Below are 95,778 nucleotides of genomic sequence, written 5' to 3'. Positions count from 1 at the left end.
GGAGTAGAATCATGAAATTTTGGAAAGGACAAAGAAAACGATTCTGGGGAAAAATGCTGGGTGTGACTGGAGCACTGGCCCTGCTTTTGAGCAGTTCCGTAATGGAGGCTACGGCATACGCCAATACACAACCAGCATCCTCCGTTGTTCGCTATACGGGAGAGCCAAGCAAAGCTGTTTCCATGGTTTATACGACTAAGCCTGAGCTCGCTTTGACTTTTAATGGATTAGGTGACGAGAAAAAGCTGACGCAGCTTTTAAACGATCTGGATACATACAACATCAAGGCGACGTTTTTTCTGCCGGGAGCGCAAGTAGCCAAACAGCCGCAGTTAGCCAAGCAAATCCTGGCGAGAGGTCACGAGATTGAGAATAATGCGGTACATGGACATGATCTGGCGAATCTAAGCTACGAACAGATTTATCAGCAGATAAAGGAGAGCAAGGAGCTGATCCTCAAGCATACAGGTGTTACGCCGAAATATGCTCGGACATGGCTTGGTACGTACACGGACGATATTCGTCTGGCAGCGGCGCACAACGGTCAAGAAGCTGTCATCGGTTACAGTCTGTTCTTGCATAACTGGCACGATGAAACGGAAGAGCAAAAGAACAAATACGTGCGCAAGTATATGAATCGTGGCGGAATTATTGCCTTGGATATCGATGAAAACATTCATTTGTCAGTATCCATTCCACTGATCGCCAAGGCTGCTGCCGAAGCAGGGTACCAGTTTGTGCCCCTCCAGACGCTTCTGGCTCATGGTCAGGAGAAATTACCCTTGGAAAAGATCGAAGGCTACGATGCAGCCAAGATCAACCCCTACTACACCAATGCTATGGCCAAAGTGGTGAAAAGAGTGGAAACCGATGAGAAAAAGGTAGCCATTACGATCGATGATTGGGGTAGCGATGCGACAGTAACAAACATCCTCCGCATCCTAGAAAAGTACCAGGTCAAGTCCACCTTTTTTCTGCGGGCAGACGGCACAGCTAAAAATCCGAACCTGGCTCGAGCCATTCTAGAAGCAGGGCATGAAGTAGCGAATCACACATACTCCCATCCCAATAACACCCATATTACGCCGGAACAGCTTCAGCAGGAGATCGTCAAGGCACATCAGGTCATTACAGAAGCCATTCAGCAAAAGCCCACGATGTATTTCAGACCTCCGGCAGGAGCAGTCAACGATGACGTGGTCAAAGCCATTGCGGCGACGGGCTACGAGACCATTGCCCTATTCGATGTGATTCCCTCGGATCACGACAAGAGCAAGAGTGCGGATGACATTGTGAATGCCGTTCTCGAGAAGACAAAAAACGGCAGCATTGTTTTACTGCACATGCTGGATGATATTCAAACTGTCGAAGCTCTACCGAGAATAATAGAAGGTTTGCAAGCAAAGGGATACTCGCTGGTAACCATGACGGAGCTGGTAGAGGAGTCCGAGCAAGGGAAATAAGAGAGACTATCTGTTGATGGATAGCAAAAAGGGAGAAAAGGCATGACCAGAGGAAGAAGCGCCGGCTTCATGCTGCGTGTACGTGAAGGATTCGTGATGGGCATGGTGCTTATGCTCGTATCGGGTTGCTCCATGTTTGTAAACAAAGATGAATCGGTTGACAACTTGAAGGGGAAAACGGACGCAGAACAAAGCATTACCCGCTACACGGGAGAAAAAAGCAAAGCGATTTCTTACGTGTACACAGCTAGAAAAGAATTGGCTTTAACGTTTAATGGCATGGGCGATGAAAAAACCATGAAACGTTTGCTGGATCAGTTGGATGCAAGCCAGATCAAAGCGACCTTCTTTCTACCGGGCATGCGGGTCGCCGAAGAGCCGAAAATCGCAAAAGACATCTTGGCTCGTGGACATGAGATCGAAAACAATACGCTCAACCAACTAGACACGAGCAAGCTCAGCTACGAACAGATTTATCGCGAAATACAGCTGAGTAATGAAGTGATCAAAAGAGAGACAGGGATTGTTCCACGCTACGTTCGCACCAAGTCTGGAGATTTTACAGATGAAGTCCGTTTGGCGGCCGCTCATTTGGGAATGGACGCCGTTGTCAGCTACAATATTAACCCGAAGGACCGGGACTTGAGCAGGGATGCTAAAACGATCGGCGATTACATCACACGATACATATCAAGAGGTGGAATCATCTCGTTAAATACAGACATTAACCCGGAAGTGATTCCCGCGATTCCACTGATTGCTCAAGCAGCCGAGGAGATTGGCTACAAGTTTACGACGCTCAGTGAATTAATCAAAAACGGCGGTGAACGAAAGCCGCTGGAAAAAATCCCAGGCTACGATGCTGCCAAAGTGAACATGAACTATCAGAATGCCCAGTACAAGCTGGTCTATAAATCGGACACAAACAATAAGCAGGTCGCGCTTACCTTTGATGACTGGGGAAGCGATAAGACGGTTACAAAAATCTTGGATATTTTAGCAGAGCATGATGTAAAAGCGACCTTTTTCCTGAGGGCAAAAGGGGTAGAAAATAACCCGAATCTGGCACGAGCCATGGTCGAGGGCGGTCATGATGTCGCAAACCATTCCTACAGTCACCCGGTGGTAACGACGTTGAAGCCGGAGGACCTGCAAAAGGACATCGTGAAAGCCCATCAGGTCATTACGGAGTCGATCCAGCAGCAGCCTGTCATGCTGTTCAGACCGCCGACGGGTGTCGTGGACGATCAAACCGGGAAAGTGATTGCAGCGACTGGCTACAAAGTGATTGCGATGTATGATGTCACTACGCTCGATTGGGATTCCAAAAACAGTGCGAAGGATATTGTAAACGGTGTTCTTACCCAGACGCAAAATGGCAGTGTGATTCTGCTGCACATGCTCGATGATATCCATACGATTGAAGCTTTGCCAGTCGTGCTGGAGAGCTTGAAGAGCAAGGGCTACACATTTGTAAAAATGGCTGAGATGGTGAAATAGACAGAGGAGCTGCCGGAAGAATTCGGCAGCTTCTTCTCGTGTGGCAGCCGGACAAAATTAATTGCTTTGCGATCTTGCTGTCATACTTGGAAAGTCTATATCACGTAAAAGCTCTGTGCTACAGTTATGAAAATCTGGAATGCAGAGGAGACGTGGAAGGCCTATGCACATGGTAATTGAGCCAAAAATTTTATACTTTGGAAGCGCAGTTGTATTGATCACTACAAGGAATGAAACGGGTACAGCAAATGTAGCGCCGATGTCCTCGGCTTGGTGGCTAGGCCGATCGTGCATGCTCGGGATGAGCAGCCAGTCACAGACCGTGCAAAATTTGATGAGAGAAAAAGAATGTGTGCTCAATCTTCCGTCAGTAGATATGGTGCCGGCAATCGAAAGACTTACTTTGTTAACAGGAAGAAATCCGGTTCCGGAAAAGAAAGCTGCACGGGGATACCAATTCGAGGCAGATAAGCTCGGTGTCGCGGATCTATCTTCATTGCCGTCAGAGGTCGTGCAAGCGCCTAGAGTAAAGGAATGTCCCGTTCAAATGGAGGCTAGGCTGGTAAAGCTGCATCCGATGGAGGAGCCGAGCTCGCTGGTGGCCATGGAAGTTTACATTGAAAAAGTTCATATTCAGCCAGGTCTTCTCATGGATGGTCACCCGAATTACATTGATCCGGCAAAATGGAAACCGCTGCTCATGAATTTCTGCCAGTACTTTGGCTTGGGAGAGCAGCTTTCGGACTCCAGATTAGCACCGGTTTTCGGTCCGCCTAAAAGGGCAGGGCAAAGTGAGACATGCTGATTGATTGAATAGAAAGCAACCCTGACCCGCGATGACTAGTAATCCCGTCAAAACGGGTTTTCTTTTTTCTAAGGAAAACTTGCAGAAGTGGTTATGTTTGTTTATCCTAACAATAAGAATATACGTTCGCAAGATTAAAGGGGGCAGCAAACGATGAACAGATGCGGCTGGGTAAACGAGGATCCTTTGTATATCGACTACCATGATCACGAATGGGGAGTACCCGTTTATGACGACCGGCTCCTATTTGAGTATCTCAATCTCGAGGGAGCACAGGCAGGACTAAGCTGGTATACGATCCTGAAAAAAAGGGAGAATTATCGGAAGGCATTTGATAACTTCGAGCCTGAAAAAATCATTCACTACGATGAGAACAAGATAGAAGAGCTGCTAAATAATGAAGGGATTGTGCGAAACAGATTGAAGGTCAGGGCTGTTGTGACCAACGCAAAGGCCTTTTTCCGCGTTGTAGAGGAATTCGGCTCCTTTCGAGAATATATCTGGTCTTTTGTAGGGGGAAAGCCGATTCAGAACCATTTTACAGCTATGTCTCAGGTACCAGCCACTACTGACGTGAGCGACAAACTGAGCAAGGATTTGAAGAAGCGAGGATTCACCTTCGTGGGTTCTACGATCTGCTATGCCTTTATGCAGGCAGTAGGCATGGTTAATGACCATATCACAGCTTGTGATTGCTATTCAAAAGTAAACAAGTGACATCTTTCAGACAAATATTGGTTACAAATCGTTTACAATTCTAGGCTGGCGATTGTTTTGATCCCCTCAAACGCATTACAATTTACGAATATGTACAGTTGCATCATGTTTGTTTGAGGAGGAGACTGTGTCAATCGCCAAAAAAATTGTATGTGCATTCTCTCTAATTTTCGTCATGTTCGCAGCAGTTGGCAGCTATCAGTACGTAGTTTCCTTACAGCAAAGTGAGACCACCACGATCATGGAAGCCAAAACGCTACGTTCAGCTCTTATGGCTGAGGAAATGAAGATGTCCGTCATTCAGGTTCAACAATGGTTGACTGATATTAGCGCCACACGGGGACAAAATGGGATGGATGATGGTCTGGACGAAGCATCCAGATACGCAGCAATGTTCCGGAAGTCTGCTGAGGAAATGAAGCAGGTTAATCCTGAGGATCAGGAGCGTCTGCAAAAGATAATAGTGGCTTTCGATGATTTCTATGCCGTCGGTCAAAAAATGGCACATGTCTTTATCGACCTAGGTCACGAGAAGGGCAATCAGCTAATGGATGACTTTGATGCCCAGGCAGAAAAGGTCAACAGTGAAGTAGATGCTTATCTCCAGGAAAAGGTGCAGCAAATAACAGATTCTGTAAGCTCCATTCAAGACTCCATCGAGCTTTCCAATCGATTGATGCTTATGTTTTTCCTGGTCGTTCTGGTGGTGAGCAGCGTTGTTGCGTATGTACTGAGCCGCTCCATCATCAAGCCGCTTCGCTTGTTGAACCAGAAGGCGTTAGTAATCGCAGATGGCAAGCTGGATCAGCCGGTAGTGATCCAATCCAGAGATGAAGTGGGTCAACTAGGGACTGCTTTTGAAAAAATGCGTACGAATCTGAATGTGCTCATTCAGGAAGTAAAGAAAACCGCTGACGAGGTGGCCGCTTCCTCAGAGGAACTGACTGTAGGTGCAGAGCGTACCGCTGAATCATCGCGGCAGATTGTCAGCTCAGTAAAGGAGATCGCTGATGGCGCAGAAAGGCAGCAGCACGGCTCGAACCAAAGTGCTCGCAGCATGGAAGAAGTCAATGCAGGGATTCATATGGTGGCTACGTCATCATCTGCGGTAGCGGAGCTGTCGCTTACGATGTCAGAGCTCGCCAAGCTGGGAGATGACACTGTCTCGCGAGTAGCTGCGCAAATGGAGCAGATCAACAACCAGACGGAGCAGACAAACGAGATCATTCGAACACTGGATGCCCATTCTACCCAGATTGTGGATATTTTGCGGGTCATGGAAGCCATTACGGGACAGACACAAATCCTCGCACTCAATGCAGCGATTGAAGCTGCACGGGCAGGAGAGCAAGGGAAGGGCTTTGCCATCGTAGCAGAGGAAGTCCGAAAGCTGGCTGGACAGTCCCAAGAGTCGGCGGCACGAATCGCCCACTTAATAGAAGAGATCCGTACCTACATGGCGACTGCCGTTTCTGCAATGAGTGAAAGCAGCAGGGAAACCGCGTCTGGCATGCAGGTAGCCAGTGAAGCGAGCGATATTTTTACAACCATCCGCAATAGCATCATCGAGGTAACGGATCAAGTGCAGGAAGTTTCCGCATCTGCGGAGCAAATGGCAGCCAATACGCAGCAAGTCAGTGAAGCGGTCATCCTTATGAAAGAGATTGCGAACCAGGCGCTGGCGTACGCAAAAACCACAGTCAACTCGGTAGATGAGCAGCTGCTATCGTGTGAGGATGTAGCCAGCTCTGCGGACAAGCTGAATCGGGAGGCACTCCGACTGCAAGCGCTGGTCAGCAAGTTTGACGTGTAAAGAACCCAAAAGAAAGAGCCACATCTTCCGTGAGTCAGGGGCAGGACAAGCCCTGTAACAGAAGATGTGGCTCTTTTTCATTCTTGCAACTAAGCGGTTTTTTGCATGTCACTCGCTTCGCTGAGCGAGAGGTTTTTCGTTTCAGGAGCCCAGGCGATGGAGACCAGCGTACCGACCACCAAAACCCCCGTCAACGCGAGCATGGTCGGGTGAATCCCAAAACTGTCGATTCCGATCGGCAACAAGAAGGTACCGATGGCGGAACCAAATCGGCTGAAGGAAGTCGCGAGTCCTACGCCGCTGGAGCGAACTTCTGTAGGGAAGCTTTCGGCAGGAAATACTCCCACGAGGTTACTTACTGCCGACATGATCAAAGTAAAGATAGCAAAGACGAGAATCATCAGTGTGGTAGCGCCTTCAGGCAAGACTGTCAGCAGGAACAGGGTGACTGCCAGGATGATGAAAGAACTGATCAGGAAGCCGCGACGGGAATACTTGATCGTGCACCAAATGCCAAGAAGGGCACCCACGACCAGCAAACCGTTCAACAGCAAATCCGTACCGAAGTTTTCGCTGAGACCCATCGATTCCAAAATCGCAGGCAAGAACGTATAGATCGCAAAATAAGGGATGACCAAGCAAACAAAAAACAGGCAGTTGAACACAGTACGCTTGCGCATGTCCTTGCTGAAAAGTTGGGCAAAGCTTCCCTGCGTTTTTTTGACAGGTGTTTCATCATCCAGCACGATGTTTGGTCCAAGATACTTTTTCACGATGTTGCGTGCTTCATCAATGCGTCCTTTGTTAATCAGCCAGCGTGGAGATTCCGGTGTACCCATACGCAGTAGCAGAATAACGACAGCAGGAATGGCGGAAGAAGCGAGCATATAGCGCCACGCATCAGGTCCAATGCTGAGCAGATAAGTACCGATCAAGGTCGATGCTACATACCCAAAGGTCCAAATCACGCTAAAGGAACCGAGTAGAACGCCGCGGTGCTTTTTAGGGGAAAATTCAGCCAGCATGGTATGTCCAACACTATAGTCGCCACCCATACCGATCCCGATCAAGATGCGCAAGAGTAATAGCTGTGCCGGAGTATCGGCAAAAAATTGCAGGAAAGAAGCTAACGTAATCAAGATAAAGCTGAAAACGAAGATCTTTTGCCGTCCAATAAAGTCGGAAATATAGCCGAGAATGAGACTGCCAAGGAAGAGACCGATCAAGGCAGAACTGCCGATCAGACCAGTCCAGAGAGGGTCGAGATTCATTTGAGGCTTGATGAGAGTGAAAGCGATTCCAATAATACCTAAAACATAACCGTCAGTGAAGTGGGCACCGAACGTAAGCGCTGCCATCTTGATGTGAAACTTGCTCAGTGGAGCGTCGTCCATTTTAATCATTTGGCTACTGTTCACATGAATTCCCCCTTGTAAAAAAACTATAAAACTACGGTTCGCCTAAGTAGGGGTTGGGCGAAGAGTACATCGAAAGGATGACTGGAAGTAAAAAGAATGTTCATAATGTGAACTGTTTATTCGCGATGTGAAACTAAGGTGATTATATGTGCTCATGTCGAGAATTGTCAATCATTTTTCAAAGGTTTGTTTTCCTCGGCCAAAATGAGGGGAAATCCACATCTCTTTTAGGATGTTCAAGAATGGAGGAATCATGAAAAATAGGAAAAGCCTGACGCGTTAGGGCGCATCAGGCTTCCGTGGCGGCCATTAGCAGGGCCGTTTTTTTTTTTGGAGCTTACTGCAAATGCTCGGCAATATCGCGAGCAGCTGCGAACAAATACTTCGTACAGGCCAAGACTTTTTCTTCCGTAAATCGAAAATTCGGTCCGCACACGCTGATAAAGGCCACGAGAACATGGCGTTTGTCGTAGATCGGGGCAGAAATGCCGTTTTCATTTACATCCAGCTCACCAATCACGGTAGCATACCCAAGTTTTTTGACCCTTTCGATCTCTTCTCGCAGAAGCTTAGGGTCCGTGATTGTATCAGGAGTCATACTTTCTAATGGCTGCTCGAGGAAAAAGTTGAGCTCATCTTCAGAAAAGGTACTAAGAAGGACTTTGCCGTTCGATGTACAGTGCAGCGGCAAAAAGGCGTTCACATAGTGAGCAACGCGTACACTGTTGGCCGGATCGATTTGGTCGATCGTAAGGGTACCGAGGTGCTTGGGGACGCTGAGCAGGACAGTCTCCTGTGTTTCTTCGCGCAGCTGCTCCATGCTTTTTCGGGCCCGGCGGATGAGTGAGCCGTATTGCGGGGCCTGGGCAGCAAGGCGGTTGGCAGCATAGCCGAGCAAGTAACCCTTCGTCAGAGGGTCACGTTCAATAAAACCATGATTTTCAAGTGTTCCAATCAGTCGCCACACAGTCGTGCGGTTCATTCCTGACTTTTCAGCCAAATCTACGATGGAAATAGGATCTTTGCTTTCTCCTACTAACTGGAGAAGCTGCAGAGCTCGATCGACTGCTTGAACAGATGAGTTTTCCTGTTTCATGCGCACGTTAACACTCCATTAATTTTTTCCAATGTAGATCATTATAGCGTAGATTTTTGCTTGAAAGCTATTCGTTTATATATCTAAGTGCTAGAAGGGCGGGAAAACGAGCGGTGGAGCACTCCCTTCCAGAAAAAAATGTTTGTTTGACAATTCCGAGGAGAGCGAATTATAATCTGGTCATGTTCATATAATGAACTTGTTGTTCGCATTGTGAATTAAGATCAAAGCTGTGGCATCTGCAGATAGCTGCCTATTCGCCTTTACGGAGGCACGAGCTAGTGTAGGGCTGGCTGGTAGGAGGTTGCTTTGTCTGCAGATGATCGACAGTCTCCATGTTCAGTAGGGGGGGCAACCAGACTGTACCCCTTTTGGAGGAGATGGTTGAAGATGAGAAAAGAACAGGACTCGTTTGGCACATTGGAAATACCGCAGGATGCACTTTACGGCATCCAGACCGTGAGAGCGTTGCAAAATCTATCGTTCTCCGGCAAAAGCCTGCGTCAGTATCCCGCGTATATTGCGTCACTGGCAATGGTCAAAAAGGCGGCAGCACGGGCGAACGAGAGAGCAGAAGTGATCGAGACATCCGTTCTTCAAGCGATTGAACAGGCTTGTGACGAGCTGATCGCAGGCAAGCATCTCGAACATTTTCCTGTCGATATTCTGCATGGCGGCGGTGGTATCGGAACGAACATGAACGTCAACGAAGCCATTTCCAACCTGGCTAATGAGCAAGCGGGAATGCCGCGTGGGACCTATGCTCCTGTGCATCCGGTCGATCACGTGAATGCCTCCCAATCGACCTCAGATGCTTGTCATACGGCGATACGCATGGCGATTGTACAGGAGTATGCAGGACTTGATGACCTGCTAGCCCGGATGCAGGAGACTTGGGAAAAGCTGGTGCAGCGTTTGATGCCGATCACCACGATTGCACGAACCTGCCTGCAGGATGGCATGCGCGTACAACTAGGTGAAACGTTCAGTGGCTACGCGGCGGTATGGAAGAGACGACATCGCTCCTTGAAACAAGCAGTCCAAGAGCTTCTCGCGGTGAATCTGGGGGGAACGGTGATTGGTTCTGGCATCGGTGCTCCTAGTGCCTATCGTGAAGCGGTTCTCGCTGAGCTGTGTCACCTATCTGGCATGCGGCTACAGCATCGGGAAAACTTGTTTGATGCGGCACAAAACTTGGATGATCTGGCGCAGGTTTCGGCTCAGCTTTCCTTGCTCTCTACTTGCTTGCTTAAAATCGCGAAAGATTTACGTTTGCTGTCCTCAGGTCCGGAAGCAGGCTTTGCTGAAATTTCGCTTCCAGCCGTACAGGCGGGGTCTTCATTTTTCCCCGGAAAAATCAATCCGGTCGTGCCTGAGAGTTTGATCCAAAGCTGTTTTCAGGTTTTGGGGTGTGACCGGGTTGTCCAGGCGACGCTGGAGCATGGGGAGCTCGATTTGAACGTGTTTGAAGGCGCAGCAGGAGCCAATATTTTGGATGCGCTTTACATGCTGAAAAACGCGCTTGTCCTGTTCCACGAGAAATGCCTCGCAGGTATCGAAGCCAACGAAGAGAGATGCGAGGAATTAGCCAATACCTTCATTCCGCTTGTCGTGGATTTGAAGGAGAAGCATGGCTACAGCTTTGTTTCCAAACTGATCAAGGAAAAAGGACGGGAAGGGGTCAAAAGCTTTTCCCGAGATGGAGGTCTTAACGATGAATCAAACAAATGATCGAGCAATTTTTGAAGGAATCGACCAGCCAAAGCTGGAGTGGGCGAAAGAATGGCTGCTGTCCACGAAAAAGCTCTACATCAACGGACAATGGGTCGATAGCGCAGGCGATGAAATCATCACTTCTACCAACCCGGCGAATGGCCTGATTAACGGTTCGTTTCAGGTTGCAGCTCCAGAGGACGTAGATCGTGCAGTAGCAGCGGCTCGTGCGGCTTTTGACGATGAAAACGGAGCATGGCGTCAAGTGACACGCAAGGAGCGTGCAAAAATTCTGCGGAAGATCAGCGCTCTTTTACTGGAGCATCAGGCAGAAATCGCTACGCTGGAGACATTGGACAACGGAAAGCTGTACACCGAGTCCTACAAGGATGACGTGCAGGAAGCCTCCGATGTATTTGAATACTACGCTGGCTGGACGGACAAGTACTACGGGGAAAACAATCCGGTTGAGGGCAACTTCCTGAGCGTAACCACGCGTGACCCGATCGGGGTATGTGCGCAGATCGTTCCTTTCAACTTCCCGATCGACATGGCGGCATGGAAGCTCGCTCCAGCACTCGCGATGGGAAATACCATCATCCTGAAGCCGTCCGAGGAAACGTCATTCTCTGCCATCCGCTTGTTTGAAATCATTCATGAAGCAAATATCCTGCCTCCAGGCGTAATCAACCTCGTTCTGGGTGCGGGCAGCGTCGGTTCCCACATGAGCCGCCATATGAACGTAGACAAAGTGACTTTTACAGGGAGCACGGCGGTCGGAAAACAACTGGTGCGCGACTCTGCGGACTCCAATTTGAAGCCGGTGTCACTCGAGCTGGGCGGAAAGTCTCCGAACATCCTATTCAGCGATGCACCGAACCTGGACGCTGCCATTGAACGTTCTTTTTACGGACTGTTCACGCATAAAGCGGAGAAATGCTCGTCCCCAACCCGTTTGTTCGTCCAACGTGACATCTATGACCAAGTAGTAAATCGTTTGGCAGAAATGGCGAACGGCTACAAGCTGGGTGATCCTTTTGATCCAACAACGGATCAAGGAGCGCAAGTCTCCAAAAAACAATTGGAGCGTATCCTCGGCTACATCGAGAGCGGAAAAGAGCAAGGCGCACGTGTGGCGGCAGGTGGCGAACGCGATCTGACAGGCGACAATGCTAACGGCTACTTCATCCGTCCCACCATTTTTGCGGATGTTCACAACAAAATGAAGATCGCCCAAGAAGAGATTTTTGGACCCGTTCTTTGCGTCATTCCGTTTGATACCGAAGAAGAAGTGGTTGAGATGGCGAACGACACGATATACGGATTGGCTGCAGGTCTGTGGACAGGTGATATGTCCCGCGCACATCGCGTGGCGAACAAGCTGCAAGCCGGTCAAGTCTTCGTGAATCGCTACGGCTGCTATGATGTAGCAAGTCCATTCGGTGGCTGGAAGCAAAGCGGCTGGGGCAAAGAGTTTGCGATCCACTCCTTGGCTTCCTATACAAAAGCGAAAGCGATCTGGTTTGCCTACTAAAGCCTTTTCATAGATACATGATGATCCACCCGTGCAACGCTACTACGAGAACAGTCCGCGAAAGAGGGAATAGACATGAAAATGAAAGCAGCTGTGATGACAGGAGTCGGACAACCGCTTGCGATTCAGGAAGTAACACTCGATGCACCAAAGGCAAATGAAGTATTGGTACGTGTGGCAGCAACAGGTGTATGCCACAGCGATCTGAATGCACTGGATGATGAGACTACTCCGTTCCCAACGATCCTGGGGCATGAAGGGGCAGGGGTTGTGGAAGCGGTAGGCCCGAATGTAACCAAGGTGAAGCCTGGGGACAAAGTAGCGCTGAGCTGGGTACCTTACTGCGGTACGTGCGAATTTTGCGTGACAGGAGCGGTTCATCTTTGCGAATCCGCTTTTGGACCCATGTTTGAGGGAACCTTGCTGGATGGAACGACCCGCCTGAGCAAAGACGGTGAAAAGATTTACCACAATTCCTTGCTGTCTACCTTTGCAGAATATACCGTTGTTCCCGAAATGTCCTGCGTGAAGCTGCCGGATGAAATGCCGCTCGCACAAGCATCCTTGATCGGTTGCGGCGTAGCGACAGGATATGGCGCAGCCGTGCACGCGGCAGGTGTTACACCGGGCAGCACCGTGGCTGTTTTCGGAATCGGCGGCGTGGGTGTCAATGCTATTCAGGGAGCGCGTATCGCAGGTGCCTCTAAAATCATTGCATGCGACATGAAGCCGGCAAATCTGGAGATCGCCAAGAAGTTTGGCGCGACGCACACGATTAACGTAGGGGAAGAAAATGCAGAAGAGCGTCTGAAAGAGCTGACAGATGGCTTTGGTGTCCACTTTGCGATCGATTGCACAGGAAATACGAATGCGACGCAAAGCGCTTGGAAAGGGACACGCAAAGGCGGCACAGTCGTTGTTATCGGTGCCTTCCATCCAGCAAAAGAAATCACGCTGCCAGCTGGCGGCTTCCATCGTGTCGGGAAAGTGCTGAAAGGCAGCTTCTACGGAAACACCCAGCCATTCCGCGACTTCCCGGCCATCGCGAAGCTGTATTTGGACGGTAAGTTTAATCTCGATGATCTGGTATTGGGCCGCATCCAGCTGGACGAGATCAACAAAGCGTTTGATTCCTTCCATGACGCGTGCTGCATCAACGTAGGGAGAACCGTCATCGAGTTCCCAGAAAAATAAACGAACGAAAAGCTCCTCCTGCTCCCCGCTTAACGGGTGGGGCAGGAGGCTTTTTGGTGCGCCCAGCATGGGCGATAGCTCTAGGGTGTAAGTCCCGAACGGGGGTTGGCTGTACCAACCGTTAGCCCAAGGCAAGGGTGTCCACCGCGAGGTGGAATCTGAAGGAAGCCGGCGGCAAAGTCCCGACCTGAGGTACACGAACCCAATTTGAGGCTGTTGTATTCGGGTGAGTCTGCCAAACAAGACGAAGCCCCATACAGCCAAGGAATACAGCAGTAAACTTGGGCAGGTACATGGGATGAAAGTTATCGCTCTTACCTGGGGAGGTCTGCATGAAGTGCCTTCAAATGTTGGTAACCGTCTTCGTAAGGAGACGCTGAACATGCAGAAGTCAGCAGAAGCCATAGTACCCAAGTAAAGGACGCTTGAACGGGGAAGGGCTGAACATTAAGTCAACACATCCGCTAATCACTTTCGTGATAATACTGTGAAGCAGAATTCTGTAAGGAACTACTCTTGGAGAAAATGGGTGAAGCCCTGAGGGTACAAGAGAGGGCTGAGTATTGTCCGGCAAGACTAGAAGGATGCGTGCGGAGGAAGGGTATCGTCATGGAGCTGTTGGAGAAAGTCCTGTCACGAGAAAATCTATTAGTGGCACTCGAAAGAGTGGAAAGAAACAAAGGATCGGCGGGAATCGACGGTGTTTCAACCGAACAACTGCGCGATTATATCCGTGAACACTGGTTGACCACTAAAAAGCAGATTATGAAAGGGACCTACAAACCTTCCCCTGTCCGCAGAGTCGAAATCCCGAAATCTGACGGAGGAGTAAGGTTATTAGGTATTCCTACCGTGATAGATCGCTTTATTCAACAAGCCATCCTCCAAGTTCTTACTCCTATATTTGACCCCCACTTCTCAGAATCCAGTTTCGGATTCCGACCGAACCGTGGTGCGCATGACGCCATGAGACAAGCACAATTTTATATTTCCGAAGGATATCGCTTTGTCGTGGATATGGACTTAGAGAAATTCTTCGACCGGGTTAATCACGATATTTTAATGAGTCGGGTTGCTCGAAAAGTAAAAGATAAAGCTTTGTTGAAACTTGTTCGCGCATATCTACAAGCAGGCATCATGGTCAATGGCATCTGCCTTTCGGCAGTAGAGGGCACACCACAAGGTGGTCCACTTAGTCCGTTATTGGCGAACATCTTGCTCGACGATTTGGATAAAGAACTGGAAAAGAGGGGACATCGCTTTTGTCGATACGCAGACGATAGCAATATCTACGTGAGAACAAAGCGGGCGGGAGAACGGGTAAAAGAAAGTATCCAAAGCTACTTGGAGAAGGTACTTAAGCTTAAAGTAAATGAGCAGAAGAGCGCAGTGGATCGACCTTGGAAGCGTAAGTTCCTCGGTTTCGGTTTCACTAATGCAAAACAAGCAAGGATTCGGCTTCATCCAAAATCACTTCTGAAGTTGAAAGAGAAAATCCGCTTCATCACTAATCCGGTATGGAGCATCTCTATGGATGAAAGGATTCGGAAGCTAAACCAGTACCTCATGGGTTGGATCGGATATTTTGCCCTTGCGGATGCAAAGAAAATCCTTCAATCTATCGACGAATGGATACGACGTAGACTTCGACTTTGCTTGTGGTCTCAGTGGAAGCGAGTACGAACCCGATATCGAGAACTTCGCTCTCTGGGTTTATCGCACGTCCAAGCAATAGAAATTGCAAACACCAGAAAGGGTGCATGGCGTACCACAAAGACTCCTCAAATGCACAAAGCCCTCGGAGTTGCATATTGGCAACAACAAGGGCTGAAAAGCTTATTACAACGATATTCTGTCATTCGTCAAGCTTGATGAACCGCCGTATACCGAACGGTACGTACGGTGGTGTGAGAGGACGGGAGTTAGTCGCTCCCTCCTACTCGATTACGATCCGGTAGGGGAGAGACCGACCTGTACCTTTGGGTGCGAAGGCTTTGCGAGCCAAGGCTTCTACTAAGAAGAGAAGAGGAGAGAGGACATGATGAGAACGGAGCATGATGGATTGGGTGAGATGCAAATACCGGACGAGCTCTATTACGGAATCCAAACGATGCGCAGTTTACAGCTATCCCCTGTATCACATCGGACGATTGGCGCGGATGCGTTCACGCTCGTGAAATACCTCGCGGCGATTAAAAAGGCAGCAGCACTGGCAAACTGCCAGATTGGATCGATGGAAGAGCGGGTCAGTGGAGCGATTTGTCAGGCAGCAGAGGAAGTCATGCAAGGCAAATGGACGGCCTTCTTCGTCGTGGACATGTTCCAAGGCGGGGGCGGAATCGCGACGCATATGAATGTAAACGAAGTGATTGCCAACCGCGCCAACGAGCTTCTGACAGGAGAAAGGGGCTACTCGATGGTGCATCCCAATACGCATGTAAATATGGGGCAATCCACCAACGACGTGCTGCCCAGTGCCATGAAGCTGTCGCTCTACGAGAAGGCTGAGGCATTGATCACACAGGTGGAAAGCTTGCGTGAGGCATGGCTGACAAAGGCAAAGGAATACGCAGATGTGGTCAAGCTGGGGAGAACCTGCTTGCAGGATGCGCTGCCGGTGACGCTGGGGCAGGAGTTTGGCGGATACGCCTCGATGCTGGATCGGCAAATCAAGTATCTGCGCGAGGTGCAAACGGAATGCCTGCAGCTTCCGCTCGGTGCGACAGCAGTGGGGACAGGAGTAGGGCTCTTGCCGGGATTTTTGCCTGCGTGCTATCGCCATTTACAGGAGATCACAGGCTGGGAGCTTCACTCTGAAGATAATCTTTTTGACGGATTGCAGTATGCGGATGTCTATCTGAGGATATCTGCTGTTCTGAAAAGCTTGGCGACCGGGATTTCAAAAATGTCGCGTGACTTGCGAGTCATGTCTTCGGGTCCAAACGGTGGGCTGAACGAAATCGAGCTGCCGTCTGTACAACCAGGCTCCTCAATCATGCCCGGAAAAGTCAATCCCATCCTGCCTGAGCTGATGATTCAAGTCAGCTATCAGGTATGTGGAAACGATTATGCCGTGACGATGGCAGCAGAAGGCGGCGAGCTCGATCTCAACGTATGGGAGTCGCTCATTGTCAAATGTCTGTTCGAATCGTTTACACTTCTTATAGAGTCGATCCCGCTGTTTGCCAATAAATGCGTGAGCGGTATCCGCGCCAACCGGGATGTATGCCACGCCCACGCTGAAACGTCCACAGCCGTCGCCGCCGTTATTGCTACGATCTTTGGCTACGAGACCGGAAGCGACGTAGCCAAACAAGCAATTCGCGAGCAGAAGACGGTAAAGCAGGTCGTCGTAGAAAGGGGACTGCTCACCGCGCAGGAAGCAGAGTGGCTGCTGGATCCGGTAAATTTGACGGATCCCAAGCGGTTGGACGATGTGCTGGTGAGAATCAGGCAGAAGTGAAGAAGGAAGAAGGGGGGCTGTCTTGGCAGGGCAGCTTCTTTTTTTACATCGCCAATGACAATAAAGAAAGCTCAGCTCGGGAAGAGATAAGCTTTACCTTTTCCTGGGATCGGGCGGCAAAGGAATGCTTTGCGGAAAGCGGAACAGGTTGGTTGGATCATAGTCTTTTTTGACGGCCTGAAGCCGCTATCAGCGGGAGTCACGATGCGCCCGGTCAGTTGTGTTTTCTCCAAAATGCACGCTTCTTTCGCAGTTGAGCTTGGGTGACTACCTAGATCTCCTTCACAAACAAAACCCGATCATTCCCGCTGCCATCGTAGTGGGAAGTGACGGAGATTCCCTCGACGGTTTTATCTCCTTGTTTAATGGCAAATCCCATGCTCGTATGAAAAGCGATAGAGGTTTTATTGACAGGAGAAGTAATGCAGCGCACGGTATGGCAGCCTTTTTCTTTCACCGTTTCAAAAAAGTGCTGATAAAGCTTTTTGCCGAGCCCGTCTTTTCGTTTCTCCGGATGCACCCCAACAAAATGAATGTAGGCTTCGCCTGGAGAGGCTTGAGACAAAAAGCCGATCAGAAATGCTGCCATTTCTCCGTTTTCTTCTACAATAAAGCTTGTCGGCTGAAAATGCTCAAAAAACAACCGTGGCAGCAAATGAGCCATCTGTCGGCCACCCCACCACTCATTCACGACGGCGGTTACGCTCCTGTAATCCTGCACGTGAACATTACGAATTTGCAACATACAGACCTCCCATTCATAGGGTGACTCCCTAATCCTTCTTCTCTATCATTCGGGATAGCAAGTCTTCTATTCTCTGTAAATGCTGATTGGTTTTCTTTAGTAGATAATAGATGTTAATGACGGAGACGATGACAATAATCGCAAAAAAAGCGAAGTTGATATCCACGAATCACTCACCACAATTTTTATTATTTGGAAAAACATTCATCCTATAAGGATTATACCACGGACAGAGAGGGCCATACGCATAGAATAGCTACACAATGAAAAAGGATTCAAGAGTCATGACGAAGAGGAGAGCATCGATGTCCGATTTTGCGCATTTTCAGAGAAAACAAAGAATAATAAAAAAATACAGAATTAATCATATGCAAACAAAAACCAAAGCTGTATAATCAAAGATATAAAAACAAACAGGTGCAAACAAAACAGTCATGTCCGTTTTGTTCGACCGCAGAGGGCTCGTTTCCAACAGGAATAGGAGGACGTTTATGTCAGATTACGTTCTTGAATTGAGAGGAATCACGAAAACGTTTCCAGGCGTAAAGGCGCTGGATCAAGTGCATTTTCAGCTAAAGCCAGGTGAAATCCACGCGCTCATGGGTGAGAACGGAGCTGGCAAATCCACGTTCATCAAGATCATTACGGGTGTACATCTCCCGGACGAAGGCGAAATCTTTGTAAACGGGCAGAAAACGGAAATCAAAAATCCAAAGGACGCCCAACGCTTGGGAATTGCCGCGATTTATCAGCATGTGACTTGTTTTCCAGACCTGAGCGTTACGGAAAACATCTTTATGGGACATGAGAAGATCACCAAACGCACAAAGCGGATCCTATGGGGCGACATGCACGCAGAAGCGAAAAAGCTGCTGCAGGAGCTGGGGGCAAGCTTTGATCCGAGAACGAAGATGGGGGCGCTCAGCGTTGCCCAGCAACAAATCGTCGAAATTGCGAAAGCGCTTTCAATGGATGCGCGCATCATCATCATGGATGAGCCGACAGCAGCGCTTACGGCAAGAGAGAGTGAAGAGCTGTACAAGATCGCGGAAAAGCTGCGCGATAATGGGGCATCGATCATCTTTATTTCGCACCGCTTTGAAGACATGTACCGATTGGCGAGCAAAGTGACTGTGTTCCGCGACGCCAAATATATCGGCTCCTGGGGCATTTCCGAAATTTCAAACGAGGACCTGATCGTAGCCATGGTCGGACGGGAAATTACACAGCTGTTCCCCAAAAAGGCAGCAAAGGTCGGGGAAGAATTGCTCCGCGTAGAAGGTCTTGGCAAAACAGGCTTTTTTGCAGACGTATCCTTTTCGGTGCATCGAGGCGAAATTGTCGGCTTGACCGGGTTGGTAGGGGCAGGGAGAACCGAGGTGTGCCAAGCCGTCTTTGGAATTACCTCGTTCGATACGGGCCAGGTGTACTTAAAAGGCAAAGCGATTAAAGTCAAAAACCCGCTGCAAGCGATGGAGCTCGGGATCGGGTACTTGCCCGAGGACAGGCAAAAGCAAGGACTGGTCCTGGAGTGGGGAATCGAGCGCAACATTACCCTGTCAGCACTCGGCAAGCTGTCGCGCAAGGGCTGGATTCAGGAGAAAAGGGAAGCGGAGCTGGCACACGCTCTCGCGGAAAAAGTCCAGGTAAAAGCCCGCAGCATCTTTGATCTCGCCAGCTCCTTATCCGGTGGGAACCAGCAAAAGGTCGTCGTCGCCAAGCTGTTGACCGCCGATCTGGATATCATCATTCTGGATGAGCCTACGAAGGGTGTAGACGTCGGGGCGAAGTCTGCGATCTATGAAATCATTAGTGACCTAGCTTCACAGGGGTATGGCGTCATTATGATTTCATCGGAGATGCCTGAGGTGATCGGCATGAGCGATCGTGTCGTCGTTATGCGAGAAGGCAGAGTGACAGCCAGCTTGGACGGTGCAACGGTGACACAGGAGGCCATCCTGGAGGCAGCCATGGTAAACAGCGCCATTCCAGAAGCGGCGACGGCACACAGCAGTGCGTCAGAGACGCTCAGCACGTAAGGGACAAGGAAAAAGGTGGTGAAAGAAGTGCCAGAATATTCGCTGCAAAAGACTTCCGCAGGTGCCAGCATCGCCAAGTTTCGGGAGCTGGGCTTGCTCGTATTCATTTTGCTTTTGTGCGTAGGGGTACAGCTGCGCAACCCCAGCTTTTTGACGCTGGAAAATATTAACGACATGGTCACGAATACGGCCATTCTGAGCATTTTGGCAGTCGGCATGATGCTGGTCATCGTGACGAGAGGGATTGACCTGTCGATCGGGGCGACGCTCGCTTTGTCCGGAATGATTTCTGCCATGACCGTGAGCGCTTATCCGGATACGCATCCTTTGCTCGCCATTTTGCTCGGGACAGCAGTCGGTATCGTCAGCGGGATGATCATCGGCCTTCTCGTCTCCAAGGCAGGTATACTTCCCATCATCGCCACTCTCGGTATGATGAACGCATTTCGCGGCATGACGTTCATGGTCAGCGGCGGCAAATGGGTCAGCGCGCACCAGATGCCGGATTCCTTCAAAGCGATTGCGACCAGCTCCATTTTCGGGCTCAATACCCTCATCGTGATCGCGATCGTCATTTACCTCATCTTTTTCTACTTCATTACATACACCAGGACAGGCAGACAGATTTACGCAGTGGGCAGCAACCCGGATTCGGCGAAAATCAGTGGGATCAACAACGATAAAATTTTGTGGCTCGTGTACACGATCATGGGTGGATTGTCTGGACTCGCGGGTGTTTTGTGGGTATCCAAATTTGCTTCCGCACAAGGTGACACAGCTTCGGGCTACGAGCTGAGCGTCATTGCGGCATGTGTGCTCGGGGGAGTCAGCATCGCAGGGGGCTCCGGAAAAATCTCGGGCATCATTTTGGGCTCGATTCTACTGGGGATTTTGAACAACGCCTTGCCGCTGATCAACGTCTCGCCATTCTGGCAAATGGGCATTCAGGGCTCGATTATCCTCATCGCAGTCGTTATCAATGCACTGGTCAAACGAGGCGTCGATCAGAGCAACCTGATGAGGAGGAGAATTTAGCGATGGAAAAGAGAGTCATCATCGGGAAAAAGGAGTTCTCGTGGAAAACCTTTTTTCTGCAGTGGGAATGGATGCTCGTCCTCATCTTTATTCTGGTGAATGTGATCAACGCCAATCTCTCTCCCTACTATTTGAACGCTGACAGTCTGCGGGATGCGACGATGACCTTCCTCGACAAGGCGTTTATCGTCCTGCCGATGGTTTTTATCATCATTCTCGGAGACATCGATATTTCTGTCGCGTCCATCGTAGCGCTGTCATCTGTCGTGATGGCTGATCTATACACAATGGGGGTTCCGATGGAGCTGGCAGTCGTCATCTGTTTGGCAGTAGGGACCTTGTGCGGGTACGTCAACGGTCTCTTGATCACCCGATTCAAGGAGCTTTCAGCAGTTATCGTGACCTTGGCGACCATGATCAATTATCGGGGGATCGCGTACATTCTGCTGGAAGACCAGGCTGCCGGCAAGTTCCCGGAATGGTTCAAGTTCCTCGGATGGGGATATGTGGGATCTGTTCCGTTTATCCTGATTGTTTTTGCGGTTTTTGCTGTGATTTTTGGGCTTTTGCTGCACAAAACCACATTTGGCAGACGCGTTTATGCGATGGGGAGCAATTTGACAGCCAGTCAATTTTCCGGAATACAGGTGGACAAAATCAAAATTCTCGTCTTTACGCTTGCAGGTCTCATGTCAGCAGTCACGGCGCTGTTCCTCACTTCGCGGATGGGCAGCACCCGGCCGAATATCGCGACGGGCTACGAGCTGGACGTGATTGCGATGGTCGTTCTGGGCGGAATCAGTACATCAGGCGGAAAAGGAAGAATGATCGGCGCGATTCTCGCCATTTTCCTGATTGGTTTCCTGCGTTACGGTCTGGGGCTTGTCAACGTACCCGCACAGATGCTGCTCGTCATTATCGGACTTTTGCTGATTCTGGCCGTCATGGTGCCAAATCTGAAAGGGTATTTGCGAAAATGGGTCAAAATCTGATTTTCCAATAAGCAGTCCATCAATCAGAAAAAAGTGGAGGTACGAGATGATACAGAGCTTATGGAATCGCGAACAGGCAGCACAATGCCAAAACGGACTGGAGGAGCTGGTCTATCGCTCGAATCTGATCGGTACGGATCGGCGGGTGTGCAACTGGGGCGGAGGAAATACCTCCTCAAAGACAAAAATCACGGACTTTCGCGGCCGAGAGATTGACGTGATGTGGGTAAAGGGCAGCGGCTCGGACCTCGCTACGATGAAAGCGGGCAATTTCACGGGATTGCGGCTCGAGGATGTCCAGCCGCTTCTGGAACGGGAGGAAATGTCCGATGAGGAAATGGTTGCCTATCTGTCGCATTGCATGGTAGACAGCAAGCATCCGCGCGCATCCATCGAAACACTCCTGCATGCCTTTCTGCCGTTTCCCCATGTGGATCATACTCACCCGGACGCGATCATCAGCATTTGCTGCGCGGACAACGGGAAGGAAGTGGCGCGTTCGATTTTCGGAGACCGTTTTGTCTGGGTTCCTTATGTGCGTCCCGGCTTTACCCTGTCCAAAATGATCGCAAAAGGCGTACAGGAAAACCCACAGGCAGAGCTGGTGCTGATGGAAAAGCACGGGCTGGTGACGTGGGGAGATACGTCTGAGGCATGCTACGAGAAAACGATTGCGATCATTCAGGAAGCGGAAGCGTACATCGAATCGAAGGTAAATGAAGCGTCCGTATTCGGTGGACAGCGCTTTGAAACCATTCCGGAAGAAGAACGAAAGCAAATCCTGGCACAAGTGATGCCTGTCATTCGCGGGGCTGTCAGTGATACGAAACGGATGCTCCTGACTTACGACGACGGGGAAAATGTGCTCCAGTTTGTCAACAGCCGTGATGCCCGAGAGCTGTCGCAGGTCGGTGCTGCCTGCCCCGATCATCTGGTGCACACGAAAATGGTTCCGCTGTACGTAGAGTGGGATCCCGCATCCAGAGACGTAGAGGGGTTGAAGCAAAGCCTGCTTTCGGGGATCGCTCGCTTCAAGGAAGAATATACAAGCTATTTTGAACGAAACAAAAATGAGGGAGACCAGATGTCGGAAGCGGCACCACGTGTCATCCTCATCCCGGGTGTCGGCATGGTGAATACCGGGAAAAGCTGGTCCAATGCACAGGTAAGCGGCGCTCTCTACCATCGTGCGATCGCGGTCATGCGCGGAGCGACAGCCTTGGGCAGCTTTGTCTCCTTGAGTGAAAACGAATCGTTCAACGTGGAGTATTGGCCGCTGGAGCTCTATAAGCTGTCTTTGGCTCCGGCAGAGGCAGAGTTTTCCCGCAAAGTGGTGTTCGTCACGGGGGGAGCGGGCGGAATCGGAAGCGAGACGTGCCGTCGCTTCGTAGCAGAAGGTGCCCACGTCGTATTGGCAGACTTGAACCTCGAAGGAGCAGAAAAGGTCGCACAGGAAATCAACGAGCGTTTTGGTGAAGGTCGTGCCAGTGCGGTGAAAATGGACGTTACGAGCGAAGCAGACGTGCAAGCGGCTCTGGCACAGGCGGCACTCGCCTATGGCGGGGTGGATACAGTCGTGAACAATGCGGGCCTCGCAACCTCCAGTCCCTTTGATGAAACAACACTAAAGGAATGGAATCTGAATATCGCCGTACTTGGGACCGGATACTTCCTCGTGGCTCGCGAAGCGTTCAAGCAGATGAAAGCACAGGCCATCGGCGGCAATATGGTGTTCGTCGGCTCGAAAAACTCCGTCTACGCAGGGAAGAACGTAACGGCTTACAGCTCGGCAAAAGCGCTGGAAGTTCACCTCGCTCGCTGCATCGCAGCAGAGGGGGGAGAGCACGGCATTCGCGTCAACACGATTTTGCCGGATGCGATTTTGCAAGGCTCGGCGATCTGGAATTCCAGCTGGCGAAATGAGCGTGCCGCGGCCTACGGAATCGAGCCTGATCAGTTGGAAGACTACTACCGCAAGCGCACGACGCTGCTCGTGAACATTTATCCGAGAGATATCGCGGAGGGCATTCTCTTTTTCGCCTCCTCCAAATCGGAGAAGACAACGGGCTGCATGCTGACCATTGACGGCGGCGTACCTGCCGCGTTTACACGATAAGCACGGAATAGGGGGAACGAAGATGATTCGTAAAGCGTTTGTCATGCATGTATTCGGGGATTGCCACGAGGAATACAAGCGCCGCCACGACGAAATCTGGCCGGAGATGATCGAGATGCTCAAAGAGTATGGGGCGCATGATTACTCGATCTTTCTCGACCCGGCCAATAGCCGTCTGTTTGCCTACCTGGTGATTGAGGATGAAGAGCGCTGGAGCGAGACGGCGGAAACGGAAATCTGCCAGAAGTGGTGGGCGTATATGAAAGATGTCATGGAAACGAACGAAGACAATAGCCCTGTCTCTCTCGAACTGAAGGAAGTCTTTTACTTAAAGTAGGCGCTAGTAGAGGGAGGTGCATGGAGTGGGAAGCCATATTGCCGTAGATATTGGGGCTTCGAGCGGGCGGCTGGTCTTGGGAACCGTTTTGGACGGGCGAATCCATTTGCAAGAGATTCATCGGTTCCAAAACGGCTTTGAAGAAGTGGAGGGGCACTGCTACTGGAACATCGACTATTTATTCCAGGAAGTCATGACAGGGCTGCAAAAGGTGAAACAGCAGGGCATCACAGCATGTACGCTGGGCATCGATACGTGGGCGGTTGACTACGTACTGCTGAATGGGGAAGGTCAGCGACTGCATGAGATCTATGCGTATCGCGACGAGCGGACGAAGCATGCCATCGAAAAGGTGACGCGACAGCTGTCAGCCGAAGCTATCTATGAAAAAACGGGCATTCAGTTTCAGCCCTTCAATACCTTGTTCCAGCTGGCGGTGCACGATTCCGTACAGCTGAAGCAAGCCGACCAGATTCTTCTGGTGCCGGATTACTTGTACTTTTTGCTTACGGGAAAACGAATCAACGAAGTGACAAACGCCTCGACGACGCAGCTGCTGCATCTGCAGACTCGTGAGTACGATGAGGATCTTCTGAAGCTGCTGGGTCTGGACCGCTCCCAATTTGCGGAGCTGGTCCAGCCAGGCACATCACTAGGCAGGGTCCAGTCAAAATGGCATGAAGCATACGACTTGCCTGACTGCGAAGTAATCTGCGTCGCTACCCATGACACGGCGTCAGCGGTGCTTGGTGTTCCGGCGGATCCCGCCAAGTCATTTGCCTACCTCAGCAGCGGAACCTGGTCGCTGATGGGAGTGGAGCTGGACAGCCCGATCCACAGCGCAGAGGCACGCGAACGCAATTTTACGAACGAGTGGGGCGCCTTCCATACGTATCGCTTTTTGAAAAACATCATGGGAATGTGGCTCATCCAAGAGGTCCATCGCCATTATGAGGGGGCCATTTCGTTTGGTGGATTCGTCGAGCTGGCGAAAGAGGAGCCGGCTTTTACGACCTTCATCGATTTTACAGACGCCCGTTTTCTGAATCCGCGCAGCATGGTCGGCGAAATCCAGAGCTACTGCCGGGAAACGGGGCAGCTCGTTCCGCAGACACCGGGAGAAATTGCCCGCTGTATCTACGACAATCTGGCGATCCTGTATGCTTTGTGCGTCGAGGAAATGGAAGCGATTACGGGGCGCGCCATCGAGGTCATCCACATCGTGGGCGGCGGGTCCAGCAACCAGCTGCTCTGCCAGCTGACGGCGAACGTCTCCGGCAAAAAGGTAACGGCTGGGCCGACGGAATCGACGGCGCTAGGCAATCTTGCTGTACAGATGATCGCCACGGGTGAAGTGAGCGATATTCACGAGGCGCGAAGCTTGATCCGCCATACATTTGCGAGCGCGATTTACGAACCGGAGGAGGCTTGCCATCGAGCGGAATGGATCGAGGAATTCAAACGAGTGACAACCGGCGAAAGGAAAGGAGTGACAAGTGTGAGCACAGGACTAGAAGCGAGCTATCAAGAGGCGAAAAAGCTGTACGAAAAGCACGGGATCGATGTGGAGGCTGTTCTGGAGAAGCTTTCCGCGATCAAGGTGTCCATGCACTGCTGGCAAGGCGATGACGTTCGCGGCTTTCTTAACCGCGATCAGGAGCTGACGGGAGGAATCGCTGTCACGGGGAATTATCCGGGAGCTGCGCGGACGCCAGAGGAGCTGCGCCAGGACTTGGAGAAGGCGTTTTCGCTTATTCCCGGCAAGCATAAAGTCAATCTGCACGCCATTTACGCCGATACGGACGAGCAGGTGGAGATCGACAAGCTGGCTCCCAAGCATTTTGAAAAGTGGGTCAACTGGGCCAAGGAGCAAGGGCTAGGCTTGGACTTTAATCCGACCTGCTTCTCTCATGAAAAATCCGCGGATGGCTTTACGCTGAGCCATCCAGACCCGCAAATCCGCCAATTTTGGATCGATCACTGCAAGGCATCTCGGAAAATCGGCGCGTACTTTGGCGAGCAGCTCGGGCAAACCTGCGTGACGAATGTATGGATTCCAGACGGCTACAAGGACATTCCCGTAGATCGGATGGCTCCACGCCAGCGTTTGAAGGACGCTCTCGATGAAATCTTCCGCGAAGAGCACAATCCTGCCCACAATCTGGATGCGGTAGAGAGCAAGGTGTTCGGGATCGGGTCTGAGAGCTACGTGGTCGGCTCCCATGAATTTTACATGGGCTATGGGCTGCAAAATGGTAAAATTATCTGCCTCGACGCCGGGCATTTCCACCCGACCGAGACGATCTCGGGCAAGCTCTCGTCACTCGCGCTCTTTTCCCAGGGCATTCTGCTGCACGTCAGCCGTCCGGTTCGTTGGGACAGCGATCACGTCGTCATCATGGATGATGAGCTTTTGGACATCGCTCGGGAGCTGGTGCGGCACGATTTGCTTGGCATGACTCACATCGGTCTGGACTTTTTTGACGGCAGCATCAACCGGATTGCGGCTTGGGTGATCGGGATGCGCAATACGCAAAAGGCGCTTCTGCGTGCCATGCTGGAGCCGACGGATTACCTGCGTCAGGTCGAGCTTGCAGGCGATTACACGACGCGGCTCGCGCTCATGGAGGAATTTAAAACCTATCCGTTCGGAGTTGTATGGGATATGTTTTGTGCGCGACAGGGGGTTCCTGTGCGTGAGGAGTGGCTGACAGAGGTAAAGCAGTACGAGCAGGAAGTGCTCTCTTTGCGCGGCGGTCAGCATAAAGCCGCCATTTCGTCTTGAAATCTGTTTACGCAATGCAGCACGGTCTACCAGGATCGTGCTGTTTTTGTTGGAGGGGAATCGTGCTAAAATAAAGGTTCCACACTCTGGATTCGGAGGGAACCTTGTGAAGAAAAAGCCGGTAAATGCGATGGAGGTTGCGAGAGTTGCTAAAGTCTCTCAATCTACTGTTTCGCGTGTTTTCACCCCCGGGTCAAACGTATCGGAAAAAACCAAGCGAAAGGTGCTGGAGGTAGCGAAGGAGCTCGGCTATCGCCCAAATGCGCTCGCACGCGGTTTGATCATGAACAAGACCAACATCGTCGGTTTGGCGATGCGTGATATGGAAAACCCGTTCTACCATGAAGTGCTGGGCAAATTCACCAAAGGTCTGCGTGATAAAGGGTATCACGTTTTGTTTGTGTACACGGAAAATGATGAGATCCAGCAGGAGGAAATCACGCAATTCCTGGAATACAGCGTCGAGGGTGTGATCGTAACAGATGCGTATTTGTCCTCTAAAGTTGTGACTCAATTGCATGAGAACAACATCCCTGTGATTCTGTTCAATCGCTACAGCAAAGATGTCCCGTGCTATTCCGTCAGCTGCGACAACTACGCGGCTGCCCGGCAGATCGCGAGCTATTTGTACGAGCAGGGCTATCGGAAAATGGCGTATATCACAGGCAGAACCAATACCTCGACCAGTCAGGATCGGCAACGGGGCTTTTGCGAGTTTTTGCAGGAGAAGGGAATAGAACCGATGATAGAAGAGGGGGACTACACTTACGAGAAAGCCTATGACGCTGCGATTCGGCTGTTGAAGAGAAGAGAGGTGCCAGACGTCATTTTCGGGGCCAATGATATTACAGCACTAGGTGCAATGGATGCTGCAGGGGCAATGGGGCTATCCGTTCCGAATGACATCGCGGTCGTCGGATTTGACAACATCAAAATGGCATCCTGGCCTTCTCACGAGCTGACGACATGGGAGCAGCCTGTTGACGAGATGATTGAGTTGACCATCGATACACTTCTGAACGAAATGAAAATAGAAGTGGTAGAACCCGTGTCAAAGCTCGTTTCCGGGCACTTGATCGAGCGCGGGACGACTCGGAAAAAAATTTAAGCCGTTGACAAATGTAAGCGGTTATCTTTACAATTTGGGCATAGATTAAAAATGCTCTGAAATTTTTCTCACTCCAAAATGCATACGTATGCATAAAAGAGTGAGAAAAAATTTCTGAAAACTGCATACGTATGCAAAAAACAGGAGGGAACGAACATGGCAAGATTTTTGAAACAAGGAAAAGCGAAGGACGAAATCGCACAAAACGACGCGCAGGTAGCGGAAACCGTACGCCAAACGATTCAAAAAATCGAGCAGGAAGGTGATGCAGCCGTACGGGAGCTTTCTGCCAAATTCGATAAATGGAGTCCCGAGCAGTTCCGCCTGACTGAAGAGCAAATCGCGGAAATCATCAGCGGTGTACCGGAGCAGACCATCGATGATATCAAATTTGCACAGAGCAACGTACGCCGTTTTGCAGAGGAACAGCGCAAATCCATGCTCGACATCGAAGTGGAGACCTTGCCAGGAGTGATTCTGGGTCACAAAAACATCCCGGTCGATAGTGTAGGCTGCTATATCCCGGGCGGACGCTATCCGATGGTCGCTTCGGCACACATGAGCGTACTGACCGCAAAGGTAGCTGGTGTCAAACGCGTCATCGCTTGCACACCTCCCATCAACGGAGAAATTCCAGCAGCTACGGTAGCTGCGATGCATATGGCAGGAGCAGATGAGATCTACATTCTCGGCGGCATTCAGGCGATGGCCGCAATGGCAGTCGGTACCGAAACAATCAAGCCGGTCGATATGCTCGTGGGACCAGGAAATGCTTTTGTAGCGGAAGCGAAGCGCCAGCTGTATGGCCGTGTGGGGATCGACCTATTTGCAGGGCCTACGGAAACATTGGTTGTTGCAGACGAAACAGCAGATGCCGAAATGATCGCGACCGATATTCTCGGCCAAGGCGAGCACGGACCGACATCTCCAGGTGCTTTGATCACGACCTCGGAAAAGCTGGCCGAAGAGACGATCAAAGAAATCGAGCGTCAGCTTACCGTGCTTCCGACAGCAGATGTAGCAAGTGTTTCCTGGCGTGATTACGGTCAAATCATCCTGGTAGAGGATGAGCAGGAAGCGCTGGTTGAGGCAAATCGTCTCGCATTTGAGCACGTGGAAATTTTGACGAAGGACCCTGATTTCTTCCTGAACAACATGACCAACTACGGCTGCCTGTTCCTCGGCCCGGAGACCAACGTAGCTTACGGCGATAAAGTCATCGGAACCAACCATACCCTGCCAACCAAAGGCGCGGCTCGTTACACAGGCGGACTGTGGGTCGGGAAATTCCTGAAAACGGTCACCTACCAAAAAGTAAGCGAAGAAGCGAGTGCCTACATCGGAGAATACGCAGCGCGTCTGTGCCAGCTGGAAAACTTCGCAGGACATGCCGAGCAGGCGTTGCTCCGTGTGCGCCGCTACGGAAAGAAGTAAGTGGGATGTTGTCTTGCAAGGAAGGGGAGCGAGCACCGCGACAGCTAGGCTCCTCTCCTCCGAGCGAGGCTCCAGGCAGCAAGTAATAACGCAGAAGATGGGAAGTGATTCGGATGATTAGTATGATTGGTTTGATTGGAGGCTTGGCCCTTCTCATCATTTTGACTATGAGAGGCATGAACTTGTTAATTGTTGCTCCGTTCTCTGCTTTGTTTGTCGCTGTATGTAATGGACTGCCACTTTTCCCGCAGCTGGCTGCTGAAGGCGAAGCGAACTTCGTGGCCAATTACATGAGCGGTTTTACAGGATTTATTACATCGTGGTATTTAATGTTTCTCATTGGCGCAATTTTTGGAAAGCTGATGGAAGATAGCGGAGCTGCGGACAGTGTATCCAAATGGATCGTTGAAAAAATTGGCATGAAAAACGCAGCGCTTGCGATCGTCATTGCCTGCGCGGTTTTGACATATGGCGGCGTGAGCTTGTTCGTCGTTGCCTTTTCCGTTTATCCGATGGCCATCAGCTTGTTTAGAGAGGCGAATTTGCCAAGACGCTTTATCCCTGCGGCTCTTGGCTTTGGCTCCACGACTTTTACGATGACTTCGGCTGGTTCACCTGAAATTCAAAACTGGATTCCGATTCCATATTTGCACACGACACCGTATGCAGGCTGGGAAGTAAGCTTGGTCGTTGCTGTTTTCATGATGATTTTCGGTTACTGGTGGTTAAAACGGATGATTATGAAAGCGGTTCAAAAAGGGGAGCGCTTCGTTTCGCGGGAAACGGACAATAGGGATGTGAGAGAAAATTTACCTAATCCTATCGTGAGTATGATTCCGCTCCTGGTCGTTCTGGTCATCTCGTTTGTGTTCCACAATTCATTGGCACAATCAGCCTTGATTCTCGCTTTGCTGGGTGGAGTAATTGCTACCTACTTGCTCCATCGAAAGTACTTTATCAATTTCTGGCACGCCGTATCAGAAGGCACGATGGGGGCTTTGATTGCCATTGCGAACACTGCAGCTGTCGTTGGTTTTGGTGGAGTAGCCAAGGCGACTCCTGCTTTTGCGAGTGCAGTAGACATGATGACGAGTATCCCTGGCAGTCCGCTGATAGGAAGTGCAGTGGCTGTATGTATCATTGCAGGTCTCACAGGGTCAGCCTCTGGCGGACAGACAATTGCGCTGCCATTGCTTGCTCCACACTATATGGATATGGGGGTCAATCCTGAAGCGTTGCACCGGGTTGTCGCGATCTCGTCAGGGTCCCTTGACTCTCTGCCGCATGGTGGGTATGTCGTTACGACCATTCGAGCCATTGCAGGAGAGACACATAAAGATGCATATCCGGCTTTTGGTGCGATGACTGTGATAGTTCCGATTTTTGGAGTCATTCTAGCTGTTGCCTTGTTCTCGCTCGGGATGTAAGAAAGGCAGTCGAAAGGGGATTAGCGGAGATGACATACTTTCAAGAGCTGAAAGGAAAGAAGGTCCTCATCACGGGAGGCAGCAAAGGTATTGGAAAGGACGCTGCTCTCGCCTTTGCCAAACTAGGTGCAAAAGTCATGATCACCGGACGTAATGCAGCAGATTTGGAAGCTGCCGTACAAGAATTGCGCGAGTTCCAAGCAGAATCTTACTTTTTGTCCGCAGATATGCAGGATGTGCAGAGTATTTACCAGATGGTCGATGACACGATTGCCACACTCGGTGGACTCGATGTACTGGTCAACAATGCGGGAATCAACATCGCCAAGCCTGCCTTTGACGTCACGGAAGAGGATTGGGATCGCGTGCTGGATACCAATCTGAAAGGCACATTCTTCTGCTCGCAGCGCTCCGGGAAGCATATGGCGGAAAACGGTGGGGGACGCATCATTAACATGGTGTCGCAAATGGCCTTTGTCGGGTATATCAAACGTTCTGCGTATTGTTCAAGCAAAGGCGGTGCCGTGCAGCTGACGAAAGCGTTGGCAGTGGAGTGGGCTTCCTATGGGGTAAAGGTCAACGCGGTTGCACCGACCTTTGTCGAGACGGATCTGACCAAGAAAATGTTCGAGGACCGGGAATTTTACCAGGATGTTTTGCGGAGAATTCCGTTAGGACAGCTCGCTCAAGTATCGGATATTACCGGGGCTGTTCTGTTCCTCGCCTCCGACATGGCAAACTTCATCACGGGCGAAACCATCAAGGTGGATGGAGGGTGGACAGCGATATGAGGAAGCCAGTGGAAAGCTTGGCGATCATCGGAGCAGGTACGATGGGGCACTCGATCGCTTTGTCCGCTGCGATGGCAGGCTTGCACGTAAAGGTCTGGGGAACGAGTCTGCAGGATATTCAGCGCGGCAAGGAAGGTGTAGCCGAAAAGCTAGGGATTCTCGTTGAATACGGGGTCGTGTCTGCAGAGGAGAAGGCTGCGGTGCAAGAACGAATTTGCTTCACCACATCTCTGTCGGAATGCGTCCAGGGGGCGAGCTTTGTCATCGAGGGTATCCCGGAAAATCTGGAGATGAAGCAAAAGATGTTCCAGGAGCTGGAGGCGCTGTGCTCCCCGGACACGATCCTGGCGAGCAACACATCAGGATTGAGTCCTACAGCTATTGCGAGCCAGATCGAGTACCCCGAGCGGACGCTGGTCACGCACTTTTGGAATCCCGGACATCTCATTCCGCTTGTCGAAGTCATCCGCGGAGAAAAGACAGCAGATACCGCTGTAGAGCGAGCGATGGTGCTGCTCGAAGCGATGGACAAGAAGCCGATCCTCGTCAAAAAGGACATTCTCGGATCAGTGGGGAACCGCCTGCAGTACGCGCTTTTCCGGGAAGCCCAGTACATCTATGAGCAAGGGGCTGCCTCGATCGAGGATATTGATAAGGCTGTTCGCTACAGCATCGGACGCCGCTTGCCCGTCACAGGTCCCTTTATGACAGCCGATATGGGAGGTCTGGATGTGTTCGATGCCATCTCCAGCTACTTGTTCCCGGATCTGGGGACACAGCAGGAGTCTCTTTCGACCATGAGAAGTCTTGTAGATGCAGGCAGCTACGGGCAGAAAAACGGACAGGGCTTTTACGAGTGGTCGCCAGAGCAGTCGCAAAGGATGAACAAGGCCCGCGAACGAGAGCTGATCGAGTGGCTGAAAAAAGATCGGCAAACGGATTGAAGAAAATTGTCCACAAGCTATACACAGATAAATCCTAATTACAAACAGTTTATACACAGAAAAAATAAGGGGACTGTGGATAAGTGGAAAAATAACGGCACGGCACGCTCTTCCATTTGGGAGGGCGTGTTTTTTCTATTTTTTAGTAGAAAGATCTTGAACAATGGAATTTTGTATGAGATACTTGTACCATAAAAGAGAACAAACGTTCCTGTTTTCGCGTTCATCACGTAAAACACATAGATGGTTACAGGGAGGAATCCATATGGCAACACGAGCATGTATGAGCAAAGAGGAACTGCGCGAGCACGTATGTGAGGGCTGCCCGGCTACAGGTTGGGGGAGAAAGACGCATTGCCAGGTGCACGACAAGCATGTGGGGAAAGTCGAAGCTTGCCCGGAATGGGACAAGTTCGCAGAGGGACAGCAGACTTCGGGGCAGCAGCGCCCTCTGCGAAATTCTGCCCCAAAAGTGGAGCCAGCCCTTGAAGTGGTGCAGCGGACGGAAGAGGAGATCCGCGACTACAATTACATGCAGCTGGAGGTTAGCCGCATTCAGCGTTTTTTACGCGAGGCAGGGGAAGGGATGGTCGCTCAATACGGGCTGGACTTTGCCATGCCGAAAGCGATCGGGGGATTCGGGGACAAGACGCATGCCGAAGTCGCGCGTCGAGAGCGCAAGTGGAAAAGGCTGCAGAGCCTCCAGGACAAAATCGCCAGAATCGATGAAGCGGTAGAGACGATTCCTGATGAGCAAGAGAGGCTGATTCTGGAGGCCCTGCTGGATGGAGACAAGAATAATCAGATCGCAAAGGAAATCGGGGTTTCCCGTCAGCGTTACTACGAAATCAAGAGAAGCGCTGTCACGAAGATGGCGTGGGCCATGTACGGCGGAGTGGCCCAGCAAATTCGCTCCTGCTAGTAACGCTGCCCCCCTGTAGGAGCCATGCTATAATTTCCGAACAATCTGGGGCTGGACCCTTCTCGGATCGCGGCGCAGGTCGTGAGTGGGGTCGGCTTTCTCGGGGCAGGGATGATTTTCATGCAGCGTCAGACAGTCAAAGGACTGACGACAGCTGCGGAATCTGGGCGACTGCCGGGATGGGAATGGCCATCGGTGCTGGGCTGTACACGCTCGGAATTGGAACGACCATACTCGTTGCAAAGATACGCAGGCGTGCGGGCTGTCGAGGTACAGTAAGCGAATAGCAAACGGAAAAGAAAAAGACGATCGAAAGAAACGCTGTCAAAGCGATTTCTCTCAGAGCGTCTTCTTCTTTTTAAACTCCGCGATGTTCTGCTGTTTGACGAAAGCGACGAAGGTTTCGAAGGTTTCAACTCGAGAGCGAAGGGCTTTCCAAGCAGGAGGGCAGACAAATCTTTACAGAACTTTACACTCCCGTTCATTTTCCCTATTGGAAAGTGAGGTGGTTTATACTTAAGCCAAGCGAAAGAAAGAAACACAAACAAAGACTTCAGAAAGAGCCTCCTCAGCCATAAAGTGCACCCCTTAGAATGGACATTGAGAAAAGACCTCTCAATGACGATACTCGTTCTAGGGGGTGCTTTTCGTAATGGGGACAAAGGGAAAAGAAGTAGGAAACGTACAGTGCGGAGTTAAAGCAAAGGGCTATTGAGATGAGATTGAAGGGAATGACGAAGGCGGCAGTGGCGAAGGAATTAGGGATCAAAGATATTGGACGACTCAAGGTATGGATGCGTAAATACAAACAGCAAGGCGAGTTTGGTTTGGTAGACACACGAGGACGCCGCAAGCAGTACGTCGATCAGGAACGCTATATTAAGCGGTTGGAGTTGGAGAACGCTGTCCTAAAGAGGCGATTTTGGCAACCACAAGTAAAACATATCCAGAAAGTACATCTCGAAGTCAAACGCAGACATTAACAATTCCAAATTTAAAATTGGTTTCTAGTGTTACTGCATGGCAAAGTGGGAGTACCTGGTATCACAATTACTTGGGCACCGTAACCAAACCATTCAACAGATACGAGGACGTATGCCTATTACTATCAATACACCGTAATAGTTAATTACGAGGATAATAGATTACGATCAATCGCTCTAACATCCCCTGCCGATAATCTTTCATTAGGACGTCGTACGATCGATTCTGTGCCAGTAAATCTACGTGGGGAAGTGCAGGAGATGCTCAATGCTGACAGCGCTTAGCAGGATGCGCCACTGGAGCTTTATTATTTGGAGCTTCATCACTATGGAAAAGTAAATAATTCACCAACGACCCTCGGGACATCCCGGGGGTATTTCTTTTCACCGAAATCCACATTCTTCAACCTGCACTGAAAAGACTTATTAACAACTTATCCATTGACCCCAAGGGGGTGAGGAGGGAGATGAGCACATGAAGTTTCTAGAAATCTTCGAGCATGCAGCATCCCCGTCACATGGGTGGGCAGCGACAGCGGGAACGATCACTGCCCCTATCTTTCATTATTTGTATGGACCTGGGCGAACGGATATTTTGGTGGTTCTCCTGTTTTGTATTGCCCTTGACTGGGTGACGGGGATCCAAGCAGCCAAAAAACAGGACCAGACCTATTCTTCCGAGTACGGACTGAGCCGCATACCGCGAACGCTATTTTTCCTGGCTCTGCCTGCTCTGGCGAACCTCTTGGACCGGGTGATGGCAACGCCGGGGTTTCTTTTTTATGGGGTGACCTTTGGGCTGATTTATCACACATGGAACAGCCTGACCGCCAATGCGGCACGCGCAGGATGGCCCGTACCCAAGGCGATCGCCAATCTGGTAGAGTCCGAGATGAAAGCAAAAACCGAACGCGCGATGAAGCAGAGAGAAGGAGAATGAATGCTGCAGATCACGGAGATGCTTTTGACCAACAAGATGGCAAGACCCGGAATCATCATTACGCCGAAAGCGCTGGTCATCCATTGGACGGCGAACGAAAGCAAAGGAGCAGATGCACGAGCCAACCGCAGCTACTTCAACCAGTCGACGACGGAGGCGAGCGCCCATTACATTGTGGATGACACGGAAATCATCCGGTGCCTTCCGGAAAACGAGATGGGCTATCATGTGGGGGCTAAATCGTACAAGCCGGAAGCGGTAAAGCAGCTAAGTGCGTACCCCAATAACTGCACGATTGGTACGGGAGCAGCAGAGGCATGGAATCGTTTCAAACAAGATATCCACAGCTTACTAACAAGTAATCCACAAAAACCACAGGGTTATGTGGATTACTGTAACATACAGGTGGCACTTCCAGCTAAGGGGATTTTGCGTGCTGGTGTCTCCTATTTACCTGTCCGGATGGTTGCAGAGGCGGTTGGGGGAGTAGTGGGATGGGAAGCTGACACGAAAAGGGTGACGGTGAACGGGCAGCTGCTGGATGTTTCTATCGAAAACGGGATCGCTTACGCCGCAGCCAGAAAGCTTGCTGAAGTCTTGAACCGGGAAGTTTCCTGGGAGTCGGCCAGCAGAACTGTTACTTTAGTACCGAAATCGCCAAATACCGGCTAAAACGAAAAAATGCCATCCACAAACTATCCACAGCTGTATTGCTTGATACCCACAGATAATTCAGACTTATTCACAATTTTCTCAAATGCCTGTGAATAACTAACCCCGCCCTGTTTCCTATGCCATTTGATCTGGCAGGAAAACGATAGAAGCGGGGGTTTTTTCTTATTCTTCGATCACGTTGCAGTGAATATCTGCGCCTAGCACACCGCAGGTTCCGTCCTTGTCCACGAGGTAGGTGGAGATGGTGACACACGGTCGCTTGGTGATAGCGGAAATGTAGGGGGCGGAGATATAAAAACCATCTTGTAGTGCGCCGGTGAACCACTGGCGTCTTTTGGCATTGAGTATGCCAGCCGGTGGCAGCGAGTGCAGGAAATCCCCATCCGCATTGTTGAGCCATATGGCCTCCAGTGCAGCCGTTTCGCTCATCCATGCCTGAAAAATCTCCTGTAGCGCATCTGGGGAGGAGCACAGGAGGTCTTCCCGGCTCGCCCACGCCTCCATCTGGCTTTTCCATTGGGCGAAGGTGTCGATCGTAAATTGTGGATTGTCGATAATCTCTGCAGGATCGCTGTGCTGCTTGACTACTACGGAAAACTCATCGGAGATATCCGTGAGATGTTTACTCGCTTCGAGCAGCTGTCTGACGATGTTGTTTTGACTGGCAGAAATACTCTGTACATCGGAAGCCAGCTGAGTGCTTTCCTTTGATTTGTTCAGGAGATGCGACAGCTGCCCGGTCATGTTTTGCACAGTCTCGACCTGCTTGAGGCAAGAAGTCTCATTCTCGGAAATAATTTGTTCGAGGACATCGAAACGGCCTTGAACCTGGCCTAGAAAACGATGGCTGTCCCCCAGCTCCTGCTTGTTTGCTGCGATTAGGCTTCGATTTTTGTCCAGGACAGTGAGGACTTCTCGGGAGGTACTCTGGATGTTGTGGAGGAGGGGATCGATGTCGAGGAGATTGCGCCTGCCTTGGTCAGCCAGCTCTTTGATCCTGTCTGCGACGATGGCAAAGCTGCGTCCAGTAGCGTCAGCGTGAGAGGCTTCAATCGAGGCGTTCATAGCCAGTGTACTAGTCTCTTCCACCATCGTTTTCAGCAGCTTTTGGATTTCCGCGATGTGTTTCATTTTCTCGAGCAGAAAGTGAATGGATTGGGTCGTACGCATCGTATTTTCGAACAGGCTGGTAAACGTTTCACTGGTGTGATCCAGTGCTTTTGTGGCATGGCGCAGGTCTTCTTCCAGAGAGGCGTTCGTCTCGCGCATGGTCTTCGCTTGTGCAGAGGTATCTTCAGCGCGGTGCTGAACCGTTTGCAGGAAGTGGGTCAAGGTCTCTACACCGTCTAGAGCTTCTGTCTGATTGCGCAAAATGCTCTCACTCATCGTCAGTACATTGCCCGAAGCCCTCTCGATTCTTCCGGATTCGTTGTAGATGCGCTCTACGATGGATTCTAGCCTGTCTGTCGCCACTACAATATCGTCGGTCAAGAGCTGATTTTCTGCAGCGGTCTCATTGGCGGAAGGATTTTTGTACGCGTTGACGATTTTCAGTAATAACCCCACATGACTCATTCCCCTCTGTAAATACACGTTATGTTTATGTTATATAATCTTACATTAATGTCTGGTTTTTTTACAAGTTCTCTTTCGTAAAAAAAGAAACCGCCAAATCAGGCAGATTCATGTCAGGTATTCTTACTTTTCATGGCGAATCTCTTGGGAGGACCAGCCTAAGTGCTTGACACGGTAACGGCTGAGGAAGGAGGGCACTCGAAAATATTGTTGGGAAAGCGTCCGCAGTGCAGGGGCTGCTCTTTCCAACTGTAGGTGGTCAGGCCGGGGCGCGTTGCGAGTATACGCGTGCCTCTTTTTGTTTGCCCATTTTCTCCATGCAGCGGGCGAGAGCAGAATAAGCGTGGAAGCTGCCAACACCAGGCCATGCTCCCCGCATGCGTCGAGCCCGTATCGACCACGATGATCTCGTCTACGATGGGAAGCACGCTTTGCAGAGCCAGCGAAATTTGCTCCGCTTCATTTTTGGCAATCATGCACAGAGAGATTAAGGGAGCTGTCATCAACCTCTCACCGTTCCTTCCGTGGTTATCCTTATGAAATGCCGGGATACATATTGCAAGGCAAGTGGAAATAGGATGGTAGTAATGTTTTGGGGGGAGGGAGCGGTCTGCATGTTCACGATCAGCTTGTGCATGATCGTTCGTGACGAGGAGGGGACTTTGGTTCATGTTTGACCTGAAGGAGCAGCAAGATTTTGACTACGACGCCGTCTCCATGCCCTATCACCTCACATTGGATGAGGAGGGAAAGCCCGTTCAGTACTTGCGCAGAAATCGGCTTGTGTGAAGAGCTTGCCGCTTTCAATGGCATGGGCTTTCCATGAGTATTTGGCGGCCATGGGCGATCCGAAGAAAGCGCGGATTCATCATGAGTTGGCCAAAATGTACAATCCCAAGCATCCGAGCGTGGTGTACAACGAAGCCTACTTTACAGCGCGTGCGCAAGCGCAATGATTAAGTCGCAGGGGTTTGGTGGCTAAAACTTACTTTGAGAAATGGAGGGGTGGAGGGATGTCGCTATCCAATATTCCAGATATTACTCCTAACATTACACTGAAGCGAGAAGACGTCATTCATCTGTTGTTGGCCTCGATCGCCATGGAAGAAATCAGTTTGTCCCATATTATGAACGCAGAGGGTGAAAGAATTCAGCATTTTTTGGAAAAGGACGATGTTAGTCTGGAAGATCTCCTTCGGGTAAACCAAAGCGTGGAACGGATGCTGCGGAGTATCGTCAGCAAGCAAATCCTTTCGCAATTCAAGCTCGACAATATTTTGGAGCTGGAAAGCCAAGTCAGGGAAAGTGAGCGACAAAAGGGCGGCGATGAAGGCGATGGCGATGACGTCGATAATGACGATGGCGACAACTAAGCAAGCGGAGCAGCTCCACAAAGAAGTACAAAAATGGCTCCGCAATGGAGGAGAGGAAGGGCAGCAAGATCGCTTTTGGAGAATGTTCGAGGCCGAACACGCGGCAGAGAATGCATTGACAGCCTTGATGAAAGGTTTTACCCAGCAAATAAAGAAAGGGCAGTTCCCGCCAGAAGGGACTCCTCTGTTTTTCCACTGGCTTGAATCGGTACAGCGTTGCTTGGAAGCCATCGCTGCGTTGCATGGGGTCTCTCTTAACCGGCTTACGAGGCTGCTGCCTCGTCTGCTGGTCAGGAGCAAGGGCGGGCGATACGCAAACATTTCCCCCACTGTAGAGGAGAGATATGGCAAGGCAGTGGCAGCGGCGGACTCTTTTTCCGAGGGAGTGCTTTTACTGTGTTTACAAGCCGCTCAGTATGTAGAACTAGAAGCACTGGAGAAGTGGAAAGCTGGAATGCAGAATGTGCTGGAGGAGATCTTTCGGATACGGAGACAAAAGGGGGAGTTGCTTCAAATGCTGTTGTCTCCGGAAGAGAGCCAAAGGGGAGACTCGTCCCATGAGGAAGAGGATCTTTTGCGAATGATACAACAAACGTGGAAACCTTCGCATGCTTCCCTGCGCCCCCCTTCGGACATTCAGACGGCAATCCCTTTAAAAGAAGGAGAGGAGGGCGGGAGCAATTCTGAACAGACAAAGGTAAGAGTCCATATGGAGCCTCTACAACCTTCTTTTGGAAAGCCGTGGTTACATGAGAGTGTGTGGGGCGGATGGAAGCAAAAGTCGCGAACAGATCGGGAAGTAAGAAAGTGGGATGAGTAGCAAAGAGCGTTTGCGTTTGATCATACATGAAGATGAGGGGAAAACCTCAGGCGCATAGGCGTGGGAAACCCGTTTCTGATTGTGGAAAATGAGGAGGTCTTCAAGGGAGGGGAGGGCTGTCTTCGTGATCGCCTTCCTTTTTCATTCCTAAAACTGGGAGAGAAAAGGAGAAAACAGGAAAAATGCCCACAACTCAAAAGATTTGGATAATAAACAAGCAGGATATAGTATAATGTTTGCAAATATTATGCGTGTACATGCGAAGTGGGGACAGGTGGCAGATGAATGAACTGAGTACATATTTGGATGAGCATGAAACAGCAATCGTGGAGACGTTTCGAGAACAAGTAGTAGCTTCCGAACACGATCAGTTTAAAGGCTTTATTCATCTCAACGGACAGGCCATGTACAGAATGGTGGTCGGGTATTTTCGCGAGCAAATTACGCATGAGGATATTAAACAGCTAGCGTTTAAAGTTGCCAACGAGCGCAATCAGGCGGACATCAATATCGGGGATTTTGTTTACAATGTCTGCCTAGGACGAAGCCTGATCCTGGAGCTGCTGCAGAAGGGATCCTTTGAACCGTCTATTCTGGTACCCGCAATCGTCAAGATTAACGAGTGCTTTGATGTTTTTCTGGTACACGCCGTATCGAAATATACGGAGCTAAAAAACAACGACTTGGCGGAAAAGAAGCTGTTTATCGAGCGCTCTCACAAAGACCGCCTTACGATTTTGGGACAAATGGCTTCCAGCTTTGTCCATGAGTTCCGGAATCCGCTGACCTCCATTATCGGGTTTTCCAAGCTCCTGAAAGAGGACCATCCGAATCTTCCGTACGTCGACATCATCGTGAATGAGCTGTATCAGCTGAATTATCGGGTCTCGCAATTTTTGCTGGTCTCGAAAAAAGGGGTCATCACACGAAAGAGCGAGGTATTCAATATTCAGCAGCTCTTTGAAGAAATCCTGGCGTTTTTGTACCCGAATATCGTAGACGTCAATGCAGATATTCAGTGCTGGATTGACTCGGAGTGCGAGCTGACCGGCTACCGTGATGAGATCAAGCAGGTCTTCATCAACATCATTTCCAATGCATTGGATGCCCTCTACCGCAAGTCAGGCCAAAAAGTAGTGGGCATACGTGTCTCACAAGTCAGCGGCATCACCCAAATCTCCATCTCGAACAACGGAATCCCGATTCCCCCTGACCTGCTTTCTGTTATTTTCGAGCCGTTTTTTACGACGAAGGAGCTTGGGACAGGGATTGGGCTGTACGTCTGCAAGGAGATCATCGAGCGGCACGCAGGAACCATTACCTGCGAGTCCTCTGAAAAAAACACCACGTTTACGATGCAGTTCCAGCCCGCCATGGGGCGCATGCACGAAAAAAAGGCCCTCGAGTGAGAGGCCTTTTTTCTGTAAAGCTTAAGTTCGTTATTGCAGTCTTTCCCTCCGGATTTTCCCCATGCTTGCCCACGCACGCTCCAGTCGCTTGACCAGCTGAACCAGCAGGACGGAAAAGAGAGCGCTGCACACAAAAATTCCAAGCAGGTACAGAAGAGAGTACCAGGTATTCTGAAAGATCCAGGATACTTCGCCAAAGACCTGATAGAAAAAGTCTTTGAACAAAATGAGGAAGGCCGAGTGAAACAGGAAGATAAAGTAGGTGAGGCCCTTTCGAAATTTGATATGCAGATGGTCGACCAGCTCCAGGAAAAAGACCATGAGCACAAGGAAAGAAAGAAGTGTTGCAAAAACAAATGTCAGATGAACAGCCACAAAAAGCTTGTTTGAGAAGACAAAATAGATCGCAGCCGCAGTAGAAACACCGGTCACCACCATGAGGATGGAGCGGTTGTTCCGTAAAAACGTGAGGATCCACTCCCGATACCAGTAGAGCAGATGCCCCATATACAGGGTAAAGATCCAGGTAGGAAGCATATGGCGTGTGGTCAAGCCCAGCCAGCCCTGGTGCAGGTAATGGATGTAGACGTACTGCACAGCGAGCAAGATCCAGATGACGTAAAGAATGTTGCGCTTGGTAATGACATTTCGTAAAAAGTAGGCAACTACATAGTACTGGCAAATCATGAACACGAAGTAAAGATGGTCTCCTGTTTTGCCCAGGACAATGTTGGCGATATCACCCGCGGTGTGAGGCATCCCATTTTTCAGCAAGTAATGGTAGAGCACCCCGGATACGAGAAACGGGATGAAGATGTAGATCAGCTTGCCTGTGAAAAACTCGCGAAACGAGGGCTGCTTCTTATCAAACGAGTAGGCAGTCAGATAGCCGGTTGCGATCGTCAAAAGGACGGTGCCGTATCGACTGATCTGATTTAAGGCGACTACCCAAAAAGGATCGTTAAAGTAAAGCACGGAGGCCGTAAAGTGGCCGACTACCACCAAGAAGCTGGAAACCAACTGAATGTAAAACAAGGACTTCAAGATTTTCGAATCCGTATACATGGCATTCTCCATTTATTTTTGTCGACTTGCGATCGCTCAAACAATAAACTCCGAATGGCTGACACTGCGGATATCCGACGTATCCCTATACGATAAAAAATGTTTCTTAGAATTATATTTGATTTTACTTGTATGGAAGCATGTAAACATTAGACGGTTTACCTGTACATGGAAGTTGCAAAAGAAACAAAGAAAAAAGCCACACCCGTTTTGTGTGACTTTGCTCCTTTACCCTCTATGCTTTTTCAGCCGTTCCATTTCTTCGCTGACCACAAACGCCAAGTCGTCGTTTCCAAAGAGGGACAGAACCCCGAGCAGGGTGGTATCGGGGATTTCCTCCGCTTCTTCTTTGGGGACGGTATTCTCCATCATCTGTGCTAGCAAAGGGTTTGAGGCCTGATCGGGATAGGCACGACGATAGATTTCCTGTGCATCCAGACCGTGGTTGACACACCACTGAGCGAACACGAGAATCATCATTCCCTCGTCTCGCTGGTAGGCTTGAATCACTTGTTCTTCCATCTCTTTTCGGTTCATGGGCATACTCCTCTAACAAACGTACGTCATGAGTTTATTGTAGGCCCGCTAGGCAAAAAAGAGAAGGCACAATTAGGAGTGGCGCTTGCTATGATTTGTTAAAACGGGGAGCATTTTCGTATCCTTCACCATTTGTGACTGACAGAATGGGCAGCTGGGGCTTTCGTCAAAGGAAAAGTTATCTCTCATCCAGCACGTACAGCCATCATTGCTGCACATCCACACATCTGTTTCCTCTTCTTCGACCGGAACGATTGCTTTTTTAGAGAAATACAAATGAACTCCTCCTTTGCAGGGGACTTTTACCTCTATTAATGTGTGATGGAATGCCCGCGAATATACCAAGATTTTCTGGCCTATTGCAATTTTGTACGATACAGAAAAATCATAGTTTCCCATAGACATAACGGGAAGTTTTCTGGAAATTTATCGGGAGAGAAAAAGGCAGTGGATGCAAGCCCACTGCCTTTGGCTGCTATTCAGGTATGAGAATCTGGCCAGCTGCTTCTCTGCTGGAGATAGCCAGCAAAATGGTCTTGGAGAGCGTATCGGGGTGATACGGTTTGATGAGATACCCGTTTGCTCCCCATTCAAAGGCTTTTTTCTTTTCCTCGAGCGCGCTGGAGATGATGATCGGAATGGCTTGCACCTCGGGGTTGTCTCTCATGCCCTTAATGACCTTCCAGCCGTCCTCCCCATCTGCTAGTAACAGATCCAGCACGATGGCGTCAGGGCGAATCTGCTCGATCGCCTGCAGGGCAGGAGTGGCCTTGGAGAAAGGATAGACCGTAAAGCCTGAGCCCACCAATTCGTCACGTAACAGCTCCAGCAGGTTCGCGTCATCTTCAATGAGTACGATCCGTCTATTTGGGTGTAGCGGTATCGATTGGAAAGGGGGAGAGAGGCGGTTTTGATCCGCTGACCCAGGACTGCCAGACAACGGCAGCTTGACGGTAAACGTACTGCCAGTCCCTTCCTCCGAGACCACAGTGACTTCACCTTGATGGACGCGCACGATTTCCAGGACGATGGATAGACCCAGGCCAGTCCCACCGATTTCGCGGCGATCCGAGTTATCGACTCGATAAAATTTGGTAAACAGATGCGGGATCGACTCGGCAGGGATTCCCAGCCCTTCGTCCTGAACATCCAGGGCCAGCCTGTTTCCTTCCCGTCGGCAAATGACACGGATCTGACCGCCTTGCGGAGAGTACTTGACGGCATTGCCGATCAGGTTCATCAGCATCTGGTGCAGCTTGCTTTTATCGCCGCGAATCGCGGTATGCTCGGTCAACAGCTCCAAGTGGAACGTGTGCCGCGTGGACTGTACGCAGTACAAGGCGAAAACCTCACGGATCAGCTGATCGATCGCGAATTGCTCTTCCTCATAGGATTGTCGCCCCGATTCCATCCGCTGCAGATCGAGAAAATCATTGATCAGGGCTGTCAACCGTTTCGCTTCCTGATAGATCGCGGTCATGTAGCGCTGCTGGCGCTCCGGCTTCAGCTCTTTGTTCAGCAGCAGCTCGGCAAATCCGAGTACACTGGCGAGCGGAGTCCGCAGCTCATGGCTAACTGTACTGACGAACTCCGACTTCATCTGGTCGATTTCGTATTCCTTGGTAATATCTCGGTAGACGAGCAGGGTCCCCCATTTTTTCTGATCGCGGAACAAATGCTCTGCATACAGCTGGATGTACCGGACGTGCGGATGAGTAAGCTCGATGAGATGGGTTGCGAATCCGCCTGTGCCATCTTCAGATAGCGCTGTTTTCACGAAAGCGACGAGCTCTTGGTGATCGCATATGAGGCCGTCCATGTGACGGAAGTATCCGGAAAGCTCCAACGGCTGACCTGCAGGACACTGATCAAACTGCAGAAGCTCGCGGAAAGTACGGTTTACCTGTACCGTTACACCATTGTTGTCCACGAGCTGAACGCCCTCTTGGATGGTATCGAGCATATCTTGCGTGATCTGGCGCTGCTTTTCCGTCTCCTCGTGCATGGCAAGCTTGTCCAAAGACAACGAGATCTGCTTGGAAAGTCCCATGGCCATTTGCTGCTCCTGAGGGGAGAGAGAACGGCCGATGCGAGAGACGACGATACAGGCGACGAGCTCTTGATCGGCATGCAGCACGGGCAGATACAGCTCGTAGGTCTGCGAATAGGCTTCCTGGTAGCCTCGTTCGGCATCTGTGCTTTCTCGTACAAGCACGTAGGGCTCCCGGGTTTCCTGTACGCGAACGAGCGGGCCGTGATCAAGTCCCCGTAAAAACTGATCCACTCCCAGCTCCGAAACACCAAAGCTGGAGACGTCTTGATCGGTGTTCATCAGGACGATGACACCTTTGTCCGCATCCATCACCTCGACGATGTTCCGGATAATGCTTTGCAGCAGCTCCTGCTTGTCCAGTGTATTGGCAAGCGACTGAATCAGCCGGTTTCTCTTTTGCAGGTAGCGCTCGTTGTCCTCCATCTTGGCGAGTGCTTCCTGCAGCTCCTCCTGCTGCATCATCAGCTCATCCTGCTGGGCTTGCAGCTCTTCATTTTGTGCCATCAAGGTTTCTTCCTTGACCTGGATTTGCCGGATTAAATAGTCGAGAGAGCGGGCGAGATTTCCGATTTCGTCGACGCGGTGCAGGTCTTGGAAATGGGGAAGCTCCCCGCGGGAAAAGCGATCTGCCTCTACAGAAAGACGTTCGAGAGGGGCGCCGATATCGCGGGTGGTTCGTCTCGTTACCCAGATGGAGAAGATGAGGACGACCACGATGTAGAGGACGAACCATTGGCTTTGGCTGATCACATTGGCGAACAGCGTGCGGTTTTCTTGCAGCAGCAGCTGCTCGTTCTGCTTTTTGTAGTTGGCAGCATAGCTCATCAGGTTATTTACTTCCTGATTCACGCCACTCGACGAAAACGCACGGAGCGCTTCGTAATCTCCTGCTTTTGCGTACCCAGATGCCAGCGGAAAGATGTTCGTGAAAAAGTTGCTCTGAAACGACTCGATCGAGGAGACAACGACCTGCTCCTGTGAGGTGAGCGGCAGCTTTTTATAGGCGGCGATCGCCTGCTCCAGCTTTTGCTTTTCCACGAACAATTGGTTGTATTCATTCGGATTCAAAAAGGCGTAATAGCCGCGCGCACGAAAAAAGATCTGGTTCGTGTGTTCGACGATCTGTTCCACGAGCACTCGCTTTTCCATGGAAGCTTTGAGTGTCGTCTGATATTGAGAGAAGGCGGAGTCGTTCATGTACAGCACGATGGCTGCCCCGGCAACCAGAAGCGACAGAAGCGTAAGCATCATGGCAGTGAAGCGGCGGGTGATGCTTTTTTTCAAGATCTGTCTGATTTCGCTCATGAAAGCATGTCCTCCACCACCCGCACCAGCTCCATCGGGCTAAACGGCTTGGGGATGAAGGCGTCCGCGCCTGCTGCACGCATTTTTTCCCGCTCGGCATGCTGGCTTTTCGCGGAGAGGATCATGATTTTGCAGCTGCCTTTCTCCGGAATCTGTTTGATGTGGAGCAAGACCTCGTAGCCCGTCAGCTTGGGCATCATGTAATCCAAAATGATCAGGTCGTAGTGGCTTTGCTCGATCCTTTGCAAGGCTTCCTCTCCATCACAGGCGATGTCCAGCTGATGGCCCTCGTCCTCCAGCGTATCGCCGATCAGCATGCGCAGGACAGGCTCGTCTTCCGCAAGTAATATATGCGCCATAAGATCTTCACTCCAACTTGTTCTTCTAAACCATTCGTTTGACCAGCCGCTTGATCCGTGCTTCCAACTCTTTAGGACTGAAAGGCTTGGTCATGTAATCATCTGCTCCCAGCTGCAGAGCCCGGACAATATCATGTTCCTCGGTCCTGCCCGTCAGCATGATGACGGTATAGTGCTTGCTATTGGGCAAAGCGCGAATTCGCTGCAGCACTTCCAGACCGTCCATCATCGGCATGATGCCATCCAGGATGACGAGATAAGGCTCGGGTCCCCGGTGCCAATCTCCCTGGAAAAAGACTTCGCCGTCTCGGAACTCTTGAATATCGGCATGGATCCAGCCCTCAAAGCCGGCCTTCACGGATTCGGTCAGCATCGTGCGAATCATCGGATCGTCATCGATGATGGCCACCTTGAGCTTGATTTGTGGAGCGGCGTCTGTTTCGGAGAGAACAGCTTCCTCGATGCGGCAGCGCCCCAAGCTTTTTGCTTTATATAAAGAAGTATCGGCAACCTCCAGCCAATAAGGAAACGGTTTTTCCGCATCTGTTATTTGTACGACGCCTGCGGAGAAGCTCAAGGAAAAGGGACCGCTGGCGGATTCAAAGGTCAGGGTGCAAAACTCGTCAAGCATCTGCTGCATGCGCAGCTTCGCCTCTGCTACCGCCGTTTGCGGCATCAGGAGAATGAATTCCTCGCCGCCATAGCGAAACAGGATGTCGTTCTTGGCTGCACTGCTTTGGATAAAGGAAGCGAAGCGGCTTAGGACGTCATCCCCGACCAGATGCCCGTATGTATCGTTCACTTTTTTGAAATGGTCGATGTCTAAAAAAGAGAGCGACAAAGGAGCATCGGCGCGCATCGCATCACCCAGCAGCCGCTGGTAGGTATCCAGCAGGGAATTGCGATTGTAAGCGCCGGTCAGCTCATCCAGAAACAAGATCCGGTTTACCCAGCGCTTGCGGTATAATTGACGTTCCAGACGCACGGCCAGCTCCTCCATATCGAGTGGCTTGGACATGACATCGTCGGCACCCATGCGGTAGGCACGCAGTCGGGTTTCGCGCTCACTGTTCACGCTGATGACCGTCGTCGGGACAAATTGTTTTCGGATCTTTTCGCCGAGTGTTTGCATGATTTGAAAGCCGCCTGTTTCGGGGATGTTGAGATCGACAATGAGACAGTCGGGATTCATGTCGTGAAAATAGTCCAAAGCTTTATGCGGATGTACGGTAGCGATGACGGACCAGTTGCGCTTCTCCAAATATTCTTTTACATACATCAATAAGGTGACATCATCATCTAATATCAACACGAGAGGCTGGCTTTCGTAGCAGTTTTCCCGTGAATGGTTCGGATTGTCCAATAGCAGGTCTTGTTCCGTGCGCTGTTCATAGCATAAAGTGATCAGCGCTAGCAAAAATTCACGCCACTCAGCAGGTTGCCACTTTTTGGGCGGCATCGCTTCCAGCTTGTCCAGAAGCGTCTGGGACAGCTGGGACAAATCGGTGAGTCCAATTGTTCCTGAGGTTCCTTTTAAGGAATGCAGAAACCGGTATAATTCTTCATGGGGGAGTGGTCCGTTATGATCGAACCACGCCTCCAGCTGCCTGTGAATCTGGGTCATGAGTGCTTCTCGATACTTCATCATGCCGTACGATCCCCCTGTAGTCTGGTGAACCCAAGCAGTCAGGGTAGACTGCTTGGCCAATTGTTTCCACGTTTATGATTTGGTATGGTACATCTAGCGAGTGAAAAATGTGCCGTTACTGGAGAGTTAATCCCGTGCAGGGGGAGAAGGTCAGGAAGAGGGAATTGGGACACAGGTGCGAAAAGCGTTATTGACGGCTAAACCCTTCTTCTTTCAAGTAGTTCTCTGCTTCCACATACGATTCAAAGGAAGCTTCCAGGTTCAAGCCATGGTAGACGTTCCACAGTGAGTCTTCCTGCTGGAGCTGCAAGGTGTTGTTTTGCTTGTCGATCCACGTTTCCTCCAGCTCCTGCTTGCCAGCGTTTGCTTGTGGAGCGACTGGACGAGCGTGAGACAGCATTTCGATGGAAGCTTCAATGATGGTTCGCAGCTCCTCTGCCGAGAAATCGCGAATGTTGACCAGGCCTTTGTCATCTTTGCGATAGCCTTTCAAGAACGCACCATATACGAAGCCGTTGCCATTCGGATGGAGATGGTACACGACTGTTTTTTTCTCTTGCAAACTGCCTTCATAATGAAAGTTCACCCGCTTCAGAGAGACATCATTGCGTGTCAGCTGCGGGAAAGATTCAATAATCGCCAGTTTTTCTTCAAAAGTAAGCATGGATTCCTCCGATGAGATAGTTTTGTTTGTCGATTATATCATAGCTTATGGAAAGAACGAAAAAGATCGTGGATTGTCGAAAAAGGAGAAGAAATGATGAACGGAAAAAATCGCAAAGACATCGGAGCAGGTCTCGAGGTCGATATTGTATTGAAGCAGGATCAACGCACAGGGAAGCGTACGCGGGGAATCGTCAAAGATATATTGACCAATTCCGGCACACATCCGCACGGCATCAAGGTACGACTCACAGATGGTCAGGTCGGCAGGGTGCAGGAGATCTATCCCAAGCGCTAGGGAAGGACAGGAGAAGAGCCGAATGGGTGTGAAAATCGAAGACATTCGTATCGATTACGAGTCCTTGTGCCTGATCCAGGAGCGGCAGGATACATTCATTGAAACCAACGGGACGGCGAAAACCACGAGGCAGATCGAGTCGGATGCAGAGCTGGAGCAGCTTCTGGACAACAGCTTTGGGCTTGCCAAAGAAAAGTAGGGCATAGAAAAACGGGCAAAGCCACAGGGGGCAGCCCGTTTTTTATCTTCCATCATTATTCTGTCTAGCGGTAAGAGTCGTGACTTGGCACGAGTACGTCTTCTTCTGAAGGGCGCACGATAATGAACGGATGCAGATTGCTCAAACCGTGCAAGCAGGTGTTGTGATGAGCGACGATTTGCTCTCCGCGCAGGGCGGCATTGTCCGATGTCGAGTGTCCGTCTTTGACCAGAGTGACGTCGTAGCCGAGTGTCGTGGCTTTGCGGCAGGCGCTGTCGATGCAATACTCGGTTTTGCAGCCGGTGATCACCAGGTGGGTGACCCCGAGTTCCTGCAGCTGCTCGTGCAAGTCAGTGCCATGAAAGGAATCCGTCGCGCGTTTCCAGACGACCGGCTCATTCGGGAGAGGGGAGAGGGACGGATGAATGGCAAATGCCTCTTCGCCAAGTCCATCTCGCACATCTTCATCCTGTACAAACAAAACAGGGATCGAGCGTGTACGCGCTTGCTCGATCAGAGCTTGAATGGTGTGGACCAACGAGTCTTTTGCAAATACGGAATCGTTGCTGGTGCCCTCGATGATTCCGACCTGGGCATCGATAACGAGCAGAGCTGTCTTGTGGTTCATGAACATCCTCCTAGGTGGAGGGGGAGATTAGCGGTGCAGCTCCCCCTCTTGCGTGTTTTTCAATTCGATAGCTGTATGAGTATTCCGAAGATTGCTTGTGTTCATATTCGCCAACTCCTTTCTTCATATATACGAAACAAAGCTGCAGAAATGTGGCAAGCAGCCAGCCTGCAAAAGAAGTATAGCATGAAGATACTGGAAGCTATAGACAAAAAAAGACCAGCTCTCGACCTTTACGGCGTACGAGCTGGTCTTTCTTGAACGTATAGGAATTTATAAGCGTAAGGCTTATGAATTCCGGAGCGCATGACGAAGTGCCTCAGCGTCCGCTTCTGGCATTCCTTCGGTAAAACTTTCCGCTAAAACGCGGTCGCTCCTCCTCGAACTGGCCTCGATAGAGGTTTTCTTATGTTTGGGCAAAGTCTATGACTCAATTTCCTCTTTCGGTACAAACTGAAAGATATCGTGTGACTCAAAGGAATCGATCAACCGGGAAAGCCAATGGTAGTACTCCAGCCCATTCTCGATGCGCTCGATGCTGAGTTTGACACGTTCTTTGTCTTCATCCGAGAGACCTTCTGCTTCGAGGAGAGCATTCAGCTCCTGCAGTGACTTTTTCAGGCTCATGCCGTTTTGCTCGCAAGCGTGTCTCCATTTTACTGAGAAGAGATCGATGAAGTTCTGGTACCAGTCCAGATTGACTTCATAATGATCCTTTCTCGTTCCTTTTTTCCATATCTTTTCTACCATATTTAAGTCCATTAACGTACGAACGCCGGTACTCATGCTGGTCTTGCTCATTCCGAGCGCTTCACCCATTTCATCGAGCGTCATGGACTTGTCCTGAAACAGCAACGTGCCATACAACAGTCCTGTCGACATGGTAATACCGTACAAATCCATGTTCCGAGCAAGTGTCTCGATCACGCGTTCCTGGGCTTTTTCAAGGATTCTTTCCTGTTTGGTATCCATTTTGAAAAAAGCAGCTCCTCTGGTGTTTCAATTGTAACCTGTTTAAGATTGTACGTTTCTAACTGGGAAAAGTAAATGGAGATATTGTACAGTATATACGAGTTATTCTGCGAATACGGTAAGAAAAGTACGTAAAGTTTTTTCTGAACGCTAAAAATGCCCGATTATCGGTCCTCACCCAATTTGAGGGAAAAATGAAGCCCCGATACAATTGTAAGGGTAGTGATCGTCCGGAATACGGGCAGAAAGTTGGAGGTGACCATATGCCCAAGATTACTGTAGAAAACTTGACGAAGATCTTTGGACGCCAGCCAGGGCGCGCGTTACCTCTCGTAAAGCAGGGAAAGACCAAAGGGGAAATATTGAAAGAAACCGGTCTGACTCTCGGGGTAAATCAAGCGAGCTTTGAAGTGCATGCGGGTGAGATTTTTGTCATCATGGGGCTCTCGGGTAGCGGGAAGTCCACCTTGGTCCGGTTGTTGAACCGCTTGATCGAACCAACGGAGGGCAAAATTCTGATTGACGGTGTAGACATCGTCAGTATGAATGCAGAGCAGCTTCAGCAAGTCAGACGTAAAAAGCTAGGAATGGTCTTTCAGAAATTCGCATTGTTTCCGCACAGAACGGTGCTGGAAAATGCGGCTTACGGTTTGGAAATCCAAAATATGCCGAAGAGCGAGCGGGAACAAAGAGCCAAAGAGTCGCTCACGCTCGTTGGACTCGGCGGCTGGGAGCAGAGCTATCCCGACCAGCTGTCCGGGGGGATGCAGCAGCGTGTGGGGCTGGCACGGGCACTGGCCAATGATCCTGATGTGCTGTTGATGGACGAGGCATTCAGCGCACTCGATCCACTCATTCGCAAAGACATGCAGGATGAGCTGCTGGAATTGCAGAGCTCGATGCAGCGAACCATCATCTTTATTACGCATGATCTGGATGAAGCACTGAAAATCGGGGATCGCATTGCACTAATGAAGGATGGAGCGATCGTACAAATTGGTACGCCGGAAGAAATCATGACGAATCCAGCCAATGAGTACGTAGAGCGCTTCGTGGAAGATGTGGATCGCTCGAAAGTCCTGTCGGCTGAGCATGTCATGAAGCGGGCGGAGACGATTACACTGGATCGCGGACCGAGTGTCGCCTTGCAGCTGATGCGGGACCGAGGCGTATCCAGCTTGTATGTCGTCGATCGGAAAAAGACGCTGCTCGGGGTACTCACAGCCGATGCCGTTAACGATGCGAAGATGCACGGCAAAACGCTCGAAGAAGTCATGCGCAGAGACGTGCCAAAGGTGGGGCCGCAGACATTGCTAAACGAGCTGTTTGACCTCGTGGCGTTCTCCGATATCCCCGTCTCCGTGATCGGTGAGCATGATCGTTTGCTGGGGATCATCGTAAAAGGAGCCGTATTGGGCGGCCTGGCAGGGAAAGTCAATCAGGAAAGTACACTGCCGACTGAAGAAGAAGGGCAGGTGAAAGTATAATGAGTCAACTATTTCCAAAGCTGCCTCTCGACGAGTGGATTGAGGTCATCGTCGACGGGCTGGACGAAAATTTGGGGTTTGTGTTTGACCTGATATCCGCAGCCATCGGAGGGACAGTCGATCTGTTCAATGCGATCCTGACAGGACTGCCGTTTTGGCTTGTCATTATCCTGTTTGTGCTGATGGCCTATCGGGCAGGAAGATGGACGATGGCTCTTTTTACCTTCATTGGCTTATTGCTGATTCAAAACCTGGGTTACTGGGAGCACTCGATGGAAACACTTGCGCTGGTGTTGACCGCCGCTTTGATATCCGTCGTCATCGGGATTCCGATGGGGATCTGGTGCGCGAAAAACGAATCGGTGCAGAAAGTCGTCACGCCGTTGCTCGACTTCATGCAGACGATGCCGGCCTTTGTGTATTTGATTCCCGCCATCTTTTTCTTCGGGCTGGGGAAGGTACCAGGTGTGATCGCTTCGGTGATCTTTGCGATGCCGCCGACTATCCGCCTGACCAATCTGGGGATTCGCCAAGTCCCTGCTGATTTGATTGAGGCTTCCGATGCTTTCGGATCGACCTACTGGCAAAAACTGACGAAAGTACAGCTGCCGATTGCGAAAACGACGATGATGGCAGGGATCAACCAGAGCATCATGCTGGCACTATCCATGGTCGTGATCGCTTCCATGATTGGAGCGAAAGGATTGGGTGCGGATGTATACCGCGCCGTGACGCAGATCAATATCGGGCAAGGCTTTGAGGCAGGTCTCGCGATTGTGATCATGGCGATATTGCTGGATCGCATCACGCAAGGGGTAGGAAAGAGAAAAAACGCGTAGGAGGGGTTTTTATGAAAAAGGTAACCATGATCAAAGGATTGGCAGTCGCATTGGGGATGAGCATGTTTCTAGCGGGATGCGGAAGCAGTAACACACCGCAGGAGGGCAGCCAGCCGCCAGCAGGAAATACGGAATCGGCTCAAGGCAGTGTCGGTGAGCAAGTCGATCACAAAATTATCGGGATTGACCCAGGTGCCGGTTTGATGAAAGCAACGGAAAAAGCGATAAAAGACTACGACCTGCAAGGATGGGAGCTGGTTGAGGGCTCGAGCGCAGCCATGACAGCAGAACTGACACAGGCGTACAAGGATAAGAAGCCAATTATCGTGACGGGATGGACACCGCACTGGATGTTCTCCAAATTCGAGATGAAGTACCTCGAGGACCCAAAAGGCGCTTACGGCAAGGATGAGCAAATTCACACCATCGTCCGTAAAGGTCTGAAAGAGGCTCAACCGAGCGCGTATGCTTTCCTGGACAAGTTCGAGTGGAAGCCAGAGGATATGGAAAAGGTCATGCTCGACATCGCGGACGGGAAAAAGCCGGAGGAAGCTGCGGCGCAGTGGGTGAAAAACAACGAGGAAACCGTCAACAAATGGGTTGAGGGCATCCAGCCTGCTGAAGGCAAAAAGCTGACACTCGCCTATGTGGCATGGGATTCCGAGATTGCCAGCACGAACGTCGTGAAAGCCGTTTTGGAGCAAAAGCTGAAGTATCAGGTAGAGCTGAGCCAAGTGGAGGCAGGCCCAATGTGGGTAGGTGTATCCAATGGTGACGTGGATGGTATGGTAGCAGCTTGGCTGCCGACGACACATGAAGACTACTTTAAGAAATTGGGCGAAAATGTAGAGGATCTCGGTCCAAACCTGAACGGTACCAAGCTGGGGCTGGCAGTTCCAACCTACATGAACGTAAACTCCATCGAAGATCTGAAGAAGTAAGCCAGTAAAGTCAATCCAACCTCTAGTAATGAAGCCTCGGCTCGAACTTGTTTCGGGACCGAGGCTTCTTTTTGCGCAACGAAAAAAGCCGTGTCCACCGCTTGCAATAGCAGGGACAGACGGCTTACTCGTGCATGGCGGCTAACGGCTTTCACGCACAGGCGGCCAAGCATTTCGTGGACCCAATGAGCCGGGGATAGGCGCAAAGACGCGTAGAACAAGATTGAAATTTCCTGCCGGAGTAGGCAGCCAGTTCGCATGTGGATCCCGGGGAGGTGACTTTTGCAGCACGATGTCGAGAGAGCCGTCCGGACCTAGCTTCAAGGTGCCGTTGTTGCTGCGTACCGAGGCGCGGCCAGCTTCTGTTTTTGCTAGAAACAGCTCGTTGTCGTAGACGTTGATTGACCAAAAGGCTGTCGTCTTGGGGAGCTGGTCACGGTCAAAATGCAGCGTATACGATTTCTCGCCCGCAAGTAGCCGGTTTTGTCCGTCCGTATAGGCACGAAAGTAGGCTTCCTCTTCTGGAACGTTGGCACCGATACCGGAGTAGGCAATGAAGGCGCGTGCGAGAAATTGATCACCGTATGTGCCGATAGGGGAAAAAGAGCCCCAGCCGTTTCGGACAGTCGTGTAAGGAAGAAAGCCGTTTTCCACGACAGATGGACCGTCCTGCAAAGCGCGCAGCAGCCCAGTACGGCTCGCTGGATCGATCCGAGCGGGATCAAACCCATTTTGTACATCGATTCCTGCCAGAACAAACTGATTCAGCAGAACAAAGTCACAGGCAGGGGGTGGATTTTTGCGAATCATATCCGTCATCACCTGAAAAAAAGACAGGGAAGTCAGCACATCCTTCGGGACTTCGGGGGTAGCTTCGTTTACGCCCGAGGCTTTCCCCTGCTGCAGCGGCTTGATGTGAATCTGCCGTTCAAAGGCGGTAGCTTGCGGCAAGTCGTCAGCGCCCTTCACTTCCACGCGCCCCAAGAGCCAGACGGTATTGGTCGGCGCGTAGATTTTATGGATGCCTGCAGGCAGTGGTCCTCTCCAATCGGGGCCGACGATGACACTTTGCCTGGCCTGCTGCTTCGTAGCGCGATTGGATTCATTGTGAAAGGTATTTGTATAGGCATCCAGCATTTGTACCGTATAGTAGCGGTTTTGCGGATTATCCGGTACCTGGAGGAGGACAGGGGTGCGGGACAAATCCAGCCAAGCGTTCAGATAAAGCGTATCCGAGTTTGGCGTAACGATGGTCCGAAAGCTGGGCGTCGCTACGGCATCCATGTAGACGAACTGGTTTAGCGGGGCCAGCTGGTTTGTCATCTCTCCCATCGTTTTGGCAACGAGGACGAGGGGATAGCCGTAGATGTAGGCTTGGAGCCCTAGCGCATACGCGAAATTTTCCCGTGATTGCACGAGCTGCTGGGTTCGGCTATCCGTTTTTTTCGGGTCCCAGGCAGCGAGCACGCGGGGAGCAGGCTGGATTGTGAATGCAATGAGCGACAAGAGGCAGAAAGTCAGCAGGCTGAAGCGGATGTATCTCTTCATAAAAAAGCAGTCCCCCCTCGAAAGACGGAAAATGATGGTCCACCCGTATTCTTCGCGGAGGAGGGGCTTTTATGCACATAGCGGCGGCTAGGAGAGTGTCACGGAAACAGTGAGCCTGCGAGCGAGATGCAGAGGGTGAGTGTAACCGTACTCAGCAGCGTGGACACAAGCACGGCTTGGGCAGCGAATTCCGGTTCGTTGTTGTACTCCAGTGCCAGGGCTGCACTATTGCGAGAAGTGGGGATGGCGCTGGCAATGAAGAGAGCTTGTGCCGTAATGCCATCGAGTCCGAGGAGCGTAATCACCCCATACGCAACGATGGGAGAGACAATCAAACGCAAGAAGCTGCTCGCCACAACCAGCCACGTATTCTTTTTCAGAGCTACAGAAGCGATTTGCGCGCCGATGCTGACCAGTGCGATGGCGAGCATGCCATTGGCTGCCTGCTTGGCTGGTACCCACAAAAAGTCAGGGACAGAAAGCTGTAGAAGATTGCACAGCAGGCCAAGAATGATCGCATACAAAACGGGAAGCCGAAAAAAGTGACGAATCGAGCCGAGCAAGCCCTTTGTGGCAGCACTTGCTTTTAGCAGTCCAAAGGTAAAGGTCACCAAAATCTCAAATACGACGACAACAATCTGAATGGACATAGCGAGTGGATCGTGGCGAAAAGCGAGATCGTTTACAGGGATTCCGATATTTCCGTTGTTGGTGAGAACGACGCTGTTCGAGAAGCTGGCGGAAAATCCTTTGGAAAAGCGAAACAGCCTGCTGATGCCTTCTGTGAGGATCAGCAGCAAGACAAACTGAAGCAGCAAAAAACCAATCACCTGCAAAAGCAGGGCAAAAGACAGCTTCGCTTCATAGATTTTCACGAAAGCGATCGCCGGGACAAAAAAATAAAGAATGAGCTTGGACAAAGTATTCATATCCAAACGAAAAGCGCGATGAAGGATGGCGCCGATCCCGATCAGTACGACGATAGGGGCAATGATCTGGCCGGAGGTAGTGAGAAAGACAGACATGGTATTCCTCGTTTCTTCAAAATAGAATTCAGATGATTGGAAAGAATTGTACTCCTCGGGTAATAGAAAGGGAAGGCTGTTTTTCTCGGCAAGGGGGAAAAAAGCGAGCATGATGTCGAATGTGGGAAGAATAGGATGTAAAAGGACAAGGAGATGGAGGTAGCCGTGGAACATCATTTGGATTTGTTTTTGATGAAATACGGATATGTAGGGATCTTTTTTGCCTTGGCGCTAGGTGTCTTGGGGGTGCCCATCCCGGACGAGGTGTTGATGACCTACGCGGGGTATGCCGTTTCCCGTGGGGTTCTGCAGATGCCGTACACGCTCCTAAGCGCTTTTTTAGGTGCGTCAGCAGGCATTTCCATCAGCTATGCTATTGGATTGAAATGGGGACTGCCGCTGCTGATCAAGGTAGGTCCTTATTTGCACATTTCGCCGAAACGAATCGAGTCCACGCAGAAGCTGTTTGCCCGCTACGGGTCGTACTTGCTGCTGATTGGCTATTTCTTGCCGGGTGTCCGACACATTACCGCTTATTTGGCAGGGATCGCTTCCATGGAATTTCGGCGCTTTGCCGGATTTGCTTACGCGGGTGCATTGATCTGGAGTCTGACCTTTTTGCTATTGGGAAGGACTCTGGAGCGGGAGTGGTTCAAGGTAGTTGTCTACATTCGCCACTACGGCTTGACCTTTTTGTTGATTGCCGCTGCGCTCGGTCTGGCTACTTATCTGATCGTGAAATGGCGGCAAAACATAAAAGCGGGTTGAAAGAAAAAAGGACAGGAATGGAAAAAATAAGTCTTTACAAACCGTCGGTCGGTTTGTAAAATGACAACATAAAGAACGAATCGAGGAGTGAGTGTCCGTCATGATTCAAACCTTATTTTGGATTTTCGTTGATCTGATTCCCTTTTTTGTCGCCTTTCAAGTAGAACCGCCTGCGCTTGGGCTTACGATCGGCTTTGTGCTCTCCGTTTTGATCTACCTGTTTCAAAAGAAGAAATTCGGGGAAGTCACAACGATCATCCGAATCAAAGTCTATTACTTTTTCTTTGGCATCTGGGTTGCCCTGCTGCTTCCATCGTTTCATCTGTTCGACTTCACACAGCTGTTCATGTACGGGATTTTGACACTGGCATCCGCCATTTCTCTCGTTATCAAAAAGCCTTTTACCCTCCAGTACGCCAAAAAGGTAGTACCGGAAGCATTTACAACACATCGCCTGTTCTACCTCTCCAACTTTTGGCTGACGTTTATCTGGGCGGTTGCCTTCGCCTTATCCTTGATCTGCTCGGCTTTGTATGCGATGAGAATCATCTCGGGGGAGGCAGGCGTCACGCTGGTGCACGTGTGGAATATGATCGGCTTGGCAGCTACGATTTTGGTACGTCCGATCGTCAAACGCTTTTTCTTGAATAGGCAAGGATAACGAGAGAGCTGATGAAAAAAGCTCTTCCTTTTTCGGAAATCAATAAACCGCCAGTCGGTATGCAAAGAAAGGCAGGGAGCTTCATTGGAAAAGAAAAAGCCCAAAAAACAGAAGGTCATCCTACTGGCAGTTCTCATGGTGGTCGCGATCGTCGTCGGCTACTACGGCTATCAAGGGTATTTCTACGTAAAAACAGAGGATGCGATGGTAACAGGTGACATCTATAAAATAGCTCCCAAAGTCGCTGGAAAGCTCAAAAGCGTCCGGATCGACGAGGGGAGCGAGGTACAAAGCGGCCAAATCATTGCGGAGCAGGAGCAGGTGAATGCCACGAGCAGCGTGCAGCTGGAAAACACGGCTATCCGTTCGCCGATCACCGGGGTCATTTTGCAGCGAGCGGCCAAAGAAGGAGAAGTGGTCGGAGCAGGCAATACTGTTGCGCTGGTCGTCGATAAACACCAGCTGTACGTGCAGGCGAATGTGGAAGAGACTGATGCCGGCTACATTGCGCTCGGGCAAAAGGTAGAAATCGAGCTGGATATGTACCCGGGACGTACGTTCACGGGGACGGTCACGAAAATCGGGGAAGCGACGCAATCCACGTTTTCCTTGCTGCCGCCCACCAATGCCGGGGGGAATTTCACCAAGGTGACGCAGCGCATTCCGATCAAGATCGCTTTTACGGAAGGACCGTATGATTTTCAGCCTGGCTTGAATGCAAAAGTCAAGATTCACGTGAGATAAGGATGTGAGGGAATGAGTCGAGAGGAAAACTTTTGGCCTGGCGTGCTGGCCATTGTGCTGGGAACCTTCATGGCTGTCCTGGATACGAGCATCGTCAACGTCGCCATTCCCGAGATGATGCATGTGTTTGGGGTTTCGACCGAGGACATTCAGTGGGTAGTGACCAGCTACACGCTGACGATGGCTGCTGTCATTCCACTCGCAGGCTTCGTAGGAGTCCGCTTTGGGATCAAAAAAAGCTATTTGGTCAGTCTCTTGTTGTTCACGGTCGGTTCGCTTCTTTGCGGTTTGGCGTGGAGCAATGGCAGTATGATCGCTGCTAGGATCGTTCAGGCAGCAGGTGGCGGGCTGATGATGACAATCGGCCAGTCGATGATTCAGCTCGTCGTCCCACGGGAGAAGATGGGGCCAGCGATGGGGGTCTTCGGGATCTCGGTGTTTGTCGCTCCCGCTGTAGGTCCGACGTTGAGCGGTTACTTTGTGCAGCATATGGATTGGCGGTTCATTTTTACAGTCAATATTCCGTTTGGGATCATCGCGATGCTGTTAGTCTGGCGCTTTTTGCGAGAAGGGGAAGTAAAAAAGAATCACCCCTTTGATCTGCCTGGCTTTGTATGGTCGGCAGCCGCACTCGTCAGTCTTTTGCTCGCCGTTACGAAAGGCGAAAAGGAGGGCTGGGACTCCTTTTACATCGTGTCTCTGCTGCTCACGGCTTTGATCTGCGGCACCTTGTTCGTCATCCGTGAGCTGTCGACAGAACATCCGCTGGTCGACGTCCGTCTGCTCGCCAATCGCAATTTTACGCTCGGACTTTTGGTGAACAGCATGATCATGGTCGGCAATTTCGGAGTCATTTACTTGCTGCCGATCTACTCGGAAAACATGCTCGGCAAGACGGCGATGGATACAGGGCTGCTCATGCTGCCTCAAGCGCTTGCTTCGGGTATCGTCACGCCGATCAGCGGAATGCTGGCAGCTCGGGTGGGCTTGAAGCCGTTTATTGTGACGGGTCTGATCTTTTGCCTGGGATCTGGTTTTCTGATCTCCCGAATCGATCTGGACACGGACGTGAGCACGCTCCAGTGGCTGCTCGCCCTGCGCGGAGTAGGGCTGGGGATGTGCCTCATGACCTCGATGCAGATTCCGCTCCTAGCAGTTGGAGACCCGGCGCGTGTTCCGGCAGCGTCTGTCATTACGAACATCTCCCGTCAGATCGCGACCTCGATCGGGATCGCGGGCCTCATCAGTCTGTTTACTCATCGCAGTGTCGAGCATGCAGTCCACGCCAGCGAGCAGGTGACAGCGACACAGCCTCCGGTGATGACCGCTTTGGAGCAGTGGCAGCAAATGTATGTGGCAAAAGGGCTTTCCCTGCAGGAAGCCGCCGCATCCGCCCTGCAGCTCATGGGGCAGCTGGTGAAAAAATATGCGGCCATACAGGCATTGCAGGACAGCTTGCTCGTAGCAGCATGGATTTTAGTTGTGGCTTTTCTCGTTATGTTGGTTGCAGGGGAAAACAAGGAAGCGCTGCAGGGTACAAAGGAACAACCATCCCAGTCAGCGATGCTGGAGTAATAACAGGAAGGAAGGGTGTAACCTGATGAAGAGAAAAGCATGGGGAAGTGCAGTAGCAGGGATTGCTTTGCTCGTCGTGTTGACAGGATGTGGGCAGGTGCAGCCGGTTGCGCTGACAGCCGCTGCGAGCGCTGGCCAGCCATCCGTGCAAACCAAGGAATCCGTTCATACGTATACGGGCAAAGTGGAGGGGATCGAGGAAGTAACGATCTACGCCAAGTCGTCCGGAAGAGTAGCGAAAGTATTCCGCGATGTTGGCGATGCCATCGATGCAGGAACTCCGCTGGTTGGCCTGGAGCAGGAAGAGCTCGCGGCCAGCTTGCAGATGGCAAAAGCCGATCTGGCTTTGGCGAAATCGAAGTGGGAGGAAGCGAAAAAGGGCACGCGCAAGGAGGAGGTGCTTTACGCGGAAGCGGGCTGGCGTCAGGCGCAGCAGAAGTACATGGATGTAAAGAACGGCAAACGCCCGGAAGAGCTTACCCAGCTGGAGGCTGCTTTTCAGTCCGCGAAAACGAGCAAGGAGCTGGCTGCTGCGAAAAAAGAGCGAATTCAGGCGCTTTATAAGCAAGGCGCTGTCGCCAAGCAAGCGTGGGAAGACGCGGAGTCTGCCTACTCTACGGCCGATGCGCAGTTTTTGCGCAGCCAGGAAGATCTGGCGATGGCGAAGCAGGGGGCGACACAGCCAACCTTGCAGGCTCTGGAAGCAAACGTGGAGCAGATGAAGGCCATGTACGACAAGGCGAAAAACGGCGCAACTTCTGAGCAGATCGCCCAATTTGCCGCCGGGGTGGAAAAGGCGCAGGCAGTGGTCGACAACGCCGAGTACCAGCTAAAAAACGCGACGATCCAAAGCCCGATCAAAGGCTATGTGAGCACCAAAAACATCCATGCAGGCGAGATGATCAGCCCGAGCACGCAAGCGATGACGGTCGTCAATACAGAAAAGGTCTACGTCGTGATCGGTGTAACAGAGGCAGAGCTCGGAAACTTCGCAGTAGGAAAGGAAGTCGGCGTGGCGGTCGATGCCTTGGGCAAAAGCTTTCGCGGCAGTGTAGAGCGGATCAGTCCCAAAGCAGACCCGGGTACCGATACGTTTACGGTCAAAATCATGATCGACAACAAAGAAGGCACCCTGCGCTCCGGTATGACCGGGGTTGTCAGCCTGTAAATGGGTACGTTTCTAGGAGAAAACAAGGAACCTCCCTGCTGAAGTGCTGGAAGGTTCCTTTTATTTTAGTGACCCCGTATGGCGAGAGAGTCCTTAACCATACGCACAAACTCGAGCTGCTGCTCTCCAGACGCATTTGTTTCAGCCAGCTCGATTACATCACGCAAGGATCCGTCCTTTGCCCAGTAGCTTTCGTGAAGAATTTCTGCATACTCGGCCACTGCAGCCAGAAATTGCAGCTCGCCGGACAGCTTCGCCTGAATTTGCAGCGGCTGGCTTGTTTCCTCTACTCTTTGGGTCGCAGCATTGTGATAGCGTATTCGTACATCGCCGAGCTTGCCGGCTGATTCGTTTTTCACTTTCACTTCGTAGAGGGCCGTTACCGTATGGCCAGCTCCTACTTCGCCTGCATCTGTCTGGTCGTTGCGGAAGTCTTCGTCACGGACGTCCCGATTTTCATAGCCGATCAGCCGGTAACGATCCACGGTCTTCGGGTCGAATTCGACCTGAATTTTGACATCTCGGGCGATGGTTTGCAGGGTCCCTGTCAAAGCTTCCATAAAGACACGACGTGCTTCGGAAAACGAATCGATGTAGGCGTACTGGCCTTCTCCTTTGTCCGCGAGCTGTTCCATCAGCGTGTCATTGTAATTGCCCATGCCAAAGCCAAATGTGCTGAGGTGGATCTCCTTGCGTGCGTAATCCTCGATGGAGCGGAGGATGCCATGTGCGCTAGTCTCCCCGACATTGGCTACGCCGTCCGAGCAGAGGATGACCCGATGGATGGCACCGCGCTCGAATGCGCGCTCTGCCATTTCGAAGCCTAGCTGCAAGCCTTCTTCGGCATTGGTGGAGCCTTCGGGCTGAAGCTCGTCGATGGCTGACAGGATTGTCCGTCTGTTTTCAGCGGAGGTAGGATCGAGGATGACGCGTCCTGTTGAACCGTACACGACAATGCCCACCGTATCCGTGGGCTGGAGCTGCTCGACCAAGACTCGCAAGCTCTTTTTGACCAGCTCCAGGCGATTTTCCCGATCCATGGAACCAGAGACATCGATGACAAATACGAGATGAGCCGGTTTCCGATTCTCCGGGGCGATTTCTTTCCCTTTTATCCCGATTCGCACGAGCTGATAGCCCGACCCAAAGGGAGAGGGGCCGCCATCGACTTGAATGCCAAAGGTTTTACCAGCTGGCGCGGGATAGCTGGCAGGAAAATAGTTGATAAACTCCTCTGCCCGGACTGCCTCAGCAGGTGGAAGCGAGCCTTCCTGAATATAACTGCGGGTAATGGTGTAGGAGCCGGTATCGACATCTGCAGCAAAAGTGGAAAGATTGTCCTCATCGGTGGAGATAAACGGATTGGTGCCGTAATTTTTAAAGTACATGGCATCTGTGCCAGGTGGCGATGGCAACGGTCTTTTCAAAGCCATGGAATCTCGTGGCGCGGCAGCCTGACTTGCGGTGCTCTTCGGCTGGGACGAGAGCTCTCTTTCCGATTTCCCCGCTTGTGCAGACGAAGCAGGCTGCTGCGCGCTTTGCCCACTTGGGCTGCAGCCGACCAGAAGTGCAATCAAAGCAGTGGCAGTACCAGCCTTCTGTAATGTTTTCATCTCTATAGACCCCCTTTGTCTATCGGACGTGGGAAAAAAAGGAATGTTACAGGGGCGGCAACCGAATAATAAAGTTGTTGTAGATGGCAGCAAAGTTAAGCTCACCGGATTTATTACGAAAAAACACAGCAAAGCTGCCGCGATGATGACCGGCAGCTTTGCTACGCTAACAAGCAGGATAACGACAGTAAGGAAGCGAAATCGATTGAGCCACAATTTTCATAATTTAGATCTTGGAAGGAGAAGAGAAATGGCAGAGATTCTTTTGTTCCACCACTCATTGGGACTAACAAAGGGTATTAATGATTTCGCCGACAAAATCAGAGGGGCAGGTCACACTGTTCATGTTCCTGACCTTTTCGACGGTCATTTGTTTACCACGATCGAGGATGGCATGGCCTATGTCAATGAGATCGGCTTCGAAGAGATAACAGAGCGAGGTATACGTGTGGCCAGTGAGTTTCCGCGTGAGATCATCTACGCGGGGTTTTCGCTCGGTGTGGTTGCAGCTCAGAAGCTCGCTCAGACTCGTGAAGGCGCTCGTGGTGCATTGTTGTTTTACTCTTGCGTTCCGACCTCGATGTTCGGATCTACCTGGCCGGCGGAACTGCCGGTGCAAATTCATGGCATGGACGCTGATCCCTACTTCGTTGATGAGGGTGACATTGAGGCGGCACGCGAGCTCGTGGCTACAGCCGATCATGCCGAACTCTTTTTGTACCCAGGAAATCAGCATTTCTTCGCAGATAGCAGTTTGCCGTCGTATGACGCCAACGCAACGACCCTGCTGTTGCAGCGTGTACTTAAATTCCTCCAGCATTTGGATAACTGAGCGTTTGCTTAGGAACAGTCACATTCATGCGAGTGCCAGCTACGCTAGCGGGTTCGAAAGTTCAATGAGGCAGTCTATATCTTTATTATTCATTTTAGATCCGTGGATTGCTTCATTCTAACGTTGAGTCTAAAACTAATTTTCAAATACCTAGTGATTTAGAAGACCGAGACTCCGTGTACGATAAGGGGTTCCGGTCTATTACTTTATGATCATTGAACAGTAGGAGGGGATTCTTGTGAAAGCATTCAGCTATTTTTGCTCGACTCGTATCGAAATGGGGAGTGGAAAAACAAAAGAATTGCCGGCACTTCTGCAATCACGAGGAATAGGCAAATCTGTATTTCTGGTAAGTGATCCCGGCGTCATACGCGCAGGATTGGTGGGGCCGATCCAGTCAGCGCTTGCAGAAGCGGGCTTTTCGGTGACGCTGTTTGATGCGCTGAGTCAAAACCCACGGGATATTGAATGCCTGGAAGGGGCGGCTCTGTTCCGTGAGGCTGCTGCCGAGGTAGTCGTCGCAGTCGGTGGAGGAAGCGCGATGGATACGGGCAAGACCATCGCTCTTTGCGGACCAAACGGAGGGGCACCTGCGGATTATGCGGACGGCCGCTTGCCGTATACGAATATTGCGCCCATTGTATGTATACCGACTACTGCGGGGACAGGCTCGGAAGTGACGCGCTCGGCTGTTATTACAGAATCGACTACACATCGGAAAATGACGTTGAAGCATGCCGCTCTGCGTCCTACGCTGGCTGTCTTGGACCCGGTCCTGACTTACAGCGTACCGCCAGCGGTTACAGCGGCAACGGGGGTCGATGCTTTGGTGCACGCCATCGAAGGGTACACCTGCAAGGTGACCAATCCCATCTCGCAGGCTTTCGGAGCGAAGGCGATGCAAACGATTGTACGGGCGCTGCCAGCGGCGTACGCCAACGGTCAAGATGAAGAGGCACGCCATGCGATGCTGGAAGGAAGCCTGATGGCAGGTCTGTGCTTCGGGTCAGCGGATGTGGCAGCTGTCCATTGTCTGGCGGAGGCGTTAGGCGGCTTGTACGATACTCCGCATGGCGTTGCCAACTCGGTGTTTCTGCCATACGTCCTCAAGTTCAACGCAGCTGATAACAAGCCAATGCATGCAGCTTTGGCTCGCTACATGGGCTTTGCCAGCGATGCGGATACTGAAGACCAAGCGATTGACAAGCTGATCGGAGGAATAACGGAGCTGACACAGAGCCTGCAAATACCGAGACTCAAGGATTTGCCAGGTGTACGGGAAGAGGATTTCCCGCGAATCGTAGAGCTGTCGATGAAGAACGGTTCGACGCCGAGCAATGTCCGCACGATCACCGCCGAGGATTATCTGGCTATATTACAGGAAGCGTACCGCGCGTAAGAAACAAGGAAAAACCGCAAGCCTCGTCACACTTCCCGTGTGACCAAGCTCGCGGTCTTTTTCTTGTCCCTATCTGCCCCTCAGCGATTCTGAATGGTGACCATCTTTTCAAAAGTCTTCGTAAACGTTTCCAATTCATTCGGCTCCAGCGCCCCAATAATTTTTTCGAGCACTTTTCCGTAGTTTTCAATATCCTTCGTCAGGACACTTTTCCCGCGATCTGTGATGGAAACGAGCACATTGCGACGATCATTTTGTCCATACACGCGAGAGACAAAGCCACCGTCAACCAAGCGATTGATCATCGTGGAGATGGTGCTCGGGCGCACACCCAGCTTTTGTGCCAATTGTGTGATTTTGCAAGGCTGTTCTTCCGATATGAGTGTAAGCAAATAAAATTGCGGTCTCGTCAAATCGCCGCCGAACTGTTTTTGCATTTCTATCGTAATTTCTCGTTGCATCTTATTCATCGCTGCGCGAATCCGAAAGGCGTACTTCAGTAGATCATTCATCACGAACATCACCCTTCTTTATTATAACAAATCGCTTATGAGTTGTAGGGCATAGAAAAAAGCATTTTGTCCCCAAAGGATAGAGGAGCAAAATGCTTTTGTTTGCGTGTATCTATGAAAATACTCAATGACCAGACGGTGCCGAAATGCCGACCCGTTCCATTAAGGACCTGCTTTCGGCGTTCAATCCTTCGATCGAAACGTGCTTGCCGAGCTGCTGGTATTTCGCGACGACCTTGGAGACAGCTGTCACAGCGGAATGATCCCAGATGTGAGATCGACTCAGGTTGATGATGATGTGCTCCGGATCTGCCTGATAGTCGAACTGCTCGATAAAGTGGGTCATGGTGCCGAAAAACAGTTGACCGGAGATGACATATACTTTGATTCCATCCTCGTTCAGCTCTTCTGTAGATTTCAGGCGAGCCATTTTCCAGCCAAAGATAACAGCACTCAGAACCACTCCGGCGATTACGCCTTTTGCCAAGTCATGCGTAGCGACGACGATCGCGACTGTGACAAGCATGACGAGCGAATCGCTGACAGGGATCTTGCGCAGATTTTTCATCGATTGCCAGTCGAACGTGCCAATAGAGACCATCACCATGACACCGACCAGTGCGGCCATCGGAATCTGCTGTACGATATCGCCTAAGACCATGATCAAAAACAGGAGGAAAACACCAGCTACAAGGGTAGACAAGCGTCCGCGCCCGCCGGATTTGACGTTGATGACGGATTGCCCAATCATGGCGCAGCCAGCCATTCCCCCGAAAAAGCCGTTGATGAGGTTGGCGATGCCTTGTCCTTTGACTTCGCGGTTTTTATCGCTGCGCGTATCCGTCATTTCATCGAGAATCGAAGCAGTCATCAGTGATTCGAGAATGCCCACGAGCGCCAGAGGAAACGAGTAGGGCAGGATGATCAGCAGCGTTTCGAGATTCAATGGGACGACAGGAATATGGAACATCGGCAAGCTGCGCGTAATCTGCCCCATATCTCCGACCGTACGCAGATCCAGTCCGCCAAAGATCGTTATAGCCGTCATCACGATAATGGCTACCAATGCGGGAGGAACAGCCTTGGTAAAGCGGGGGAGAATGTAGATGATCGCGAGCGTCCCTAGTACCATCGCGTACATCACCCAGGAGGCCCCCACAAAATGCGGCAATTGCGCCAGAAAGATCAGGATTGCCAATGCATTGACAAATCCGATCACAACGGAATGGGGAACAAAAGTCATGAACCTTCCGATCCTGAGCATGCCCAGAAGGAACTGGATGACCCCTGTCAGCAAAGTGGCTGCAAGCAGGTACTCCAAACCGTGCTCTTTTACGAGGCTGACCATCAGTAAAGCCATGGCACCAGTCGCTGCCGAAATCATTCCGGGTCTTCCGCCAGCGAAGGCAATCGTCACAGCAATGCAGAAGGAAGCGTACAGTCCGACCATAGGGTCCACACCGGCAATAATCGAGAAGGCAATCGCTTCAGGAATCAGAGCCAGGGCCACGGTCATTCCAGCCAGTACGTCACCGCGTACATTGGAGAACCAATCCATTTTCAGTTGTTGAATGTTCAAATTGTTACCTCGCTTTGTCTTGGTTTTCTTGACTTTCCCCTTGCAGAAAAGTCGGGGCCGTTGAGTACAGTTCCCCATTATACAAAACGAGCTATCATTTATCCAGAATAAATTCATTTACATCGCGAACATCCATTCGTAAAATTGAATCAAAGAAGGTGACGTCGATGAAAATGAAAAAAAGCATGGCTGAGATTTTGGAGCATTTCCGCCAGGATGAACGATTCCTCGCGAATATCGCGCACTGGAGAACGATACCTGCGCGTGACGCCAAAACGGTTTCGTTTCCGAGTCAGCTGGACGCACGAATCCGCGAAGCTCTCGAAAAGCGAGGGATTCCTTCCTTATATACCCACCAGGAAACATCCTTTCGCCATGTGCGCGAAGGAAAAAGCATCGTAGCGGTGACTCCGACGGCTTCAGGAAAAAGCATGTGCTACCACCTGCCGATTCTGCAGACGCTGTCAGAGGATTCGCAGGCACGAGCGCTTTACCTGTTTCCGACCAAAGCATTGGCACAGGATCAAAAGAGCGAGCTGCACGAGCTGATCACCGAGATGGGATTGTCCATCAAATCGGAGACGTACGATGGAGACACGCCGGCGAATATCCGCCAAATGGTGCGCAAGGCAGGCAATATCGTCATTACCAACCCGGATATGCTGCATTCCGCGATCCTGCCGCATCACACCAAGTGGGTATCCTTTTTTGAGCATCTCAAATACGTAGTGATTGATGAGCTGCATACATACCGCGGCGTTTTTGGTAGTCACGTCGCCAACGTCATTCGCAGGCTAAAGCGCATCTGTGCCTTTTACGGCAGCTACCCCCAATTTATCTGCACGTCAGCGACGATTGCCAATCCCAAAGAGCTGGCAGAGCAGCTGACGGAAGAGAAAATGGAGCTGGTGGACAACAACGGTGCGCCTGCAGGAATCAAGCATTTTCTGTTCTACAATCCGCCGGTGGTAAATCGGCAGCTGAATATCCGGCGCAGCGCCACTCTCGAAGCCAGGGACATTACCGAGCAGTTTCTGGTCAACGGCATTCAGACGATCCTGTTTGCCCGCAGCCGCGTCCGCGTAGAGATTTTGCTGACGTATTTGCAAGAGCTGATCAAACGCAAACTGGGTCCGAAGACCATCCAGGGCTATCGCGGCGGGTATTTGCCCAGTCAGCGTCGGGAGATCGAGCGGGGCTTGCGCAACGGGGACATCATGGGTGTCGTCAGCACGAATGCACTGGAGCTGGGGGTAGACATCGGCCAGCTGCAGGCATGCGTCATTACGGGTTACCCAGGTTCGGTCGCCAGCACGTGGCAGCAGGCGGGACGGGCAGGCAGAAGGCAGGGGGAATCCGTTGTTGTGATGGTCGGCAGCTCTACGCCGCTCGATCAGTACGTTATCGCTCACCCGGAGTACTTTTTTGACCGCAGCCCTGAGACCGCTCGGATCAATCCAGACAATCTGATCATTCTCGTCGACCACCTGAAATGTGCGGCCTATGAGCTGCCGTTTCGTGAGGGCGAAACGTTCGGGAGTGCAGAGATTGTGGAAATTCTGGAGTTTTTGACCGAGGAGCAGGTGCTGCACCATTCCAAAGGCAAATGGTTCTGGATGAATGACTCGTTCCCGGCACACAACATCAGTTTGCGGTCGGCTTCCCAGGAAAACGTGGTGATCATTGATATCACCGAGCGCGGCAATGAACGGGTAATCGGGGAAATGGACCGTTTCAGCTCGATGACGCTGCTCCACGAGGAAGCGATCTACTTGCATCAAGGGACGCAGTACCAGGTAGAAAAGCTCGATTACGAGGAAAAGAAAGCGTATGTGCGGGAGGTATCCGTCGATTACTACACAGATGCCAATCTGGCCGTACAGCTGAAGGTCCTGGAGCAGGATCAATACCGCCGGGAGGGACAACGCGCCTTTGCCTACGGGGAAGTATCCGTCCACGCGATGGCGACGATCTTCAAGAAGATCAAGTTTGAAACGCATGAAAACATCGGTTCCGGACCGATCCATCTGCCGGAGGAGGAGCTGCACACGAATGCCGCGTGGATTGGCTTTTCCGACACGCTTTTGGAGGAGATCGGGACAGAGGACGTGGAGCGGGGGCTGGTCGGCTTGGCACATGTATTGCAGCACGTGGCACCGCTGTTCGTCATGTGCGACCCGATGGATTTGCATGTCATCCCGCAGCGCAAAGCCGTGCATTCCCAGGAGCCGACGATCTTTCTGTACGACCGATACCCCGGTGGAATTGGGCTTTCCGAGCAAGTGTACAAAGAAATGGAGACGATTCTGGCACAAGCGGAGCGTATGATCGTATCGTGTCCGTGCGAATCTGGTTGCCCCTCCTGCGTAGGAGCCACTGACGATGGCAGCAAGGAGCTGGCGATGACGCTGCTTCGTGTAGCCCAGGGAGGTAGCGCGTATGTCTCTTAAATCCAAGCTGCAGCGGATGAAGGGGCATCTCTCTCTGGAGAGCGACAAAAGCAAGGAAGCGGAGCAAGAGAAACCAGAGCTGTCAAAGGAAGCGGAAGCGGTCAGCGGAGCCGAGTCGGTCGAATCACAGCAGACTTCGGAGGAAGCCCTGCCCCAGCAGGCATCCGTGCTTTCCGATGCAGCTCCTGAACCCGAGATTCCGTATGCGGAACGGTGGAAAAGCATGCAAGCTGCTCCCTTCCTCTGGGAGGATGAGCATGTCATGATCCGCGAAGTCCGCTATCCACTACGTCAACAGCATGGAAGGTACAGCTTTGCTCAGCTGCACGAGACAATCGCAGCCTGGGAAGCGTCCGGCAAGCAGCATCCGTTGTCTGCAGCGGGGCGGCGGGCGGAGGATCTGCTGTTTTTTGACACGGAAACGACTGGGCTGTCAGGGGGAGCGGGAAATACCGTTTTTCTGCTAGGCTACAGCCGAATAGAGGGAGAGGACGTCGTTGTACGACAGCACTTTTTGCCCGCACCGCACGCGGAAGTGACGCTGTACCATTCCTTTTTGGAGCAGGCGAAGCAGTCGTCCCACCTGGTTACCTTTAATGGCAAATCGTTCGACTGGCCGCAGGTGCGTACCCGGCACACGCTCATTCGGGATCAGGTACAAGCATTGCCTGTCTTCGGTCATTTGGATTTGCTTCACGGTGCGCGAAGATTGTGGAGGGGCGAGCTGGAATCTTGCCGTCTGGCGATCATCGAGCAGGAAAAGCTGGGTGTCTATCGAGAGGACGATTTGCCGGGGTATTTGGCGCCCGTCCGCTATTTTGACTTTCTTCATTCCAAGGACCCGGACGTCGTGGAAGGCGTGCTGCGGCATAACGAAATCGATGTGCTTTCGCTAATGACGCTGTACATCCACGTCTCCTCGTTGCTCTTGGAGCACCAACGGGAAGAAGTATCGCAGGAAGAGCGATACGAAATTGCCCGCTGGTACGAAGCGCTGGGAGACAGGGAAACGGCTATGCAGGCGTATTTGACTGTCGCGCACAGCAGCCACCCTTGGAGTGTCCGCGCGAAGCTGGCTGCCGGCCATCTGTACAAAAAACAAAAGGATTGGCAGAGTGCCCTGCAGATCTGGGAATCGTGCATGCAGTCGAACGGGTTTATCCCGGAAGAAGTCTACATCGAGGCGGCAAAGGTGTATGAGCATCAGCTGGGAGACTGGGAGAAGGCTCTGCATTACACAAGACTCGCCTATGAGCAGTGGAAAAAGCGGGGGAGCCTGCTGCGTAATCGCTCGAAGGCAGAGGGGCTTGCCTTTCAGAAGCGGCTGGACAGACTGGAGGCAAAAGGGAACGCCCCTGACGGACCTTCCCTTTTTTCCCTGTATGAGCATGAAGAGTAAAAGAAACATAGCGTATCGAGAACCACCCAGGCTGCCTGTTTTCGTCATTCATGCGACGGAGAGGCAGCCTGTTTTTGTACTTGGCCATTTTCGTGGCAGCTTTTTGGATGTAGTCGCTTCAGCCAAGTACATATTTCGCCCGGTACTCATGTGCCAGCATCGACATGAGGATCGAGTCGTGATAAGCGTGTTGGTAGTAGAGGGCTTGCCGCTGAATGCCTTCTCGCTGGAAGCCTATCTTCTCGTACGCATGGATCGCGCGTTCGTTGTACGCAAAGACATTCAGTTCGATCCGATGCAGATTGAGAATGCCAAAGCCGTAATCCAGCATGAGCAGCATGGCTTCGCTCCCCAAGCCTTTTCCTTGATGCTCGTGCTGCTCGATAGCAATGCGGATAAACGCGTTTCGGTTAAACGTATCGATCGCGCCAATCTGGATATCCCCGATCACTTGGTCGTCGTCACGCATTGCGATGAGCAGAAGCACACTGGACGAATCCTGTGCCTTGCTTTCGATGTACTGCTGGATTTGCTCTCGCGTATAGTGCTTTTGCGTACCTGTCAGGCGGCGTCCCTCGTGATTGTACAAGGAACGAAAATACCAATCCGTATCCTCCAAACCGATGGGACGTAAATAGACGCGCTTCCCCTCCAAAAAGCGAACAGGCGGCGGTGCTGCTTCATGACATGTCATCGTATAATCTTCCTTTCCGTGTGCTGCTATTCTCTAGGATAACGCAGAGCCGCTGTCAGGAATAGGTAGAGTTTGAATGGAATGAAACAAGCCAGAAATCTTTTTGAAAGGCAAGGAATTAGACCTAGGTAGCTTCCTCATTTTGTGATCCGGGATGTTACTCGTCTATTCGGGTGAATGCTCTCCTGCATATACACATAGAGTCATCCAAATTTAACAAGAAAGAGGGCGACAGCATGTATTATCCAAGTTCCAATTGGTCGTCATCCCAATCCTCGTCTTACAACCAATCCGCGTATTACCCTTCCTCGTATTCCCCATCGCAAAGGCATGGGACTCCACCACCAGAATCAAGTTATGGGTACGGAAGAAATCGCAGGTGGCGGTGTCCAGATCATTGCAGGAATTGTCCACCGGAGTGCTGTCGGCGTCGCAGATAGGAATCTGTGATTCCCGTTCATCGAAGGAAAGCACGTAATAGACTGACCCAAAAAAAGACAGCAGCAGCCATGGACAAAAAAATGTCCTGGACTGCTGCTGTTTTATTGAGCACAAAACCTCTGATCAGGACGAAGTAACGAAGACGCACGAGCGCATTTTGAACCGCAGATGAAGCAATAAAAATGCTCGAAACAAAATGGGCGAATTTCTCGTATAAACGATATACGAAAAAGAGATAAGGGGAGAGCAAGTGCAAATGCAAATGAAAACAATATCCTTACTGCTGACAGTGGTCTGTCTCCTCGCTGCCTGCGGGCAAAAGGAGCAGGCAGGCGGCGAGAGCACGCCAGCGTTTCCCGAATTAACCGATCCCTATCGAGCGGAAAAGGCCATCGAAAATGGGGATGTCGTGAATTTGCATAGCCGAATAGCCAACTGGGAGCGATGGGAGCAGTTCATGAAAAATGTCGCTCAACAAACGCCTGATCAGGTGCGGATCACGAGCTACACGATTGAAGGCGATCCGACTTTCGAAGAGCTGGTGTACGACGGAAAGAAAGTGGTTTTTACCTATGATGATTCGATGGACAAATATGGCGGAAAGGACAAAGGGCGCCAAACGACGACCTGTGAAGGAATCGCCATCGCGAGCAAAAGCAAGGGAAAGAACGAATACATATTAAAGGGCTGCGACAAAGAATTCGGTCAATATTTTGAGCTGTCGAACTAAAGGTTTTCGCCAGATAGGCTACCCGCCACAGACAGGACAGAGTAGAGGCGTTTGACACCTTCCACGATTTTTTCCTCCGATAAGTTGCCATATCCCAAGATGATCTTGTCTACGTGTCTGCCAGGGCATATCGCGTGCTCCTCCACCGGATAGACGCGGACACCGGCAACTTGCAGTTTTTCCAATAACGCAGGAGTAAAAGGAATATCGGCAAAGGCCGCAACGATGTGCAAGCCGGCAGATGCGCCTAGAATCCGCATATCCGTCGTTCCAAGGAAGGCTTGTTCCAGTGCCCTGCACAGTGCCTGCCTGCGCTTTCGGTACAACTTTTTCACCCGGCTGATGTACTTTTCCAGATGGCCTTCCTCGATAAACATAGCTAGAGCCAGCTGATCGAGCGCAGGTGTATGCAGGTCGGAGTACCATTTGGCGTCCCGGTAGCGTTCGACCAGGTCCGGTGGCAGTACGAGGTAGCCAAGCCTGAGCCCGGGAGAAAGGATTTTGCTGAAGGATCCGATGTAAATGACACGCTCCTCGGCGAGTCCTTGGAGCGAACCGATCGGGGCAGAGTCGTAGCGAAATTCGCTGTCGTAGTCATCCTCTACGATGTAGCAATCAGTCAGGCGAGCGTAGCGGATCAGCTGCAGCCTGCGTTGGATGGGCAATGTCCCGCCGAGTGGAAACTGGTGGGAAGGTGTGAGGAAAACAAAGCTTGGTGCTGACTCTTCGCGGGATGGCAGCTGCTCTGTCATGAGTCCGTACTCATCTGTGGAAACAGGACGAAGCACCGCCCCTGTCGCTTTGAAAATGGTTTGAATGTCTTGGGTGATCGGGTCCTCGATTACGGCGCTCTTGCCTTGGCCGAGCAGGACTTTGGCAATAAGCGTGAGGGCTTGGGTGGCACCAGACGTGACGATGATTTGCTCAGGCTTGCACTGGACGCCACGCGTTCGATACAAGTAACGGCTGACGACCTGTCGCAGCTCGAGGCGGCCTTCAGGACGTCCGTAGCCATAGGCGGATAGGGGAGCCTCCTGGCATGCGCGTTGGACCATTTTTCCCCAAGTCTGCCGGGGGAAATGTGTCAAATCAGGGACGCCTGAGCGAAAGTCGATGATCGACAAGGACTCTGCCTTGTTTTCTCCCGAGGAAATAGGCGGGGTTTCTTTGCGTGCGTGCTGCTCCAAATAGATTCCGGCAGAAACGAAGTACCCGGAACCTTTCCTGCTCTCCATATAGCCTTCCGCGAAGAGCTGCTCATACGCTTCGATGACAACATTGCGGGAAATGCCCAGATCCTCTGCCATTTTACGCGTTGACGGTAGCTTGTCTTGCGCCTTCCTGTCCCCGCGAAGAATCTGTCCGCGCAATTCTGTATACAGCTGTCGGGTCAAAGGTATCGGCTTGTCCCGATCAATCGTTATCCACGTCAAGACGAGAGAGACCTCCTTGCAAACTGGACCTATGAAAATCACAGCAAACTGGATCTAATCGTCTTCAGCTTACCATGGTAGGTTGATAGAGAGAAGTTCAATTCGCTTGAGGGGAAGAGAGCTGGATGACGAGAGACGAGCAAATAACGGCAGAGGTGCTGCGAACGATAGCCAGGGACGAAGAAATCAAGGAAACGGTACTGCGATCCCGTATGCTTTACCCGCTGCTGCTTGCGGCAGCAAAGCGTTATGTGACTGGAGAGTATCGGGCGGATGCACTAGGGATTGCTAAAGGCCTGGAAGAAAAGGGTTACCGGCTATCGGTGGAATACATCGGGGAAAACACGAGTAATGCAGCTGCATGCGAGCAGGCAAAAGGTGAGTTTTTGACTGTAATCGAGGAGGCGGCCATACTTCGGAAACCGACTGGCATATCCTTTGATTTGTCGCACGTGGGGCTGTTGGTAAGTAAAGAGCTGGCTTGCTTCCATGTAGAGGAGATGGCAGCAGCAGCGAAGAGGAATCACCAGTACTTGATGATCAGCATGGAAGAATCGACGAAAACGGAAGCGATTCTCTCCACCTATGAACAGTTGGCACAGCGCCACGCGAATATTGGGATTACGATACAGGCACATCTGCATCGCTCCGTGGAGGATCTCAAGCGCGCGCTGGTACTTCCGGGGAAAATCCGTCTGGTGAAGGGCGCTTTCAAGGAGCCTCAGAACCTGGCATTCGGGCGATCGGCTGAGCTGAACGAGCATTATTTGCAGCTTGCCAAGCTGTGTGTGGAGGCTGGTCATGACTGTGCAATCGCTACTCACGATCAGGAGATTATCGATGAGCTTCAGAAGAGAGAGTATCTGAAGCTGCCTCAGGTGGAGCTGGAGCTGCTGTATGGCGTGCGGCCAGAGCTGGCACTGAGCATGCGAAAAGCGGGCGTACCGGTGCGGCTGTACCTTCCTTATGGAAAGGAGTGGTATCTCTATTTATGCCACCGGCTCGCGGAGTATCCGCCGAACGTACACAAAGCGATCGCAGACATGCTTGATCCAGTAAGAACCACCCGTCTAGGGTACGAAGGATAGGTGGGCATGAGACCAAAAAGCCTCCGCACGGCAGACAGGCGAATGCGGAGGCTTTTTTTAGGCAAGTGTAGCTTTTTCACGCAACAATCCGTCTATACAGGTATGACATTACATGCCCGTTTATATGGTTTTGCGAGTTAAGGAAGAGTTGCCATCACTGGGCTGGGATAGCGGCGTTCCGGTCCGCATCAAAAAGAGGAGCAAAAGCGAGCAGGGAATCTGGATGCCACAGCGAACTTCACTCAGGGCAGTCTTGCTCGTCCGAAAGCAGAAGCTTCGCAGATTGGAACGGGTACCAGACAGCAGGAGGCAGCAAAAGAGAAGCCGGTAAAAGCGAAAAAACAGATAAGCCCACTCATCATAAGAAAAGCAGCCCATGCACATATGCATTCAGGCTGTTTTTTTACTCCAATAGGCTTTCTTTTGATCTAGGACAATCCATTATTCCGGCTGGTTGCGTGTCTGGCTACCGATGAGGAAAGGAGAGGAGATGCCCTCGTACACCAGATGCATACTCATTCCCAGAGCAGCATGGCTGAGATTGTGGCAATGATCCATCCACAGACCAGGATTATCGGCGCGAAAAGCGACGATGTAGGTCTCTCCTGGAGCCACATTCAACGTATCGGTCCACCAGGGGCTGCCAGTAGTTGGTTTGCCATTTTGACTGAGCACGAGCATGTGATGGCCGTGCAGATGCATCGGGTGGTCCATGAAGCTGCGGTTTACGAAAGTCATTTTGACGAGATCGCCTTCTTTCACATGCAGCATGGGCGTATTCGGAAAGACACGGCCATTTATCGTCCAAAGCCCATCCAGACGCCCGTTATAAAAACCGAACTGAACGTCAAAAACGAGCTGAAAGTCCCGATCGTATGTGGTTTGAAGCGTGAAAGGCAGCGGCAGAGGACGCCCATAGCTGGCAGGGTCAAAATAAGGCAGGCCGGGGAGAGGAGCAGGTGCTTCTCCCGAGCCATGTGGGCTGAGTAAGAGGCCGTTGTCATTATCTGTTTTCGATGGAGAAAGAAAAACAGGATGATCCGGCATCGTGAAAATGACGTCATATCTCCCGCCTGCTGCGAGAAGCAGCTGCTGATTTGCGATCAGATTCGGCTCATGCACGTCATTTCCGTCAATGGCTGCAACCTGAAACGATGCTCCCTGCAGTCGGAAGGTAGCTGGAAAGCTGTCCGCATTAATGAGCCGCAGGCGGACAGAGGTTCCCGGAGCAGCTGTCTTTGTCGTGCTTCCCGTTATGCCGCTCAGTGTAATTCTTTCTCCAGATCCAAGCTTGTGATGGACGAGTGCAAGATCAAGCTGGGGTGAGGGGGCTGGATTTGGCGTTGTGGCAGGCTCGATGATCAGTGCGCCCAGCAATCCCTTTTTTACTTGAACGGCGGATTGCTGGTGGGAATGGTACCAGTACGTTCCGGTTTGCTCTGCGACAAAGCGGTACACATGCGTTTCGCCGGGAAGCACGGCGTCCTGAGTGGCACCTGCGACTCCATCTTCTGCATTCGGCACATTCAAACCGTGCCAGTGGAGGGTGACACCTGCATCGATGTCCTTGTTCTTCAGCACGACTTCGACCAATTCACCTTGCTTCATGCGCAGCTCGGGTCCGGGATATTGGCCATTGTAGGTCCATGCCTCGATGGTTTTTCCAGAGGGAAGCTTGCGCATCGTTTTTTGGGCGGTCAACGTAAACTGGCGATCAGGTACCCCCGTTCGAGGACCCGTCAGCTCCGTCACAGAGACGGATGGGCCAGAAAAGGCAGGAGAGTGCTGGCCATGAACGAGGGCCATGCTCATTTGATCGGGCAGCCTGCTCGCATGCATCGCCTGACTGAACCAGGTAAGCGAACCGCCGGACAGCAGCAGGAGAACGAATACGCCGCGGAGGAATCGAATGACGAAACCCGATCGAGTAAGCGTTCCAGAGTGTCCAAAGCGCTGCTGCTGCCACGATTGCCAAATCCAAAAAGCGGAGGAGCCAGCGATCAGGCACCCCCAGAAAATCAAAAGCAGGTCCCATTGCAGTGTGACTGCGGGAATGAAAAATTGCAGAATAGCGGCGAGGATGGCGCCAAGGGCAAACGTGTAAACAGGTACGATCATCTCGGGTGCTGTTGCTTTATGCCGCCTGATCTTCTCCATTTCCCCGCTGGTCCTAGTATTGTCCGATGTGATGGCAAAGGGAGTGACAATCTGTCCGTGCGTCGCCAGCCGCCAGAGACGTGGTACCGTGACAAAGGCTGTCACGACCGCTGGCAAGAAAATGAGGGGGAGAAAACCGAGCAGCTTGTCTTTTATGTACATCCATCCAAATGATTCATAAAGCATGCAGGTCGTTCCCCATTGAGCGAGTGCTACAAGCAGCGCTGCACCGATCCAAAGCAGGTTCCAGCGGGCACTCTTCGCCGTTGCATACCCCGCAGGTCGAAAGACGAGGCTGCCGATCCGAAGCGCCGGGAGCAGCGTCAAGAGCAAAAGAATCAAATAAAGGCCTTGATCGAACCCGGCAAGTGCTTGAAAATCCGGCATGCGTATTTCCTCCTGATTATAAGTTCACGTTCTATCATAAAGAGGAAGCGGGAAGACCCAAACGTACTGAGGCATGATTTTGCCTCCGTCTCAGGTCTGACTCGTTCTGTGGTCTGACTCGCGTAATGGAGCCATATGATATGTGTCGGAGCTTCATTTGACAACACTCCACTCAGCAGGAGGTAGCTGGTCTTGGAAACCTTTAAACGATTGAAGTTGTACTTTTGGCCCTATAAGCGCTATTTCTGTATTTCGATTCTGTCGTTGTTTATCGTGACGGCCGTCACCGTGATCTACCCGCTTATTTTGAAGTACACGATCGACGAGGTCTTTACCCGTAGGCAGTACGCACTCGTACCTTATCTGGCGATCGGCTTCGTTTTGCTGATGGGAATCAAAGGGGTCGCGGTGTACTACCATCAATATTTCGGTGACTTGTTCGGTGTATCGACCGTGTATGAGCTGCGCAACGAATTGTATCGGAAGCTGCAATACCTCCCTTTTCGCTACTACGACAATGCAAAAACAGGAGATCTGATGTCTCGGCTGGCGGGGGATGTAGAGGTCTTCCGGTTCTTTTTGTCGTTTGGCTCAGCCCAGTTCCTGAACTTCTTACTGCTCACGGGCTTTGGCTTTGCCATCATGCTGTATCTGCATCCGTCCTTGGCGGTGGTTACGCTGTGCGCTATGCCGTTTGTCGGGTTTACTGCCTATCGCTTTGACAAACGGGTTCATGTCGCCTTCAAGCATATCCGGGAAGCTTTTGCCTCCCTGACGACAAAGGTCCAGGAAAATATCAGCGGGATGAATACGGTAAAGGCACTATCACGCGAAAACTTCGAGATCAATAGGTTTACGGACAAAAATCTGAATTATAAGGAAAATCACATCTCGACGGCCCGGATCTGGGGGACCTTTTTTCCATTGATGGAGCTGTTCGGCAATCTATGTGTGGTGGCTTTGCTGGTGTTTGGCGGGTGGCTGGTCATTCACGATCAAATGAAGCTAGGTGAACTGGTCGCTTTCTTCAGTCTGGTCTGGTTCATTATCGGCCCGTTGATGCAGCTTGGCTTTATTCTCAACTCGTATTCACAGTCGAAAGCGGCAGGGGAGCGCTTGCTGCAGGTTCTAGACGAGGAAGATGATCGTCGCCATGTGCCAGCAGCCGCAAGCCATGAAGAGGAGCTTCCAATAAAGGGGCATGTGCAGTTCATCGATGTCGGCCTCGCCTACAACGAAGCCAATGAGCATGCACTGCAGTCGATCAGCTTTCAAGCGCCGCCGGGAAAAATCATCGGGTTGATCGGCGCGACCGGATCGGGAAAAACGAGTGTGACTCAGCTGATTTCCCGTTTTTACGAACCGACAGCGGGAACCATCCTCATCGATGGAAAAAGCAGCGAGAGCTATTCACCCCAGCATTTGAGGCGGAATATGGGAGTCGTCTTTCAGGAATCGTTTCTTTTTTCCTGTTCCATTTACGACAACATCGCCTACGGACGGCCAGATGCGAGCAGGGAGGAGGTCATCCAGGCAGCTGCTTACGCGCAGGCACACGATTTTATCAGGGAGCTTCCAGATGGCTATGACACGCTTCTAGGTGAGCGGGGGCTGGGCTTGTCCGGTGGGCAAAAACAGCGAATCGCCATTGCCCGGGCTTTTTTGGTCAAGCCGAGCATCCTGATTCTCGACGATGCGACTTCTGCCGTGGACATGGAGACGGAATACCGGATCCAGCAGTCACTGCGAGAGGTAATGGTAGGCAGAACGACCTTTATCATCGCTCATCGAATCTCGTCATTGAAGCACGCAGATGAGATTCTCGTGATGGAGCTTGGACGGGTGATCGAGCGGGGGACTCATGAACAGCTGATAGCTTTCCCTGCAGGAGCTTATCGACGCATTTACGACATACAGTTCCAGGATCGGGATCAAGAGGCGCAGCAGGTGGAGGGGAGCCGGATATGAAAAGCAGGCAAAAACACGATCGCTTTCAATACTCCGTCGAGAACGTGATCGACAAGCCGTACAACTGGACACAAATGACCAGATTGATGGGCTACATGAAGCCGTATCTGGGCAAATGGCTTCCTTTTGCCATCCTTTCTCTGGCGGTAGTGACCTTGGTTCGGCTAGGGGTACCGTTTCTGATCAGTATCGCGATCGATGAGGCGATCCAGAAAAAGAATCTGATGGATCTGTTCGAGGTAGCGGGCATGATCATGGGACTGTATGTATTGGGATGGATGGAGAGTGCCCTGCGGATTCGCTGGACGAATCAATTGGGGCATTCCGTCATCTACGACTTGCGCCAAGAGCTGTTTACCCATATCCAAAGACTGTCCCATCGCTTTTTTGACAAGCGCTCGGCAGGCTCCATTCTGGTCCGCATCACCAACGACATCAATTCGCTTCAGGATTTGTTTACGAATGGCGTCGTCAATATCTTCATTGATATCGTGATGCTGATCGGCATTCTCGTCATGCTGTTCGTGCTGAGCCCAACGCTGACCTTTGGGATCATGATTGTTTTGCCGCTCATGTTCCTCATCTCCATTCAGCTGCGCAAGAAGATTCGCTTGGCATGGCAGACCGTGCGTCTCAAGCAATCCAAGATCAACTCCCATTTGAATGAGAGCATTCAGGGCATCCGCGTCACGCAGTCCTTTACCCAGGAGCAGGAGAATCTGGCTTTTTTCGAGCGGATGAACATGGACAACTTTGAAGCCTGGCGGACAGCCACACAGCGAAGTGCAACCTTTCGTCCCATCGTGGATATGGCAGGTGCCATCGGTACAGCGATCTTGATTTGGCTTGGAGCCACGCTCATTCAGGCGGATACGATCTCGATTGGCGTGTTCGTTGCCTTCGCTTATTATTTGGGCAACTTCTGGGAGCCGATTTCCCGCTTGGGGCAGGTGTACAACCAACTTTTGATGGCGATGGCGTCGTCAGAGCGAATCTTTGAATTTCTCGATGAGAAGCCTTCTGTGCCCGAACAGCAGGAGGCAGTGGAGCTGACCGATATTCAGGGAAGCATTGTTTTGGAGGATGTCCAGTTTTCCTACGACGGGCAGCGAGATGTTCTGCACCACATTGATTTAAAGATCAAGGCAGGCGAAACGATCGCACTCGTGGGGCATACGGGATCAGGCAAGACGTCCATCGTCAATTTGATTTGTCGATTTTACGATCCTACAGGCGGCAGAGTGAAAATAGACGGAGTTGACCTTACGCAAGTCCGATTGGAGACTCTTCGTTCGCAAGTCAGCATCGTTTTGCAGGATACCTTCATTTTTTCAGGGTCAATCATGGACAATATCCGCTTTGGAAGGCCGGACGCGACGGATGAGGAAGTCATCCAGGCAGCTTGTGCGATCGGCGCCGACTTTTTTATTAGTCGGCTGCCCAATGGCTACCACACAGAGGTTGAAGAGAGAGGGAATGTGCTCTCGCAGGGAGAGCGGCAGCTGCTATCCTTCGCTCGGGCCCTGCTCGCCAATCCGAAGATACTGATTCTCGACGAAGCAACCGCAAGTATTGATACAGAGACGGAAGTAAAGGTGCAGCAGGCACTGAAGCGGTTGCTCAAGGGCCGGACAGCGATCGTCATCGCTCACCGGCTTTCCACCATCCGGGAGGTGGATACGATCGTCGTGCTCGACCACGGAACGATCATCGAGCAGGGCAATCACACCAGCTTGATGGACAGACGTGGTGTGTACTACGATCTCGTCCTCTCGCAATTTCGGGTGTTGGGTACTTGAGCGGGATGGGATAACAAAAGGGGCATTGCCAGTTGGATGGCAGCGCCCCTTTTTTCTTTACCTCCTGGAGTGACGATTGTTGCGATGCCGCTTTCTCCAGTTTCTCTGGGAGGCGGGATTATCGTTTGCTTCGTCACCCTCCTCTTCCTGATTCTCTACTTCTTCTTCGCCCTGTTGTTCATCCACGATGTCACCGATGTCACGAATGGCGGAGAGAGGAAGTCTGCGCACTTCATTCCCGTTGACCAAAACAGCTTCTTTTTCGCCTACTCCTGCCAATATGCCGTCGACCTGATCTTCGTTACCACGATTGAATCGGACGGGGGACCACAGCAAGCTCGCGAGTATGGACGAGAAGTTTTTGCCATCGAAATAATGGACTTCCTCGTCGGTGCCATCCGTGCTTGGAGAGTTGTCCGCAGATTCTTCCTCATCGTATGGAGTAAAACCTTGGATTCCGTTCTTCGTGTAGTAAACGATCCCATCGCGACCGTTATACAGAACCAGGTGGTCTTTTTGGTCTGCAAGCAAGATTCCGGTTCTGGAATCGGCTTCTCCGCGACTTACGGCTACGAAACGACCTACGAGCGATTCCTCTTTTTTCTTTTTTGCCACTTGTATCCCTTCCTCACTGTCTTTCGCTTGAAGTAGTCAAATGAAAGGAACCGACTTTTTCATTTGCTATCGCTACTATATGCGTGAGAGTGAGACAAGGTATAAGCAGATGACGCAGGGATTTGTCCCATTTTGTGAAACAGCCCTGCTCTGCCTTTTTTTGCTGTCGGACAAAAAATCGGGTAGGAGTACAAGCAATCCGTTTCTGGTCCTCATATACAAGATATTACAAAGGACGGAGGAGGTGGACCCATGACGCCAGGAGAAAAAGATTCCCAGAAGGAATTCGATTTACAGCATTTGCAACGGATCTATCAACGCCTGGATAAATTCGAGGAACGAATTGACAAGCTTGAAGGAAAAGTAACAGTTGCCACGAAATGGCTGGAACGTATAGAACACCGCTTGGAACGGATGGAGGAAGTGCGCGCAGAGCTCGTGCAGGCATTAACGAAATTGCAAACGGAAATAGCAATGAAATCAGGGATAACAGATAAAGAGAAAGATATCATCATGCAGCTGTTGAACAACGAGAAGACGGACAAAGACAATCTAGCACAGATCATCGAAGGAGATAAAGGAAGAAAGCAAGAGCGTTTTCTGCAAATATGGGCAGTCCTGGGCCCCGTGATCGCCTCCGTTCTTACCTCTTTTTTTACGCGTTGGTTCATGTGAGGGCGGAGGTTTCGCGTTTAAAATAGATGAAATGTGGAAAACCTGTGTAAACACGTTCCATTTTTCTACCGCAACTCCTGTCTATACTGGAGGATAAGTAAAAGAAAGAGAGGATTTCTACGTGAAGAAGTTTGATGTTTCCATTCTTTCGGCGTCTATCCTGTTGGCAGGACTTGTCGTATTGGGTGTTTATCAGGCAGGTCAAAAGGATCTCGACCCAGCTGTCGTCAAAGCGGGGGATACGGAGATCACGCAATATCAATTGTATGATGAAATGAAAAATCTGTACGGAAAACAGATGGCAAATGAGCTTGTTGCCCAATCTCTGATCAAGCAGGAAGCGAAACAGCAAAATATATCCGTTTCAAAGGAAGATATAGATAAAGAAGTAAATGCGATGAAACAGCAGATCGGATCCGACCAAGCCTTCCAGGAGTACCTGAGCGGGATGGGGATGGATGAGAAGACCTTGCGCAGTAAAATGGAAGTGCTGCTAACTCGCGACAAATTGTTGGACAAGGCGTTTCCTGTAACGGACGAGCAAATCCAGCAGTACTATGAAGCGAACAAAGCGCAAATGGGCTCGCCTGCTCCTGCATTGGATAAAGTCCACGATCAGATCAAATCGATGCTGTCTGAGAACAATCGCAGTGAAAACTACAGCAAATGGATGGAAACGATCGAAAAAACCCACAAAGTAGAATGGTATGATCCTAGCTTTGTAGAAAATGCAGCAGATGCAAGTGTTCCTGCCACGCCATAAAGCAAGATCGCCTATACGATACGAAAAGACCTGTGTCGCCTAAAATGCGGCATGGGTCTTTTTGTGCTTCCCCTGCGACTATCCGTTTATAAGCAGACGCAATAGGAAAAACTGGTTGTCATGATTTGGCAGCGAGCGAGAGGATACCCGTATGGAGCAAACCAAAATCAATGGCAGTCTCGATGAGAACATCTCCATCGTCCAAAGCATGCTGGGAGATAGTGATGATCTGGTCATTCGCCAATTTCAGTTTGGGAGCGAGCGGAGCTTTCATGCAGCTCTTTTTTATATCGATGGAATGGTAGACACCGCCTCTATCCAAAACTTTCTTTTGGAAACATTGATGATCGATCTGCCTAAAACGATGCTCTCCTGGGAGCTCGACAGGTCGGATGGTGTTTTGCACTTTCTGAAAGAGTCCGTTATGACCGTGGGGGACATCCAGGAGGTATGCGATGTCAACTCTCTGTTTACGTTTCTTTTATCCGGCTACTGTGTTTTTTTGCTAGATGGTTATGACGAAGGCTTTGCAGTTGGGATGATAGGCTGGGAAGAACGAAGTGTGACAGAGCCCTCCGGAGAGACGGTGATTCGCGGTCCACGAGAAGGCTTTACCGAGAATTTGCGGACAAATACGTCGTTAATCCGACGCAGAATCAAGGACCCGCGCCTGTGGATTGAAATTCGCCGCATTGGGAATGTGACGCATACGGATGTGGCAATCGCCTATATCAAAGGAATCGCCAATGACAAGGTCGTTGAAGAAGTACGAAGGCGGCTTGACCGAATCTGTATCGATAGTATCCTAGAGACCGGTTATATTGAAGAGTTGATCCAGGACGAAACCTTTACACCCTTTCCGACTATGAACAATACGGAGCGTCCCGACGTGGCGACTGCGGAGCTGGTTGAAGGCAGAGTGATAATCCTGGTGGACGGCACGCCTTTTGTGCTGGTAGCACCAGCTCTGTTCGTCGGTTTTTTTCAGGCTGCAGAGGATTACTACCAGCGGGCAGACATTAGCACGCTGCTTCGTGGGCTGCGGTATGTCAGCTTTTTTATCGCGCTATTGGGCCCGTCGTTATACATCGCGATTACGACCTTTCATCAGGAGATGCTGCCCACGCAGCTATTAATCAGCTTGGCGGCACAGCGCGAAGGTGTTCCCTTTCCTGCGTTTTTCGAAGCGCTGCTGATGGAAGTGACCTTCGAAATTTTGCGGGAGGCAGGCGTGCGGATGCCAAAAGCTATTGGGCAGGCCGTGTCCATTGTAGGAACCCTGGTGATCGGGACGGCCGCTGTAGATGCGGGAATCGTGTCTGCTGCCATGGTCATCGTAGTTTCGATTACGGCGATTGCCAGCTTTGTCTTGCCAGCTTTCAATATGTCCATCGCCGTGCGGATGCTGCGTTTTCCGTTGATGGCTCTGGCGGCGTCCTTCGGTATTTTTGGCGTAATCGTCGGATTACTGCTCTTGGTTTTGCATTTGTGCAGCCTGCGATCCTTTGGGGTCCCTTACATGAGTCCATTGGCACCGCTAAACATTCAAGATCAAAAGGATACGCTGCTGCGATTGCCGCATTGGGCATTACGGACACGTCCCCATCTCATTTCGCAGAACAATATAGTCCGTGCCCAAAACAAACCGACACGCAAGCCAAAGCGTAGGGGTAATCAGTAGCCACTGGACATATCGACAGCAAAGGGGAGTGCAGATGAAGAAACGGCGACTGATTATCATCATGCTACTGATGACTATCGTTCTGACTGGCTGCTGGAATCGGCGTGAACTGAACGAGCTTGCGATTGCTGTCGGCTTTGGCGTAGACAAAGATGGGGAGCAATATCGGTTTTCTGTGCAGGTGGTCGATCCAGGTGAAGTGGCGGCAAACAAGGGCGGTACAAGTGGCCGTACGCCAGTCACGATGTATCATATGTCTGCGCCCACGATCTTTGAGGCTCTGCGGAAGATGACGACGGTATCGCCTCGGAAAATATACAATTCGCACCTGCGCATTTTGGTCATTGGCGAAGCAGTGGCGAAGGATGGACTCGGAGAGGTTCTTGATTTCGTATCGCGCGATCAGGAAATGCGAACGGATTTTTACATCGTCGTTGCCAAAGAAGGGCATACGGCTGAGGAGGCGCTGAAAATCTTGACGCCGATTGAGAAAATCCCTGCCAACAATCTGTTCCATTCCTTGGCTGCATCGGCGAAAGCTTGGGCACCGAGTACGACTGTTACGCTGGACCAACTGATCGCTGATCTGGTTAGCGAGGGCAAACAGCCTGTTCTGACTGGTCTTCGAATCAACGGCAATGCTCAGATCGGACAAACTAATGCCAATCTGGAAAAAATAGACAACGCCGCAACCCTGCAATACACAGGGCTGGCAGTGTTCAAGGAAGACAAATTGATTGGCTGGCTGAACCAGAATGACAGCATTGGCTACAACTTTATTCTGAACAACATCAAAAGCACGGTCGGCGATCTGGCATGCCCCGGTGGCGGAAAAATGGTGATCGAAGTGATTCGATCAGATACCAAAGTGAAAGGCTTTGTGGAGAAAGGAAAACCACGTATCGAGGCAAACGTGGGAGAGATGGCATGTCATCTCGATCTGACCAAGACCAACAGCATCGCAGAGATTGAAAAGATTGCCTCCAAGAGAGTCCAAGACTTGATGAATCAAACCGTGTCTAAAGTGCAAAAGCAGTACAAGGTAGACATCTTTGGATTTGGAGAAGCTGTCCACCGGGCAAATGCTACCGCTTGGAAGGCCTGGAAAAAGGATTGGGACGCTCAATTTGCCAAGCTTCCGGTAGATTGCAAGGTTGAAGTGAAAATACGCCGTTTGGGTACGGTCAGCAATTCGTTCTTGCAGGAAATGAACAAGGAATAAAGGGGCCGGGTCTATGTGGGCAATATCAGGTATTCTTTCCGTCGTAGCTTTGATTGCATGGCTGGAAATACCGTCGTTGCTCAAAAAAGGTTACAGGCGGGAAGTTCGGGCGTTTTTGATTCTGCTTCTGCTGGCTGCTGTGTTGAGCATAGCCAAATGCTTGCAGATCGATATGCCAAACCCGATCGATTGGCTGCTCAAGCTGTTCTCTCCTTTGTACAAAATGGTTGAACAGCTGCTATAGACCTAAGTCAGCTCGACGGTCGAGCCTTCACAGGAAGGAAACGGATGCGCATGTTGGAAGAAGGCAAAATCAGCTCGCGACAATTGACCATTATGACTGTACTCTACATTCTCGGGAGTGCTGTTTTGATCATGCCAGGGCCGTTAGCAACTGTCGCCAAACGGGACGCATGGATAGCAGCGATTCTTGCGATGGTCATTGGCCTGCTGAGTATAGCACTGATACATGCGCTGGGACGGCGCTTTCCAGGGCTGACCCTGATGGCTTACACGGAGCTGCTGCTGGGAAAATGGCTGGGGAAAGGCGTCATGCTTCTCTTCATCCTGGCGTTTCCTTATTTGATAGCCAGTCTGACCCTGAATAATATCGGGGACTTCCTTACGACGCAGATGATGCCGGAAACGCCGATCGAAGCGATCTATGTCGTTGTCATGATCGTCGTCGTGGCAGGGGCGAGACTTGGCTTGGAGACGATGGCGCGCTCAAGTGAGATCTTTTTTCCGTGGGTGCTCCTGTTATTTGGCATTCTCGTTTTGTTTGTCGTGCCGAATGCCAAGCTGGAAAATATCCTGCCTGTCCTGGAAAACGGAGTGGGGCCAGTCATCCGGGCTGCTCTGCCATTTGCTGGATTTCCCTTCATGGAAGGGGTGACTGTCCTGATGATCTATCCAATGGTCAACCGACCAGAGAATAACGGAAAATCTCTCATCACCGGAATGGTGGTTGGCGGACTTGCATTAATCATCACGACAGCGCTTTGTCTCCTTGTGCTAGGCTACGATCAAACAGCGAGACTGACATTCCCCAGCTACGGTCTGGCGAAAAAAATAAGCGTGGGGCAGTTTTTGGAGCGAATCGAAGTGATGCTCGCTATCATTTGGATGATCACGATCGTATTTCGGCTGACCTTTCTCTTCTATGTGTCTGCGATTGGGCTGGCACATGTGTTTGGTCTGCGGGAGTATCGATTTCTCCTGCTGCCACTTTCGATGTGCAATATTGTGTTTGCGCTTGTTCTCATCCCGACTACCTCCACTTTATATGAGCTGATTCCGGTCTGGGGGACGTACGCACCCTTCTTCGGGATTCTCTTTCCCCTATTTTTGCTGATCATAGCAGGGTTCCGCAAAAAAATCGTGCAGTAGAATGGACAGAAGTGGGAATACTGTAGAAACCAAATGAGGGAGGCAGATGAGCGTGGACGGTTTATTGATCAAGCTGCTCGTAAGTCCGGTGTTGGTAGTATTGGCGGATGCGCTGTTTCCGGAAGTGAATTATTTATCTCTTTATTACTCAATTGGCGTAGGCTTTGTATTGGCACTCGCGGGTTATTGGCTGGAGAGAATCATCCTGCGGCCAGGAACATTATGGTTGACGACAGCGCTTGATATGATTGCAGGCTTTGTGATTACGTACGTCAGCGCGTTTATCTTGCCCGCTGCGATTCAGATCACGCCGATGGGAGCAGGCTTCGTGGCGATCTTTTATGGAGTTGCGGAGTATTTGCAGCATGGCTGGCTTATTCAGACAGGGAGAATATCCGAATACGAATAGCCTTACATTGATGACGCGCACTCTCTTTTGAGGTGCGCGTTTTTGGTTGGCTTTGACAGCAGGGGTAGCCCGAGCTATTCTACTGAAAGAAGAGAGTAAACCTGATTGATGGGTGAGGGGGAAATCATGAGGGCGATTCTATTGGGAGTGGTTGGATCGCTTTTTTTCGCGACGACCTTTGTATTGAACAGAGCGATGGAGCTATCCGGCGGCAGCTGGCTTTACAGTGCGTCCCTGCGCTACTTGTTTATGGTGCCGTTTCTTTTGGTAATTGTCGGCATGCGGCGAGGGCTGCAGCCACTTTGGGAGGAAATGAAAGCAAACCCCTGGCAATGGGGGGTGTGGAGCTTTGTCGGATTCGGTTTGTTCTATGCACCGCTATGTTTCGCGGCGATTTATAGTCCAGGCTGGCTGATTGCCGGGACATGGCAGGTGACGATCATCGCGGGTTCCTTGCTCGTTCCGCTGTTTGGGCAGAAAATCCCCTACAAGGGGCTGCTCATGTCCCTGCTGATCTTGGCAGGGGTTGGTCTGATGCAATTGCACGTGGCAGCATCCGTCGGAATGAAGGAAGTGCTGCTCGGGATAGGTCCGATTGTGGTTGCTGCCTTTGCTTACCCTTTGGGAAACCGAAAGATGATGGCGATGACAAAAGGGCGGATCGACGCCTACCAGAGGGTGCTGGGAATGACGCTTGCCAGTCTTCCGTTTTGGGTGCTGCTCGCGATTATTGGCTTTGTGACGGAAGGGGCGCCCAGCAGTGGACAAACACTGCAATCCTTGCTCGTAGCTCTTTCCTCCGGGATCGTGGCGACAGTGCTCTTTTTCCAAGCGACGGATCTGGCAAAGGGAAACGCCCAGCAGCTGGCTGTCGTCGAGGCTACGCAAGCGGGAGAAGTCGTCTTTGCCGTCATGCTTGAAATGATGCTCCTGAGCGCGCCGCTGCCAGGGCTGTGGTCCAATGTAGGGATGCTGCTGGTCATCTTCGGGATGGTACTACATAGCTACGTGTCGAGCTTACCCCAGCCGAAGAAAACGAGCTTGTTCTAAAGCAGGGAGGGGCTCACCTCATTCGTTTGGAGACGATGGCCTCTATCCATCTCCAAGGTAAGAGATTCTTTGCAGCGATGGTGAGTCCGACACCCTTTCCTACCGGGTAGCGCAGTCTTGGCTTTTGCGTGGTGGCGGCATGTACGATCGTTTTTACGACCTCATCTGGCTCGGGAGCGTTCTCCATGATATGGGAGACGGCAGCACGCAGCTTTTGCATTTGCTCGAGATAGGGAGAGGCCGAGGAATGAGGCTCCTTCGTGCTCGATTGAATCCCCTTTTCCCAGATGGAAGTCCGGTATGATCCAGGCTCGATCAGAACGACGTTCACACCAAAAGGCAGCATCTCAAGGCGCAGGGATTCGCTGAAGCCTTCCACAGCGTGCTTCGAGGCAGCGTAGGGAGCAAGCCCTGGAAAGCCGAAGCGCCCACTGATACTGCTGAGGTTGATGATGCGGCCGCTTTTGTGCTGACGCATGTGTGGGAGGACAGCATGTGTGACATCGATGAGACCGAACACGTTGACGTCAAATTGCTTGCGCCACTCTTGAAGAGAGAGTTCCTCAACGAAGCCGCCGCAGGCATATCCAGCATTATTGAGGAGTAAATCGATTCTCCCGTAGCGGCTAACGATGGAAGAAATAGTTGCTGCGATCTGCTCTGAATCTGTAACATCCAGAGGCATGACTTCCATATGTTCCGTTGCTATATGTACTTTTGCCATTTTGTCAAGTGCTCCTCGGTTTCCGATGTCTCGAATGGAAGCAATTACTTGGTAGCCAGCCTTGACTAATGCACAGGAAGCGTGCATGCCAAACCCGCTAGAGGCACCTGTAACCAGTGCCACAGGCCTATTTTGCATATTTTTCTCCTTTTTCCTACCAATTTAGGTCTGTATTAACACGAAAGTTCACAAATTTGTTCATAAATTTGTTAACAAAATGATAACAAACTGCCTTTAGATTAAGGAAAATTTATGTATACTTAAATGGTTACCACGCGCGGGTAGAGGTCTGCTATCCCTAACTCTATTTGTTTGTTTCTGGAATGGTTGCTAATACTTTTCGTAAATGGGTATCATATTTGGGGAAAGTAGTTGAGGCCATCCTCACAAGTGAAAGAGTGCGATAAACTTCTAGTTGCAAGCGTGGCTAGAACGTTACCAACACGAAGAAAGAGGGGTTCATGGGTATGAAGGGTTGGCAACAGTTTTGGCGTCAGCTTTCGCTATTTGGTCTGCTGGCGCTGGCATTAACCGGTTGTGGCAAAGATGAGCTCTCCACGCTCAAGCCTTCCGGTCCGGTTGCAGCGATGCAGTTTGACTTGATGAAGCTGTCCTCCGCTATCATGATCGGCGTTTTTATTGTCGTTATGCTGATCTTTACGTACGTCCTTATTCGATACCGTAAGCGTCCGGGACAGCAAGGAATTCCGAAACAGGTGGAAGGCAATCATGCACTTGAAATTCTTTGGACAGTAATTCCATTCCTGCTTCTGATTGTAATGGCAATCCCGACCGTTACAACTGGTTTCGAGCTTCACAAGGAGTATTCAAAAGAAGAAGCGCTTCAAGTGAAAGTGACAGCACACCAATTCTGGTGGGAATTTGAGTATCCAGACCTTGGTGTAGCAACTGCGCAGGATTTGGTTCTGCCAGTCGGCAAAAAAGTTCAATTCCATGTAACGTCAGCAGATGTTATGCACGCATTCTGGATTCCGGCATTGGGCGGTAAAATCGATACCAACCCGGGCCAAGAAAACAAAATCTGGCTGCAAGCTGACAAAACAGGCACTTTCTACGGAAAATGCGCGGAGCTCTGTGGAGCGTCCCATGCCTTGATGGACTTCAAGGTAGAAGTAATGGATCAAGCTGCGTTTGACAGCTGGGCAAATGGCATGAAGGGCGTTCAAGCCGCTGAACCAGTTGCTGCTACTGCTGCAAGTGCTGCTCAAGGTCAAGAAATCTTCAACAAGAGCTGTTTGGGATGCCATGCTGTTGCCGGTAAAGGCGGCAAAATGGGTCCAAACCTGACGAACTTTGCAGATCGTGAACGCGTAGCAGGGATTCTTGCTCACACGCCTGAAAACGTAGCAGAGTGGCTGAAAGATCCTCAAAAGGTCAAGCCAGGCAACAACATGCCTAACTTGAACCTGGATGATGCGCAAACGAAGGCGCTCGTCGATTATCTGCAAACACTTAGCGTGAAGTAAGATTCATACAAGATATTACCCGTCATAGGCAGTGACGCTTAAAAGGAGGTAAACCTGTGTCTGCACATGATTCTCACGCACCAAATCGCTCAGGGCTGTGGGATTGGCTCACGACAGTGGACCATAAGAAAATCGCGATCCTGTATCTGATTGCTGGTGGGATTTTCTTCCTGGCTGGCGGTTTTGAAGCCCTGCTGATTCGCTTGCAGCTGATGTATCCGGAGTCTTCTGTGGTAGGTGCCAAGACGTTTAACGAATTGATCACCATGCACGGTACCACGATGATCTTCCTCGCAGCAATGCCGATCATCTTTGCTCTGATGAATGCAGTTGTTCCTCTTCAAATCGGTGCCCGCGACGTTGCGTTCCCGTTCGTGAACTCTCTTGGCTTCTGGCTCTTCTTCTTCGGGGGAGTGCTGCTGAATACAAGCTGGTTCTTGGGTGGCGCACCTGACGCTGGTTGGACATCTTATACAACTTTGGCTTTGAACCAATATAGTGGCCACGGAGTAGACTTCTACGTATTGGGTCTGCAGATCGCCGGTATCGGTACACTGATTGGTGGTATCAACTTCCTGGTTACCATTATCAACATGCGTGCTCCAGGTATGACGTTCATGCGTATGCCGATGTTTACCTGGTCTGCTTTCGTTACATCCGGTCTGATCCTGTTCGCATTCCCTGCGATTACCGTGGGTCTGGTTCTGTTGATGTTTGACCGCTTGTTCGGAGGTAACTTCTTCAATCCGGATGCGGGTGGTAACGTTGTCATTTGGGAACATCTCTTCTGGATCTTCGGTCACCCCGAAGTATACATTTTGATTCTTCCTGCATTTGGTGTGATCTCTGAAGTTATTTCTACCTTTGCAAGAAAACGCCTGTTCGGTTACAGCTCCATGGTATTTGCAACGGCGCTGATCGGCTTCCTCGGCTTCATGGTGTGGGCTCACCACATGTTCACAACAGGTCTGGGTGCAATCGCGAACACATTGTTTGGTCTGGCAACCATGTTGATTGCCGTACCGACAGGGATTAAAATCTTTAACTGGCTGTTGACGATGTGGGGCGGTCAAATTCGTTTCACATCAGCAAATCTGTGGGCAGTAGGCTTCATTCCAACCTTTACAATTGGTGGTATGACAGGGGTTATGCTTGCTATTCCGCCAGCTGACTACCAATACCATGACAGCTACTTCGTAGTTGCTCACTTCCACTACGTTATCGTAGGGGGTCTCGTGTTCGGGCTCTTCTCGGGTCTGCACTACTGGTGGCCAAAAATGTTCGGAAAAATGCTCAATGAAACTTTGGGGAAATGGAACTTCTGGACGTTCTTCATCGGTTTCCATTTGACATTCTTCCCGCAGCACTTCTTGGGTCTGATGGGGATGCCGCGTCGTGTCTTCACTTACCTTAAAGATCAAAACCTCGATATGGGTAACATGATCAGTACCATTGGTGCCTTCGGTATGACGATTGGTACAATCCTATTCCTCGTGAACATCTTCGTGACGGCAGCAAGCTCCAAACGCGCACCTGCAGATCCATGGGATGGACGTACACTGGAATGGTCGATTCCTTCGCCTCCACCGGAGTACAACTTCGCTCAAACTCCACTGGTTCGTGGTCTGGATGCTTTCTGGATCGAAAAAGTGGCGGGCAACAAAGGTATGACACCTGCAGAACCGCTTGGCGATATTCATATGCCATCACCGTCGTTCTTGCCGTTCTTGATGTCTGTTGGTCTGTTCATCGCGGGATATGGTTTCATGTACCACAACTACGTGGTAGTGGTAATCGGCTTGCTGGTGACATTCGCCTGCATGTTTACACGCTCGGTAAAAGACGATCCTGGTTATCATATTCATGAGGACGAAATCGAGGATAAGGGGGTTAAGGCTTAAATGGCTACACATCACGCAAATGCAGTTTTGCCTGACGAACCGGAAAAAGCCACCCTTGAGGGCAAGAATAAACTTCTTGGCTTCTGGCTCTTCCTTGGTGGGGAGACTGTTCTCTTCGGTTCCTTGTTTGCTACATTCATTGCCCTGCGCGATCAGGCAAATGGCGGTCCGACTTCGCAAGAGCTGTTCGACATGCCACTGGTTGCAGCAGCGACACTGCTTCTGTTGACGAGTTCCATGACAGCTGTAATGGCGACGCTTGCTCTGCACAAGAAAAATCTGAAGCAGATTCAAGTTTGGCTGACCATTACCGTTATTCTCGGTCTCGGATTCTTGGGCTTGGAGATTTATGAGTTCATGCATTACGTGCACGAAGGACATAAGATCTCGACGAGTGCGTTTGGCTCCGCGTTCTATACACTCGTAGGATTCCACGGAGGCCACGTAGCTTTCGGTATTCTCTGGATCATCCTTCTGCAAGTATCGGCAACGAAAAAAGGTCTGACGGTAGTAACCGCTCCAAAGTTCTACCTGGCCTCCCTGTACTGGCACTTTATTGACGTAGTATGGGTGTTCATCTTTACCGTGGTATATCTCATGGGTATGATCGGTGGAAAGGTGGGATAAACAATGGGAGCACATACAGAAGAAGTGCGTAAGCCTAAAGTGAAGCACGATAGTCCAAAACGACATCTCGTTGCATTCATCGGTTCTCTAGTATTGACGGCACTTGCGTTTATCGCCGTTGCCTTCGAAGTAATTCCGGTAGGGTTTACCGTACCATTCATTGTGGTTCTGGCTTTTGTTCAAGCCCTTTTCCAGCTCTTCGTCTGGATGCACATGGACCAAAAAGGTCATGAGTTTGCACGGATCAGCATCTTCGCAGGACTGTTCGTTATCCTGCTGGCGATCATCGTATTCGTGTTCTGGGTTTGGATTTAAAAGGAAAAAGAGAGTGGACATTCGTGTCTGCTCTCTTTTTTTCTTCTGTCGAATAACATAACTGTGGTGGGGAGAAGCAGGTTTCCGATCTGCGCTCCAGGCTGCACCCTGCGAAGGAGTCTAGACTGTCCGCTCCGCAACGATTCACGGGAAAGCGGTAAAGTCGTAGCCGCTTCGTAGCGAACACAGAGGTACCGCTTCTTGCTCCCGTGAATTCATTGCTCCGCTAAGCTGGGTTCCGCAGTCGCTCCGCCTGGAAACCTGCTTCTCCAGCGAGCTTTTGTGGTTTCTAGCTGCTTGTTTCTACAGTTAGTCAAAGGAGAAAATACTTATTGACCCCATCGTTCATGATTCGAAGGTCGTTCTAATTTAGGATGAATGAGCCAAAACTGGCCGAGGAAAAAGGAGAAAAAAACGGAGGTATTAGGGACACAGCCGAGGAGGAGTGGAAAAAGGGGAACCCGCACTTAGCGTCCACTTCTGAGAAGCTTCCATGAGATGACCACTTTGGACGCGGGTTCCTCTTTTGGAAAGGAGCCGTCCAGGGATGACCCCTGAGCAGGTGGCCCTACTACTGTAGTGTTTTCTCCTTTTTCCGCTCCTCCACTACAGTTCGAACAAATAAATAAACGTTTTCATAATGAACAGAAGCTTTTCCCCATACAGTGTGGAGAGAAGCTTTTTCCATTTGTCGAACGATGTAATTTGGCAATAGGAAAATGCTTGCGCCGATTCTGAAGTATTTATATAATAAAAACTATAACGTGCGTTAAAATAACGTTATATTAAT

Annotated in this window: 83 protein-coding genes and 4 pseudogenes; 62 read left to right on the top strand and 25 right to left on the bottom strand. The window is 51.0% G+C overall.

From position 1 onward, the window contains the following. Window positions 1-11: 11 nt before the first annotated feature. From ACLIN2_RS26475 to ACLIN2_RS26455, 5 genes are all read left to right on the top strand, one after another. Entirely contained in the window at window positions 12-1,463 is a 1,452-nt protein-coding gene (locus tag ACLIN2_RS26475; protein ID WP_411502602.1) for a polysaccharide deacetylase family protein, read from the top strand. Between the two features lie 69 nt (window positions 1,464-1,532). Further along, window positions 1,533-2,963 carry a polysaccharide deacetylase family protein gene (locus ACLIN2_RS26470; protein WP_411504602.1) on the top strand — a complete coding sequence of 477 codons (1,431 nt, stop codon included), beginning with the start codon at window positions 1,533-1,535 and terminating at the stop codon, window positions 2,961-2,963. A gap of 163 nt (window positions 2,964-3,126) precedes the next feature. Continuing rightward, window positions 3,127-3,768 (top strand): flavin reductase family protein, encoded by a 642-nt coding sequence (locus ACLIN2_RS26465; protein WP_411502601.1) that lies wholly within the window; start codon window positions 3,127-3,129, stop codon window positions 3,766-3,768. A gap of 153 nt (window positions 3,769-3,921) precedes the next feature. Continuing rightward, a complete protein-coding gene (locus ACLIN2_RS26460; RefSeq protein WP_400585095.1) occupies window positions 3,922-4,485 on the top strand; it encodes a DNA-3-methyladenine glycosylase I in 564 nt (187 codons plus the stop codon). Between the two features lie 127 nt (window positions 4,486-4,612). Further along, window positions 4,613-6,298, top strand: a complete 1,686-nt coding sequence (locus tag ACLIN2_RS26455) for a methyl-accepting chemotaxis protein (protein WP_411502600.1) — start codon at window positions 4,613-4,615, stop codon at window positions 6,296-6,298. Window positions 6,299-6,387: 89 nt separating this feature from the next. Here the strand turns inward: ACLIN2_RS26455 and ACLIN2_RS26450 are convergent, their stop codons facing one another. After that, on the bottom strand, window positions 6,388-7,716 hold the full coding sequence (locus ACLIN2_RS26450) for an MFS transporter (RefSeq protein ID WP_218033690.1): 1,329 nt from the start codon (window positions 7,714-7,716) through the stop codon (window positions 6,388-6,390). Window positions 7,717-8,053: 337 nt separating this feature from the next. Beyond that, window positions 8,054-8,812: an IclR family transcriptional regulator gene (locus ACLIN2_RS26445; RefSeq protein ID WP_258957836.1), complete on the bottom strand. Its 759-nt coding sequence runs from the start codon at window positions 8,810-8,812 to the stop codon at window positions 8,054-8,056. 390 nt (window positions 8,813-9,202) lie between these two features. Here ACLIN2_RS26445 and ACLIN2_RS26440 point away from each other — a divergent pair, with 390 nt between their 5' ends. The 5 genes from ACLIN2_RS26440 to ACLIN2_RS26420 all read left to right on the top strand — a co-directional run bounded on the left by ACLIN2_RS26440 (window position 9,203) and on the right by ACLIN2_RS26420 (window position 16,716). Beyond that, window positions 9,203-10,543 carry a lyase family protein gene (locus ACLIN2_RS26440; protein ID WP_411502599.1) on the top strand — a complete coding sequence of 447 codons (1,341 nt, stop codon included), beginning with the start codon at window positions 9,203-9,205 and terminating at the stop codon, window positions 10,541-10,543. Beyond that, window positions 10,527-12,059, top strand: coding sequence for an aldehyde dehydrogenase family protein (locus ACLIN2_RS26435; protein WP_411502598.1), 1,533 nt, complete (start codon window positions 10,527-10,529; stop codon window positions 12,057-12,059). Before ACLIN2_RS26440 ends, ACLIN2_RS26435 begins: the two co-directional genes overlap by 17 nt. 75 nt (window positions 12,060-12,134) lie before the next feature. Then, window positions 12,135-13,253: a Zn-dependent alcohol dehydrogenase gene (locus ACLIN2_RS26430; protein WP_092273897.1), complete on the top strand. Its 1,119-nt coding sequence runs from the start codon at window positions 12,135-12,137 to the stop codon at window positions 13,251-13,253. Between the two features lie 609 nt (window positions 13,254-13,862). Further along, window positions 13,863-15,125 (top strand): group II intron reverse transcriptase/maturase, encoded by a 1,263-nt coding sequence (gene ltrA / locus ACLIN2_RS26425; protein ID WP_411501590.1) that lies wholly within the window; start codon window positions 13,863-13,865, stop codon window positions 15,123-15,125. A 169-nt stretch (window positions 15,126-15,294) separates the two neighbouring features. Further along, window positions 15,295-16,716 (top strand): aspartate ammonia-lyase, encoded by a 1,422-nt coding sequence (locus ACLIN2_RS26420; protein WP_411502597.1) that lies wholly within the window; start codon window positions 15,295-15,297, stop codon window positions 16,714-16,716. 93 nt (window positions 16,717-16,809) lie between these two features. Here ACLIN2_RS26420 and ACLIN2_RS26415 read toward each other — a convergent pair. Further along, a pseudogene (locus tag ACLIN2_RS26415) lies at window positions 16,810-16,872 on the bottom strand (hypothetical protein); the annotation flags it as partial. Window positions 16,873-16,987: 115 nt separating this feature from the next. Beyond that, the gene (locus ACLIN2_RS26410; RefSeq protein ID WP_411502596.1) at window positions 16,988-17,461 is read right to left on the bottom strand and encodes a GNAT family N-acetyltransferase; all 474 of its coding nucleotides are present in this window, start codon (window positions 17,459-17,461) and stop codon (window positions 16,988-16,990) included. A 491-nt stretch (window positions 17,462-17,952) separates the two neighbouring features. On the opposite strand from ACLIN2_RS26410, the gene ACLIN2_RS26405 reads away from it, so the two are divergent. From ACLIN2_RS26405 to ACLIN2_RS26320, 18 genes and pseudogenes are all read left to right on the top strand, one after another. Next, entirely contained in the window at window positions 17,953-19,500 is a 1,548-nt protein-coding gene (locus tag ACLIN2_RS26405) for a sugar ABC transporter ATP-binding protein (protein ID WP_411502595.1), read from the top strand. 27 nt (window positions 19,501-19,527) lie between these two features. Beyond that, window positions 19,528-20,535 carry an ABC transporter permease gene (locus ACLIN2_RS26400; protein WP_301170050.1) on the top strand — a complete coding sequence of 336 codons (1,008 nt, stop codon included), beginning with the start codon at window positions 19,528-19,530 and terminating at the stop codon, window positions 20,533-20,535. 2 nt (window positions 20,536-20,537) lie between these two features. Beyond that, entirely contained in the window at window positions 20,538-21,527 is a 990-nt protein-coding gene (locus ACLIN2_RS26395; protein ID WP_411502594.1) for an ABC transporter permease, read from the top strand. Between the two features lie 46 nt (window positions 21,528-21,573). After that, on the top strand, window positions 21,574-23,643 hold the full coding sequence (locus ACLIN2_RS26390; protein WP_411502593.1) for a bifunctional aldolase/short-chain dehydrogenase: 2,070 nt from the start codon (window positions 21,574-21,576) through the stop codon (window positions 23,641-23,643). 22 nt (window positions 23,644-23,665) lie between these two features. Further along, the gene (gene rhaM, locus ACLIN2_RS26385; RefSeq protein WP_122961158.1) at window positions 23,666-23,980 is read left to right on the top strand and encodes an L-rhamnose mutarotase; all 315 of its coding nucleotides are present in this window, start codon (window positions 23,666-23,668) and stop codon (window positions 23,978-23,980) included. A gap of 16 nt (window positions 23,981-23,996) precedes the next feature. After that, window positions 23,997-25,367, top strand: a pseudogene (gene rhaB / locus ACLIN2_RS26380) (rhamnulokinase); the annotation flags it as partial. 111 nt (window positions 25,368-25,478) lie between these two features. Then, window positions 25,479-26,765, top strand: coding sequence for an L-rhamnose isomerase (rhaA, locus tag ACLIN2_RS26375; protein WP_411504601.1), 1,287 nt, complete (start codon window positions 25,479-25,481; stop codon window positions 26,763-26,765). Window positions 26,766-26,871: 106 nt separating this feature from the next. Next, entirely contained in the window at window positions 26,872-27,873 is a 1,002-nt protein-coding gene (locus ACLIN2_RS26370) for a LacI family DNA-binding transcriptional regulator (protein ID WP_092273872.1), read from the top strand. A gap of 156 nt (window positions 27,874-28,029) precedes the next feature. After that, window positions 28,030-29,307 (top strand): histidinol dehydrogenase, encoded by a 1,278-nt coding sequence (hisD, locus tag ACLIN2_RS26365; protein WP_411502592.1) that lies wholly within the window; start codon window positions 28,030-28,032, stop codon window positions 29,305-29,307. A 113-nt stretch (window positions 29,308-29,420) separates the two neighbouring features. After that, window positions 29,421-30,734 carry a GntP family permease gene (locus ACLIN2_RS26360; protein ID WP_411502591.1) on the top strand — a complete coding sequence of 438 codons (1,314 nt, stop codon included), beginning with the start codon at window positions 29,421-29,423 and terminating at the stop codon, window positions 30,732-30,734. 29 nt (window positions 30,735-30,763) lie between these two features. Beyond that, entirely contained in the window at window positions 30,764-31,525 is a 762-nt protein-coding gene (locus tag ACLIN2_RS26355; protein ID WP_411502590.1) for an SDR family NAD(P)-dependent oxidoreductase, read from the top strand. Then, window positions 31,522-32,469, top strand: a complete 948-nt coding sequence (locus ACLIN2_RS26350; protein WP_411502589.1) for a 3-hydroxyacyl-CoA dehydrogenase family protein — start codon at window positions 31,522-31,524, stop codon at window positions 32,467-32,469. The genes ACLIN2_RS26355 and ACLIN2_RS26350 overlap by 4 nt, the downstream gene beginning before the upstream one ends. A 265-nt stretch (window positions 32,470-32,734) precedes the next feature. Further along, on the top strand, window positions 32,735-33,391 hold the full coding sequence (locus ACLIN2_RS26345) for a hypothetical protein (protein WP_411502588.1): 657 nt from the start codon (window positions 32,735-32,737) through the stop codon (window positions 33,389-33,391). A gap of 48 nt (window positions 33,392-33,439) precedes the next feature. Beyond that, window positions 33,440-33,630, top strand: a pseudogene (locus ACLIN2_RS26340) (MgtC/SapB family protein); the annotation flags it as partial. A gap of 471 nt (window positions 33,631-34,101) precedes the next feature. Continuing rightward, window positions 34,102-34,374, top strand: a complete 273-nt coding sequence (locus tag ACLIN2_RS26335) for a helix-turn-helix domain-containing protein (protein WP_310230049.1) — start codon at window positions 34,102-34,104, stop codon at window positions 34,372-34,374. 138 nt (window positions 34,375-34,512) lie between these two features. Further along, entirely contained in the window at window positions 34,513-34,659 is a 147-nt protein-coding gene (locus ACLIN2_RS26330) for a CD1375 family protein (RefSeq protein ID WP_411504600.1), read from the top strand. A gap of 190 nt (window positions 34,660-34,849) precedes the next feature. Then, window positions 34,850-35,314 (top strand): phage holin family protein, encoded by a 465-nt coding sequence (locus ACLIN2_RS26325; protein WP_411502587.1) that lies wholly within the window; start codon window positions 34,850-34,852, stop codon window positions 35,312-35,314. Further along, window positions 35,315-35,986 carry an N-acetylmuramoyl-L-alanine amidase gene (locus ACLIN2_RS26320; protein WP_411502586.1) on the top strand — a complete coding sequence of 224 codons (672 nt, stop codon included), beginning with the start codon at window positions 35,315-35,317 and terminating at the stop codon, window positions 35,984-35,986. It abuts the gene before it with no gap. Window positions 35,987-36,151: 165 nt separating this feature from the next. Here the strand turns inward: ACLIN2_RS26320 and ACLIN2_RS26315 are convergent, their stop codons facing one another. Then, window positions 36,152-37,555: a methyl-accepting chemotaxis protein gene (locus ACLIN2_RS26315; RefSeq protein ID WP_411502585.1), complete on the bottom strand. Its 1,404-nt coding sequence runs from the start codon at window positions 37,553-37,555 to the stop codon at window positions 36,152-36,154. A 392-nt stretch (window positions 37,556-37,947) separates the two neighbouring features. Further along, window positions 37,948-38,067 (bottom strand): annotated as a pseudogene (locus ACLIN2_RS26310) (glycosyltransferase family 2 protein); the annotation flags it as partial. Between the two features lie 303 nt (window positions 38,068-38,370). Between ACLIN2_RS26310 and ACLIN2_RS26305 the strand changes: the two are divergent. From ACLIN2_RS26305 to ACLIN2_RS26290, 4 genes are all read left to right on the top strand, one after another. Then, a complete protein-coding gene (locus ACLIN2_RS26305; protein ID WP_310229836.1) occupies window positions 38,371-38,520 on the top strand; it encodes a hypothetical protein in 150 nt (49 codons plus the stop codon). A 57-nt stretch (window positions 38,521-38,577) separates the two neighbouring features. Further along, window positions 38,578-38,937 (top strand): hypothetical protein, encoded by a 360-nt coding sequence (locus tag ACLIN2_RS26300; protein WP_122961155.1) that lies wholly within the window; start codon window positions 38,578-38,580, stop codon window positions 38,935-38,937. Continuing rightward, entirely contained in the window at window positions 38,906-39,757 is an 852-nt protein-coding gene (locus tag ACLIN2_RS26295) for a hypothetical protein (protein WP_310229839.1), read from the top strand. Before ACLIN2_RS26300 ends, ACLIN2_RS26295 begins: the two co-directional genes overlap by 32 nt. A gap of 281 nt (window positions 39,758-40,038) precedes the next feature. Next, window positions 40,039-41,166 carry a histidine kinase N-terminal domain-containing protein gene (locus ACLIN2_RS26290; protein WP_411502584.1) on the top strand — a complete coding sequence of 376 codons (1,128 nt, stop codon included), beginning with the start codon at window positions 40,039-40,041 and terminating at the stop codon, window positions 41,164-41,166. A gap of 30 nt (window positions 41,167-41,196) precedes the next feature. Here ACLIN2_RS26290 and ACLIN2_RS26285 read toward each other — a convergent pair whose 3' ends face one another. From ACLIN2_RS26285 to ACLIN2_RS26255, 7 genes are all read right to left on the bottom strand, one after another. Then, a complete protein-coding gene (locus ACLIN2_RS26285) occupies window positions 41,197-42,231 on the bottom strand; it encodes an acyltransferase family protein (protein ID WP_310229842.1) in 1,035 nt (344 codons plus the stop codon). Between the two features lie 228 nt (window positions 42,232-42,459). Beyond that, window positions 42,460-42,768 carry a hypothetical protein gene (locus tag ACLIN2_RS26280; protein WP_092273831.1) on the bottom strand — a complete coding sequence of 103 codons (309 nt, stop codon included), beginning with the start codon at window positions 42,766-42,768 and terminating at the stop codon, window positions 42,460-42,462. A 72-nt stretch (window positions 42,769-42,840) separates the two neighbouring features. Then, window positions 42,841-43,044 carry a cold-shock protein gene (locus ACLIN2_RS26275; protein WP_092273828.1) on the bottom strand — a complete coding sequence of 68 codons (204 nt, stop codon included), beginning with the start codon at window positions 43,042-43,044 and terminating at the stop codon, window positions 42,841-42,843. Window positions 43,045-43,243: 199 nt separating this feature from the next. After that, window positions 43,244-46,126: an ATP-binding protein gene (locus tag ACLIN2_RS26270; RefSeq protein ID WP_411502583.1), complete on the bottom strand. Its 2,883-nt coding sequence runs from the start codon at window positions 46,124-46,126 to the stop codon at window positions 43,244-43,246. Beyond that, a complete protein-coding gene (locus ACLIN2_RS26265) occupies window positions 46,123-46,485 on the bottom strand; it encodes a response regulator transcription factor (protein ID WP_400585048.1) in 363 nt (120 codons plus the stop codon). The genes ACLIN2_RS26270 and ACLIN2_RS26265 overlap by 4 nt, the downstream gene beginning before the upstream one ends. 25 nt (window positions 46,486-46,510) lie before the next feature. Further along, on the bottom strand, window positions 46,511-48,133 hold the full coding sequence (locus tag ACLIN2_RS26260) for a response regulator (protein ID WP_411502582.1): 1,623 nt from the start codon (window positions 48,131-48,133) through the stop codon (window positions 46,511-46,513). Between the two features lie 187 nt (window positions 48,134-48,320). After that, the gene (locus ACLIN2_RS26255) at window positions 48,321-48,797 is read right to left on the bottom strand and encodes a hypothetical protein (protein WP_310229847.1); all 477 of its coding nucleotides are present in this window, start codon (window positions 48,795-48,797) and stop codon (window positions 48,321-48,323) included. 96 nt (window positions 48,798-48,893) lie between these two features. Here ACLIN2_RS26255 and ACLIN2_RS26250 point away from each other — a divergent pair, with 96 nt between their 5' ends. After that, window positions 48,894-49,094, top strand: coding sequence for a YwbE family protein (locus ACLIN2_RS26250; protein ID WP_411502581.1), 201 nt, complete (start codon window positions 48,894-48,896; stop codon window positions 49,092-49,094). A gap of 22 nt (window positions 49,095-49,116) precedes the next feature. Then, window positions 49,117-49,293: a hypothetical protein gene (locus ACLIN2_RS26245; RefSeq protein WP_411502580.1), complete on the top strand. Its 177-nt coding sequence runs from the start codon at window positions 49,117-49,119 to the stop codon at window positions 49,291-49,293. 64 nt (window positions 49,294-49,357) lie between these two features. Here ACLIN2_RS26245 and ACLIN2_RS26240 read toward each other — a convergent pair whose 3' ends face one another. Together ACLIN2_RS26240 and ACLIN2_RS26235 are read right to left on the bottom strand one after the other, a co-directional pair. Further along, the gene (locus ACLIN2_RS26240; RefSeq protein WP_411502579.1) at window positions 49,358-49,921 is read right to left on the bottom strand and encodes a cysteine hydrolase family protein; all 564 of its coding nucleotides are present in this window, start codon (window positions 49,919-49,921) and stop codon (window positions 49,358-49,360) included. Between the two features lie 423 nt (window positions 49,922-50,344). Continuing rightward, the gene (locus tag ACLIN2_RS26235; protein ID WP_122961151.1) at window positions 50,345-50,893 is read right to left on the bottom strand and encodes a GbsR/MarR family transcriptional regulator; all 549 of its coding nucleotides are present in this window, start codon (window positions 50,891-50,893) and stop codon (window positions 50,345-50,347) included. A gap of 263 nt (window positions 50,894-51,156) precedes the next feature. On the opposite strand from ACLIN2_RS26235, the gene ACLIN2_RS26230 reads away from it, so the two are divergent. The 3 genes from ACLIN2_RS26230 to ACLIN2_RS26220 are packed head-to-tail and all read left to right on the top strand — an operon-like array spanning window position 51,157 to window position 54,160. After that, a complete protein-coding gene (locus ACLIN2_RS26230; protein WP_092273806.1) occupies window positions 51,157-52,380 on the top strand; it encodes a quaternary amine ABC transporter ATP-binding protein in 1,224 nt (407 codons plus the stop codon). Then, a complete protein-coding gene (locus tag ACLIN2_RS26225) occupies window positions 52,380-53,219 on the top strand; it encodes an ABC transporter permease (RefSeq protein ID WP_092273803.1) in 840 nt (279 codons plus the stop codon). Before ACLIN2_RS26230 ends, ACLIN2_RS26225 begins: the two co-directional genes overlap by 1 nt. A gap of 11 nt (window positions 53,220-53,230) precedes the next feature. Further along, window positions 53,231-54,160, top strand: a complete 930-nt coding sequence (locus ACLIN2_RS26220) for a glycine betaine ABC transporter substrate-binding protein (RefSeq protein WP_411502578.1) — start codon at window positions 53,231-53,233, stop codon at window positions 54,158-54,160. A gap of 141 nt (window positions 54,161-54,301) precedes the next feature. Here ACLIN2_RS26220 and ACLIN2_RS26215 read toward each other — a convergent pair whose 3' ends face one another. Further along, a complete protein-coding gene (locus ACLIN2_RS26215) occupies window positions 54,302-55,708 on the bottom strand; it encodes a DUF1254 domain-containing protein (protein WP_411502577.1) in 1,407 nt (468 codons plus the stop codon). A 98-nt stretch (window positions 55,709-55,806) separates the two neighbouring features. Further along, a complete protein-coding gene (locus ACLIN2_RS26210; RefSeq protein WP_411502576.1) occupies window positions 55,807-56,733 on the bottom strand; it encodes an AEC family transporter in 927 nt (308 codons plus the stop codon). A gap of 153 nt (window positions 56,734-56,886) precedes the next feature. Here ACLIN2_RS26210 and ACLIN2_RS26205 point away from each other — a divergent pair, with 153 nt between their 5' ends. The 5 genes from ACLIN2_RS26205 to ACLIN2_RS26185 all read left to right on the top strand — a co-directional run bounded on the left by ACLIN2_RS26205 (window position 56,887) and on the right by ACLIN2_RS26185 (window position 61,649). Continuing rightward, on the top strand, window positions 56,887-57,501 hold the full coding sequence (locus ACLIN2_RS26205; RefSeq protein ID WP_411502575.1) for a DedA family protein: 615 nt from the start codon (window positions 56,887-56,889) through the stop codon (window positions 57,499-57,501). 100 nt (window positions 57,502-57,601) lie between these two features. Then, window positions 57,602-58,162 carry an amine oxidase gene (locus ACLIN2_RS26200; RefSeq protein ID WP_411502574.1) on the top strand — a complete coding sequence of 187 codons (561 nt, stop codon included), beginning with the start codon at window positions 57,602-57,604 and terminating at the stop codon, window positions 58,160-58,162. Between the two features lie 84 nt (window positions 58,163-58,246). Further along, a complete protein-coding gene (locus ACLIN2_RS26195; protein WP_092273788.1) occupies window positions 58,247-58,906 on the top strand; it encodes an efflux RND transporter periplasmic adaptor subunit in 660 nt (219 codons plus the stop codon). A gap of 12 nt (window positions 58,907-58,918) precedes the next feature. Then, the gene (locus ACLIN2_RS26190) at window positions 58,919-60,481 is read left to right on the top strand and encodes a DHA2 family efflux MFS transporter permease subunit (RefSeq protein ID WP_400585017.1); all 1,563 of its coding nucleotides are present in this window, start codon (window positions 58,919-58,921) and stop codon (window positions 60,479-60,481) included. Window positions 60,482-60,506: 25 nt separating this feature from the next. Further along, the gene (locus ACLIN2_RS26185) at window positions 60,507-61,649 is read left to right on the top strand and encodes an HlyD family secretion protein (protein ID WP_411502573.1); all 1,143 of its coding nucleotides are present in this window, start codon (window positions 60,507-60,509) and stop codon (window positions 61,647-61,649) included. Between the two features lie 65 nt (window positions 61,650-61,714). Here ACLIN2_RS26185 and ACLIN2_RS26180 read toward each other — a convergent pair whose 3' ends face one another. Further along, complete coding sequence (locus tag ACLIN2_RS26180) at window positions 61,715-63,262, bottom strand: vWA domain-containing protein (protein WP_411502572.1); 1,548 nt, start codon at window positions 63,260-63,262, stop codon at window positions 61,715-61,717. A gap of 43 nt (window positions 63,263-63,305) precedes the next feature. Here ACLIN2_RS26180 and ACLIN2_RS26175 point away from each other — a divergent pair, with 43 nt between their 5' ends. Next, on the top strand, window positions 63,306-64,094 hold the full coding sequence (locus ACLIN2_RS26175; protein ID WP_411502571.1) for a dienelactone hydrolase family protein: 789 nt from the start codon (window positions 63,306-63,308) through the stop codon (window positions 64,092-64,094). Window positions 64,095-64,332: 238 nt separating this feature from the next. Then, window positions 64,333-65,493 carry an iron-containing alcohol dehydrogenase gene (locus ACLIN2_RS26170; protein ID WP_122961145.1) on the top strand — a complete coding sequence of 387 codons (1,161 nt, stop codon included), beginning with the start codon at window positions 64,333-64,335 and terminating at the stop codon, window positions 65,491-65,493. A gap of 80 nt (window positions 65,494-65,573) precedes the next feature. On the opposite strand, the gene ACLIN2_RS26165 is transcribed toward ACLIN2_RS26170, so the two are convergent. After that, a complete protein-coding gene (locus tag ACLIN2_RS26165) occupies window positions 65,574-66,005 on the bottom strand; it encodes a MarR family winged helix-turn-helix transcriptional regulator (RefSeq protein ID WP_175530581.1) in 432 nt (143 codons plus the stop codon). Window positions 66,006-66,129: 124 nt separating this feature from the next. Further along, complete coding sequence (locus tag ACLIN2_RS26160; RefSeq protein ID WP_411502570.1) at window positions 66,130-67,584, bottom strand: SulP family inorganic anion transporter; 1,455 nt, start codon at window positions 67,582-67,584, stop codon at window positions 66,130-66,132. 167 nt (window positions 67,585-67,751) lie between these two features. Between ACLIN2_RS26160 and ACLIN2_RS26155 the strand changes: the two genes are divergently transcribed. Together ACLIN2_RS26155 and ACLIN2_RS26150 are read left to right on the top strand one after the other, a co-directional pair. After that, window positions 67,752-70,034 (top strand): DEAD/DEAH box helicase, encoded by a 2,283-nt coding sequence (locus ACLIN2_RS26155; protein WP_092273768.1) that lies wholly within the window; start codon window positions 67,752-67,754, stop codon window positions 70,032-70,034. After that, window positions 70,024-71,433, top strand: a complete 1,410-nt coding sequence (locus ACLIN2_RS26150; RefSeq protein WP_411502569.1) for a ribonuclease H-like domain-containing protein — start codon at window positions 70,024-70,026, stop codon at window positions 71,431-71,433. Before ACLIN2_RS26155 ends, ACLIN2_RS26150 begins: the two co-directional genes overlap by 11 nt. Window positions 71,434-71,551: 118 nt before the next feature. Here ACLIN2_RS26150 and ACLIN2_RS26145 read toward each other — a convergent pair whose 3' ends face one another. Next, window positions 71,552-72,127 carry a GNAT family N-acetyltransferase gene (locus ACLIN2_RS26145; protein ID WP_310229877.1) on the bottom strand — a complete coding sequence of 192 codons (576 nt, stop codon included), beginning with the start codon at window positions 72,125-72,127 and terminating at the stop codon, window positions 71,552-71,554. A 697-nt stretch (window positions 72,128-72,824) separates the two neighbouring features. On the opposite strand from ACLIN2_RS26145, the gene ACLIN2_RS26140 reads away from it, so the two are divergent. Then, complete coding sequence (locus tag ACLIN2_RS26140; protein WP_327932113.1) at window positions 72,825-73,298, top strand: DUF4362 domain-containing protein; 474 nt, start codon at window positions 72,825-72,827, stop codon at window positions 73,296-73,298. On the opposite strand, the gene ACLIN2_RS26135 is transcribed toward ACLIN2_RS26140, so the two are convergent. Further along, complete coding sequence (locus ACLIN2_RS26135) at window positions 73,295-74,731, bottom strand: PLP-dependent aminotransferase family protein (protein WP_411502568.1); 1,437 nt, start codon at window positions 74,729-74,731, stop codon at window positions 73,295-73,297. The two genes, ACLIN2_RS26140 and ACLIN2_RS26135, sit on opposite strands and share 4 nt — an antisense overlap. 125 nt (window positions 74,732-74,856) lie before the next feature. Between ACLIN2_RS26135 and ACLIN2_RS26130 the strand changes: the two genes are divergently transcribed. Next, a complete protein-coding gene (locus ACLIN2_RS26130; RefSeq protein WP_411502567.1) occupies window positions 74,857-75,819 on the top strand; it encodes a proline dehydrogenase family protein in 963 nt (320 codons plus the stop codon). Between the two features lie 441 nt (window positions 75,820-76,260). On the opposite strand, the gene ACLIN2_RS26125 is transcribed toward ACLIN2_RS26130, so the two are convergent. After that, complete coding sequence (locus ACLIN2_RS26125; protein ID WP_411502566.1) at window positions 76,261-78,363, bottom strand: multicopper oxidase family protein; 2,103 nt, start codon at window positions 78,361-78,363, stop codon at window positions 76,261-76,263. A gap of 192 nt (window positions 78,364-78,555) precedes the next feature. Here ACLIN2_RS26125 and ACLIN2_RS26120 point away from each other — a divergent pair, with 192 nt between their 5' ends. Next, window positions 78,556-80,331, top strand: a complete 1,776-nt coding sequence (locus ACLIN2_RS26120; protein ID WP_411502565.1) for an ABC transporter ATP-binding protein — start codon at window positions 78,556-78,558, stop codon at window positions 80,329-80,331. Then, window positions 80,328-82,130 (top strand): ABC transporter ATP-binding protein, encoded by a 1,803-nt coding sequence (locus ACLIN2_RS26115; RefSeq protein ID WP_411502564.1) that lies wholly within the window; start codon window positions 80,328-80,330, stop codon window positions 82,128-82,130. Before ACLIN2_RS26120 ends, ACLIN2_RS26115 begins: the two co-directional genes overlap by 4 nt. A gap of 57 nt (window positions 82,131-82,187) precedes the next feature. Here ACLIN2_RS26115 and ACLIN2_RS26110 read toward each other — a convergent pair whose 3' ends face one another. After that, window positions 82,188-82,745, bottom strand: a complete 558-nt coding sequence (locus ACLIN2_RS26110; RefSeq protein WP_411502563.1) for a hypothetical protein — start codon at window positions 82,743-82,745, stop codon at window positions 82,188-82,190. Window positions 82,746-82,997: 252 nt separating this feature from the next. On the opposite strand from ACLIN2_RS26110, the gene ACLIN2_RS26105 reads away from it, so the two are divergent. The 8 genes from ACLIN2_RS26105 (at window position 82,998) to ACLIN2_RS26070 (ending at window position 89,934) form a co-directional block, all read left to right on the top strand. Next, window positions 82,998-83,420 carry a hypothetical protein gene (locus tag ACLIN2_RS26105; RefSeq protein WP_170184371.1) on the top strand — a complete coding sequence of 141 codons (423 nt, stop codon included), beginning with the start codon at window positions 82,998-83,000 and terminating at the stop codon, window positions 83,418-83,420. A 121-nt stretch (window positions 83,421-83,541) separates the two neighbouring features. Next, a complete protein-coding gene (locus ACLIN2_RS26100) occupies window positions 83,542-84,183 on the top strand; it encodes a SurA N-terminal domain-containing protein (protein WP_092273739.1) in 642 nt (213 codons plus the stop codon). Between the two features lie 151 nt (window positions 84,184-84,334). Next, complete coding sequence (locus ACLIN2_RS26095; RefSeq protein WP_400584983.1) at window positions 84,335-85,864, top strand: spore germination protein; 1,530 nt, start codon at window positions 84,335-84,337, stop codon at window positions 85,862-85,864. A gap of 34 nt (window positions 85,865-85,898) precedes the next feature. Continuing rightward, a complete protein-coding gene (locus ACLIN2_RS26090; protein ID WP_411502562.1) occupies window positions 85,899-87,086 on the top strand; it encodes a Ger(x)C family spore germination protein in 1,188 nt (395 codons plus the stop codon). A gap of 13 nt (window positions 87,087-87,099) precedes the next feature. Next, window positions 87,100-87,330 carry a hypothetical protein gene (locus ACLIN2_RS26085; protein ID WP_092273734.1) on the top strand — a complete coding sequence of 77 codons (231 nt, stop codon included), beginning with the start codon at window positions 87,100-87,102 and terminating at the stop codon, window positions 87,328-87,330. Between the two features lie 44 nt (window positions 87,331-87,374). Further along, complete coding sequence (locus tag ACLIN2_RS26080) at window positions 87,375-88,475, top strand: GerAB/ArcD/ProY family transporter (protein ID WP_411502561.1); 1,101 nt, start codon at window positions 87,375-87,377, stop codon at window positions 88,473-88,475. Between the two features lie 52 nt (window positions 88,476-88,527). Next, window positions 88,528-88,884 carry a hypothetical protein gene (locus ACLIN2_RS26075; RefSeq protein WP_411502560.1) on the top strand — a complete coding sequence of 119 codons (357 nt, stop codon included), beginning with the start codon at window positions 88,528-88,530 and terminating at the stop codon, window positions 88,882-88,884. Window positions 88,885-89,010: 126 nt separating this feature from the next. Continuing rightward, entirely contained in the window at window positions 89,011-89,934 is a 924-nt protein-coding gene (locus tag ACLIN2_RS26070; protein WP_411502559.1) for a DMT family transporter, read from the top strand. A 13-nt stretch (window positions 89,935-89,947) separates the two neighbouring features. On the opposite strand, the gene ACLIN2_RS26065 is transcribed toward ACLIN2_RS26070, so the two are convergent. Further along, on the bottom strand, window positions 89,948-90,796 hold the full coding sequence (locus ACLIN2_RS26065) for an oxidoreductase (protein ID WP_411502558.1): 849 nt from the start codon (window positions 90,794-90,796) through the stop codon (window positions 89,948-89,950). A 329-nt stretch (window positions 90,797-91,125) separates the two neighbouring features. On the opposite strand from ACLIN2_RS26065, the gene coxB reads away from it, so the two are divergent. Genes coxB through ACLIN2_RS26045 form a run of 4 tightly spaced genes read left to right on the top strand, consistent with a single transcriptional unit; the run spans window position 91,126 to window position 94,988 of the window. Next, the gene (gene coxB, locus ACLIN2_RS26060) at window positions 91,126-92,145 is read left to right on the top strand and encodes a cytochrome c oxidase subunit II (protein WP_092273919.1); all 1,020 of its coding nucleotides are present in this window, start codon (window positions 91,126-91,128) and stop codon (window positions 92,143-92,145) included. A gap of 56 nt (window positions 92,146-92,201) precedes the next feature. Beyond that, window positions 92,202-94,046: a cytochrome c oxidase subunit I gene (ctaD, locus tag ACLIN2_RS26055; protein ID WP_400584968.1), complete on the top strand. Its 1,845-nt coding sequence runs from the start codon at window positions 92,202-92,204 to the stop codon at window positions 94,044-94,046. After that, entirely contained in the window at window positions 94,047-94,673 is a 627-nt protein-coding gene (locus tag ACLIN2_RS26050) for a cytochrome (ubi)quinol oxidase subunit III (RefSeq protein WP_310229917.1), read from the top strand. It begins immediately after the preceding gene. A 3-nt stretch (window positions 94,674-94,676) separates the two neighbouring features. Then, window positions 94,677-94,988 carry a cytochrome C oxidase subunit IV family protein gene (locus tag ACLIN2_RS26045; protein WP_092273715.1) on the top strand — a complete coding sequence of 104 codons (312 nt, stop codon included), beginning with the start codon at window positions 94,677-94,679 and terminating at the stop codon, window positions 94,986-94,988. The last annotated feature ends 790 nt before the right edge of the window (window positions 94,989-95,778 follow it).

This window comes from Brevibacillus centrosporus (assembly GCF_046622605.1).
Classification (GTDB): domain Bacteria; phylum Bacillota; class Bacilli; order Brevibacillales; family Brevibacillaceae; genus Brevibacillus; species Brevibacillus centrosporus.
The sequence above is the reverse complement of the archived record's forward strand: the minus strand, read 5'-3'. Positions and strand labels throughout refer to the sequence as shown.

Bases quoted from the DNA above. Each gene is read 5' to 3' on its own strand.
- ACLIN2_RS26235 (WP_122961151.1), bottom strand. From the start codon at position 50,893: ATGGATACCAAACAGGAAAGAATCCTTGAAAAAGCCCAGGAACGCGTG.
- ACLIN2_RS26270 (WP_411502583.1), bottom strand. From the start codon at position 46,126: ATGAGCGAAATCAGACAGATCTTGAAAAAAAGCATCACCCGCCGCTTC.
- ACLIN2_RS26440 (WP_411502599.1), top strand. From the start codon at position 9,203: ATGAGAAAAGAACAGGACTCGTTTGGCACATTGGAAATACCGCAGGAT.
- ACLIN2_RS26050 (WP_310229917.1), top strand. From the start codon at position 94,047: ATGGCTACACATCACGCAAATGCAGTTTTGCCTGACGAACCGGAAAAA.
- ACLIN2_RS26140 (WP_327932113.1), top strand. From the start codon at position 72,825: ATGCAAATGAAAACAATATCCTTACTGCTGACAGTGGTCTGTCTCCTC.
- ACLIN2_RS26230 (WP_092273806.1), top strand. From the start codon at position 51,157: ATGCCCAAGATTACTGTAGAAAACTTGACGAAGATCTTTGGACGCCAG.
- coxB (WP_092273919.1), top strand. From the start codon at position 91,126: ATGAAGGGTTGGCAACAGTTTTGGCGTCAGCTTTCGCTATTTGGTCTG.
- ACLIN2_RS26460 (WP_400585095.1), top strand. From the start codon at position 3,922: ATGAACAGATGCGGCTGGGTAAACGAGGATCCTTTGTATATCGACTAC.
- ACLIN2_RS26445 (WP_258957836.1), bottom strand. From the start codon at position 8,812: ATGAAACAGGAAAACTCATCTGTTCAAGCAGTCGATCGAGCTCTGCAG.
- ACLIN2_RS26095 (WP_400584983.1), top strand. From the start codon at position 84,335: ATGGAGCAAACCAAAATCAATGGCAGTCTCGATGAGAACATCTCCATC.
- ACLIN2_RS26285 (WP_310229842.1), bottom strand. From the start codon at position 42,231: ATGTATACGGATTCGAAAATCTTGAAGTCCTTGTTTTACATTCAGTTG.
- ACLIN2_RS26475 (WP_411502602.1), top strand. From the start codon at position 12: ATGAAATTTTGGAAAGGACAAAGAAAACGATTCTGGGGAAAAATGCTG.
- ACLIN2_RS26250 (WP_411502581.1), top strand. From the start codon at position 48,894: ATGAACGGAAAAAATCGCAAAGACATCGGAGCAGGTCTCGAGGTCGAT.
- ACLIN2_RS26290 (WP_411502584.1), top strand. From the start codon at position 40,039: ATGAATGAACTGAGTACATATTTGGATGAGCATGAAACAGCAATCGTG.
- ACLIN2_RS26240 (WP_411502579.1), bottom strand. From the start codon at position 49,921: ATGAACCACAAGACAGCTCTGCTCGTTATCGATGCCCAGGTCGGAATC.
- ACLIN2_RS26225 (WP_092273803.1), top strand. From the start codon at position 52,380: ATGAGTCAACTATTTCCAAAGCTGCCTCTCGACGAGTGGATTGAGGTC.
- ACLIN2_RS26125 (WP_411502566.1), bottom strand. From the start codon at position 78,363: ATGCCGGATTTTCAAGCACTTGCCGGGTTCGATCAAGGCCTTTATTTG.
- ACLIN2_RS26430 (WP_092273897.1), top strand. From the start codon at position 12,135: ATGAAAATGAAAGCAGCTGTGATGACAGGAGTCGGACAACCGCTTGCG.
- ltrA (WP_411501590.1), top strand. From the start codon at position 13,863: ATGGAGCTGTTGGAGAAAGTCCTGTCACGAGAAAATCTATTAGTGGCA.
- ACLIN2_RS26190 (WP_400585017.1), top strand. From the start codon at position 58,919: ATGAGTCGAGAGGAAAACTTTTGGCCTGGCGTGCTGGCCATTGTGCTG.
- hisD (WP_411502592.1), top strand. From the start codon at position 28,030: ATGGCAAGATTTTTGAAACAAGGAAAAGCGAAGGACGAAATCGCACAA.
- ACLIN2_RS26205 (WP_411502575.1), top strand. From the start codon at position 56,887: ATGGAGGTAGCCGTGGAACATCATTTGGATTTGTTTTTGATGAAATAC.
- ACLIN2_RS26355 (WP_411502590.1), top strand. From the start codon at position 30,764: ATGACATACTTTCAAGAGCTGAAAGGAAAGAAGGTCCTCATCACGGGA.
- ACLIN2_RS26470 (WP_411504602.1), top strand. From the start codon at position 1,533: ATGCTGCGTGTACGTGAAGGATTCGTGATGGGCATGGTGCTTATGCTC.
- ACLIN2_RS26320 (WP_411502586.1), top strand. From the start codon at position 35,315: ATGCTGCAGATCACGGAGATGCTTTTGACCAACAAGATGGCAAGACCC.
- ACLIN2_RS26255 (WP_310229847.1), bottom strand. From the start codon at position 48,797: ATGCTTACTTTTGAAGAAAAACTGGCGATTATTGAATCTTTCCCGCAG.
- ACLIN2_RS26200 (WP_411502574.1), top strand. From the start codon at position 57,602: ATGATTCAAACCTTATTTTGGATTTTCGTTGATCTGATTCCCTTTTTT.
- ACLIN2_RS26180 (WP_411502572.1), bottom strand. From the start codon at position 63,262: ATGAAAACATTACAGAAGGCTGGTACTGCCACTGCTTTGATTGCACTT.
- ACLIN2_RS26090 (WP_411502562.1), top strand. From the start codon at position 85,899: ATGAAGAAACGGCGACTGATTATCATCATGCTACTGATGACTATCGTT.
- ACLIN2_RS26465 (WP_411502601.1), top strand. From the start codon at position 3,127: ATGCACATGGTAATTGAGCCAAAAATTTTATACTTTGGAAGCGCAGTT.
- ACLIN2_RS26345 (WP_411502588.1), top strand. From the start codon at position 32,735: ATGGCAACACGAGCATGTATGAGCAAAGAGGAACTGCGCGAGCACGTA.
- ACLIN2_RS26115 (WP_411502564.1), top strand. From the start codon at position 80,328: ATGAAAAGCAGGCAAAAACACGATCGCTTTCAATACTCCGTCGAGAAC.
- ACLIN2_RS26295 (WP_310229839.1), top strand. From the start codon at position 38,906: ATGACGTCGATAATGACGATGGCGACAACTAAGCAAGCGGAGCAGCTC.
- ACLIN2_RS26045 (WP_092273715.1), top strand. From the start codon at position 94,677: ATGGGAGCACATACAGAAGAAGTGCGTAAGCCTAAAGTGAAGCACGAT.
- ACLIN2_RS26165 (WP_175530581.1), bottom strand. From the start codon at position 66,005: ATGAATGATCTACTGAAGTACGCCTTTCGGATTCGCGCAGCGATGAAT.
- ACLIN2_RS26080 (WP_411502561.1), top strand. From the start codon at position 87,375: ATGCGCATGTTGGAAGAAGGCAAAATCAGCTCGCGACAATTGACCATT.
- ACLIN2_RS26390 (WP_411502593.1), top strand. From the start codon at position 21,574: ATGATACAGAGCTTATGGAATCGCGAACAGGCAGCACAATGCCAAAAC.
- ACLIN2_RS26300 (WP_122961155.1), top strand. From the start codon at position 38,578: ATGTCGCTATCCAATATTCCAGATATTACTCCTAACATTACACTGAAG.
- ACLIN2_RS26145 (WP_310229877.1), bottom strand. From the start codon at position 72,127: ATGACATGTCATGAAGCAGCACCGCCGCCTGTTCGCTTTTTGGAGGGG.
- ACLIN2_RS26405 (WP_411502595.1), top strand. From the start codon at position 17,953: ATGTCAGATTACGTTCTTGAATTGAGAGGAATCACGAAAACGTTTCCA.
- ACLIN2_RS26130 (WP_411502567.1), top strand. From the start codon at position 74,857: ATGACGAGAGACGAGCAAATAACGGCAGAGGTGCTGCGAACGATAGCC.
- ACLIN2_RS26245 (WP_411502580.1), top strand. From the start codon at position 49,117: ATGGGTGTGAAAATCGAAGACATTCGTATCGATTACGAGTCCTTGTGC.
- rhaM (WP_122961158.1), top strand. From the start codon at position 23,666: ATGATTCGTAAAGCGTTTGTCATGCATGTATTCGGGGATTGCCACGAG.
- ACLIN2_RS26280 (WP_092273831.1), bottom strand. From the start codon at position 42,768: ATGAACCGAAAAGAGATGGAAGAACAAGTGATTCAAGCCTACCAGCGA.
- ACLIN2_RS26220 (WP_411502578.1), top strand. From the start codon at position 53,231: ATGAAAAAGGTAACCATGATCAAAGGATTGGCAGTCGCATTGGGGATG.
- ACLIN2_RS26155 (WP_092273768.1), top strand. From the start codon at position 67,752: ATGAAAATGAAAAAAAGCATGGCTGAGATTTTGGAGCATTTCCGCCAG.
- ACLIN2_RS26410 (WP_411502596.1), bottom strand. From the start codon at position 17,461: ATGTTGCAAATTCGTAATGTTCACGTGCAGGATTACAGGAGCGTAACC.
- ACLIN2_RS26265 (WP_400585048.1), bottom strand. From the start codon at position 46,485: ATGGCGCATATATTACTTGCGGAAGACGAGCCTGTCCTGCGCATGCTG.
- ACLIN2_RS26085 (WP_092273734.1), top strand. From the start codon at position 87,100: ATGTGGGCAATATCAGGTATTCTTTCCGTCGTAGCTTTGATTGCATGG.
- ACLIN2_RS26360 (WP_411502591.1), top strand. From the start codon at position 29,421: ATGATTAGTATGATTGGTTTGATTGGAGGCTTGGCCCTTCTCATCATT.
- ACLIN2_RS26325 (WP_411502587.1), top strand. From the start codon at position 34,850: ATGAAGTTTCTAGAAATCTTCGAGCATGCAGCATCCCCGTCACATGGG.
- ACLIN2_RS26395 (WP_411502594.1), top strand. From the start codon at position 20,538: ATGGAAAAGAGAGTCATCATCGGGAAAAAGGAGTTCTCGTGGAAAACC.
- ACLIN2_RS26150 (WP_411502569.1), top strand. From the start codon at position 70,024: ATGTCTCTTAAATCCAAGCTGCAGCGGATGAAGGGGCATCTCTCTCTG.
- ACLIN2_RS26175 (WP_411502571.1), top strand. From the start codon at position 63,306: ATGTTACAGGGGCGGCAACCGAATAATAAAGTTGTTGTAGATGGCAGC.
- ACLIN2_RS26065 (WP_411502558.1), bottom strand. From the start codon at position 90,796: ATGCAAAATAGGCCTGTGGCACTGGTTACAGGTGCCTCTAGCGGGTTT.
- ACLIN2_RS26215 (WP_411502577.1), bottom strand. From the start codon at position 55,708: ATGAAGAGATACATCCGCTTCAGCCTGCTGACTTTCTGCCTCTTGTCG.
- ACLIN2_RS26185 (WP_411502573.1), top strand. From the start codon at position 60,507: ATGAAGAGAAAAGCATGGGGAAGTGCAGTAGCAGGGATTGCTTTGCTC.
- ACLIN2_RS26210 (WP_411502576.1), bottom strand. From the start codon at position 56,733: ATGTCTGTCTTTCTCACTACCTCCGGCCAGATCATTGCCCCTATCGTC.
- ACLIN2_RS26105 (WP_170184371.1), top strand. From the start codon at position 82,998: ATGACGCCAGGAGAAAAAGATTCCCAGAAGGAATTCGATTTACAGCAT.
- ACLIN2_RS26420 (WP_411502597.1), top strand. From the start codon at position 15,295: ATGAGAACGGAGCATGATGGATTGGGTGAGATGCAAATACCGGACGAG.
- ACLIN2_RS26070 (WP_411502559.1), top strand. From the start codon at position 89,011: ATGAGGGCGATTCTATTGGGAGTGGTTGGATCGCTTTTTTTCGCGACG.
- ACLIN2_RS26435 (WP_411502598.1), top strand. From the start codon at position 10,527: ATGAATCAAACAAATGATCGAGCAATTTTTGAAGGAATCGACCAGCCA.
- ACLIN2_RS26260 (WP_411502582.1), bottom strand. From the start codon at position 48,133: ATGATGAAGTATCGAGAAGCACTCATGACCCAGATTCACAGGCAGCTG.
- ACLIN2_RS26305 (WP_310229836.1), top strand. From the start codon at position 38,371: ATGGCATGGGCTTTCCATGAGTATTTGGCGGCCATGGGCGATCCGAAG.
- ACLIN2_RS26350 (WP_411502589.1), top strand. From the start codon at position 31,522: ATGAGGAAGCCAGTGGAAAGCTTGGCGATCATCGGAGCAGGTACGATG.